We start from the raw sequence: 113238 nt of genomic DNA, 5'->3' as shown, positions 1-113238 counted from the left end.
CCACGGCCAGCTGCGGGGTGCCGTCGAGGTGCGGGGACAGGCCCCACGGCACCGCGCCCTCGGCGATGGTGTGCCCGGCCCGCAGCTGCACCACGAACGGCTGCTCGAAGCCGGTCAGGCTGCCCTCGACACTCACCGCGCGCCGCGCCGCGTCGTAGCCCAGCCGCGGGCTGAGCTCGATCTCCTCGATGCCGTGCGTCCAGGCGGCGAGGGATTGGTTGCGGGCGACGGCCTGCTCGACCCGCGCGACGGGCAGCGTGCCGTCGGCGATCGCACCGGCGATCGCGGCGGCGACATGCTCGGTGATCTCCAGGTCGATGTCGGCGCCGAGGCACAGCAGGTCCGCGCCGGCCCGCAGGGCCCGCACCGCCGCCGGGCCGATGCCGCCCGCGGCCCGTGCCGCGCCCTGCATCTCCAGCGCGTCGGTGACCACGCAACCGGTGAAGCCGTACTCCTTGCGCAGCACGTCCACGAGCAGCGTCTCGCTGAAGGTGGCCGGGTCGTCGCCGGTGATCGCGGGCACCCGGATGTGCGCCGTCATGATCGCCTTGGTGCCCGCCGCGATGACGGCCGCGAACGGGGGCAGCTCGCGGTCGCGCAGCAGCTGCGGGGACACGTCGACGGTCGGCAGCTCGAGGTGGGAGTCGGCGATGGTCGCGCCGTGCCCGGGGAAGTGCTTGGCGCAGGCGGCGACGCCGGCCTGCTGCAGGCCGACCACGGCCGCGGCGGCGTGCGCGGCGACGCGGACCGGGTCCGCGCCGAACGAGCGGGTGCCGATGACCGGGTTGTCGGTGGCGGTGTTGACGTCGACGGTCGGCGCGAGGTTCAGGTTGATGCCGACGTCGGCCAGCTCCCGGCCGATGGAGTGGTAGACGCGGCGGGTCAGGTCCAGGTCGCCGATCGCGCCCAGCGCCGCGTTGCCCGGGTACGGGCTCCCGGTGCGGTGGGCGAGCCGGGTGACGTCGCCGCCCTCCTCGTCGATGGCGATCAGGGTGTCGCGGCGCGCGGCGCGCAGCTGCGCGGTGAGCCCGGCGAGCTGCACCGGGTCGGCCACGTTGAACCCGAACAGCGTGTAGCCGGCCAGGCCTTCGCCGAGCAGGCGGGTGGCCCAGTCGGGGGCGGTGTGGCCCGGGAACGCGGCGAGCATGGTGCGCAGTGCAAGCCGGCGCAGACCTGGATCAGTGGTCACGGTGTCCTCCGCTTCGACCCGACTTGGTGGTGGGCCCTTCGGCCAGTGTGTCGGGTCTTGCCATCCATAGTGGTTTTGTGCGCGTAGGCCGTAGGCTACGGCCGTACCGGTTAAGGTAACCCAATCTAATAAGAAACTTTACTAAAAGCCAGCGCGCGCCGATACCGGTGTTGCTGCACGCCGAACTCTAGGATGACGCACCATGGCCGCAGTTTCCCAACCCGGCACCCCTCGACTGCTCCGCGCGCTGAACGACCGCGCCGCGCTCGAGCTGCTGCTGGCCCGGGGCCCGCTCACCCGTTCCCAGCTCGGCGAGCTGACCGGACTCTCCAAGGTCACCGCCTCCCAGCTGGTCGAGCGGCTGGAGGAGCGCGGCCTGGTGCGCCGGGTCGGCGAGCAGGCGGGCGGGCGCGGGCCCAACGCGCAGCTCTACAACGTCGCCCCGAACAGCGCATACGTGGTGGGCGTCGAGGTGGGCGACGAGCACGTGGTGGCCGCCTGTGCCGACATCACGGGCGCGGTGGTGGGCCGGGTGGAGGTCTCCACCAAGCCGGACGCGAACGGCGGCGGCGAGGACCCGGTCCGGCTGGTGCACAACGCCGTCGTCCAGGCGGCCGAGCAGGCCGGCGCGCAGCTCGGCGACGTGCGGCGGATAGTGCTGGGCACCCCGGGTCTGGTCGACCCGAACACCGGCGACATCGTCTTCGCCTTCAACCTGCCCCGCTGGCAGCGCGGCCTGGCCGCGGCCCTGCGCGACGACCTGCACACCACGATCGTGTTCGAGAACGACGTGAACCTGGCCGCCGTCGCCGAGGCCCACGCGGGCGCGGCCCGCGAGGTCGGCGACTTCCTGCTGGTCTGGATCGGCCAGGGCACCGGTCTGGCCGTCATGCTCGGCGGCCGGCTGCACCGCGGCACCTCCGGCGCGGCGGGCGAGATCGGCTACCTGCCGGTGCCCGGCGCGGAGATCCCGCGCGAGGTCAGTCGGCGCGGCAAGGGCGCCTTCCAGCAGGTCGCGGGCGCGGACGCGGTCCGCCAGGTGGCCCGCGAACACGGCTTCCGGGCGGGCACCGCGGCCGAGGCGGTCAAGGCGGCCATCGCGGCCGGCACCAAGGGCGGTCCCGTGCTCGACGAGGTCGCCCGGCGGCTGGCGCTGGGCGTGGCCGCCTCCTGCATCGTGCTCGACCCGCCGCTGGTCGTGCTGGCCGGCGAGGTCGGCGCGGCAGGCGGCACGCCGCTGGCCGAGCGCGTGCAGCACGAGGTCGCCGCGATCAGCCCGGTGGCCCCGCGGGTCGTGGTGACCGGCGTCGCCGACGAACCCGTGCTCCAAGGCGCGCTGCTCACCGCCCTCGACGCGGTCCGCGACGAGGTCTTCGGTTCCACCGTCGACTGAGTCTCCACCGCGTGAAGCGAGGGGGATGAGATCGACTCATCCCCCTCGCGCCCGGCAGGAGGGTCAGGTCAGGTCGCGGCGGCGGAAGTTCGCGAACGCGGCGGCGATCAGGGCGGCCGTGAGACCCGCCAGGACCATGCCGCCACTGAGCCGGGTGATCACCAGGTCGCCCGAGCCGTCCAGGCCTGACCAGTACTTCAGGTCGCCGGTGACGAAGGCGGACAGGTAGCTGGACAGGAAGTACGGGTCGTACGGCAGCATGCCGCCGATCTCGAAGACGATGCGCGCGCCCGCCTCCCAGACCAGGAAGTAGCCGACCGCGATGCCCAGTGCGGCCGCCGTGTGCCGGGCCAGCGTGGCCAGCGCGAAGGCGCACGCCGCGGCGGCCGCCGACAGCGCGATGCCGCGCCCGCTCAGCCCGGCGAGCTCGACCCAGAAGGCCGCGTCGACGTCGCCGGTCCAGCCCGAGGTGTACGCGATCAGATAGAACACACCCACGTAGAGCACCGTGAACAGGGTCGAGAACAGCGCGACGCAGCCGGTCAGCGCGGCGAGCTTGGCCCCGAGGATCGAGGAGCGCTGCGGTCGCCACAGCAGCAGGTTGGTGATGCCGCCGCTGCTCATCTCGGCCCCGATGAACGATGCCGCGATCACGAAGGCGAAGAAGCTGAGATACACCGCCAGGAAGACGGTCAGGCCCCGGATCTCCTGCTCGAACACGAACGCGTCCTCGAGGTAGTGCCAGGCCTGGACGTCGGCCGGATCGCCCGCGGCGTCGCAGCCGCCGGTGAACGCGTCCTCCGCGGCCTCCCTGTCCTGGCGGAACGCCGCCTCGCAGTTGGCCTTGAACTCGATCAGGCTCGCACGCCGTTCCGCAGCGGTCCGTTCCGCGGATGCCCAGGCCTCACCGCCGGGCCGCGCCGAGCTGGCCAGCGTCGTCGCGGCCGTGATACCGAAGACGGCGAGCAGGCCGATCACCATGACGTGGGTGAACCGCCGCGACAGCAGCCGGCTCACCTCCGCACGCACCAGATTCATGCCGTCTCCTCGCTGCGCTCGCTCATGCTTGCTCCTCGCTTCGCACGTCGAGGTCGATGAAGTTGTCCGTGGGCGGGCGGCGGCGCGTCGGCACCGCGACCTGCGGAGGGGCGTCGGGGACGGGCCGGGTGCCGGTGAGGTCCAGGAAGACGCTCTCCAGGTCGGGGGTGAGCGGGGTGAGCTCGGTCAGCCAGAGACCGGCCCGGCCGAGCGCCTCGCTGATCGCGGCCGGGCCGCTGACGCCGGCGACGAACAGCGCGCCGTCGGCCGTGCGCACCGTCGCGCCCGCCGCCCGCAGCAGCTGCGCGGCCTGCTCGGTGTCGGCGACACGAACCAGGTGCTCGCCGGTGTCGTGCCCGGCCAACACCACCGAGACGGGGCCGTGGGCGACCCGGCGGCCGCGGTCGATGATGGTGACCGAGTCGCAGACCTGCTCGATCTCGGACAGCAGGTGGCTGGAGAGCAGCACGGTGACGCCCTGGGCGGCGAGGTCGCTCATCAGGGTGCGCATGGCGTGGATGCCGGAGGGGTCCAGCCCGTTCGCGGGCTCGTCCAGGATCAGCAGTTCCGGCTGCTTGAGCAGGGCGGACGCGACGGCGAGCCGCTGGCGCATGCCGAGCGAGTACACCTTGACCGGCTCGTCGGCGCGGTCGCGCAGCCCGACCGTGGTCAGCGCCTCGTCCACCCGGCCGCGGGGCAGCCCGCCCGCGGTGGCCAGCAACTGGAGGGTCTTGCGCCCGCTGAACGGGGTGAAGAAGGCCGGGCTCTCGACGATCGCGCCGACCCGGTGGGCCACGTCGCCGAACCGGGCGCTGGGCGTGTCGAGGATCCGCATCTCTCCCTCGTCGGGCCGCAGCAGGCCGAGCAGCGTACGCAACGTGGTGGTCTTGCCCGAGCCGTTGGGTCCGAGGAAGCCGTGGACCTGGCCCTTCTCGACGTACATGTCGAATCCGTCGAGCGCGGTCTTCTCCTCGCGAAACAGGCTGTGGAACGTCTTGCACAGCCCGCTGATCTCGATCACGGCGGTCACAGCGCCTCCCCAATCGGTCTGTGTGCCGCCACACCGTATGCGATCCGGCGGCGGTCGTGGGGTCCCGGCGGCGGCCAGACTGTGATCTGGCTGGCAGGTCGCACCGGTGCGGGGGCGAGCGTGATTGGATATCGCCTGTGTCAGGACTGCACCGCGTCGCCCAGAACGTCCACGAGGTCAACCGGGCCGTCGCCCCGGACGACCCCGATCTCGTGATCGCCGCCGAAGCCGTCGACGTCGTACGCGAGGGCAAGCACCTGCTGCGTGACATCTCGTGGCGGGTCGAGCTGGACGAGCGCTGGGTGGTGCTCGGCCCCAACGGGGCGGGCAAGACCACGCTGCTGCACCTGGCCGCGGGCCGCGCGCACCCGACCAAGGGCGCGGTGTACGTGCTCGGCGAGCGCATCGGCCGCGTCGACATGAACGAGCTGCGCACCCGGATCGGGCTGTCCACGGCGGCGCTGGCCGAGCGGGTGCCCCCGGGCGAGCTGGTCCGCGACGTGGTGGTCACCGCGTCCTGGTCGGTGGTGGGCCGCTTCAACGAGTCCTACGACCCGATGGACGAAGCCCGAGCCGCCGAGCTGCTCGACGAGTGGGGCATGGCCGGGCTGGCCCAGCGCCAGTACGGCACGCTCTCCGAGGGCGAGCGCAAGCGCACCCAGATCGCTCGCGCCCTGATGACCGACCCCGAGCTGCTGCTGCTGGACGAGCCCGCGGCCGGGCTGGACCTGGGCGGCCGGGAGGACCTGGTGGCGCGGCTGTCCGAGCTGGCCGCCGACCCCGACGCCCCCGCGCTGGTGCTGGTGACGCACCACGTCGAGGAGATCCCGCCGAGCTTCACGCACGCGCTGCTGCTGCGTGAGGGCGGCATCGTCGCGGCCGGGCCGATCCCGGAGACGATCACGTCGGACAACCTGTCGGCGACGTTCGGCCTGCCGCTGGAGGTCACCTCGGTCGAGGGCCGCTTCACCGCCCGCGCCCGCTGACCCGCGCCCGCTGAGATCGCGGCACCCGGTCACCGGGCGCGCCGCGGCTGCGGACACGGTCCGCCCTGGTCGGTGCGGTCGCCGCCGCCCAGGTGGGCGGAACCGCCGCCGGCCTTGCTCCGACCGGTCACGATCGTAGGTATGCGCACGCTCCTGAACATTCTGTGGTTCATCTTCGGCAGCGGTTTCCTGCTGGCCATCGCGTACGGCCTGGCGGGCATCATCTGCTTCATCCTGATCGTGACCATTCCGTTCGGCGTGGCCTCGTTCCGGATCGCCCGGTACGCGCTGTGGCCGTTCGGGTACACCATCGTGGAGAAGCCCAGTGCCGGGCTGGCCTCCACGCTGGCCAACGTCGTCTGGCTGATCGTGGCGGGCTGGTGGCTGGCGCTGACCCACATCGTCGCCGGCATCGCGCTGTGCATCACGCTGATCGGCATCCCGTTCGGCGTCGCCAACTTCAAGCTGGTGCCGGCCGCGCTGTGGCCGCTCGGCCGAGAGATCGTCGAGCGCCCCTGACCGGCCTGTCCGTGCCGTGGCCCGCTCGTCCGGTGACGTTCCGGAACGAGCGGGCCGCCGTGCGACCGCCGCGGGCCGGTGGCGGCTGCGCTACCGGTGCTGTTCGAGGGCGCGCTGGATGGATCGGTAGATGCGGCCGAAGCGCGACTCGTCGGCGACGCGCAGCAGGAGCAGCTCGCGGCCGCGCCATACCGCCCAGATCTCGTGCATGGAGATGCCCTGGTCGTAGCTGTGGTCGAGGCGGTGCAGCGTCCACTCCAGCGCGGGGCCGGCCAGGCCGACCAGCAGCACCACGATGGCCAGCGGCACCAGCACCCGGCCCGCCGCGCCGGGATCGCCGACGGTGGCCGCGACCAGGTAGATGAGCCCGAGCAGGGCCAGCACCGCGCCGACCACGACACCCGCGTTGAGGGCGCCGCGCCCGGCCAGCCGGCGCATGGACCGCGGATCTGCGGTGATCTCGCGGTGCCAGACGTACTCCAGCTCTTCGAGCCGGAAGACGCGGTCGTGGATGTGGATCGCGGTCGAGGTGACTTCGACCGCGGGATCGCGGTAATAGACGATCATCGCAGCCTCCGGCCCTCACCGTAAGCGATGCACGCAAACCGCCTAAGCTCGTCCTATCGGCACTCGATGAGGAGGCAGCGGTGGGCGAGTTCGTGAACGTGGAAGTCGACGCAGGCATCGGCACCATCCGGTTGGAACGCCCACCGATGAACGCGCTCAACGTTCAGGTGCAGGAGGAGCTGCGGGCCGCCGCGCAGGCCGTGACGGCCGACAGCCGCATCGCCGCCGTCGTCGTCTACGGCGGACCCAAGGTCTTCGCGGCCGGCGCCGACATCAAGGAGATGGCGGACATGTCGTACGTAGACATGTCGGCTCGCGCCGGTGCGCTGAGCAGCGCCTTCGACGCCGTCGCGCGCATCCCGAAGCCGGTCGTCGCGGCGATCACCGGTTACGCCCTCGGCGGCGGCTGCGAGCTGGCGCTCGCCTGCGACTGGCGGGTCGTGGCCGAGGACGCCAAGCTCGGCCAGCCCGAGATCAAGCTGGGCATCATCCCCGGCGCGGGCGGCACCCAGCGGCTGGCGCGCCTGGTCGGCCCGGCCAAGGCCAAGGACATCATCTTCTCCGGCCGTATGGTCGACGCCGAGGAGGCCCTGGAGATCGGGCTCGCCGACCGGGTGTGCGCCGCGGACATGGTGTACGACCAGGCCAAGGCCCTGGTCGCGAGTTACGTGAACGGCCCGGCGCAGGCGCTGAAGGCGGCCAAGATGGCCATCGACGGCGGCCTGGACCGCGACCTCGCGGCCGGTCTGGCCTGGGAGTCCCAGCTGTTCGCGGCGCTGTTCGCCACCGAGGACCGGCGCGAGGGCATGACCGCGTTCGTGGAGCGCCGCCAGCCGAAGTTCATCGGCCGCTGAGGCTGCCGCGACCGGGGCTTCGTGCCCGGTACCTGTCCCACACCGGCGCGCCGCCGGATCACGCGTGGCGCGCCGGCAACCGCCGCCCGGCGAGTTTGTGAGTCCTCTTCATATTTTCTCGCGTGCTGGATAGGCTCCCGGCACACGAAGGGACACGGTCATGGCTGAGACCTCTGACAGTGCAGTTTCCGGCCACGGCGGGCAGCTCGCGCTGGCCGCGTTGCAGGCCGCGGGCGTACGCGAGATGTTCACCCTCTCCGGCGGGCACGTCTTCCCGCTGTACGACGCGGCCCACCAGGCCGGGGCCGGCTCGGACGGCAAGGCGGTGATGCCGCTCTACGACGTGCGACACGAGCAGACCGCCGTGTTCGCCGCCGAGGCGGTCGCCAAACTGCAGCGCCGCCCCGGCGTCGCGGTGCTCACCGCCGGGCCCGGTGTCACCAACGGTGTCTCCGGCCTGACCAGCGCCTTCTTCAACGCGGCACCGGTGCTGGTGCTCGGCGGAAGGGCCCCGCAGTTCCGCTGGGGCTCCGGGTCGCTGCAGGAGATCGACCACCTGCCGATCGTCGCGCCGGTCACCAAGCATGCCGCCACCGTCACGTCCACCGACGACATCACCTCGGCCGTGACCACCGCGCTGGAGCACGCCCTGACCCCGCACCGCGGGCCGTCCTTCCTGGATCTGCCGCTGGAGGTCGTGTTCAGCACCGGCGACGGCAAGGCGGTCGCGCCGCGGGTCGAGGTGCTGGAGCCGGACCCGGACCTGGTCGAGAAGGCGGTCCGCCTCATCGCCGGAGCGCAGCGCCCGGTGATCATCGCGGGCTCTGATGTGTACGGCGGGGACGCGACCGAGGCGCTGCGGGCCGCTGCCGAGGCGCTGACCGTGCCCGTCTTCGCCAACGGCATGGGCCGCGGCACGCTGCCGCCGAGCCACCCGCTGGCCTTCGCCAAGTCCCGCCGCAAGGCCCTGGACGGGGCGGACGTGGTCGTCGTGGTGGGCACCCCGCTGGACTTCCGGCTGGGCTTCGGCGACTTCGGCGCGGCCAAGGTCGTGCACGTCGTCGACGCGCCGAGCCAGCGCGCCGCGCACGTCGACGTCGCCGTCTCGCCCGCGGGCGACCTGCGCACGATCCTGTCCGGGCTGGCGGCGTACGCCGGAGACCGGGTGGACCACACCGACTGGGTGGCCACGCTGCGCACCGCCGAGCAGGCCCAGGCCGCCAAGCACGAGCTGGAGATGCAGGCCGACACCGAGCTGATCAAGCCGGCCCGGGTGTACGGCGAGCTGCGCAAGGTGCTCGCCGCGGACGCGGTCACCATCGGCGACGGCGGCGACTTCGTGTCGTACGCCGGGCGCTACCTGGAGCCCTCGGTGCCGGGCAGCTGGCTGGACCCGGGGCCGTACGGCTGCCTCGGCACCGGCATGGGCTACGCGATGGGCGCCCGGGTCACCTACCCCGACCGCCAGATCTGCGTGCTGATGGGCGACGGCGCGGCGGGCTTCTCGCTGATGGACGTCGAGTCCCTGGTGCGCCAGCAGCTGCCGGTCGTCATGGTCGTCGGCAACAACGGCATCTGGGGCCTGGAGAAGCACCCGATGCGCGCCATGTACGGCTACGACGTGGCCGCCGACCTGCAGCCCGGCCTGCGCTACGACGACGTCGTCAAGGCGCTGGGCGGCGGCGGCGAGACCGTCGCCAAGGCCGCCGACCTCCCGGCGGCGCTGTCCCGGGCCTTCGCTGCCGGCGTTCCGTACCTGGTCAACGTCATCACCGACCCGGGCGACGCCTACCCCCGCTCCGCCAACCTCGCCTGACGAAAGACGAAGGGCGCCTTCTCGCCGCTGTCCGCGGCAGAAGGCGCCCTTCTCTGTGGTCAGGCGGAGGAGGGCCATGTGTTCGCCGACATCGAGGGTGCTCGGCGGCGTGGTCCCAGGATGGCACCATATGACCACTTAACGTCGCCAACTAGTCACTTTGCGTAACTCTGCTGCGTTGATCACGTGGGTTATGACCCGCATCAACCAGACAGGGGACACCGTGTCACGTAGACATCTTCTTTCCGCCGGCGCAGCGCTGGCGATAACCGGCGCATTCGCGATCGGCGCCACGCCGGGCACGGCGTCGGCGGCCCCCGGCCCGTCGGGCCGACTCGAGGCGGCCTCGCCCGCCAAGTCCATTGCCGGTCGAGCCGTCGGCGCCGCCACGCGTGCCGAGGTTCCGCTGCCCGTCGACCTGCGCATCACCAAGGAGGCCACTCCGGATCCCGTGTACGCCGGGCAGGAGCTGACCTACACGATCTTCGTCACCAACGAGGGCCTGACCACGGCGACCGGCGTGACGGTGACCGACACGCTGCCGGCAGGCGTGCAACTGCTGTCCTCGACACCGTCGTGCACCGGCACCACCGTGCTCACGTGCCCGGTGGGGCCGATGGGGGTCCTGCTGCCCGGGCAGACCGTCCCGCTGGTGATCCAGGTCGGCCTTCCGGCCGACTTCCAGCCCAGGTCCCTCACCAACGAGGCCACCGTGGCGGCGGCCGAACGCGACATCGATCCGGGCGACAACGCCGCCACCACGATCACCGTGGTCAAGCGGTCGGCCGACCTCGCCGTGACCAAGGTGTGCAAGCCCGACGTGCCCGCCCCGGCAGGCACCCAGGGCTTCTGCGACATCTACGTCGACAACCTCGGCCCGTCCGACGCGGTGGCGGTGGAGTTGACGGACGTGCTCACCTCGGCCGCACCGTTCCAGCTGGTGGGCGTACGGCTGCTCGCGCCCGACACCTGCCTGCCGACCAGCTCGGGCCCGGTCACCAGGCTCGTGATCGAGTGTGACCTGAACACGATCCCGGCCGGCGGCCGGAAGGTCGTCCGGGTCACCGTGTCCGCCGATGACGTCTCCCAGGTCAACGACGTGGCCACGGTGCAGAGCACGACCAAGGACCCGGACGCCTCCAACAACAAGGCGACCGGCCGGCTCGACTTCGTCGGCTCGGCCGACCTGAGCCTGGACAAGACCGGTCCGGCCACGGTCGTGGCAGGCACGCAACTGACGTACGAGATCAAGGTGACGAACGGCGGTCCGTCGACCGCGAACGACGTGACCGTGCGCGACACGCTGCCGGCCGGGGTGAGCTTCGTTTCGGCGACGTCCGCGGCGGGGACCTGCACCAACGGCCAGCCGACCGCCCGGGACCTGGTGTGCGGTCTGGGCAACCTGCCCAACGGCGGGACCGCGACGGTCACCGTCGTCGGGCTGGTGGCGCCCGACGTGGTGCCCGGCACGCGCCTGTTCAACGAGGCGGTGGTGTCCAGCGCGACCGCCGACAAGGACAACAACGACGTCCGTGACAGCGTCCCGACAGTCGTCAGCGCGTCGGCGGACCTGTCGGTGACGAAGACGGACTCCCCGGCGACGGTGCTCGCGGGCAACAAGCTGACCTACACCCTGACCGCCGCGAACGCCGGGCCCTCGGACGCGCAGGTGACCGTCCTGACCGACACCCTGCCGGCGGGCACCGCCTACGTGAGCGGTGTCGACGGCAACGACGCCACGGTGTGCACCCTCGTGCAGCCGAACCAGGTGGTCTGCGCGCTGGGTGTGCTCCAGCCCGGCCAGACGAAGAAGGTCTACCTGACGGTGCTGGTGGCGCCGTCGGTCGCCACGGGAACCACGCTCACGAACACGGTGAAGATCTCCTCGGCCACGCCCGATCCGACTCCGGGCAACGACACCGCCACGGAGACGACGCAGGTGACGACGTCGGCAGAGCTGTGGATCGACAAGACGGGCACGGTGACCTCGAAGGACAAGCGGACGGCGACCTTCATCGTGACCGTGCACAACGACAAGGGCTGCGAGACCGAGACGGTGTCGACACCGCAGCCGAACTGCGGCGCGGGCGGCCCGTCGGATGCGCAGAACATCGTGGTGGTGGACAAGCTGCCGCTGAAGTCGAAGGAGGTCGAGGTCGAGTACCTCTCGCCGCAGTGTTCCTACGATAAGGACAGCCACGCGGTGACCTGCACCGCGACGACCCTGCCGGCCGGCGCGACGGTCGCCTTCGAGATCCGGCTGAAGTTCAAGGACGACTGCAAGATCGAGAACACGGCAACGGTGAAGAGCTCCACGCCGGACCCCGTGCTCACCAACAACACGAACACGATCAAGCTCACCGTGAAGAAGTAGCAAAAGTCGATCTGGATGGGTTGTGGCCGTTTCGGCGACCACAACCCATCCAGATTCGTTGAGGCGGCCGCCGGTCAGGCGGTGACGGGCTCCGGCTCGGACTCCTGGGTGGCGGGTGACGCCGCAGGAGCGCGTCCGGCGACGAGGACCGCGCCGAGTGCCCACGGGATCCAGACGACCTCGGTCAGCACGCGCAGCAGGGCGGGGGAGACCGGCAGGTACGGGATCATGACGAGCCCGTGGTCGATCGCGCCGAGCAGCGCGAAGACGGCCACGATCAGCGTGGTCATGCCCAGCTTGCGGGCATGCGTGCCGCGCAGGGCCAGACCCAGCAGGGCGAAGCCCGCACCGTACAGGGCGAGGCCGATCGGGTGCAGCACGCTGCCCATGTCGATGGTGCCGAAGACGCCGACGGTCAGGCCGCCGACCGCCAGCAGCAGCCCGAGCAGGGCCCGCTTCGAGGCGCGCAGGCGGCGGTAGTACAGCCCGATCGCCAGCAGCCCGAGCAGGACCGCGCCGCCGAACGCCCACTTCACCTCGATGCGCGCCAACCCTGAGGCGGCGTACTCGCCGTACCAGTCGCAGTCCGAGGGCAGGTGCTGCCGTCCGCCGTCGTAGCCGGCGCAGGCGTACATCTTCAGCGTTCCGGCGGGCTCACCGAGGTAGCGGTGCGAGCCGATGGCGGGCAGGTCGTCGTCGCCGCAGGCGGGCACGGTACGGATGTTCGTGTCGGACATGTCCGTCCAGCAGCTGCCGACGCCCTGCCCGTCCCACCAGAAGTTCAGCCCGTTGGGCTTGGCCTCGCCCTTCTCACTGACCCCCATGACGTTGTCGAGGTAGCGGTTGTGGTGCGAGGTGTCGAACTGCTGCGCGAACTCGGTGTCGTTGCGCACGAAGCCCGGCACGAAGCTGGTCACGAACCCGGAGTACCGGTTGCCGTAGATGTGGTTGCCACGCCAGATGTTGTAGTTGCCGCCCGGGTTGACCACGCCCGCGCCGACCGGCAGGCCGACGGCCGGGCAGACCACACCTTGCTCGTACCCGCGCTCGGCGAACGGCTTCTTGCAGGTGCCGTCGACGATGTGCCGGTAGTAGTCGGTGTTGTTGTTCGCGATGACGTTGTTCTCGAACTTCGAGTGGTTCTGCGGCATGCCCGGGTGGTCGGGGAAGGCGCTGTCGGTGGCGATGCCCGCGGTGTTCTCGGTGAACACGCTGTCGTGCACCCAGACCGAGTCACCGGCGGTGCCGGAGTAGCCCAGCGTGTTGTGGTGGCCGTAGCAGCGCTGGATCTCGACGGCGTAGCGCGGGACGTCGTGGCCCCGGTCCTTGTTGATGTTCGAGGCCGCGCCGGGGTAGAAGGCCGAGTCGCCGTTGCCGTAACCCTCGCAGTCGGTGTAGAGGCCGTGGTCGACGGCGAAGGTGAGGAAGGCGTACTCGTCGTTCCACCGGCCCATGGTCCGGTCGACCACGAAGCCGTCGGTCTCCATGATGTAGAAGGCGTTGAACTGCGCCCGCTGCGCGGACATGTTGCGGAAGTACACGCCGTCGGCGTTGTCGGCCCGGATCGCGTTGAGCTTCTTGTACTGGGCGTCGATCAGCACGTCGGCCGGGGCCGCGCCGGTGCCCTCCAGCTGGAGGTTCTTCTTGCCGAGGATGGCCACCAGGTTGGCCAGGTGCGGGCAGGCGAGCTGCTGGTCCCAGGTGAGCACCGGGTAGCCGTAGATCCGGCCGCGTACCGCGCCGTTCTCCATGGCCGCGCAGGTGGGGCTGGCCGGGGCGATGCTCGGCTCCTCCAGGTATACGCCCGGCAGGATCTTGATGTTGGTGCCCGGCAGGTGGGCGGCGTCCACGGCCTGCTGGATGTGGCGGAAGCCCTCCTTCTGGCACTGCGTCCACAGCTGCTCGTTGGCCGCCTTGAGGTCGGCGGGGAAGGCGGCGATGCGGGTGGCGAAGTCGGCCGGGTCGGTCTTGCAGACCAGCAGGGTCGGCCCCTCGGTGCGGTACACCGGGACGCTGCCGGTGCCGTCCAGCTCGCGGGTGGGCCGTTCCTCGTGGGCCGAGGCCGCGGTGGCCGGAGCGAGTATCGCTATCGCCGCCACGGCGACGATGCCGAGCAGACGTGTGTATGCCTTCATGGCGGCGCAGCCTAGAGAATCTTTCACATTCACACCAGACCCCGTGGGGTGACACGCTGCTTCATCTGTCCGGGTGGCAGTCCTGGTGCAAACATGAAAAGTTCTCTAAACTCCGCGCGACGGGAATCACACCTGGCCCGAGGGACCCCCCATGACCGAACCGGCCACGCTCGCTACGGCTGACCCCGCAACGCCCCCGCCCGCTCCGTTCGCCGAGCCGGAACGGCCGATCACCGGCCGCTGGATTTCCCTGTTCGCGCTGGCCTGGCTGGGCATCTGGATGGCGCAGCTGACCCCCGTGCAGCTGATGCTGCCGATCCAGGTCGAGGCGCAGCTGAAAGCCACGGACTGGGTCGACAACGTGGTCGCCTTCGGCGTCGTGTCCGGCATCGCCGGCGCGTTCGCGCTGATCGCGTACCCGCTGACCGGCGCGCTCTCGGACCGCACGGTGTCCCGGTTCGGCCGCCGCCGGCCCTGGATCGTCTTCGGCGCGCTGCTGTTCGCCGCCTCGCTGGTGGTGCTCGGCCTGCAGGACGACATCGTCGGCATCGGCGTGTGGTGGACGCTGACCCTGGTCGGCTTCTGCGTGCTCACCGCCGCGCTCACCGCCACCATCTCCGACCAGGTCCCGGTAGGCCAGCGCGGCTACGTCTCCGGCTGGATCTCCGCGCCGCAGGCGATCGGCACCATCCTCGGCATCGTGCTGGTCACCGCGCTGGCGCTGAGCCAGATCATCGGCTACGCCCTGATGGCCGGGCTGCTGGTGCTGCTGGTGCTGCCGTTCGTGCTCGGCGTGCCCGACCAGGTGCTGCCGCGCGCGGCCCGGTCGCCGTTCAGCCTGAAGGAGCTGGCCGCCGGCTTCTGGATCAGCCCGCGCCGCTACCCCGACTTCGGCTGGACGCTGCTCAGCCGCATCCTGGTCAACGTCGGCAACGCGCTGGGCACCACGCTGCTGCTCTACTTCCTGATGTACCACGTCAAGGTGGCGGAGGCCGAGGACGCGCTGCTCGTCCTCACGCTGATCTACATGCTGTTCGTGGTGCTGGCCGCGCTGTTCCTCGGCCGCCTGTCCGACCGCATCGGACGGCGCAAGGTCTTCGTTCTCGTCTCGTCGGGGTTGCAGGGCGTCGCGGCGCTGCTGCTCGCGTTCTTCCCGAACCTGACCGTGGCCACCGTCGGCGCGGGCCTGCTGGGCCTGGGCTACGGCTGCTTCCTGTCGGTGGACCAGGCACTGGCCACCCAGGTGCTGCCGGACCCGGCGTCGCGCGGCAAGGACCTCGGCATCATGAACATCGCCACCGCCGTGCCGCAGGCCGTGGCCCCGCTGCTCGGCGCGTTCGTCGTCGCCGAGTGGGGCGGCTTCGGCACGCTGTACCTGGCGTCCGGTGTCATCTCGGTGCTCGGCGCGCTCGCCGTGCTGCCGGTGAAGGGAGTGCGCTGATGACTCTGGCGCTGCAGGTGTCGCCGCCGACCACGGCCCGGCCGTGGGAGGACGCCGACGCGTACTGGTCGGCGATGAACACGGCGACCGCGGCGCTGGATCCGGTGTTCGGCGCGGTGAACCTGGCCGCGCTGTCGTACAACGCGCACGACCTGGCCCGCCGCGCGAACGGCGTGCCGATCCGCATCGCCAGCAAGTCGGTGCGCTGCCGCGGGGTGCTCGACGCGGTGCTGGCACTGCCGGGCTACCACGGAGTGCTGGCGTACACCCTGGCCGAGGCGCTGTGGTTGGCCGAGACGATCGACGACGTGGTCGTCGGTTACCCCAGCGCCGACCGGGACGCGATCGCGCGGCTGGCCGCCTCGCCCGAGCTGGCCCGCCGGGTCACCATCATGGTCGACTCCGTGGACCATCTGGACCTGGTGGACGCCGTCGTCGCGCCGGCCGCGCGCGCGGAGATCCGGGTCGCCATCGAGCTGGACTCGTCGTTCAAGTCGCGGCTGCTCGGGCACATCGGCGTGTGGCGCTCGCCGGTGCACGGGCCCGAGCAGGCCCGCGCGCTGGCCGAGGCGATCGTCGCCCGGCGCGGCTTCCGGCTGGTCGGCATGATGGGGTACGAAGCGCAGGTCGCCGGGCTGGGCAACGCCCCGAAGGGCAGCCCGGTGCGCGGTGCCCTGGTGCGCGCCTTGCAGCGCTCGTCCATGGCCGAGCTGCTCGAACGCCGTGGTGCGGCCGTCGCGGCGGTGTCGGAGCTGGCCCCGCTGGAGTTCGTCAACGGCGGTGGCACCGGCAGCCTGGAGGTCACCGGCGCGGACCGCTCGGTGACCGAGGTGGCGGCCGGTTCGGGGCTGTTCGGCCCGCACCTGTTCGACAACTACGCCCACTTCACCCCGGCGCCCGCGGCCGCGTTCGCGCTGCCGGTGGTACGCCGCCCCGCCCCGGACCGGGTCACCCTGCTCGGCGGCGGCTGGATCGCCTCCGGCCCGCCCGGCGTGGACCGGCTCCCGCAGATCGTCTGGCCGGCCGGGCTGAAGATGGTGCCCCGCGAGATGGCGGGCGAGGTGCAGACCCCGGTGACGGGCGAGCCTGCGACCCGGCTTCGCCTGGGCGACCGCGTCTGGCTGCGGCACACCAAGGCGGGCGAGCTGTCCGAGCACGTCAACGAGCTTCACCTGATCGACGCAGACACGGTCGTCGGGGCTCTGCCCACGTACCGTGGTGAAGGAAAGGCATTCCTGTGAGCAGCGAGGAACGAGCTTGCGAGTCCCGCAGTCGCGAACTGACGGTGGCACTGTGAGCAGCAGCACCGTGTGGCGGAACTGGAGTCGGATCGAGAGCGTCACCCCGGCGCGGGTGGCGTATCCGGGCGGCCCCGACGAGGTGGTGCAGGCGATCGCCGCCGCGCGCGCCGACGGGCTGCGGGTCAAGCCGATCGGCGCGGGCCACAGCTTCACCGGCATCGCGGTCGCCCCCGGCGTGCAGCTCGACCTGCGCAACCTGCAGGGCGTACTGACCGTCGACGAGCAGCGCCACCGGGTGAAGCTCGCCGCGGGAACCCACCTCTACCGCCTGCCCGAGCTGCTCAAACCGTACGGCCTGGCACTGCAGAACATGGGCGACATCGACGCGCAGACCATCGCGGGCGCGACCTCGACCGGCACGCACGGCACCGGGCACGCGTTCGGCGGCCTGGCCACGCAGATCGTCGCGCTGACCCTGGCCACCGCCGACGGCCGGGTGCTGGAGATCTCCGAGAACAGCAATCCCGAACTGCTCGACGCGGCTCGGCTCGGCCTGGGCGCGCTCGGCGTGCTGCTCGACATCACGGTGCAGTGCGTGCCCGCGTTCCAGCTCCAGGCGATCGAGAAGCCGGAGCCGCTGGCGCAGGTGCTTGCCCAGTGGGAGCAGCGGGCGACGGGCGTGGACCACTTCGAGTTCTACTGGTTCCCGCACACGCAGACCGCGCTGACCAAGAGCAACACCCGGCTGCCCATGGACGCCCCGCGCAAGCCGCTCGGGAGCTTCCAGCGCTGGCTGGACGACGACTTCATGTCCAACACCGTCTTCAACGGGGTCTGCCACCTCGGCAAGGCCGTGCCCGCACTGACCCCGCCGATCAACCGGCTGGCCCAGCGGCTCACCAACAACCGCGAGTTCACCGACGTGTCCACCTCGGTCTTCACCACCAAGCGCGAGGTGCGCTTCCGGGAGATGGAGTACGCCCTGCCGCGCGAGGAGGTGCCCGACGTGCTGCGCGCGCTGGACCGCCTGATCACGCAGAACGGCTGGCGCATCTCCTTCCCGGTCGAGGTGCGGGCCGCCGCGCCGGACGACATCTGGTTGTCCACCGCGCACGGGCGCGAGACCGGCTACGTGGCGATCCACCGGTTCTTCAAGGAGGACCCGCACACCTACTTCCGCCTCGCCGAGCAGATCTTCCGCGCGCACGGCGGCCGCCCGCACTGGGGCAAGATGCACTACCAGGACGCGGGCACGCTCGCCCCGACGTACCCCCGGTTCGGCGACTTCCTCGCGGTGCGCGACAAGCTCGACCCCGAGCGCGTCTTCGCCAACGACTACCTGGACCGGGTGCTGGGCGCGTGATGGACCCCAGTATTCCTAGGGATTTCCAGCTCGGGGTCGCCACCGCCGCGTACCAGATCGAGGGTGCGGTGGCCGAGGGCGGGCGCGGGGTGTCGGTATGGGACACGTTCTGTGCGCAGCCCGGCCGGGTGCTCGGCGGCGACACCGGTGCGGTCGCCTGCGACCACTACCACCGCTACGAGCAGGACCTTGACCTGGTACGCGAGCTCGGCGCCGACGCGTATCGCTTCTCCGTCGCATGGCCGCGCATCCAGCCCGACGGCAGCGGACCGGCCAACCCGGACGGACTGGCGTTCTACGACCGGCTCGTCGACGCGATGCTGGCCCGCGGCATCGAGCCGGTGGCCACCCTGTTCCACTGGGACTCCCCGCAGGCCCTGGAGGACGCGGGCGGCTGGCTGTCGCGTGACACCGCCGAACGCTTCGGCGAGTACGCCGCCCTGATGGGCGCGCGCCTCGGCGACCGGGTCGGCAAGTGGATCACCATCAACGAGCCGCACTCGGTGACCCTGGCCGGCTACGCCACCGGCGCGCACGCCCCGGGCCACGCGCTGCTGTTCGACGCGCTGCCCGCCGCGCACCACCAGCTGCTCGGCCATGGCCTTGCGGTGCAGGCACTGCGCGCCGCCGGAGTGGCCGGGCAGATCGGCATCACCAACGTGCACACGCCCGTCGTGCCGGCCTCGGACCGCTCCGAGGACCAGCTCGCCGCCGCCCTCTACGACCTGATCGCCAACCGGTTCTTCGAGGACCCGGTGCTGCTCGGCCGGTATCCGCAGGCCCCGGAGCCGTTCACGGAGCTGTTCGGGGCGTTCGCCGCCGTGCCCGCCGCGGACCTCGCCGTGATCAGCTCACCGCTGGACTTCTACGGCGTCAACTACTACTACCCGAGCCGGGTCGGCATGGCGGATCCGGACGCGGCCACCGACCACACGCCCGAGGGCGACTTCGCGCGGGTCGGCGAGCTGCCGTTCGCCTTCGCGGAGATCGAGGGCGTGCCGCGGACCGGCTTCGGCTGGCCGGTCAGCCCGGCCGGGCTCGGCGACACCCTCGACGAACTGTCCGAACGCTACGGTGACCGGCTGCCGCCGGTGTACATCACCGAGGGCGGGGCCAGCTTCCCCGACGAGGTCGCCCCGGACGGCTCGGTGCCCGACCCGCGGCGCGTGGACTACCTGCGCGAGCATCTCGCGGTGGCGCTGCGCAAGCGGGCGGACGGGCTCGACCTGCGCGGCTACTTCGTGTGGAGCCTGCTCGACAACTTCGAGTGGGCGGCCGGGTACAGCCAGCGCTTCGGGCTGGTGCACGTCGACTACCCGACGCAGCGGCGTACGCCCAAGGAGTCCTTCCGCTGGCTCGCGCGGCGGCTGCGCGAGCGCGCCTAGTCGTCGGCCTTGTCCTGCTTGCGCAGCTCCTCTTCGCGGCGGCGCAGGTCCATCTCCCACTTGCTGAGCAGCTCGCGGTCGGCGGCGGCGGTCTCCCGCTGCTCCTTGGCGAGCCGGCGCAGGAACTCCGGGTCGTCGTCGGGGGCGAGCCCGCGCCCCGGGCGCTGTTGCTCGGGGAAGCCGCTGCCCTGCCGCCACACCTTCGGATCAGGTGTCCGTTCGCGGCCCACCACGAACCAGGCGATGGCCCCGATCGGCGAGAACAGCAGGATGATCAGAACCCAGCCCCAGCGCGGCAGCGCGTTGAGGCGGTGCTCCTCCGCGGACAGGCAGCTGATCAGCGCAGCCACGGTCAGCACGAGCTCGGCGAGGAAGATGAACATCCACAGGCGTCCCACGGCGTAGAGCGTAGACCTCACCAGAGGATGAGGAGTACCCCCAGGACGCCCATCAGGACACAGGAGACGGTGACCGCGGCCATCGTCCGGGCGACCCCGGTCGGATGCTGCTGCTCCATGGCCCGGATCCGCCGCTGCGCGACCAGCAGCAATGCCAGCCAGGACAGCATCGTCAGGGCGAGGGCCAACGCCCCGGCGTCGTCCAGCCCGCGGGTGAACGCGAGCCGGAACAGCAGCAGCGCGCACGCCGTGCCCGACAGCACGGTGCGCCGCCAGGCCAGCCGGGTGCGTTCCGGCTGCGCGCCGTGGTCGGGGAGGGTGTTCACGGCCGCTTGCCGTGGTCGGCCGAGCCGCTCACCGGCTGCGGAACCAGTCGACGAAGACCTCGGCCAGCAGGGCCAGCGAGCCCAGCGCGACGACGATCGCGAGCACCGCGGGGAACCGTGACGGTGGCAGCGGCCGGCCGTTGCGCATCGCGATCTCGCAACGGATCCAGTGGTCGACGGCGCGCAGCGCGCAGCCCACGCCGAGCAGGATCAGCGCCACGCCGAGGATCTTCGTCATGTGCGGCACCGTCATCGGCGGCAGGAACTGGGCCACCACCAGCCCGCCGCCGATCATGGCCAGGCCGGTGCGGATCCAGGCGAGGAAGGTGCGCTCGTTGGCCAGCGAGAAACGGTAGTCAGGAGTTTGCCCTGTTTCATGAACTTCGCGCGGATCAAACCAGTTGCGCACTCTAGCCAGCACCTTCCTAGTATCAAGGCGATGACTTCTGAACTTGATGCCGACGCCCTGCGCAGCGCGTACGACGAGCAACTGCGTACCGAGATCCCCGACCCCCTGCCCGCCGGAATGGTCGTCGAATGGGACGGCCCGGTGGTCCGGATGAGCGGGCTCGACCGCGGCGGATTCGTCACCTACCGCGACGTGTCCCAGCTGAGCGGCCCCGAACTGGACGCCCTCATCGCGCGCCAGCGCGACTACTTCGCCGCCCGCGGCGAGGAGGTCGAGTGGAAGCTGCGCGGCCACGACCTGCCCGCCGACCTGCCGGACCGGCTGGTCGCGGCCGGGTTCGCACCCGACGAGCTGGAGACGGTGATCATCGGCCTGGCCGCCCCGCTGGCGAATGCTCCGGTGCTGCCCGACGGGGTGACGCTGCGCGAGGTGACCTCGCAGGCCGACCTGGAGCGGATCGCGGCCATGGAGGAGGCGGTCTGGAATGAGGACCGCAGTCACCTGGTGCACGGCCTGGCCAAGGAGCTGGACGCCGACCCACAGGGGCTGACCATCGTGGTCGCCGAGGCCGATGGCGAGGTGGTCTGCGCCGGCTGGATCCGGTACGAGAAGGGGACCGACTTCGCGGGGCTGTGGGGCGGGTCGACGCTGGAGCAGTGGCGCGGTCGCGGCATCTACAAGGCCATGGTGGCGCACCGGGCGATCCGCGCGGTCGAGCGCGGGTTCACGTACCTGCAGGTGGACGCGTCCGCGGACAGTCGCCCCATCCTGGAGCGGCTGGGCATGGTCGCAGTGACCACGACCACGCCGTACATCTGGCGGCCGCCCGCCGCCTGACGACTCCGCGCCGGGCGGTGACGGCCTGCCGCGACGCGCTTCATGTAGACGTCGGCCTATCTGGATGACTTCGATCGTCGAAATGTCACCTGGATAGGCCGGCGTCTATGGGAAACCGAGGCCGCCAGGCGGCGGATCAGGCGTCGGCCGGGTGCCAGAGATCGCGGATCGTGTCGCGGACGCAGTCGTCGCGTAGGCGGCCACAGGTGCACAGGTGTTCGTCTGGCTCGGGTTGCCGGTGGTGTTCCGCCTCGGGCGGGAGGCCCGGATCAGTCGTGGGGCGGCCCGGCAGGGGTGCGGTTTGCGTGGTCATGTCATGACACCTCCTGCTAGGCGTGACTCTACGCGGTAGGCCCCATGGCGGGGTGAGCTCTGTCACTATTGGCGGCCGTCCTGGCGGGTAGACGAGCAGGAGCAATAAATTACTCGTCAGTAACATGCGGCGGGCTGGCAAAAGTGGCAACGTCCACAGCCGGTCGAACTTGACCCGCGACGTGTCAGGCGACAGGCTCGCGGCGAGGGCATGAACGTCCGTTCAACTCAGGAGGGTCGTCAGAGCGCGATGAAGATCGTCGTACTTGTCAAGCAGGTGCCGGACTCCGGCGCCGAGCGCAACCTGCGCGCGGACGACAACACCGTCGACCGTGCCTCGGCCAACAACGTCATCAACGAGATGGACGAGTACGCCATCGAGGAGGCGCTGCGGCTGCAGGAGGCGCACGGCGGTGAGGTGACCGTGCTGACCATGGGCCCGGAGCGGGCCGCCGAGTCGATCCGCAAGGCGCTGTCCATGGGCCCCGACGGGGCCGTGCACGTCATCGACGATGCCCTCGCCGGCACCGACGCGCTGGGCACCAGCAAGGTGCTCGCCGCCGCGATCAGCGAACTCGCCCCCGACCTGGTCATCTCCGGCGCGGAGTCGACCGACGCCCGCGGCCAGGTCATGCCGCACATGCTGGCCGAGCGGCTCGGCTTCGCGGCGCTGACCGGCGCGCGCAAGCTGACCGTCGAGGGCTCGCAGCTGACCGTCGAGCGCCAGACCGAGGAGGGGTACGAGGTCGTCACGGCCGCCACCCCCGCGATCGTCAGCGTGTGGGACACCATCAACGAGCCGCGTTACCCGTCCTTCAAGGGCATCATGGCCGCCAAGAAGAAGCCGGTGGCCACCAAGTCGCTGGCCGACCTCGGCGTCGCCGCGGACCAGGTGGGCTGGGCGGGCGCCGCCACCACCGTGCTGTCGCACAGCAAGCGCCCGGCGCGCAGCGCCGGCCAGAAGGTCGCCGACTCCGGTGAGGGCGGCGTCGCGCTGGTCGATTACCTGTCGTCCGAGAAGTTCGTCTGAGAGGCTTGCCGACAATGGCTGAGGTTCTGGTAGTCGTCGAGTCCTCCGGCGGCACGGTCAAGAAGGTCACGCTGGAGATGCTGACCCTGGCGCGCTCGCTCGGCGAGCCCGCCGCGGTGGTGCTGGGCGCGCCCGGCACGGCCGCCCCGCTCGTCGACAAGCTCGGCGAGTACGGCGCGGTGAAGGTCTACGCGGCCGAGAGCACCGAGATCGACGAGCACCTGGTCGCCCCCAAGGCCACCGCGCTCGCGCAGCTGGTCAAGGCCGTCTCCCCGGCGGCCGTGCTGATCGGCTCCACCCAGGAGGGCAAGGAGATCGCGGGCCGGCTCGCGGTCAAGCTGGACAACGGCGTGCTCACCGACGTGGTCGAGCTGGCCGCCGACGGCACCGCCACCCAGGTCGCCTTCGCGGGCTCGACCATCGTGAAGTCCAAGGTCACCAAGGGCCTGCCGCTGGTCACCGTACGGCCGAACTCGCTCACGCCCAGCCCCGCCGCGGCCTCGCCGTCGATGGAGCCGGTCGAGGTCGCGCTCGCCGACACGGACAAGCTGGCCGTGGTCACCAAGCGCGTCGCCGAGGCCAAGGGCGCGCGCCCGGAGCTGACCGAGGCGTCGATCGTCGTGTCCGGCGGCCGCGGTGTCGCGTCGGCGGAGAACTTCAAGATCATTGAAGAGCTGGCCGACCTGCTCGGCGCGGCTGTCGGCGCGTCGCGCGCCGCCACCGACTCCGGCTTCTACCCGCACGCCTTCCAGGTCGGGCAGACCGGCAAGACGGTGTCGCCGCAGCTCTACATCGCGGTGGGCATCTCGGGCGCGATCCAGCACCGGGCCGGCATGCAGACCTCGAAGACCATCGTCGCGGTGAACAAGGACACCGAGGCGCCGATCTTCGAGCTGGCCGACTTCGGTGTGGTGGGCGACCTCAACCAGGTCGTTCCGCAGGCCTCCGAGGAGATCCGCAAGCGTCGTTAGGCGTACGCCTTCGTGAGGGCCCGGCGGGAACCCCCTGCCGGGCCCTCACTCGCGTACACCTGGGGCGCGGGTAAGCACCCTTGCGGCTAGGCTTGGCGGCGAGATGGCCTACCTTGATCATGCGGCGACCACGCCGATGCTGCCCGAGGCGCTGGACGCCTACGTCGCGACCGCCCGTGAGGTCGGCAACGCCTCGTCGTTGCACGGCGCGGGCCGCGCTGCCCGTCGCCGGGTGGAGGAGTCGCGTGAGCGCATCGCCGCGGTGCTGGGCGCACGTCCGTCCGAAGTGATCTTCACGGGCGGTGGCACCGAGAGCGACAACCTCGCGATCAAGGGCGTCTACTGGTCCCGCCGCCCGGAAGGACGCACGAAGGTGCTGGTCGGGGCCGTCGAGCACCACGCGGTGCTGGACGCGGTGCACTGGCTGGGCGAGCACGAGGGCGCCGACGTGGTCTCGCTGCCGGTCGACCACGAGGGCCGGGTGCGGCCGGAGGCGCTGGCCGAGGCCCTGGACGACACGGTCGCGCTGGTCACCGTCATGTGGGCCAACAACGAGGTCGGCACGGTCCAGCCGATCGCCGAGCTGGCCGCGCTGGCCGCGGCGCGCGGGGTGCCGCTGCACACCGACGCCGTCCAGGCCGTCGGCCAGGTGCCGGTGGACTACGCCGCGAGCGGCGTCGCCGCGCTCACCGTCACCGGGCACAAGCTGGGCGGCCCGCTCGGCGTCGGCGCGCTGGTGCTGGGCCGCGACGTGGCCTGCACCCCGCTGCTGCACGGCGGTGGTCAGGAGCGCGACGTACGCTCCGGCACGCTGGACGTGCCCGGGATCGTCTCCTTCGCGGTGGCCGTCGAGCACGCGGTCAAGCACCAGGAGCAGCACGCCCAGCGGCTGGCCGCGCTGCGCGACGAGCTGATCGAAAGGGTGCGCGCCGTGGTCCCCGACGCGGTCCTCAACGGCGCGCCGACCGACCAGCCCGGTGCCCGCCTGCCCGGCAACGCGCACTTCGGCTTCCCCGGCTGCGAGGGCGACGCTCTCCTGCTGCTGCTCGACGCCCAGGACATCGCCGTCTCCACCGGCTCGGCCTGCTCCGCCGGTGTGGCCCAGCCCTCGCACGTCCTGCTCCAGATGGGCGCCGACCCCCTCGCCGCCCGCTCCTCCCTGCGCTTCACCCTCGGCCACACCACCACCCGCGCGGACCTCGACGCCCTCATCACGGCCCTGCCCGCCGCCGTCGACCGCGCCCGCCGCGCCGGCATGTCCCGCTGACGGCCGCCCCCTTCCGCGTTGATCATGAACGTATGGCACGGCTCGACGGCGTGTCATGTCCACAACCTCATGATCACCGAGGGGTGTGGCGCCGTCCGACCAGACCGCAGAAGTGATCATGAACTTGTGGCGATGACACTCCGGTGACCCGTGCCATAAGTTCATGATCAACGGGGTGGGGTGGGCGGGCGGGTAGGCTGTCGGGCGTGCGAGTGCTGGCGGCGATGTCTGGTGGAGTGGATTCGGCGGTGGCGGCTGCTCGGGCCGTGGCGACCGGGCACGATGTCACCGGGGTGCATCTGGCGCTGTCGAAAAATGCGGCGACGCACCGGACCGGGGCGCGGGGGTGCTGCACCAAGGAGGACGCGCACGACGCGCGGCGGGCGGCGGACGTGCTCGGGATCCCCTTCTACGTGTGGGACATGGCCGAGCGCTTCCACGAGGACGTGATCGAGGACTTCGTCGCCGAGTACGCCGCGGGACGCACACCGAACCCGTGCCTGCGCTGCAACGAGAAGATCAAGTTCGCGGCGGTGCTCGACCGGGCGCTGGCCCTGGGCTTCGACGCGGTGGTCACCGGCCACCACGCGCGGCTGGGCGCCGACGGGCTGCTGCGCCGCAGCGTCGACCTCGCCAAGGACCAGTCGTACGTGCTGGCGGTGCTGAACGCCGAGCAGCTGCGCCACTCGATGTTCCCGCTGGGCGACTCGACCAAGGAGCAGGTGCGCGCCGAGGCGCACGCCCGCGGCCTGGCCGTCGCCGACAAGCCCGACTCGCACGACATCTGCTTCATCGCCGACGGCGACACCCAGGGCTTCCTGCGCAAGCACCTGGGCAGCGAGCCGGGCGACATCGTCGACGCGGGCACCGGCGAGGTGCTGGGCAAGCACGACGGCGCGTTCGCGTACACGGTGGGCCAGCGCAAGGGGCTGGCGCTGGGCCGGCCCGCGCCGGACGGCCGCCCGCGCTACGTCCTGTCGATCACGCCGGTCACCAACACGGTCACCGTCGGCCCGGCCGAGGCGCTGGAGGTCTCGCAGGTCGACGGCACGCGCACGGTCTGGATCGCGGGCGAGCCGCCGGTCGGCCCGATCGAGTGCGAGGTGCAGCTGCGGGCGCACGGCCGCCCCGCGCCCGCCGTCGTCGAGCTGGGCGGGTCCGCGATGAGCGCGCGCCTGCGCCGTCCCGAGCGCGGCATCGCAGCAGGCCAGGCCGTCGTCGCCTACCGGCCGGACCCGGCCGGTGACATCGTGCTGGGCAGCGCCACCATCACCGCCGCGTCATGACCGCGCGCGGTCCCGGCCGCGTCCTGCCGAGAAGTCGGCACGGTGTCCGTCGCGCCGCCTCCACCGCGGATCACCACGTCCGGGCGACGTGCGTGCCGCCCCACCTGCCTGCTCCGCGCCGCGGAGCGGCCGCACCGGGTTGTCCCCGCCAGCAGAACGAGGCCACACCATGAGCACGCCGGACGAGAACGGCACCACCCCCGCCGAGCCGCTGTGGCCCGCCGGGTCGGCGACGGGCATCGGCTCGCTGCCGGGCACGGACATCGCCGAGGCGGTCAAGTTCACCCTCGGCGAGCTGCCGGACCTGCCCTACCTGCCGGAACTGCCGGCGCGCGGCCCCGGCGCGGACATGATCGGCCGCAGCGCCGGGCTGCTGGTCGAGCTGCCGGTGGAGATCTACGCGGGCCGGTGGCGGGTCGCCGCCAGTCCGGGCCGGGAGCTCCGCCGGGCGTACGACCTGCGCGAGCGCGACCTCGACCAGCTCACCGAGCAGGCTGAAGGCTTCACGGGGACGCTGAAGGTGCAGTCGGCCGGGCCGTGGACGCTGGCCGCCAACATCGAATTGGCCCTGGGCGAGGCGCTGGTGTCCGACCACGGCGCGACCCGTGACCTGGCCGAATCGCTCGCCGAAGGGCTCAAGACGCACGTCGCGGACGTACGGCGGCGGGTGCCGGGCGCGCAGGTGCTGCTCCAGCTCGACGAGCCGTCGCTGCCCGCGGTGCTGGTCGGGCGGGTGCGCACCGCCAGCACCCTGCACACCTACCGTTCGGTGGCCCCGGCGACCGTCCGGGACACGCTCACCTCGATCATCGACGCGGTCGGCGTGCCGGTGATCGTGCACTGCTGCGCACCCGACGCACCCCTGGCGCTGCTGCGTGACGCGGGGGCGTCCGCGCTCGCACTGGACTTGGACCTGGTCGGCGTCGGCGCGGAGAAGCTCGACGCGATCGGCGAGCTGATCGACGCCGGGGTGGGCCTGTTCGCCGGTGTGGCACGCACGACGCCCGCGGCGAGCGGGCGGCAGCCCGACGCAGGGGCGCTGGCCGACCGCGTCAAGCGGCTGTGGCGGGACCTCGGGTTCGCCGAAGAGCTGTTGGCGCAGCGGGTGGTGATGACGCCGTCGTGCGGCCTGGCCGGGGCGACGCCCGCATACGCCCAGGCCGTGCTGAAGGCCTGCCGTGAAGCCGGTAAGCGCCTGGTGGAGCAGTAGGCCTGCCGACCTCGGTGAGGCGCTGGTGGCGCATCGGGCGCCAAGGCGCCTGTGGTGCATGGTGTGCGCGGTTCAGGCCGCGGTGGCTGCCGGGGTCCGGTAGCGCAGGATCTCGAAGGCGCGGGTGAGTGCGCCGCTGTCGCCGTCGGCGGTGAGCACGCCGGACGCGACGGCCTCGGCGGGGCCGAACTCGCCACGGGTCAGCGCGTCGAAGGTGGTCAGGTCGCAGGTCACCACGAGGTCGGCGGCGACCGGACCGGGCCCGGACCGGGCGTGCACACCGGCGTCGTCAACGGTGACGTGGAAGACCTCGTCGCCGACCTGGAACCGGTACGTCTCGGGCCGCCCGCGCCCGGCCTGCGGCGGGCACTGCTCGGCGAGGTAGAGCGCGATCAGCTCGGCCCGGGCGGTGCCGGGGTCGATCTCGTCGTCGATCGGCAACTCGTTGCCCCAGGTCGCGAGCTCGATCAGCAGCGGGCGCAGGCGCTCCCCGTACGCGGTCAGCTCGTAGGCCCGCACGTCCGAGGCGGCCGGCAACGCGCGCCGGACCACGACCCCGCTGCGCTCCAGCAGTTGGAGGCGCTCGGCCAGGCGGTTGGTGCCCATCGCGGGCAGCAGCGTCAGGAGTTCCTTGAACCGCCTCGGCCCGAGCAGCAGCTCGCGCACGATGAGAAGGGTCCATCTCTCACCGAGCACGTCGAGCGAGCGCGCGATCGGGCACAGCTGGCCGTACAAACGCTTGGGCATGGCTCGAGGATACCTTTCGCATGGCCACAGCTATATGATTCGTATCTCAAGGCGAGCGCTATACTTTTAATATAGTGTCGCTGGTGAAACCCGTTCCACCAGGAGGCAAGCATGAAGATCAATGGTTCTGTGGCTCTCGTGACCGGTGCCAACCGCGGCCTCGGCAAGGCGTTCACCGAGGAGTTGCTGGCTCGCGGCGCGTCGAAGGTGTACGCGACGGCGCGCGTCGCCGCGTCGATCACCGACCCGCGGGTCGTCGCGCTCCAGCTCGACGTCACCGACCCCGCTTCGGTCGCGGCCGCCGCGAAGCAGGCCGGCGACGTGCAACTGCTGATCAACAATGCCGGCATCACGACCGGGGCGGGCATCCTGGACGGCGACGAGGCGCTGCGCCGGGAGATGGACACCAACTACTTCGGCACGGTACGGGTGTCCCGCGAGTTCGCGCCGATCCTGGCCGCCAACGGCGGCGGCGCGATCGTCAACGTGCTCTCCGCGCTGTCCTGGCTGGCGCTGCCCAACACTGCGGGCTACTCGGCGTCGAAGTCCGCCGCCTGGGCAGCCACCAACGCGCTGCGCCTGAAGCTGCACGACCAGGGCACCCTGGTCACCGGGGTGCACATCGGCTACATCGACACCGACATGGCCGCGCACGTCGACGGTCCGAAGGTCGCGCCCGAGCACGTGGTGGCGCAGGTCCTCGACGCGGTGGAGGAGGGGCTGCCCGAGGTGCTGGCCGACGACGTCAGCCGCCAGGTCAAGTCCGGCCTCTCCGGCGACCTGCGCAACCTGTACCCGGCCGTCGCCTGACCTACGGGCCCGGGTGGCCGCTCCGGTGGCCGCCCGACCCGTCCGGTGAGTGGCGTCCGGGTGGCAGGATGCCACAGGTGACGGTGATGGACGCGGCCAGCGGGTCGCTCTTCGGGTTGGCGTACGGCGACGCGCTGGGCAAGCCGACCGAGTTCCGCAAGTACGCCGAGATAACGGCGCAGCACGGGCCGGGCGGGCCGCGGGACCTGCCCGAACCCGCGCTCGTCACGGACGACACGCAGATGGGCCTCGCGGTGGCCTGGGCGCTGCACGACGCCGCCGAGCCGACCCCGGCGGTGCTCGAACCGCTGCTGCGCGGGCGCTTCCTGGCCTGGGCACAGAGCCCGGACAACAACCGCGCTCCCGGGATGACCTGCCTGAACGCCTGCGCGAACCTGTCGCAGGGGCTGCGCTGGCAGGAGGCGACCGTGGCCGGGTCGAAGGGCTGCGGGGCGAACATGCGGGTCACCCCGGTCGGCCTGATCGCCGGGTACGACCTGGACACCCTGGCCGGGGTGGCGCAGTTGCAGGCGGGGCTGACCCACGGGCACCCGACCGGGCTGGCCGCCGCCGAGCTGACCGCGTTCGCGGTACGCCTGCTGCGCGACGGCCTCGACCTGGCCGACGTGCCGGGCGCGCTGCGGGACCGCTGCGCCGGCCAGCGCACCGTCTACCGCGAGGACTGGCTCGGCGACCTGTGGCAGCGACCGGGCGTGCTGACGCCGGAGGAGTTCGTCGCGCGGGGCTGGGACGAGTGCGCGGACGCGCTGGACCTGCTGCTCGCGGCGCTGGCCCGGCCGGATTCCGGCGGTGACGTCTGCCTGGAGACCGGGGAGGGCTGGATCGCGGAGCAGGCGCTGGCCACGGCGCTGCTGGCGGCGTTGCGCCACATCGACGACCCGGTGGCCACGCTCGGCCGGGCGGCGGCCACCAACGGCGACTCCGACTCGATCGCCTGCCTGGCGGGCGCGTTCCACGGCGCAGCCGCGGGCATGGCGGCCTGGCCGGCCGATTGGGCCGAGCGCATCGAGTACGCCGACCAGCTCGCCGCGCTCGGGGCCGCCTGGGACTGACGCCATGATCTGTTTTTGTGGACGCCCGGTGCTGCTGGAGCGGCGTCCAGCGTCCACGAAAACAGATCATGGGCGGTCCGCAGGGCGCGGTCCGCGGTGTCGGTGGTTGCGGTTACCGTGCACGGGTGACCAGTGAGGTAACCGACAAGGTCCGGACGCGGTACGCCGAGCTCGTGGCCAAGATCAATGACGCGCAGCACCGCTACTACGTCGACGACGCGCCGACGCTGTCGGATGCGGCCTACGACGAGCTGATGCACGAGCTCGAGGGGCTGGAGCTGGAGTCTCCCGAGCTGGTCTCGCAGGACTCGCCGACGCAGCGGGTGGGGGCCGGGGAGTGGGCCGGTTTCGCCAGCGTCGACCACGCGGAGCGCATGCTCAGCCTCGACAACGCCTTCAACGACGACCAGCTCGCCGCCTGGGCGGTGCGGGTCGAGAAGGACGCGGGCGCGCCGGTGCGCTACCTGTGCGAGCTGAAGATCGACGGCCTCGCGGTCAACCTCACGTACGAGAAGGGCCGGCTGACCCGCGGCGCGACCCGCGGCGACGGGCGCACCGGCGAGGACGTCACCGCCAACGTGCGCCGCATCGCGGGCATCCCGCACAGGCTGGCCGGGGACGACCCGCCGGACCTGGTCGAGGTCCGCGGCGAGATCTACTTCCCGGCGCAGGCCTTCGCCGACCTCAACGCGGCGCAGACCGCGGCGGGCGAGCGCACCTACGTCAACCCGCGCAACGCCGCCTCCGGCTCGCTGCGGCAGAAGGACCCGTCGATCACCGCCAAGCGCGCCCTGCACCTGATCGTGCACGGCATCGGCGCCCGCACCGGCTTCGAGCCGACCAGCCAGTCCGACGCGTACGCACAGCTCAAGGCGTGGGGCCTGCCGACCAGTGAGCGCTGGCGGGTGGTCGACTCGCTCGACGAGGTGAAGGCCTACATCGCGAACTACGCCGCGCACCGGCACGATCTCGAGCACGACATCGACGGCGTGGTGGTCAAGGTCGACGACGTCGCCGAGCAGACCAAGCTCGGCGCGACCAGCCGCGCGCCGCGCTGGGCGATCGCGTTCAAGTACCCGCCCGAGGAGGTCAACACCAAGCTCCTCGACATCGAGGTGAACGTGGGCCGCACCGGCCGCGTCACGCCGTACGCGGTGCTGGAGCCGGTGTTCGTCGGCGGCGTGACCGTCGCCAGCGCCACCCTGCACAACCAGCAGGAGGTCGTCCGCAAGGGCGTGCTGATCGGCGACACCGTGGTGCTCCGGCGCGCGGGTGACGTGATCCCCGAGGTGCTGGGCCCGGTCGAGGCGCTGCGCGATGGCAGCGAGACGGTCTGGACCATGCCGCCGACCTGCCCGTCGTGCGGCACCAAGCTCGCCCCGGCCAAGGAGGCCGACGTCGACCTGCGCTGCCCGAACGCCCGTTACTGCAAGGCCCAGGTCGCCCAGCGGATCATCTACATCGGCGGCCGGGACGGCTTCGACATCGAGGGCATGGGCGAGAAGGCCGCCTGGGCGATGGTCACCGACGGCGTGCTGGCCGACGAGGGTGACCTGTTCACCCTCGACGAGACGCAGCTGGCGAAGTCGCCGTTCTTCCTGAAGAAGGACGGCACGCTGTCGACGAACGCGGGCAAGCTGCTGGCCAACCTGGAACTGGCCAAGCAGAAGGAGCTCTTCCGGGTGCTGACCTCGCTGTCGATCCGGCACACCGGCCCGACGGCGGCCCGCGCGCTGGCCAACCACTTCAACGCGCTCGACGCGATCGCGTCCGCGTCGCTGGAGCAGATGTCGGTGGTCGAGGACGTCGGCGGGACCATCGCCGAGGCGGTCCGCGAGTGGTTCGCCGAGGACTGGCACCGCGAGGTGGTCGCGAAGTGGCGTGCCGCAGGCGTACGCATGGACCAGGAGCCGGTCGCCGACACCGGTCCGAAGCCGCTGGACGGCCTGACCGTCGTGGTCACCGGCACGCTGGAGAACTACAGCCGCGACGACGCGGGCGACGCGCTGACCGCGCTCGGGGCGAAGGTGGCCGGCTCGGTGTCGAAGAAGACCAACTTCGTGGTGGTCGGCGAGAACGCCGGGTCCAAGCTGGACAAGGCCCGCTCGCTGGGTGTGCCGACCCTAGACGAGCCGGGCTTGGCGGTGCTGCTGGAACAGGGCCCGGAGGCCGCGAAGGCGTACGCCGACGCGAACCGCGAAAACGGGTAGACGGATGATCTAGCGTCGGCACCGATGACGACGAAGCTGAACGATCTCGAATTCCGCTCGCTGCGTGCCGGCGAGGAGCACCTGTTCCTCGCCTACCCGCATCAGCCGGTGCCCGGCGTGGGCGTGGAGTCCCGCCGGGCCTGGTCCGAGCTGCTCGCCGATGGCCAGTACCGTCCGGAGTGGAGCTGGGTGGCACGCCGCGCCGGGCACACGGTCGCGCGCTGCGCCTTCTGGGGCTTCCCGGAGTCGGCGAGCCCGTACAGTCTCGACTGGCTGGAGCCGGGGGCCGGGCCCGACCGCCGGGAGGTCGCCGCGGCGCTGCTCGCCGCGGCGCTGCTCGAGATGCACACCGCCGAGGGCGCACGTCCCGAGTACCACCTGTTCCTGCCGCCGGGCTGGCGGGACACCGAGGGCATCCGGGAGGCCGCCGAGGATCGGCTGGCCGTCGCGGCCGCCGCCGGGTACGAGCCGTTCATCGAGCGGTTCAACTACACCTGGACTCCCGCGGACCGGGTGCCGGCGCGCTCGACCCGGCTGGTGTATCGCGAGGTCGGCGACGAGCAGGCACTGGCGATCATCCGGGCCTCGATCGAGGGCACGCTCGACGGCCACAGCGCCCGCGACGCCGCCCGGCACGGCCTCGCCGAAGCCGCCCGCATCATGCTCACCGACCTGGCCGAACTGCCGTCGCCACGCGAGTGGTGGCGGGCCGCGTACACCCCGGACGGCGACCTGGTCGGCCTGGTCGTGCCAGCCCGCAATCCCGCCCGCGCGGTGATCGGCTACCTCGCCGTGGTGCCCGCGCAGCGCGGCCGCGGTTACGCCGACGACCTGCTGGCCGAGGCGACGGCGCTGCTCGCGGAGCAGGGCGCGCAGGAGATCGGGGCCGACACCGACCTGGGCAACCGGCCGATGGCCGCGGCGTTCGCCCGCGCCGGGTACCGCAACACCGCGATCCGCGTGGTGCTGCAGTAGCTCGTCGGCGGCAGGTCTGCCGGGCGCGGGGCAGTGGCGGATGGAGATATACGCAAGGTCGCATGGGTCTTACGTGGAGTAACGGAGGAAAGGGTCAAACAATCACATCTTCGTCACACGCGAACGCGCAGAGTGGTCTGGGGCGTTTTCGGGCTTAGAGTGAAGTGACCAGCCGCGATCGGCGGGCGGCGCGGTCGCGCGTCAATCGGCCTCGGGAAGGTGTCCATGGCGGCCACACCCCAAGCACTGCAGGCACATCGCAATCGCGTGCCCGCGGAGCGGCGGCGTAATTTCGGTGTGTACGTCATCGCCATCACCGTGGCAGCAGCTGCCATCACTCTGCGTGACCTCACGGAACTGCCGAAGGTCATGGAACATGTCACCCTCGGCTTCTGGGTGCTGGCCGGGCTCGCCGTCGCGGGCGACGCCCTGCCGGTGACGCTGCCCGGCCGGTGGAACACGTCGGCTATCTATCCGTCGATCTGTTTCACGTTCGCCATAATGATCGACTCCGGTCTCGCGGCCGCCGTGGTGGTGCAGGGGCTGGCGGTGGCGGTCGCCTCGCTGCGGCTGCGGCACGCGCTGTGGCGGGCCGTGTTCAACCTCGGCCAGTACACGCTGGCCTTCGGGTTCGCCTACGCGGTGCTGCACCTGCTCAGCGGCGACGCCCCGCCCGGACTGCCCGCGCTGGCCGCCTCGGCCGCGGTGTGGTTCGCGGTGAAGTACCTGACCACGGCGACGGCGATCTGGCTGCGCGACGGCGGCTCGCTGCTGCCGATCATCATGGGCCCGCTGGCCAACGAGGCGCTGAGCACCGGCGCGCTGCTCATGCTGGGCCCGGTCATCGCCGCGCAGACCGAGGTCGCGCCGGAGCTGGTGCTGGCGCTGATCCTGCCGCTGCTGGCGGTGCGGCGGCTGTCCATCATCACCGCCGAGCAGAACCACCTGGCCAACATCGACACCCTCACCGGCCTGGCCAACCGCAAGGCGCTGATCGGCGAGGTGTCCGCCGCGGTCGCCGGCCACGCCCAGCGCGCCGTGCAGGGCGACCCGCGCAGCCGCTTCGGCCTGCTGCTGCTCGACCTGGACCGGTTCAAGCACGTCAACGACTCACTGGGGCACGAGGTGGGGGACCGGCTGCTGATCGCGGTCGGCGACCGGCTGGACCGGCTGGTGCGCCCCGGCGATCTGGTCGCGCGACTGGGCGGGGACGAGTTCGCCGTCGTGGCGAAGCGCCTCGACAACGCTGACCAGGCACGGGAGCTGGCCGAGCAGATCGAGCAGGCGCTGACCGCCCCGGTCGTGCTGGACGGGCTGCCGCTCGACGTGGGCGGCTCGATCGGCATCGCCGTCTACCCCGACCACGGCACCAACTTCGCCACCCTGCTGCGCCATGCCGACGTCGCCATGTACACGGCCAAGCACGACGGCGACGGCGTCGCCGTGTACGACCCCGACGCCGACCAGAACTCCCCGCAGCGGCTGAGCCTGCTCGCCGACCTGCGCACCATGCTCAGCCGGCCGGACCGGGGCGGACTGCGGCTGTTCTACCAGCCCCAGGTCGAGATCACGACCGGTGAGGTGGTCGGCGTGGAGGCGCTGCTGCGCTGGCAGCACCCGACCCGCGGCCCGGTCAGCCCGGACGAGCTGATCCGGGTGGCCGAGCCCAGCTCGGTGATGCGCCTGCTGACGCGGTGGGTGGTGGAGGAGGCGGTGATCCAGCTCGCCAAGTGGTCCGCGTCGGGCATGCAGGTGCGGATGGCGGTCAACGTCAGCGTGCGCGACCTGCACACCGGCGCGATCGTCGAGCAGATCGAGGAGCTGCTCCAGCGGTACGGCGTCCAGCCGTACCAGCTGCAGCTGGAGATCACCGAGAGCGCGCTGATGGCCGACCCGCACCGGGTGCTGGCCACGCTGACCCGGCTGCAGCTGCTCGGTGTCGGCATCGCGCTGGACGACTTCGGCACCGGGTATTCGTCGCTGCAGCACCTGCGCCGGCTGCCGCTGTCCGAGGTGAAGATCGACCGCTCGTTCGTGATGGCCATGGCCGACGACCCGGACGACCTGGTGATCGTACGGTCGATCATCGAGCTGGCCGGGGCGCTCGGACTGCGCGTGGTCGCCGAGGGCGTGGAGGACGAGCGGGCCTGGCGCCTGCTCCAGTCCGCCGGGTGCGAGGTGGCCCAGGGCTGGTTCTACGCCCGCCCGCTGCCGCCCGACGAGCTGGCCGACTGGCTGTCGCGCACCACCCTGCCCGCCCGCAGCGCCTGAGCTCGGGGCCAGGGGCGCTGCGAACCGCACCTGCGGTGACAAATAGACTCGCTACGGGCGCGGAGCGTGTGCCACCCTTCGCGCTGTCCGAGTTCGCCGCTACGTGTAGGGGGCAGTCATGGCCGCCATCTCCCGCGAAGAGGTCGCGCATCTCGCGCGCCTGTCGCGGCTCGCCGTCACCGAACAGGAGCTGGACCGCTTCGCCGGGCAGCTGGATGTGATCCTGCAGTCGGTGGCGCGGGTCGGTGAGGTCGCCGCGGATGACATCCCGCCCACGTCGCACTCGGTGCCGCTGGTCAACGTGCTGCGCGAGGACGTCGTCGTGCCCGGCCTGACCCGTGCAGAGGCACTGTCGGGCGCGCCGGACACCGCCGAGGACCGGTTCCGCGTCCCCCAGATCCTTGCGGATGAGGAGTGACCCCGATGAGTGATCTGATCAAGCTGACCGCGGCCGAGCTGGGCGCGAAGATCGCCGCCGGCGACGTCTCCGCGGAGGAGGTGACCCGCGCCCACCTCGACCGCATCGCCGAGGTCGACGGCCGGGTGCACGCCTTCCTGCACGTCGACGACGCGGGCGCGGTCGAGGCCGCGCGGGCCGTCGACGCCCAGCGCGCCGCGGGGGGCAAGCTCGGCCCGCTGGCCGGCGTGCCGATCGCGATCAAGGATGTCATCGCGACCAAGGGCATCCCCACCACGGCCGCCTCGAAGATCCTCGAGGGCTGGCGGCCGCCGTACGACGCGACGGTGATGACCCGCATCCGCGACGCGGGCATGGTCATGCTCGGCAAGACGAACATGGACGAGTTCGCGATGGGCTCCTCCACGGAGTACTCGGCCTACGGCCCGACGTACAACCCGTGGGACCTGACCCGCATCCCGGGCGGCTCCGGGGGCGGCTCGGCGGCGGCGGTCGCCGGGTACGAGGCCCCGCTCGCGATCGGCACCGACACCGGCGGCTCGATCCGCCAGCCCGGCGCGGTCACCGGCACCGTCGGCGCGAAGCCGACCTACGGCGGCACCTCCCGATACGGCCTGATCGCGTTCTCCTCGTCGCTGGACACGCCCGGCCCCGTCGCGCGCACCGTGCTCGACACCGCGCTGCTGCACCAGGTGATCGCCGGGCACGACCCGCGTGACTCCACCTCCATCCCGCTGCCCGTGCCCGACGTCGTCGCCGCGGCCCGGCAGGGCGCGACCGGCGACCTCACCGGCGTGCGGGTCGGCCTGGTCAAGGAGTTCTCCGGCGAGGGCGCGGAGCCCGGCGTGATGGCCGTCTTCCGCGACACCGTCGAGGCGCTGACCAAGCTGGGCGCCGAGGTCGTCGAGATCTCCTGCCCGCACTTCCAGTACGCGCTGCCCGCGTACTACCTGATCGCGCCGAGCGAGTGCTCGTCGAACCTGGCCCGCTTCGACTCGGTGCGCTTCGGCCTGCGCGTCGGCGACGACGGCCGCAACTCGCTCGAGGACGTCATGTCGATGACCCGCGAGGCGGGCTTCGGCGACGAGGTCAAGCGCCGCATCATCATCGGCACGTATGCGCTGTCGTCGGGTTACTACGACGCCTACTACGGCCAGGCGCAGAAGGTGCGCACCCTGATCACGCGCGACTTCACGTCCGCGTTCGAGAAGGTCGACGTGCTGGTCTCGCCGACCACCCCGTTCACCGCGTTCGAACTGGGCGCGCGCACCGCCGACCCGTACCAGATGTACCTGGCGGACCTGTACACGATCCCGACGAACCTGTACGGCGGCCCGGCCATCTCGGTGCCGGTCGGCCTGTCCGAGGGGCTGCCGGTGGGCCTGCAGATCATGGCCCCGACCATGGCCGACGACCGGATGTACCGGATCGCCGCCGCGGTCGAGTCGACGGTGGGCACCTTCACCCCGCCCGCGCTCTGACGGTCACGCGATACGGCGTCCCCCTCCCCGCCCGGGGAGGGGGACGCCGTCGTCTCAGCGCCTGAGGAGCGGATGAGCCGGGGTCAGGAGGCGGCCCCCTTCAACCGGGGGTAGAGCAGGCCCGCGAGGACCGCGCCGATGGCGCCGGAGACGGCGAACACCCAGATGTCCGACCAGTCGCTGGCCCCGCCGGCGATGGTCAGCGCCAGTTCCGGCCCGAAGGTGCGGGCGAAGTTGAGCGACGCGCTGGTGACCGCCGCGATGGCCAGCGTGCCACCGGCGTACGCCAGGCCGAGGCTGATGCCCGAGCGCTCGCCGTCGCCGACCGCGAACATGACGCAGGCGATGACGAACACGGCCAGCGCCTCGGCGACGATCGCCGCGATCAGGCCCTTGCCGGAGCTCGCCGCCTCGGACAGGCGGTTCGCGCCGAGCCCGGCGGACACGCCGTTCTCGCCGTAGCACAGCCACATGAGCAGGCCGCCGACGAAGCCGCCGACCAGCTGCGCGGCGATGATCGCAGCGCCGCCGACCCAGTCCACGCTGCCGCGGACCGCGGCGGCGAGGGTGAGCCAGGGATTGAAGTGGCCGCCGAAGATCCACGCGGCGGCGGCCGCGGCGATCATCAGGCCGACCGCGCCCGCCAGCAGCGGACCGCCGCCGACGATCAGCGCGCCGACACCGAAGAAGACCAGTACTGCGGTGCCGAGCGCCTCGGCGGTGAGGCGGGACAGCGTTGCGGAACCCATCATGCACCTCCCTGTGCATCGATGAGGGAAAGAACGCGACGCGGAAACCGGCTGGCCGGACAGGGGTGACCGGCCGGTGCGCGACCCGTTCTCAGGGTGCATTCAGGATCACGGCGGCGGTGATCAGCGCACAGCGACGAATGAATGAATGAGGGCTCACCCGATCGGCTCATGTTGTGACGTACGCCACTCGTTCTGTCATGATCGATGCGTGGAGGGGCGGATAACCCGGTGTGAGCGGGGCCGGGCGGGCTACTAGGCTGGTGGTTGTTTTGTCCGGCGGCGTCTCGCACGCCCACGCCAAGCCTGGAGCGAGCAGATGAGCACCAACGTGCTGCCCACCTACGACGACGTCGTCTCCCGCTACGAGCCGGTCATCGGCCTGGAGACCCACGTCGAGCTGGGCACGGTCACCAAGATGTTCTGCGGCTGCCCGACCGACTTCGGCGGCGAGCCCAACACCCAGGTGTGCCCCGTCTGCCTGGGCCTGCCCGGCAGCCTCCCGGTCGCCAACCGCGCCGCGATCGAGGCGACCATCCGCATCGGGCTCGCGCTGAACTGCTCGATCGCCACCTGGTGCCGCTTCGCCCGGAAGAACTACTTCTACCCGGACATGCCGAAGAACTTCCAGATCAGCCAGTACGACGAGCCGCTGTGCACCGACGGCTACCTCGACGTCGAGATCGACGGCGAGACCGTGCGCATCGGCATCGAGCGTGTGCACCTGGAGGAGGACACCGGCAAGACGCTGCACGTCGGCGGCGCCACCGGGCGCATCCACGGCGCGACCGAGTCGCTGGTCGACTACAACCGGGCCGGCATCCCGCTCGTCGAGATCGTCACCAAGCCGGTGCCCGGCCTCGGCGCGCGCGCCCCCGAGATCGCCAAGGCGTACGTCGCCGAGCTGCGTGACGTCATCCGCACCCTGGGCGTCTCCGACGTGCGCATGGAGCAGGGCTCGATGCGCTGCGACGTGAACACCTCGCTGAACCTGCCCGGCGCGGAGTGGGGCACCCGCACCGAGACCAAGAACGTCAACTCGCTGCGCAGCGTCGAGCGTTCGGTGCGTACGGAGATGCTGCGCCAGGCCATGGTGCTCGACGGCGGCGGCACCATCACGCAGGAGACCCGGCACTTCCACGAGGACACCGGCGACACCACGTCGGGCCGCTCCAAGGAGACCGCGACCGACTACCGCTACTTCCCCGAGCCCGACCTGGTGCCGCTCGCGCCCGAGCCGGCGTGGGTGGAGCAGCTCAAGGCCGCGCTGCCGGAGCTGCCCCGCGAGCACCGCGCCCGGCTGAAGACCGATTGGGGCCTGTCCGACCTGGACATGCAGTCGATCCTCAACGCCGGTGCGGTCGAGCTGATCGAGCGCACCGTCGCCGCGGGCGCGTCGCCGGAGGCGGCCCGCAAGTGGTGGCTGGGCGAGCTGTCGCGCCGCGCCAACGCCGAGGGCGTCGAGCTGGAGGCCGTGGGCGCCACGCCCGAGCAGGTCGCGAAGCTGCAGGTGCTGGTCGCGTCGGGCAAGCTGACCGACAAGCTGGCCCGCCAGGTGCTGGAGGGCGTGCTGGCCGGCGAGGGCGACCCGGAGCAGATCATGGCCGCCCGCGGCCTGGAGGTCGTCTCCGACACCGGCGCGCTGACCGCCGCCATCGACGAGGCCATCGCCGCCAACCCCGCGGTCGCCGAGAAGATCCGAGGCGGCAACCAGGCCGCGGCGGGCGTCCTCATCGGTGCGGTCATGAAGACCACCAAGGGCCAGGCCGACGCCAAGACCGTCCGCGAACTGGTCCTCGCCCGCCTGGCGGGCTGACCGACCCGCCGGGCCTCTGCCCGGACCCGCTTTACATATACGTTGGCCTATCTGGATGACTTCGATCGCGAATTTGTCATCCAGATAGGCCAATGTCTATGTAGGGCGGGTCGTGGGAGCGGCAGGAAGCCGGGGCGGGCCGTCAGCGGGTGGTGCGGCTGGGGGTCGGGCGGGGTGACGTGCCCGGGGCGGCTGCCTGGTCCGGTGGGGTGTCGTCGACGACGTGGCGGGACAGGGCGACCTCGGCCAGGCCGGTGCCGCCGACGGTGATGTCGTCGTACGCCATCAGCGCCCGGTTGTCGTCGAAGTAGAGCACCGACATCGTCAGCGGCGTCGGCGTCTCGCCCTCCAGCCCGCGCAGCCCGGCCCCGCCGGTCGAACCCTGCACCATGAGCATGGTCTTGTCGTCGCCGAGCTTGCCGACCTCGCGGTGGTGCCGGTGCCCGGCCAGCACCACCGGGGCGTATCCGGCCAGCGGCCCCGCCGACAGCGGGTCGTGCACCAGCGCCAGGTCGACGACCCGGTCGCGCTGCTTGGCGATGGTGTCCGCGAGCTGGTCGCCGACGTCGAGGACCCGCTCCACGGTCTGCTTGGACTCGCCCGAGCCGGCCGGCTCCGCCCCCTTGTCCGGGGTGAAGCGCGGGTCGCCGATCCCGCCGATGCTCAGCCCGGCCACCCGCACCACCCGGTTGTCCAGCACGACCGCGTTGGGCTGGGCGGCGACCGCGGCCTGGGTCACGGCCGAGTCGTGGTTGCCGCGCACGAAGACGTACGGCACCTTCAGCAGCGAGATCGACGCCACGAACGCCTTCTCGGGCTCGCTGCCCCAGTCGGTGATGTCGCCGGTGTCGACCACGACGTCGATGTGGAAGTTGTCCACCACGGTGCGGATCACGCCCCACGCCGCGGGGTTCAGGTGCAGGTCGGAGACGTGCAGCACGCGCAGGGTGTTGTCCTCGGGGGAGTACACCGGCAGGTTCTGCACCGTGGCGTAGAGGCTGCCGACGTTGCTCACCAGCTTCTGCAGCTGCGCGGCGTACTCGTCGTACCGGTCGGCGATGCGCTGCGCGTTGCCCAGCACCGACGGCGCATTGGCCAGCAGGCCCTCGTACCGCGGTTCACGCAGCGCGCCCGGGTTGAACGTGCCGAACGCCGAACCGAACGCGCCCAGCATGATCGTCAGCGCGAGTCCGCCCGCCCAGGCGACCCGGCGCATCCGCCGGTACACGAGCGCGGCCAGCAGCATCGCGCCGAGCACCGCGACCGCGGTGGCGCGCAGCACCAGCCGGGTGACCCCGGCGCGTACGTCGTCGACGGCGGTGCGGCTGGCCGTGGTGATGCCCGCGGGATCGGTGATCAGCGCCTCGGTGCGGGTGCGGTCGAGCGCGTCCAGCCGGACCATCAGCCGCGCCGGGCCGTCGTGGCTGTCCAGTTGCAGCGAACCCAGCGGCGGCAGGACCACCTCGGTGTCGCCGTACAGCGACGGGGTGAGCGCCATCGTCGAGCGGAACGGGCCTACGTCCACGCTGGTGGCGGCGGCCAGGTAGAGGCCGAGCGCGAGCCCGGTCAGCGACACGACCACCAGGCCGAACGCCGAGCCCAGCCGTCGCCACGGCACCCGGCCGTACACGGCCGCCAGCATGGCGCGTCCACGCGGGCGCGAATCGTCGCCCGACCCGTCCCCCATGTCGCGTCCCAGCGGCCGTGCCCACCTCGGCAACCGAGTCATCGCCCCATCATGCCCCGGCTGTCACGCGGGAGCGAGCGTGACAGCCAGAATTCGATCATCGGCCGCGACGGGTTTACCCCGGCCGTCGTGGTTGCTGGTGAGCACCCACACCGAGCCGTCCGGGGCGGTGTGCGCGTCGCGCAGGCGGCCGTACTCACCGACCAGCGCTGCCGCCGGCGCGGCTCGCATGGTGCCGTCGGCCCGCACCGGCACCAGCCACAGGCGCTCGCCACGCAGGCAGGCGGCGACCAGGACGTCCCCGGTCATCGCCGCGCCCGAGCACGACGCCTCGGCGGTCGACCAGGCCACCACCGGGTCGACGTACGGCGCCTGGCCGGTCGCGCCCTCGACCTTGGGCCAGCCGTAGTTCTTGCCCGGCTCGATCCGGTTGACCTCGTCCCAGGTGTTCTGGCCGAACTCGGTCGCCCACAGGTGGCCGCCGGAGTCCCAGGCGATGCCCTGCACGTTGCGGTGGCCGTAGGACCAGACCAGCGTCCCGAACGGGTTGCCCGGCGCGGGTTTGCCGTCCGGTGTCATCCGCAGGATCTTCCCGCCCAGACTCTTCAGGTTCTGCGAGTTCCCCACGGTCGAGGCGTCGCCGGTGGTCGCGTAGAGGAAGCCGTCCGGCCCGAAGGCCAGCCGCCCGCCGTTGTGGATGCCCGAGACCGGGATGCCGGTGACGATCGGCTGCGGCCGGCCGCCGAGCTTCCAGCGTGCGATGCGGTTGTCCTTGTTCGAGGTGTAGTACAGGAACACCGTCTTGTCCTGCGCGTACTGCGGCGAGACGGCGATGCCGAGCAGGCCGCCCTCGCTGTTGGCGTCCGCTTCGTGGATGGTGCCGACCTCGGTGACGGTGAGCCTGCCGCCGGACGAGCCGGGACCGACCTGCACGATCCGCCGGGAGTCGCGCTCGGTCACCAGCGCGCCGCCGTCGGGCAAAAACGCGACACCCCACGGCGCGCGCAGGCCGGTGGCCAGGGTCTTCACCTCGGCGGTACGCGGGCTGAAGGTCGCCGCCGCAGGCGACGGAGCGGCCGACGACGGGGCGGCCGGCAGCGTCGGCGCCTGGGTGGCGACCGTTTCGGGCTCCTTGCTGCACCCTGCGGTGAAAGCGAACGCGGTCAATGCCGCGATGATCCCGTTCCGTGCCCGGCGCGAAGACATGCGGTCGAGCCTAACTCGTTGCGCTGTGCTCAACTACTGCCTCATTTCTCTCAACCCCCGCCCGCACATCCGCGTCGGAAGGGCGACGGAAGGAGGAGCCGTATGGCGGACGAGGGGTTCCGCGAGTTCGTGCAGCTTCGCTACGGCGAGCTGTTGCGTACCGCATACCTGCTCACGGGCTCGACCCACGCGGCCGAAGACCTGGTGCAGTCGGCACTGCTGAAGGCGTACCGGCGCTGGGAGCTGGTGGACGAGCCCATGGCGTACCTGCGCCGGGCGCTGGTCAACCAGCGCACCAGCGTGTGGCGCCGGATCGGTTCCCGCGAGCTGCTCACCGGCGTGCTGCCGGACCGGGGTCGGGCAGACGGGAGCGCCGCGCACGCGGACCGCGACGAGCTGATGGCGGCGCTGGCGAAGCTGCCGGTGCGCATGCGCGCCGTGCTGGTGCTCCGTTACTGGGAGGACATGTCCGAAGCGGACACCGCCGCGCTGATGGGCTGCTCGGTGGGTTCGGTGAAGTCCCAGGCCAGCCGCGGGCTGGCCAGGTTGCGGGAGGTGCTGCGCCCGGAGCCCCGGCGTGCGGCCGACGTGGCGGGGGTGATCGCGTGAGCGAGCGTGAGTTGATCGACGGGCTGGCCCGGCTGGCCGAGCCGGTGGTGCCGGGCGAGGACCCGTACGGCCGCCTGATGCGCCGGCACCGCCGGTCGCGGCGGACGAAGGCCGGGGGTTGGGCCACGGCGGCGGTGCTGGCGGTGGTCGCGGCGCTGCTGGGGCCGATCGGCATCCAGGGCGCGGCGACGCCGGTGCTCGGCGGCCCGTCGACGCCGGCGGACGTCACGCCGGGCGGGCCGGTCACCCCGTGGGTGGCCCGGCTGCTGTCCGCGCCGACCCGCGGCAGCCTGGCCGGTGACACCGCGTTCCTGAACGAGTTGACCGAACGCCTGGACGCGAGGTTTCCCGAGATGGTGGCCGGCGGGCGGGTGACGCTGCTCTTCGCGGGCGAGGCGGGTGGCGGCACGGTGGTGCTCGCGGCCCGGCACAGCGCCACCCACCAGGTCGGCATCACGATCCTCGACAAGCCCGGCGCCACCGCTGCCGAACTGGCCGTCGCCTCCACCGAACAGCGGCGGGAAGGTTCGGTGAGCGTCTTCACCGACGGCATCGGGCCGCTGTTGACGGAGACGATCCTCGGGGTGGACGGGCTCTGGGCGGGCTACCTGACGGTCGGTGTCGTGCCGCAGGGGTGCGCGATCGAACTGGCCGACGGGCGTGCTGCCACGCTGTCCTGGCGGCCGAGCCCGACGGACGGCTACTTCGTGCTGCAGACCAGGTATCAGCTGCTGCGGCTCACCTGTGACGGGGTGGTGCGCTACCAGGGCGACGCCGACCGGGGTATGGCCCACGGCTTCGGCCGGGCGCGGCTGTCGGCGGCGGAGATCGAGCAGGGCCTGGTCGGAGCCCGTGGCGAGCTGGACCGCGAGTGGGCCGGTGAACTACTGCGCCACGATGGGATCAGGGACACGGCTGACCTGCCGAGCATCCTCTACCAGGGACGCCTGCCGGGCGCGGCGGAGGACGTGCAACGGGCTGCCCTCCTGATCCAGCGCCGGACCGACGGCGGCTGGATGCTGAACCTCGTACGGCGGGACGGCATGAGCCAGGGCTTCGACACCTCGGCGGACGTCAGCACCGGCGAGACGGTGCTCGGCATCGAGGCGGGCTGGCTCATCGACGAGCAGACGGACCGGATGCGCCCGAGCGCGACACCGCCGGCGTCCCCGGTGCCGTTCCTGGTGCTGGCTCCGCGCGGCGCGGTCACCGTGGAGGCGCTCGACGACGACGGCGCGGTGGTGACCTCGGCGAGCCTGACCGACGGGGTGGGCACGCTGCTGCTGACCCGTCCCGCCCGGCTGCGGGCGCTGGACGCCGCCGGTACCCAGGTCGGCACCGGCAACACGACGTTGCCGCAGCCGAAGCCGATGCACCTGCTGAGCGTCGAGCCGATCGACGCCTGGTCCTGATCCGCCGGTGTCGCGTGGCGGGCACGGCAGCATCGTGCCCGCCACGAGACACCCGCGCCCCTGGATGCTCCGTGCCGCGCCTGGTCCCGGGTGGGACACCGGGCGGACGATCGTCCCGCCCGTGGGGCGGCGGTCCCGCGCGCGGGGCGGGCAGGCCGGTCGATAGCGTGGGGCCGTGCGGATGTGGATCGCCCATGAGGCCGGACGTGAACTGATGGGCCCGCTGCCGGCGGGCGTCGAGGTGGCGGTGCTGCCCCGCCCGGACGCGCCGCTGCCGGGCGACCCGGCCGAGGTCGAGTTCTGGGTGCCCCCGTTCCTGAGTAGTGGCGACATGGTCGGCGTGGCCGCCCGGATGAGCAACCTGAAGGTCGTGCAGCTGATCACCGCCGGGGCCGACGCCTGGGTCGGCCGGCTGCGCGAGGGTGTGACGCTGTGCGACGCGCGCGGCGTGCACGACTCGCACACCGCCGAGTGGGTGGTCACGGCGATCCTGGCCTCGCTGCGCCGGTTCGACCACTTCGCGCGGGCGCAGGCGGCGCACCGCTGGGCGTACGCCGAGGTCACGCCCACCGACGAGCTGGGTGGCAAGCGGGTGCTGATCGTGGGCGCGGGCTCCATCGGCGCGGCGGTCGCGGCGCGGCTGGCCCCGTTCGAGGTGGATCTGGCGTACGTGGCCCGCACCGCCCGTGACGGCGTGCACGGCGTCGACGAGCTGCCCCGGCTGCTCCCGCAGGCCGACGTGGTGGTGCTGCTGGTGCCGCTGACCCCGCAGACCCGGGGCCTGGTCGACGCGTCGTTCCTGTCCGCGATGGCCGACGGGGCGCTGCTGGTCAACGCCGCCCGGGGGCCGGTCGCCGACACCGCGGCGCTGACCAAGGAGCTGGCCTCCGGCCGGATCGGCGCGGCGCTCGACGTCACCGACCCCGAGCCGCTGCCCGCCGGGCACCCGCTGTGGGACATGCCGAACGTCCTGATCACGCCGCACGTGGCCGGTTCGGTGCGGGGACTGCTGCCGCGGGCGTACCGCCTGGTGGGCCGGCAGCTGCGCCGGTATGCCGCCGGCGATCCCCTCGACAACCAGGTCCGCGACGGCTACTGACGGCTTCGCCGCGGCGGACAGGAGCCGTCAGGCCGTGGCGAGGGACTGGCCGGCGGCCTTGACCAGCGCGGGAAGGTCAGCCGGGCGCACCGCCGTCAGCGGGAGCGCGGTGCCGTCGGTGAGCACCGCGACGACCCGCTTCGGGCCGTCCGCGCGCAGCTCGGCGACCTGCGGCCACAGCACCACCCGGTTGCCCAGCAGCGCGCGCACGCGCATCCCGCGCTCATTGGCGTCGGTGCCGGCCCGCCAGGCCCAGATCATGATCACGACGGGCACGGCCGGGACCAGCCACCAGAACCCGCCCTGTGCGGCGAGCGGCACCCCGCCGAGCGCGGTGAGCAGGGCGGCGACGCTGATGGAAGCGGGGAGGCGGAAGCGGGTCACGCCACGATTGTTCCACGTAGTGTGTTGTGTCGGACGTCACGGGCATACTGACCGACGGGCCCGCGCGCTCCTGGTGCGTCGCAGTGAGACCCGAGGGGCGCGAAAACTGAAGACGCGGTGAAACTGGGAAGAAGTGAGGTCGACGATGACCGTTCTGCTACTCATAGGCACGGCGAAGGGGCTGTTCCTCGCCCGCCGGGACCGGGTCGGGGACGCCTGGCAGCTGTCCGTGCCGCAGTTCCCGATGACGGGGGTGTACGCGGTCGGCGTCGACACCCGCCGCGCCACGCCCCGCCTGCTGGCGGCGGTCGACAGCTCGCACTTCGGCCCGAGCGTGGCGACCAGTGACGACCTGGGCGTCTGCTGGCGCGAGCCGGACCAGGCCCCGCTGGCGTTCCCGCAGGACACCGACACGGCGCTGAGCCGGGTGTGGGCACTGCAGCCGGGCTCGGCCGCCGAGCCGGACGTGGTCTGGGCGGGCACGCAGCCGTCCGCCCTGTTCCGCTCGACCAACGGCGGCCTGACCTACGAACTCGTCCGCAGCCTCTGGGACCACCCGCACCGCACCGAGTGGGGCGAGGGATTCGGCGGCCAGGCCATCCACACGATCCTGCCGCACCCGACCGACCCGCAGCGGGTGCTGGTGGCGATGTCCACCGGCGGCGTCTACCGCACCACCGACGGCGGCGAGACCTGGCACCCGTCCAACAGCGGCATCCGGGTGAGCTTCCTGCCCGACCCGTTCCCGGAGTTCGGCCAGTGCGTGCACAAGGTGGCCCGCGACGGCGAGGACCCCGAGCGGCTCTACCTGCAGAACCACCATGGGGTGTATCGCTCCGACGACGACGGCCAGACCTGGTCCTCGATCGCGGACAGCCTGCCCAGCGACTTCGGCTTCGCGATGGTGGCGCACCCGCGCCGGGGCGGCACCGCCTGGAACTTCCCGATCACCGCCGACGCGCTGCGCTTCCCGGTCGACGCGAAGTGCCGGGTCTTCCGCACCACCGACGCGGGCAAGACCTGGACCCCGCAGGCGTACGGGCTGCCCACCGCCCCGTTCTACCCCTCCGTGCTGCGCGACGCCATGTGCGCCGACGACAGCGACCCGGTCGGCGTCTACTTCGGCAGCCGCACCGGCGAGGTGTTCGCCAGCGCCGACGAGGGCGACAGTTGGGCGCTCGTCGCGGCGCACCTGCCCGACGTGCTGAGCGTGCGGGCGGTCCGGATCTGATGGTCACGGTGCTGGTGCCGGGCGCGCTGCGGACCGAGGTCGGCGGCGCGTCCAAACTCGAGGTGCAGGCGGACGGCACGCTGCGCGCGGTGCTGGACGAGGTCGACCAGCGCTGGCCCCGGCTGGGCCGGCGCATCCGGGACGAGCGGGGCGAGCTGCGCCGCTACGTCAACGTGTACGTGGACGGGGAGGACTGCCGGGTGCTGTCGGGCCAGGAGACGCCGATCGCCGGCGGTGGCGAGGTGCAGGTGCTGCCCAGCGTCGCGGGCGGCAGCGTGGAGCAGGAGGCGCCGGCGCTCGACGGGGACCGCATCCTTGCCGACAACTTCGCCCCGTGGGTGCGGGAGCTGGGCCTGACCGTGCAGGAGACCGGCCCCGACTGGGCCACCCTGCGGCTGCCCTGGTCGGACCGGCTGGCCCGGGAGGGTGGCGCGCTGAGCGGGCAGGCACTGATGGCGGCCGCGGACACGGCGACGGTGATCGCGGTGAGCGCGGCCCGGGGCGGGTTCGTGCCGATGACCACGGTGCAGCTGGCGACGACGTTCCAGCGACCGGTGCTCGGTAGCGACGTGCTGGTCACGGCCCGGCTGACCAAGCTGGGTCGGACGATGGCGTTCGCCGACATCACGATGACCGCCAAGGGCGCGCTCGTCGCCCACGCGACCGCGGTGTACGCCCTGCTCTGACCCTGCGCCGTGCCGGGCGCGGGCCCGAACCCCGGTTTTCCATAGACATTGGCCTATCTGGATGAGTTTGATCTACAAATTCTCATCCAGATAGGCCAACGTCTATTCGGGGCGGGGCGGGGCGGGGCGGGGCGGGGCGGGGTCAGGTGAGGTCGGACCAGAAGGGGATCTGTTTCGGCGTGGTGGCGCCGAGGGGCTGGTCGCCGGGTGGGAGGTCGAACTCGTGGTGCAGATAGGCGGGCAGGGTGTCGCCGTAGACGATGACGTCGGTCTGCATGACGGAGAACACGGGCAGGTCGGTCTCTGGCAGGGCGGGGGCGTAGCGGTGGCCGTACACGGGAACCAGCCGCGGGGTCTGTTCGAGCAAGCGGCGGGCGACCGCCAGCGCGAACGCGGTGCGCGACGGCCGGTCGCCCCACGCGGGCAGCCAGAATCCGTTCTCCTGCACGTCGAACAGCACCCCGTCGACCGGTGCCGCGAGCTGGTCGCGGAGCTGGTCGGGGTCGCCGTCGCGCCAGTCGGGCCAGCGCCCGCCGACCGGGAGCCCGGCGGCGAGCAGGGCCCGGTGGTCGGGGTTGAAGGTGAACCCGTAGCGCTGCTGCAGGCCCGCGAACTCGGCCGCGGACAGCGGGTCGGCGACCTGGGCCGGCAGCGCCGCCAGCAGTTCGCGGGCGTACGCCGCGGACAGGGTCATGGGGCGAGTTTAGGCCTCAGCCGACCGGCGGAGCGGTGCTTCCCCGGGGCACGAGCTGCGGTGTCGTGTCCTGGAAGCCGCGGATCTCGGCCCCGTCGAGGATCTTCAGCAACTGGTCGGCGGCGTGCGCGCCGTACGCGGCGATGTCGCGGCTGACCGCGGACAGCTGCGGGTGCAGCAGCTGGCACAGCGGCGAGTCGTCCCAGGCCACGATGGACAGCTGGTGCGGCACGGAGATGCCCATCTCGTGCGCGACGCCCAGCCCAGCCACCGCCATGGTGTCGTTGTCGTAGACGATCGCGGTCGGGGAGGGGCGGCGGGACAGCAGCGCCCGGGTGGCGCGGGCACCCTCCTCGCCGGTGTAGTCGGTGTAGACCGTGGTCACGTCGGTGAGGCCGACCCGGTCGGCGGAGTCGGCGACGGCCTGCCCGCGCAGCGAGGTGTGCCACAGGTCGGCCAGCCCGGCGACCCGGGCGACCCGGCGGTGCCCGAGCGCGGCCAGGTATTCGACGACGGACGTGGTCACCGCGACCTCGTCGCTCCATACGCCGGGCAGGGTGCCCAGGCCGTGCGGGCCGCCGATGACCACGCAGGGCATGTTCAGCTCTTCGAGCAACGGGATGCGCGGGTCGTCGCGGCGCAGGTCCACGATGATCACTCCGTCGACCCGGCGCTGCGCCCACCAGCGGCGGTAGGTCGCCATCTCGCGCTCGCGGTCCTCGGTGACCTGCATCAGCAGGCTGACGTCGCGGGCCGACAGGGTCGCCTCGATGCCCGAGATGAGCTGCATGAAGAAGGACTCGATGCCCAGTGTGCGGGCCGGTCGGTCGACGATCAGGCCCAGCACGCCGGTGCGGCCGTCCGACAGCGCCCGCGCGGCGCTGCTGGGGTGCCAGCCGAACTGCTCGGCTACGGCGAGGATGCGGCGGCGGGTCTCCTCGGAGACGCCGGGGCGGCCGTTGAGCGCATACGACACCGCACCCTTGGACACCCCCGCGGCGCGGGCGATGTCGGCGATGGTTACGCGCTTCATATGAGCTCCAGCTGCTTTGTCAATGATCGAAGCCCCCTTCGTGCTGAACAGTTCAGCACGAAAGGAGCTCCGATCACAGTGGCTCAGTCGGTGTACCCCGGCATGGGGAAACCCTGGAGCAGGTCGCGCACCTCACCGGCGATGCGCTCGACGGCGGCCGTGTCGTCCTTGACCGCGGCGGTGACGGCGTCGTCCATCCACGCCGCGACCTGCGGCATGTGCTGCTCGGACAGGCCCCGCGTGGTGAGCGCGGCGGTGCCCAGGCGGATGCCGGACGGGCTCCACGGCTTGCGCGGGTCGTAGGGCACCGTGTTGAAGTTCAGCTCGATGCCGGCCGCGTCGAGCACCTTGGCCGCGGGCTTGCCCTCGACGCCCTTGCCGGTCAGGTCGATGAGCAGCAGGTGGTTGTCGGTGCCACCGGAGACCAGGTCGAAGCCCCGGTCGTTGAGCGCGGCCGCGAGCGCCTTGGCGTTCGCGACGACCTGGTGGGCGTACGCGGTGAAGGTCGGCTGCGCCGCCTCGTGCAGCGCGACGGCGATGCCGGCGGTGGTGTGGTTGTGCGGGCCGCCCTGCAGGCCGGGAAAGACGGCCTTGTCGATGGCGGTGGCGTGCTCGGCGGAAGCCATGATCATGGCACCGCGCGGGCCGCGCAGGGTCTTGTGCGTGGTCGTGGTGATCACGTCGGCGTGGCCGACCGGCGACGGGTGCGCGCCGCCCGCGATCAGGCCCGCGATGTGCGCGATGTCGGCGACCAGGATCGCGCCGGCCTCGCGCGCGATCGCCGCGAAGGCGGGGAAGTCGATGGTGCGCGGGATCGCCGTGCCGCCACAGAAGATCATCTTTGGGCGCTCGGCCAGTGCCAGGTCGCGGACCAGGTCCATGTCGATGCGGCCGCTGTCGCGCCCGACGGTGTAGTGCACCGGCCGGAACCACTTGCCGGTCGCCGACACCGGCGAGCCGTGCGTGAGGTGGCCGCCCTGAGCCAGCTCCAGCGACAGGAAGGTGTCGCCAGGCGTCATGAAGGCCAGGTAGACGGCGAGGTTGGCGGGGGAGCCGGAGTACGTCTGCACGTTGGCGTGCTCGGTGCCGAACAGCGCCTTGGCCCGCTCGATCGCCAGCGTCTCGACCTGGTCGCAGAACTGCTGGCCCTCGTAGTAGCGCTTGCCCGGGTAGCCCTCGGAGTACTTGTTGTTCAGCACCGTCCCGCAGGCTTCGAGCACCGCGGTGGAGACGTAGTTCTCCGAGGCGATCATCCGCAGCTTGTCGTGCTGCCGCTTCGCCTCGCCCTCGATCAGCGCGGCCAGGGTGGGGTCGGCGGCCGCCAGGTGCGGCAGTTTGGGCTCGTGCATCGTGGAACTCCTCGCGTCCGGTGCCACCCGCATCCTATTCCGGTCACGATCACCCCCCACCCCCGCCCCTTTCCGCGTTGATCATGAAGTTGTGGTCATGACACGCCGTCGAACCGTGCCATAAGTTCATGATCAACGCGGGGGGGGTGGAACGGGACACGCTGGTTGACCATGAACCGAAGTTCATGGTCAACCAGCGTGAGGGAGTCCTCCCGCGGGGGCGAGCCTGCGGGGGACCGGGGTCTTACGGGACGAGGCGGTATGCGCCGTCGCTGGCGCTCGTGGCCATCGACGCGTACGCCCGCAGGGCCGCGCTCACCGGGCGCTGCCGGTCGACCGGGGTGTACGGTTTTTCCCGCTTGTCCTGAACGATACGCCTCTCGGCGAGCACCTGCTCGGGGACCTCCAGGACCATCGATCGCGCGGGGATGTCGATGGCGATGGTGTCGCCGTTCTCGACCAGCGCGATCAGGCCGCCGCCGGCCGCCTCGGGCGACACGTGCCCGATGGACAGGCCGCTGGTGCCGCCGGAGAAGCGCCCGTCGGTGATCAGCGCGCAGGCCTTGCCCAGGCCCCGGCCCTTGAGGAACGAGGTCGGGTAGAGCATCTCCTGCATGCCGGGACCGCCGCGCGGGCCCTCGTAGCGGATGACGACCACGTCGCCGGCCACGATCTCGCCGCCCAGGATGGCGGTGACCGCGTCATCCTGCGACTCGAACACCTTCGCCGGGCCGGTGAAGCGCAGGTTCTCCTCGGACACGCCGGCGGTCTTCACGACCGCGCCGTCCGGGGCCAGGTTGCCGAAGAGGATGGCCAGGCCGCCGTCGGCGGAGTACGCGTGCGCCAGGTCCCGGATGCAGCCGTTGGCCGCGTCGGTGTCCAGCGTGGACCACACGTTCTCGGTGCTGAACGGCTGCGTGGTGCGCACCCCGCCCGGCGCGGCGTGGAACAGCAGCTCGGCCTCGGGCAGCGTCGCGCCGCTGCGGATGTCCCAATCGGACAGCCAGCCCGCCAGGTCCGGCGAGTGCACCGCGTGCACGCCGGTGTGCAGCAGCCCGGCCCGGTTCAGCTCGCCCAGCAGGGCGGGAATGCCGCCGGCCCGGTGCACGTCCTCCATGTGGTACTGCTGGCTGTTCGGCGCGACCTTGGCCAGGCACGGCACCCGCCGCGAGATGGCGTCGATGTCGGCCACGCCGAAATCCATCTCCGCTTCGCGGGCTGCGGCCAGCAGGTGCAGCACCGTGTTGGTCGAGCCGCCCATGGCGACGTCGAGCGCGACCGCGTTCTCGAACGCCTCGCGGCTGGCGACGGCGCGCGGCAGCACGGAGGCGTCGTCGCCGTCGTAGTAGCGCTTGCACAGGTCGACGATCAGCGAGCCGGCCTTCTCGAACAGCGCCTTGCGGGCGGCGTGGGTGGCCAGCGTGGAGCCGTTGCCGGGCAGCGCCAGGCCGATCGCCTCGGTGAGGCAGTTCATCGAGTTCGCGGTGAACATGCCGGAGCAGGAGCCGCAGGTCGGGCAGGCGGACCGTTCGATCTGGCCGAGCTGCTCGTCGCTGACCGCGTCGTTGGACGCCGCGATCATCGCGTCGATCAGGTCGAGCTTGGTGTGCACGACACCCTCGACCGCGACCGTCTTGCCGGCCTCCATCGGGCCGCCGGAGACGAACACCGTCGGGATGTTCAGGCGCAGTGCCGCCAGCAGCATGCCGGGCGTGATCTTGTCGCAATTGGAGATGCACACCAGCGCGTCGGCGCAGTGCGCGTTCACCATGTACTCGACCGCGTCGGCGATCAGCTCGCGGCTGGGCAGCGAGTAGAGCATGCCGCCGTGGCCCATGGCGATGCCGTCGTCGACGGCGATCGTGTTGAACTCGCGGCCGACCCCGCCGGCCTCGGCGATCGCGTCGGAGACCAGGCCGCCTAGGTCCTTGAGGTGTACGTGCCCAGGCACGAACTGGGTGTAGCTGTTCGCGACGGCGATGATCGGCTTGCCGAAGTCGCTGTCGGTCATACCGGTGGCACGCCACAGCGCGCGGGCGCCGGCCATGGTGCGACCGTGAGTGGAGGTGCGGGAACGCAGCTCGGGCATGTCGTAAGTGTGTCACTCGTCTGAGCGCGCGCCCAGCTCAGCACTACTGTGTCCATACCGCGGGACGGCGATGGAGAGGGAATGTCGCACAACGTGTCTCGCTTTGTGCTCAGAGCTGCGGCAGAGTGGTGACGTGGACCTCCCCCCGGGGCTCGCGATAGCCGTACTGGCGAGCGTGTTGACCGCTGTGCCTGTGGTCTGGGCACTGGCGACGAATCGGCTGGTCGACCAGCACGGCCTGGTCGTCCGCGCGAACCGGCTCAGCGCCGGTGCGCTGATGGTGTTCGCCCTCGCCGCCCCGATCGCCTGGGTGCACACGGCCGGCTGGCCGGACGGCTGGGTGGACCGGATGAGCAGCCGGATGGTGCTCGGCGGCCTGCTCGGCCTGCCCGCCTCGATCGCGGCGCTGCTGCTGGTGGCCGCGCTCCTGGAGATCACCGATCAGGTGGTGGGCGACGGCGCCCGGCTGCGGCTGATGCTCGAGTCGCTGATGGTGGCGTCGGGCCTGTTCATCGTGGCCTGGACCTTCGTGCTGGCGCCGGAGAAGCCCGGCGGGCATCACGCGCTGCCGGGTGCCTGCGTGCCGGTGCTGGTGGCCACGGTGCTGTGCTGCGCGGTGCTGGGGTTGAGCGCGGTGCTGGTGGTGCGCGCCCAGCTGCGGCGGGGGCCGCTGCTGCGGCACTGCATCGGTGCCGGGCTGATGGCCGTCGGCATGACCACCATCGCCGGGGGCGCCTGCTACGGCGCACCGCTGGTGGTGCTGGTGGGAGCGGCCGCCGTGCCGACCGGCGCGGCCCTGTGGTTCATCGGGCCGCCGCCACCGCCGCGGGCCAGCGACTCCGAGTCGGTGTCGCCGAGTTCGGGCCTGGCCGCAGGCCTGGCGCCGGTGGTGACGATCTCCCTGGTGGTCGTGCTCGGCTACAGCCGGGGCATGGGGATCGAGCCGGTCACCGCCCTGGTCGGCATCGTCAACGGCCTGTTCATGGTCGGCCGGCAGTACCTGGCCGTGGTCGACGTGCGGCGGGCCAACAACCGGCTGGCCGACAGCGAGTCGCACTTCCGGGAGCTGGCCCACACCGACCCGCTGACCGGCCTGGCCAACCGGCGCGGGCTGCTGCGCACCATGTATCTCGACGCGGCGGGCGGCCCGCCCTGCGTGCTGCTCACGCTGGACCTGGACGGCTTCAAGAACGTCAACGACATGCGCGGCCACGACGCGGGCGACGCGGTGCTGATCGAGGTCGGCCAGCGGCTGCGGCTCAACCTGCGCCCCGGCGATCTCGCGGCGCGGCTGGGCGGCGACGAGTTCGCGGTGCTGATGTGGAGCCGGCCCGGCGAGGCGGGCAAGGTCGCCACGCGCCTGCTGTCCGTGCTGTCCCGGCCCTACCACCACGGTGCCGCCGACATCTTCCTGTCCGCCAGCATCGGCCTGGCCGGATGCGGGGCCGCCGACGACATCCCCACCCTGCTGCGCAACGCCGACCTGGCACTGCGCGCCGCCAAGCAGCGCGGCAAGAACCGGGTCGAGCTCTACGACGAGGTGTACGACAAGCAGCTGCGCCGCCGCACCGCGATCGAGCACGAGCTGCGCGGTGCCATCGAGCGCCAGGAGCTGTCGCTGGCCTACCAGCCGGTGGTGGCCCTGCCGTCGACCCGCCCGGTCGGCGCGGAGGCCCTGATCCGCTGGAATCACCCGGAGCTGGGCGCGGTCGGCCCGCTGGAGTTCATCCCGATCGCCGAGGAGACCGGCCAGATCGAGGTGCTGGGGGCGTGGGTGCTGGACCAGGCCTGCCGACAGCTGTCGCGCTGGGTGCAGGAGGGCTACGACGTCTGGGTGTCGGTGAACATCTCCCCGCGGGAGCTGCACTCCACCAAGTACGTCACCGGAGTCAAGGAGGTGCTGCGCAAGCACCGGGTGCCGCCGTCGCGGCTGGTGCTGGAGGTGACCGAGCACGCCGTGGCCACCGACCTGGACGAGTTCCGGCGCACTCTGGCCGCGCTCCGCGCGCTGGGCCTGCGCATCGCCCTGGACGACTTCGGCGCGGGCTACTCCTCGCTGGGACAGCTGCGCCAGATGCCGGTGGACATCCTCAAGATCGACCGTGACCTGGTCATCGACGCGCCGTCCGACCACGGGCCGGGTGCGCCGATGGTGGACGTGGCGGTGCGCCTCGGGCAGCGCCTCGGCCTGCAGGTGATCGCCGAGGGCATCAGCGAGCCGCACCACCGCCGCCTGGTCGAGGCGACCGGGTGTCCGTACGGGCAGGGGCAGTTGTTCGGCATGGGCGTGCCCGCCGAGCATCTGGAGGCGAGGCTGGCGTCGTCCAACGGCGGCCCCAAAGCCCTCCCGGCCGCACCGACCCGCCCGCTGCCGAGCACGACGTCCGCGGGCAACGGCGCGCCACCGACCAAGATGCTCCCGAGCACCCAAACGGCTCCCGGAAACGGCGTCTCACCAGCTAAGTCGTTGCCGCTGGGGCAACCGCTCAACGGGCTCTCACCGGTTCGCGCCGGCGAGACGAGCGGCAGCTCAGCGGCGCGCCACGACACGGTCGTCCCAACATCCGGGAGCAGTTGACTCAGCGGCTGAGATGCGTCAAGCTGAGCCCATGTCGACCTCTCGGCCGTCCGCCCGAGTACTTACCTGAGCGCACTCTCCACTGAGCGAGAGTGCGCTGGCCCCCGTGCGAACTTTGCACGAGGGCTTTTTTGTTGGCCGGACGCCCTGAGACCTTCCAGATGCCAAAGGTGATCGGAAAATGACTAGACCCAGCCCGGAGTCACTGGCCCAGCGGGCCGCGGCGCAACGATCAGCGCCCCCCGCCGCCACCAGCGCCCAGACCGCCCCCGTTGCGGCCACCGGTGCGCAGAGCCTCGTCAAGTCGCTGGAGGCGCTCGGGGTAGAGGTGGTCTTCGGCATTCCCGGCGGCGCCATCCTGCCCGCGTACGATCCGCTGTTCGACTCGAAGCTGCGCCACATCCTGGTCCGCCACGAGCAGGGCGGCGGGCACGCCGCGACCGGATACGCCCAGGCCACCGGCAAGGTCGGCGTGTGCATGGCGACGTCGGGCCCTGGCGCGACGAACCTGGTCACGCCCATCGCGGACGCCTACATGGACTCGGTGCCGCTGGTGGCGATCACCGGTCAGGTGGCCCGCCCGGCCATCGGCACCGACGCCTTCCAGGAGGCGGACATCCAGGGCATCACGCTGCCCATCACCAAGCACAACTTCCTGGTGCAGTCCCCCGACGACCTGCCCCGGGTGCTGGCCGAGGCGTTCCACCTGGCCGCCACCGGCCGGCCCGGCCCGGTCCTGGTCGACATCCCCAAGGACGTGCTGCAGGCGCAGACCACGTTCAGCTGGCCGCCGGCGCTGGACCTGCCGGGCTACCGGCCGACCCTGCACCCGCACGGCAAGCAGATCCGGGAGGCGGCCCGCCTGATCATGGCGGCAAGGCGCCCGGTGCTGTACGTCGGCGGCGGCGTGCTCAAGGCGCAGGCCACCGAGGCGCTACGGGAGCTGGCCGAGCTGACCGGCATCCCCGTGGTGACCACGCTGATGGCCCGGGGTGCGTTCCCCGACTCACACACCCAGCACGTCGGCATGCCCGGCATGCACGGCACGGTGTCGGCGGTGTACGCGTTGCAGCGCAGCGATCTGCTGATCACCCTGGGCGCGCGCTTCGACGACCGGGTGACCGGCAAACTGGACAGCTTCGCACCCGATGCCCAGGTCATCCACGCCGACATCGACCCGGCCGAGATCGGCAAGAACCGCCACGCGGACGTGCCGATCGTGGGCGACGTCAAGCACGTGCTCGAGGAGCTGATCGCGGCGCTGAAGGCCGAGACCCACCCGGCCCGCGAGGAGTGGTGGGCCCAGCTCAACGACCTGCGCACCCGTTACCCGCTGGGCTGGGAGGAGCCGGAGGACGGCACGCTCGCCCCGCAGTACGTGATCAAGCGGCTGGGCGAGATCGCCGGTCCGGACGCGGTCTACGTGGCGGGTGTGGGCCAGCACCAGATGTGGGCCAGCCAGTTCATCTCGTACGAGAAGCCGGCCACCTGGCTCAACTCCGGCGGCCTGGGCACCATGGGCTACGCGGTCCCGGCCGCGATGGGCGCCAAGGTGGCCCGGCCCGACGCGGTGGTGTGGGCGATCGACGGCGACGGCTGCTTCCAGATGACCAATCAGGAGCTGGCCACCTGCGCCCTGGAGGGTATCCCGATCAAGGTGGCCGTCATCAACAACGGCAACCTGGGCATGGTCCGGCAGTGGCAGACGCTGTTCTACGACTCGCGTTACTCCAACACCGACCTGGGCACGCACAAGCACCGCATCCCCGACTTCGTGAAGCTCGCGGAGGCCCTGGGCTGCATCGGCATGCGCTGTGAGTCGGCCGAGGACGTCGACAAGACCATCGAGGCCGCCATGGCGATCAACGACGCGCCCGTGGTCATCGACTTCGTGGTGGGCAAGGACGCCATGGTGTGGCCGATGGTCGCCGCCGGCACCAGCAACGACGAGATCCAGTTCGCCCGGGGCGTCCGCCCGACCTTCGACGAGGATGACCTCTGACATGACCGAGCGCAGCGAGGGAATCATGAAGCTCAGTTCGACTCAGGTGGCCGCGGAGCGAAGTGGAGCGGACGCATGAGTAAGCACACATTGTCTGTGCTCGTGGAGAACAAGCCCGGTGTGCTGGCGCGCGTGGCGGGGCTGTTCTCGCGGCGCGGGTTCAACATCGACTCGCTGGCGGTGGGGGAGACCGAACACCCCGAGGTCTCCCGCATCACGGTCGTCGTCAACGCCGACGAGCAGCCGCTGGAGCAGGTCACCAAGCAGCTCAACAAGCTGGTCAACGTGCTGAAGATCGTGGAGCTGGAGCCCAGCACCGCGGTGCAGCGCGAACTCCTGCTGGTGAAGGTCCGGGCCGACCGTCCGGTGCGCTCGCAGGTGCTGGAGACCGTGGAGCTGTTCCGGGCCAAGGTCGTGGACGTGGCCCCCGACGCGCTCACCATCGAGGCGACCGGCACCGCGGAGAAGCTCGACGCGCTGCTGCGCGACCTGGAGCCGTACGGCATCAAGGAGATGGTGCAGTCGGGCCTGGTCGCCATCGGGCGCGGCTCCCGCAGCATCACCGCCAACCCGGCCCTGCGCCTGGCCGCCTGACCACCCACCGGCGCGCCTCGCCGCCCGAGGCGGGGACAAGACGATCAACTGGTGGGACGCGGCACGGCCGCGTGCACCGACCGCCGGGGGTCGGGGCGAAGATGCCCTGGCCCGGCGAGTGACCTTGAGAGGGAACGAAAAATGGTTGAGATCTTCTACGACGACGACGCGGACCTGTCCGTCATCCAGGGCCGCAAGGTCGCGGTGATCGGGTACGGCAGCCAGGGTCACGCCCACGCGCTGTCCCTGCGCGACTCGGGCGTCGACGTGCGCGTCGGCCTCAAGGAGGGCTCGAAGAGCCGGGCCAAGGCCGAGGAGCAGGGCCTGCGGGTCGTCACGCCGGCGCAGGCGGCGGCCGAGGCCGACGTCATCATGATCCTCGCGCCGGACACCGCGCAGCGCTTCATCTATGCCGAGTCCATCGCCCCGAACCTGACCTCGGGCAAGGCGCTCTTCTTCGGCCACGGCTTCAACATCCGCTACGGCCTGATCACGCCGCCCGCGGACGTGGACGTCGCCATGGTCGCCCCGAAGGGCCCCGGCCACCTGGTGCGCCGCCAGTACGTCGACGGCAAGGGCGTGCCCTGCCTCATCGCGATCGAGCAGGACCCGACCGGCGGCGCGCAGGCGCTGGCGCTGTCCTACGCCAAGGCGATCGGCGGCAGCCGGGCCGGCGTCATCAAGACCACCTTCAAGGAGGAGACCGAGACGGATCTCTTCGGCGAGCAGGCGGTCCTCTGCGGCGGCGCGTCCGCGCTGGTGCAGGCGGGCTTCGAGGTGCTGACCGAGGCGGGGTACACCCCCGAGGTGGCGTACTTCGAGTGCCTGCACGAGCTGAAGCTGATCGTGGACCTGATGTACGAGGGCGGCATCGCCCGCATGCGCTACAGCGTCTCCGACACCGCCGAGTACGGCGACGTCACCCGCGGCCCGCGCGTCATCGACGGCCGGGTCAAGGAGGAGATGAAGCGCATCCTCGGCGAGATCCAGAACGGCGAGTTCGCCCGCGAGTGGGTCGCCGAGGACGACAACGGCCGCCCCAACTTCACCAAGCTGCAGGAGCAGGGCGCGGTGCACCCGATCGAGGAGACCGGCGCCAAGCTGCGGGCCATGATGAGCTGGGTCGACCGGCCGATCACCGAGACCGCTTAAAGACTTTCCTCTCCCATAGGTGTCCGGCCGCGCAACCATGCGGCCGGGCTTACCGGGCCGTGCCCAGGCGATCCCTGGGCACGGCCCGGTTTTTTCTGATCATGTCGTTTCGCCCGGTCAGCGCTCTCCGGCCCGCGCGCTGTGTTCTTGACCGGTTCCAGAGACGGCCGGAAACGGACTGAGCAGCACGAACGTGAGTACCGTCACGCGGTGGCTTCGACATGCGAAGCCCCCGTCAGCCCGTAGCATCGCGGGGGTAGGGCCCGACACGCAGTGCGGCGATCCGGGCTGAAGTCATCCAACTCTCTCCGTGAGGCAAGCTGTGACTCCCGTCGTTCTCATTGCCGAAGAACTCGCTCCCGCCGCGCTCGACGTGCTGGCGCACGACTTCGACGTACGTCACGTCGACGGCACGGACCGGGCGGCACTGCTTGCCGCGCTGGCCGATGCCGACGCCGTGATCGTGCGCAGTGCCACCCAGATCAACGCCGAGGCCATCGCCGCCGCGCCGCGTCTGAAGGTCGTCGCCCGCGCGGGCGTGGGCCTGGACAACGTCGAGGTGCCCGCTGCCACCGCCCGTGGCGTGATGGTGGTCAACGCGCCGACGTCCAACATCGTCTCGGCCGCCGAGCAGGCCATCGCACTGCTGCTGGCCGTCGCCCGCAACACCGCCTCGGCGTCTTCGGCGCTGAAGAACGGCGAGTGGAAGCGCTCGAAGTACACCGGCGTCGAGCTGCAGGGCAAGACCGTCGGCGTGGTCGGCCTGGGCCGCATCGGCGTGCTGTTCGCGCAGCGCATCGCCGCGTTCGGCACCCGCCTGATCGCGTACGACCCCTACGTGCAGCCGGCCCGTGCGGCCCAGCTGGGCGTACGCCTGGTCGGCCTGGAGGAGCTGCTGCGCGAGAGCGACTTCATCTCGATCCACCTGCCGAAGACCCCGGAGACCGTCGGCCTGATCGGCGCGAAGGAGCTCCAGCTCGTCAAGCCCGACGTGCGGATCATCAACGCCGCGCGCGGTGGGCTGATCGACGAGGACGCGCTGGCCGAGGCGCTGGCCGAGGGCCGGGTCGCCGGCGCCGGCATCGACGTGTACCTCAAGGAGCCGTGCACCACCTCGCCGCTGTTCGCGTTCGACAACGTGGTCGCCACGCCGCACCTGGGCGCGTCCACGAACGAGGCGCAGGACAAGGCCGGTCTGGCCGTGGCCAAGAGCGTGAAGCTGGCCCTGCAGGGCGAGTTCGTGCCGGACGCGGTCAACGTGCAGGCCGGTGGCGTGGTCGCCGAGGAGGTGCGGCCGCTGCTGCCGCTGGCGGAGAAGCTGGGCAAGGTCTTCACGGCCGTCGCGGGCGGCGTGGCCGCCGGGGTCACCGTCGAGGTGCGCGGCGAGATCGTGAACCAGCACGACGTGTCGGTGCTGAAGCTGGCTGCCAGCAAGGGCCTGTTCAGCGCGATCGTCGAGGAGCAGGTCACCTATGTCAACGCGCCGCTGATCGCGGCCGACCGCGGGGTCGAGATCGACCTGACCACCAACCCCGAGGCCAACGAGCACAAGAACCTGGTGACGGTACGCGGCGCGCTGCCGGACGGGCGCACCGTCTCGGTCGCCGGGGCTGTCGTCACGCACGGCCTGCGCGAGCAGATCAAGCTGACCGAACTGGACGGTTTCGACCTGGAGCTGGACGCCGACGGCAACCTGCTGTTCTTCCGCTACCAGGACCGGCCGGGTGTGGTCGGCGCGGTCGGCACCGTGCTCGGCGCGGTGGGCGTGAACATCGCGGCGATGCAGGTGGCCCGGCGCGAGGCCGGTGGCGAGGCGCTGATGACGCTGACCGTCGATTCGCCGGTCGCGGCGGACCTGCTGCAGCGGGCCGCCGAGAACATCGGTGCGGTGTCGGTCAGCGCGGTGGATCTCACCGAAGAGTGAGCACGCGCTTGCATAGCGTGTTGTTCGCTGGGTAACCTGCACAGGTGTCCACTGCGGACACGTTCGTCGCACGTCCGGGACGGGTCTTCGGGTGACCCCTGCCGAAGCGGGTGACGAGCAGCCAGACGAGCACGATCGGCCCGGTGAGCTGTTGCCGCAGCTCACCGGGCCGACTGCATGACGGATGCCGGTAGCTTGCGGTGACCCGTCACGATGATCGCCATGCGGTCCCGGTTCAGGACTGAACGTGCCTGGTCGTGCGGCCGGTTCCTCAGTGTGTGGAAGCAGGTGCCTGGGCGTCGAGGAAGGCGCCGACCGGGCCGACGATGCGCGGGTCGCGGAGGACCCGGCGGTGCCCCAGGCCGCTCGTGATCATCAGCTGCGATCCCGGATAGGCCTCGTGCATCCGCCGGGCGTGGTCGACGCCGACGACGTCGTCATCGGTGTCGTGCACGATCAGCAGCGGGATCGTCAGCGCCTCGGGCTGGAACGTGCTGGAGAAGCGCTGCCACAGGTCGGCGACGCCGATGTCGCGCACCGACTGCACGCGCAGGTGCTCGGCCAGCGCGGGGCGCAGGCGCAGCTGGCGAGTGAACTCGGTGATGAGGTGCTCGAACTCGGCCGGACCACCGACCGCGACCAGGCGACCGGCGCGCAGCCCGGTGCGCAGCGCGTGGAAGGCGCAGGGGACCCCGAAGGAGTGGGCGACGATCGCCGCGAAGTCGCCGTGGCGTTCCTGCAGCAGGCGCATGATGCGCTCGTACTGGAGCAGGTTCGTGGAGCTGCCGCCGGAGTCGCCGTGGCCGGGCGCGTCGAAGGTGACCGGGCTGTATCCCCGGTCGAGCAGGTCGGCGACAATGCCCGCGAAGCGGGAGCCGCGCGAACTCCAGCCGTGCACGAGCAGCACCGGCCGGCTGCCGTCGCCCCAGCGGTAGGTGGCGACCTGAACACCGTCGAGATCGACCTGTCCGACCGTGGCGGCCGCGTGCACGTCCTGCTCGCGGTGGTGGACCGCGGCGCGGCCAGCCGGGCGGAAGAAGAGCTCGTACGCGACGCGGCGGGCGAGTGGCGGGGCGACGACGGCTGCGGCGTTGAGGAGCCGGCCGGTCACGAGGATCGCTGCCTTCATGACGGCAGGCTAGCAATGAATAAGAACGATCGGTCGGTTAGTTATCTCACAGCGCTGGACACACTGCCGTCGCGCGCCTGGTGGCGGCCGTAATCCGGCTGCGAAGGGCCGGGCCGTGGCAGCATTCCGGCATGAGTGAGTCGTCCCAGACGGAGATAGTCATCGCACCGGTCGGCCTGGAGCACCTGCGACAGATCCTGGACCTCGGCTACCGGGTCTTCGACACGACGGTGAAGCCGTACACCTCCTGGTCCCTGACCGCCGTCGCGGAGCACCTGGACAGCGGCGACAGCGCGTGCTGGGTGGCCCTGGACGGGACCATTGTGGTCGGCTTCGTGCTCGGCTCGCAGACGTTCGAGCTGCGCGACGACTGGGGCTATCTGGAGTGGATCGCGGTGGATCCGGCATACCAGGGCCGGGGCATCGCCGGGCGGCTGGTCGACGCGTGCTGCGAGGCGCTGTTCGCGGGCGGGGCGAGCCGGGTGGTGACCGACGTCGAGTCGTCCAACAGCGCCTCGGCCACGCTGATGTCGCGCAACGGCTTCGCGCCGGCGGTGACGGTGACCCTGTTCGTGCGCAGCAGCCAGCCCGGCGAGGAGCCCGGCCGGGCCGTACGCGGCGTGTCCAAGCGTCCCCTGATCCGTAGCGGCCGCCTGCTCGGCGACCACCGCAACCCGTGACGCATATTCCACATTCTGGAACGGATGTACCGTTGGGTGGGAGCGGGGCTTAACGTTCGGTAGACATGTGGGATGAGCGGAAGCGGTAGGGAGCGGGCTGGCATGCGCATCGCGGTCGTGGCGGGTGACGGGATCGGCGCCGAGGTGGTGGCGGAGGGGCTCAAGGTCCTCGACGCGGTGCTGCCGGGCGTGGAGACGACGCCGTACGACCTCGGCGCGGCGCGCTACCACCGGACCGGTGAGGTGTTCCCGGACTCGGTGCGCGACGAGCTGGCCCAGCACGACGCGATCCTGCTCGGCGCGGTCGGCGACCCCACCGTGCCGCCGGGCGTGCTGGAGCGCGGCCTGCTGCTGAAGCTCCGCTTCGACTTCGACCAGTACGTCAACCTGCGCCCGTCGCGGCTGTGGCCGGGCACCACCGGCCCGCTGGCCGGGGTCAAGCCGGGCGAGATCGACTTCGTGGTGGTGCGCGAGGGCACCGAGGGCCTGTACGCGGGCGCCGGTGGCGGCCTGCACCGGGGCACCCCGGCGGAGATCGCCACCGAGGAGAGCCTGAACACCCGCCACGGCGTGGAGCGCGTGATCCGTGACGCGTTCGCGCGGGCCGGCAACCGGGCCCGCCGCAAGGTCACCATGGTGCACAAGACCAACGTGCTGACCCACGCGGGCGGCCTGTGGGCGCGCACCTTCGCCGAGGTGGCGAAGGAGTTCCCGGACATCGCGACGGAGTACCAGCACGTCGACGCGGCGGCCATGTTCATGGTGACCAACCCCCAGCGCTACGACGTGATCGTCACCGACAACCTGTTCGGCGACATCCTCACCGACATCGCGGCCGCCGTCACCGGTGGCATCGGCCTGGCCGCGAGCGGCTGCATCAACCCGACCCGGGCCTATCCGTCGATGTTCGAGCCGGTGCACGGTTCCGCGCCGGACATCGCGGGCCAGGGCAAGGCCGACCCCGTGGCGGCGATCCTGTCCGTGGCGCTGTGCCTGGAGCACCTGGGCCACCCCGATGAGGCCCGCAAGATCGAAGAGGCCGTCGCGACCGAGCTCTCCGGACGCACCGGCGAGCCGATCCGCACCGCCGAGGTCGGCGACCGGGTATCCGTACTCGTAGCATGACCGCAGGGCTCCGGTCCGTGCGGTGACCGGGGTGGATGAGTACAAACTGCCCAGGTCATCGGCCGGGCTGGGGTTGAACGACCGTTAGAGGTAAGTTTTCCCCCAGATCCCGCAACGATGGAGGGCAGCGCGCATGAGCGGCGGTGGCACGATCGACTTCGAGATCCGTGAGAGTTCGCAGCGGGTATCGGCCACGGAGCGCGAGGCGCTGCTGGCCAATCCCGGCTTCGGGCGGATCTTCACCGATCACATGGTGACCATCCGGTACGCCGAGGGCAAGGGCTGGTACGACGCGCGCGTCGAAGCGCGGGCGCCGATCCCGATGGACCCGGCGACCGCGGTACTGCACTACGCGCAGGAGATCTTCGAGGGCATGAAGGCCTACCGCCGGGCCGACGGCCGGGTCGGCTTCTTCCGCCCCGACGCCAACGCTCGCCGGTTCGCCGCCTCGGCCCAGCGCATGGCGATGGCCCCGCTGCCGGAGGAGCTGTTCCTGGACTCGATCCGGCAGCTCGTCGGCATCGACCAGGAGTGGATCCCCACCAGCGCCGAGGGCAGCCTCTACCTGCGCCCGTTCCAGTACGCCAGCGAGGTCTTCCTCGGCGTGCGCCCCGCCCGCGAGTACCTGTACTGCGTGATCGCCTCGCCGGTCGGGCCGTACTTCTCGGGTGGGCTCAAGCCGGTCACCATCTGGGTGTCCGACGACTACACCCGGGCGGCCCCCGGCGGCACCGGCGCGGCCAAGTGCGGCGGCAACTACGCCGCCTCGCTGCTGGCCCAGGCGCAAGCCGCGGAGAACGGCTGCGACCAGGTCGTCTACCTCGACGCCGTGGAGCGCAAGTACGTCGATGAGCTCGGCGGCATGAACGTCTTCTTCGTGCGGGCCGACGGTTCGATGTTCACGCCGGAACTCAACGGGTCGATCCTGCCCGGCATCACCCGCGACTCGATCATCCAGCTCGCCCGCGAGCAGGGCCGCGACGTGCAGGAGCGCCCGGTCACCATCGACGAGTGGCGTGACGGCGCGCGCAGCGGCGAGATCGTGGAGACGTTCGCCTGCGGCACCGCCGCCGTGCTGACCCCGATCGGCACCGTGCGCGGCGTCGACGGCGAGTTCAAGCTCGGCGACGGCGGCACCGGCCCGGTCACCGCCGGCCTGCGCCAGTCCCTCGTGGACATCCAGTACGGCCGCGCCGCCGACCCGTACCACTGGACCACCACCCTGTAGCTGGTCAAAGGAAGGGCACCTTCTTAACGCTCCGCGTTGTAGAAGGTGCCCTTCTTAGCGCCTGGGGTGGCGTCACATAGCAGATCGCCGCCGGGTGTGGCGGTTATCCACAAGCACGGCTCTGTCCACAGGCGGCACGGCACGACCGCTTGTCCGGCGACGGACCTGCGATGACCCTGCCGTGCATGACTTCCGACCCCGCTGCCGTGCTGGACGAGCTGGCGCACCGCCAGCAGCAACTGCTCACCCGTGCGCAGGTGCTGGCTGCCGGGCACACCGACATGATGATCTACCGCCGGATCCAGACCGGCCGCTGGCAGCGCGTGCTGGCCGGGGTCTACTGCGTGCACGGCGGCACCCTCACCGACGAGCAGCGCCGCGTCGCCGCCGCCCTGTATGCCGGCCCCGACGCACAGATCACCGGCCCCAGCGCGCTTACCTGGTACGGCTTCCGGGCACTGCCGCCCGCGCCCGAGGTGAACCTGCTCGTCCCGCACGCGACCCGCTGCCGCTCCAACGGCTTCGCCGTGGTGAAGCGGGCGCTGACCCTGGACCACCGCGCCCGCCACACCGACCTCTACCGGGTGGTCAGCCCGGCACGGGCGGTCATCGACACCTGCCGGGAACTGCGCGAACTGCGCACCGTCCGAGCGGTCATGGCCGAGGCGGTGCAGCGCTTCCGGGTCCCGCCGAAACGGCTCGACGACGAGATCCGGCGGGCCGCCCGCAGCCGTACCGCGGTGGCGCGCAAGGTCCTGGCCGAAATCGCCGGTGGCGCGCGTTCGGCTCCGCAGGCGCAGGAGGACTGGGCGCGTTCCCTGGAACGGCACAACGTGCTCGGCCGGCACGGTGTCCAGGTGCTGCACTTCACGCCCTCGTTCGTGGCAGGTCAGCCGGACGAGGTACGCCGGATCGTCGCCGAGGCCGCGACCCTGAGAAGAGGGTTCCGCACCAGCGTGCGCGTGGTGCGGAGTCAATAAGGCGCCCTTCCGCTGATGGCGATGAGCAGAGCTGCTGCTCGTCTCGCTGACGCGAGCCGACGATGCCCTTCCTTCGCCTTCAGCGGGTGGGGCGGTGGGTGCTGGTGGGGCGTGATCCCGAAGGGCGGGAACCGTGCGGACGGGTGCCTGCGGGTCGGGTGCCTGCCCAGCGTGCTACGGACGATCGTATGACCCCAAATTGGGACTCGACGTGCGCCAGGTGCCGTTCTACGTTGTCAGGTGCCATGTCGGACCTCCTCGATACCTCACCTAACGACCGCGCTGCCGGGCGGTCGCTGCCCGGTGTGCGTCACCGGGCGGGTTCGAGGGGTGGCAGGACTGCTGTTCAGACGGCTCGGCGCAGGGTCGGGGTCGGCTTGAGCGCGGCGGGCCGGGGCAGAGCCGGCGGGGCCAGCCGGCGGCGGGCGGTGACGGGCAGGTCCAGGAATGAGGCGTCGAGCGCCACCAGAGCCTGGACGAGGGACTGCTGGAACTCGTCGGGGTCGGGCAGCTGCCAGCCGATGCTCTGCGGCGACACGCGCCAGCGGATCGGGCCGTCGGGCAGCACCGTGGGCGGGACGGGGATCCACGAGCCGAGCGAGTGGCGCACCACGTCGATCCGGTGGTCCAGTTCCGGGGCGAGCGTGCCGCCCGAACGCATCAGGAACATCCAGCTGCCCCCGGCGGTGACCGCGACGGGTCCGCGTACGCGGCCCGCGGACGTCGCCCGGCCCGGCCCGGTCGGCGGCCCGCAGACGGCGCGCGAGCCGAGCAGCGCGGGCACCTCCAGCACGTCGAAGGCGTGGCCGGTGGGCAGCAGCAGCGCGTGCGGGCGCTCGCTCCACCACTCGTCGAGCTGGCCGGACCTGGTGCTCGACCGGCTCTCCCAGTCGTCGTACAGCGGGTGGCTGCTGGTGGCGAAGCAGTTCGTGCGGTCGCAGGCCATGCGCCGGCCGTTGAAGTATCCGCCCGGCGTCACCGCCCAGCCGTGGTCCGCGAAACGCTGCGCCGCCAGGCGCAGCCGCCGCCGTAACAGGCCTCTGCCGAACGGCGCCTGTGGCCACCGCATGAGTCCGACCCCCTCTTCCGGGTTAAGGGAGTCGATCCTAGAGATCGACATCCGCAAAAGCCGTCACCGACGCGTCGAGTCGTCGTTACATCGACAACAGTCCAGAGCAAACGTCTGAATGCATTGTCCAACTGCAACTTGCATCTGAAGATACGAGTGTCAGACCGGATGTGGGCGCACAGACTGTGCGACTCGGTCAGACCGACCCGATGAGGGGAGGGCTGGAGGATGGACGAGCTGCCGATAGGGCGCCGGGTGTCGTACTGGCGCAACCGCCGGAAGATGTCGCAGCAGGTCTTCGCCGACCGCCTGGGCAAGTCGAAGAGCTGGGTGGACAAGGTCGAGCGCGGCGTGCGCCGGCTCGACAAGTTCTCCGTCGTGTACGAGATCGCCGACGTGCTCCAGCTCGACGTGCAGCTGCTGCTGGGCAAGGACCCGGAGCGCCGCCCCGACAGCATGAACTGCATCGACCAGATCGAGGTCGCCGAGATCCGCTCCGCGCTGGAGCGCTACGACCAGATCAGCGCGTTCTTCTACGCGGCCGCCGAGCCGCCGCCGATCGCGGAGATGCGCAAGGCCGCCCTGCACGCCTGGCAGACCTGGGAGCACGGCCGCTACGGCGTGCTGGCCCGCGCGCTGCCCAAGCTGCTGCGCGACGCGCAGGCCGCCGACACGGCATACGTCCACTCCGACGACTCCCGCGAGGCCGCGCACCTGCTCGGCCAGGTGTACCAGCTGGCCTCCTCGGTGCTGCGCAAGCTCGGCGAGCTGGACCTGAGCTGGCTGGCCGCGGACCGCTCCATCGCGGTGTCCCAGCGCGCGGGCGACCAGCTGCTCGCCGGGGTGGCCACCACCCGCGTGGCGAACGCGCTGCGCGCCCTGGGCCGGCACCGCGCGGCGCTCGAGGTCAACGTCAACATCGCCAATCGGCTCTGCCCGACGCCGGGCCAGACCGCCGACGACCAGCTGTCGGTGTACGGCTTCCTGCTGCTGCAGGGCGCGATGGCCGCCTCCTGCATCGGCGACAGCGCGACCATGCGCGACCTGCTGTCCGCGGCCCAGGAGGCGGCGGCGGGGCTCGGCGGCGACAAGAATCACTACTGGACCAGCTTCGGCCCGACCAACGTGCTGGTGCACCGGGCCGCCGCCGCGGTCGAGCTGGGTGAGGGCGGCCTGGCCATCTCCATCCACGACGGGCTGGACCAGACCGCGTTCAACGCGCTGCTGCCGGAGCGGCGGGCCCACCACTACCTCGACATGGCCCGCGGCTTCGCCCAGGTGGGCGACGTCGAGCGGGCGGGCGAGATGCTGCTGGAGGGCGACCTGCTGGCGCCCGCCGAGATCCGCTGCCGGCCGATCGCGCACGAGGTGCTCAGCGACGTGCTGCGGCGCACCCGCGGCACGCCCACCGCGGCGCTGGCGGAGCTGGCGGAGCAGATGGGGGTGGGCGTGTGAGCGGCTTCCCGACGCCGCCCGCCACCACGGGCGAGGAGGTGGCGGTGTGAGCGACGCGGCGCGGCCGGCGGGCAGGCCGGTGCTGTACGTCATCGCGTGCGGCTCACCGGTGACGCGTGACGTGGGGCTGCTGGTCGGGCTCGCGCAGGAGCGGGGCTACGACGTCTGCGTCGTGGTCACGCCGGACGGTCGCAAGTTCGTCGACGTCCCGGCGCTCGCGGCGTCGACCGGCCACCCCGTGCGCAGCACCTACAAGAACCCCGGCGATCCCGACGTGCTCCCGTCGCCGGACGCGCTGATCGTGGCGCCCGCGACGGTGAACACCGTGAACAAGTGGGGCGCGGGCATCGCGGACACGCTCGCGCTGGGGCTGATCGTGGAGAGCCAGGGCAAGGGCCTGCCGATCGTGGCGCTGCCGTTCACGAACGCGGCGATGGCCCGGCACCCGGCGTTCCAGGAGAACATCGTGCGGCTGCGCGGTTGGGGCATCACCGTGCTGTACGGCGACGACGTGCTGAAACTGCCCGCCCCCGGCGAGGGCGACGCGTACCGTCACGAGTTCCCGTGGTCGCTGGCCCTGGACGCCGTGGAGAAGCTCTGCCCGCCCGGCGCGTGAGCCGCCCGCGCCACGAGGCCCGCCGCCCGTTGCGCAGTAGTCTGTCCGGGTGACCTGGACTGTCGCGTCTTTCACCGAGTTGCTGGACAGCGAGTTCCCGCCGCGGTGGGCGGAGCCGTGGGACCGCGTCGGGCTGGTGACCGGGCGTCCCGAGCAGCCGGTGACGCGGGTGCTGGCGGTGGTGGACGTGCTGCCGACCACCGTCGCCGAGGCGCTGGACACCGGCGCCGACATGATCATCGCCCACCATCCGCTGCTGCTGAGCGGCGTCTCCTCGGTCGCGGCCACGACCTACCAGGGCCGGATCGTGCACGACCTGATCGGCAACAGGGTGGCGCTGTACGTCGCGCACACCAACGCCGACGTGGCCAGGCCCGGCGTCAGCGACGCGCTCGCCGACCTGCTCGGCCTGACCGACACGCGGCCGCTGCGGGCCACCGAGGACGGCCGCGGTTTCGGCCGGATCGGCCGCCTGCCCGCGCCGTGCACCCTGGGCGAGTTCGCGCACCTCGCGGCCGCCGCGCTGCCGGTCGCGAGCTGGGGGGTACGCGTCGCGGGCGACCCGGCACGGCCGGTGTCGACCGTGGCGGTCTGCGGCGGCTCGGGCGACGAATTCATCCCTGACGCGGTCGCCGCGGGCGCCGACGTCTACCTGACCGGGGACCTCAAGCACCACCGCGTCGCGGACCTGCTGGCCGCGGCAGGCCCGGCGCTGGTCGACGCGGGCCACTACGCCACCGAACGGCCCTGGCTGACGCCCCTGGCCGCCTGGCTGCGTGCGGCGAGCGGACTTGAGACCATCGTCTCCGACACCACGACCGATCCGTTCGGTTTCCACGCGTGCGCGACACTTGACCCGGTCGCCTGATCGTGGCCTTTGACAACTGGACAACCGCGAGAGAAGGAGTGCCGACGTGAAGGCCGACCCGAAGGATCAGCAGCGGTTGCTCGACCTGCAGGCGATCGACACCACGCTGCAGCAGCTGGCGCACCGGCGCAAGAACCTGCCGGAGATCGCCGAGCTGGACGTGCTCGGCAAGGCGATCGGCCGGCTGGAGGACGAGCGGGCTCGCGCCGAGGTCGACGTCGACGACCTGGACCGCGACATCGCCCGGCTGGAACGCGAAGTCGACACCGTGCGCCAGCGCCAGGCCAAGGACCAGCAGCGCCTCGTCGACGGCCGGCTGCCCGCGCGTGAGCTGACCGCGCTGGAGCACGAGATCGGCTCGCTCAAGCGGCGGCAGGGGGAGCTGGAGGACGCCGAGCTGGAGCTGATGGAGAAGCGCGAGACGTCGCAGGGCGCGCTCGACGCGGTCGACGAGAAGATCTCCGTCGCCCGGGAGAAGCGCATCGCCGCCGAGAACCGCCGGGACGAGGCGATCTCCGAGATCACCAAGGAGGCGGAGTGGAAGCAGAACGCCCGCCGCCCGCTGGCCGCCGATCTGCCCGGCGAGCTGGTCCAGCTGTACGACAAGATCCGTGAGACGTCGGGCGGGCTCGGCGCGGCCCTGGTCCAGCACGGCCGCTGCGGCGGCTGCCGCCTGGAGCTGTTCGGCGCGGACCGCAACCGGGTCAAGGCCGCCCCGCCGGACGAGGTCGTGCGCTGCGAGGAGTGCCGGCGCATCATGGTCCGCACCGCGGAGTCCGGCCTGTGACCATCGGAAAGGTCATCATCGAGGCCGACGGCGGGGCGCGCGGCAACCCCGGCCCGGCCGGGTACGGCGCGGTCGTGCGGGACCCGGCCAGCGGTGAGGTGCTCGCCGAGCGCGCCGCCGCGCTCGGGGTGACCACGAACAACGTCGCCGAGTACCGCGGGCTCATCGCCGGGCTGCAAGCGGCCGCCGAGCTGGGCGCGTCGCAGGTCGAGGCCCGGATGGACTCCAAGCTGGTGGTCGAGCAGATGTCCGGCCGCTGGCAGATCAAGCACCCGGGCCTGCGCCCGCTGGCGGCCGAGGTCGCCACGCTGGTGCGCAAGTTCGACCAGGTCACGTACACGTGGATCCCGCGCGAGCGGAACCGGGCCGCCGACGCGCTGGCCAACGCGGCTATGGACGCCGCGGCCGGAAAGGGCGGATCGGCCGCCGGGAGCCTGGACGGCGAGACGGCGTTCGGCATCGTCACGGCGTGGGACGCCGACGCCTTCCCGATCGTCGCCGATGCCGGTGAGACGGCGTCCGGCGCGGCGGCGGGCTCCGGCGAAGGGTCGGGCCGGGCCGCCGGGTCGAGCACCTCGACGGGCTCCGGAAAGGGCGGCTCCGGGCGCGGAGCCGAGACTGCCGCGACAGGGCGGCCGCGCGAGGACTGGGCTCCCCGCACGTCCCCGGCGACCCGGCTGGTGCTGGTTCGGCACGGCGAGACGGAGCTGACCGCGCAGAAGCGCTACTCCGGCCGCGGTGACGTGCCGCTGTCGGCCATCGGGGAGGAACAGGCGGCAGCCGCCGGACGGCGGGTCGCGGGGCTGCGCCCCGACCGGGTGGTCAGCTCGCCGCTGAGCCGGTGCAAGGCCACCGCGGCGGCGATCGCGGCGGCCGCGGGCGGCATCCCGGTCAGCGTGGAGAACGACCTCATCGAGTGCGACTTCGGCGTGTGGGAGGGCCTGACCTTCGGCGACGTGCGCGAGCAGTACCCCGCCGAGCTGGACGCCTGGCTGGCCTCGACCTCGGTGGCGCCGCCCGAGGGCGAGTCGTTCCAGCAGGTCGCCAAGCGGGTGCGCGGGGCGATGGGCAAGCTGCAGAAGGCGTACGAGGGGCAGACCGTCGTCATCGTGTCGCACGTCTCGCCGATCAAACTGATCCTGCGGGACGCGCTCGCGGCGGGCGACGCGTTCCTGTACCGGCTGCTGCTGGACCCGGCCGGCGTCTCGATCGTGGACGTGTGGCCCGACGGCGGTGTCTCGGTGCGCTCCGTCAACGACACCGCCCACCTCCTCCCGCCCACCCCCTGACCTGCACAGCGTCACGCCAGGCGTTGACAAGGGCACCTTTTACAACGCAGAGCGATGTGCAGGTGCCCTTCCTTCGCTCTAGGCGAGGGTGAAGCGGACGACGCGTTTGACGGGGTCGGCCTGGGTGAGGCGGACGGTGATCTGGTCGCCTGCGGTGAGTTGGCCGTCGCAGCGGGCGCGGACGGCGGGCTCGGTCAGGGCCACCGTGCCGCCGGGCTTGCCGTGGTTGGTGTCCAGCACCGTGGCGGGGAAGGTCTCGCCGATACGGTCCGCCAGGATGGTCGACTCGACCAGGTCGATCGCGCCGCGTTCGGCGGCCGACGAGACCCGGTCGGTGCCCGACATGACGGCGGGCAGCTCGGGCAGGGCCGCGGCAGCCCAGGTGGGCACCTCGCGGCCGTCGTGCAGGGCCAGGCACACCTCGGTGACGTACCGGTCGGCCAGGCGGCGCAGCGGGGCCGTGACATGGGCGTACGCCGCCGCGACGGCGCTGTGCTCGGGCTGCTCCGGCACCTGCCCGGCGAACGGCGTGTACCCGGCGCCGCGCAGCAGCTCGGCGGCCTCGTCGACGAACGCCGCATGCTTGGGCCGGGCCGGGTCCAGCCCGGCGAGCACCTGGCCCACGGTCATGCCGTCGGGCCAGTCCACGCCCAGGCCCTTCGCCGCGATCCGCAGCCGGGCCACCGCCTCCGGGTCGGGGCCGGGCATGGTGCGCAGCAGGCCGATCCGGCCCGCCAGCATGATGTCCGCGGCCGCGCGGCCGGTCAGCAGCGAGATCTGGGCGTTCCACTCCTCGGCGGGCAGCGGGGCGCGCAGGCGCAGCTGCCAGCCGTCGCCGTGCGGCTCGATCTCCTGCTCGGGCATGGGCAGGTTGATCGCGCCGCGCTCCAGGCCCCGCGCGACGAGCAGCCGGCCCAGTTCCGGCAGCAGCGCGATCGGCTCGGCGAGCACACCTTTGTCCACATCGGCCTGCACACCCTCATAGGCGAGCTTGGCGCGGCTGCGCACCCGCGCCCGCTGCAGCTGCACGCCGACGGTGTCGCCGTCGGCGGAGACGTCGATCGTCCACACCACCGCGGCCCGGTCCACGCCGGGCAGCAGGCTGACCGCGCCCTCGCTGAGCACCGGCGGGTGCAGCGGCACCTTGCCGTCGGGCAGGTAGATCGTCTGCCCGCGCCGCCAGGTCTCGGCCTCCAGCGGGCTGTCCGGCGCCACGTATGCCGCGACGTCGGCGATGGCGTAGTGCACCCGGTAGCCGCCGTCGCGGCGGAACAGGCACACCGCCTGGTCGAGGTCGCGGGAGCCGGGCGGGTCTACGGTGACGAAGGGCAGGTCGGTGCGGTCGGCGTCGGGCAGTTTCACCTCGGTGGCGGCCGCCTGCGCCTGCGCCTGCGCGGCGGGCGGGAAGCCGTCGGGCAGTTGCAGCTCGCGACGCAGCGCGGTGAAGTCGATGGCCTCGGCGTGCAGGCGGCGGTATGCCATTGGTCATTCTTACCAGGTGCCCGCGGGCCGCGGCCCCGCCCGTACGGGCGGCTTCGCGTTCCGGGGACGGCGATTCGGTGCCATCCGCAGGTCACGCCGTGGATGACACCGATCAGGGCGGCGCTGCCCCGCTAACGCATGGCTTTGCGGGCCATCTTCTTCATCGCCGTCTTGCGCATGGTCGTCTTGCGGGCCGGGGCGGTCTTCGCCATCGCCTTGCGGGCCGGTGCGCTCTTGCGGGCGGTGGTCGCCTTCTTGAGCGGGGTCACCTTCTTGGCGGCCATGGCCTTCTTCGTCGTACTGCGGCCGGTGGCGGTCCTGCGTACAGCCGCAGTGATCTTCTTCGCCCCGGTCGCCCTGCGGGCGGGGGACGTCTTCTTCGCCACCGTGGTGGACTTGCGGGCGGTGGTCGTCTTGCGGACCGCGGTGACGCTCTTGCGCGCGGGCGCGGTCTTCCTGGCGGCCGTGGTCTTGCGGACCGCGGTGGTCTTGCGGGCCGTCGCCTTGCGCGCGGGTGCGGTCTTCTTCGCGACCGCTGCCTTCTTGACCGCTGTCGCCTTCTTGGCCGCGGTGGTCTTTCTGGCAGGCGACGCCTTCTTGGCGGTCGTCTTGCGCGCGGTCGTCTTCCGGGCGGTCGTCTTCTTGGCGGCGGCGGTCTTCCTGACCGCGGCGGTGATCGTCCGGGCACCCGTGCTGCGGGCAGCCGCCGTGGTCTTCTTGGCGGTCGCCTTCTTGGCCGTCGTCTTCCTGGCGGCGGTCGTCTTCTTGGCGGCGGTGGTCTTCTTCGCGGCCGTGGTCTTCTTGACCGCGGTGGTCTTCTTGGCGGTGGCCTTCTTGGCGGTGGCCTTCTTGGCCGGGGACGTCTTCTTGGCGGTGGTCTTCTTCGCCGTGGTCGTCTTCCGCGCCGGTGCGGCCTTCTTCAGTGGCGTCGTCTTCTTGGCGGCGGTGGTCTTCTTCGCCGTCACGGCCTTCTTCGCCGCCGTCTTCTTCACCGCGGCGGTGAGCTTCTTGACGCCGGTGCTGCGCGCCGCCGCCGTGCTCTTGCGGGCGGTCGTCGTCTTGGCGGCGGTGGTCTTCTTCGCGGCCGTGGTCTTCTTGACCGCGGTGGTCTTCTTGGCGGTGGCCTTCTTGGCCGGGGACGTCTTCTTGGCGGTGGTCTTCTTCGCCGTGGTCGTCTTCCGCGCTGTGGTGGTCTTCTTGGCGGGCGAGGTCTTCCTGGCAGGCGCGGCCTTCTTCGCCGCGGCCGGCCGGCTCGGCGCCTTCTTGGCTACCGCCTTCTTGGCAGCGGCCTTCTTCGCTGGGGCCTTCTTCGCTGCGGCCTTGGCTACGGCCATCGCTTGTCCTCCTCACGGGAACGTCCTGCCGGAATGTCTCCGGCGGAACCGCGAAACAGCGGTGGCCACGGCGCTTTCTCCGCGCACTGCTGCTCCAGACATCACTGTGCGCCGCAAAAGGCACATGTGCTGGTGAAATCCGTAAAAAAGTCAAATTGCTATGAGTGCCGATGTGACCGCTCCACAGTGCACGTATCGCGGCATCCCTTGCCCCGCCGCTCTTTGCGGCACGCGGGGCGCAGGTCTAGCGGGGACCCGTCATCCCGGCCAACCGCGCCAGGATCGCCCGTTGCGGCTCGGTCTCCGGCACCGGAAGCCCTCGTACGGCGGCGATGGCGGCGATCGCGTCCACGGCGCTCGCCCCGAGCCGGACCAGGACCCCGCCTGCGATGACGGTCGCCCGGCCGATACCGCCGAAACAGTGCGCCAGCACGAACCTGCCCGCAGCCACCTCGTCGGCGAGCTGCCCGGTCAGTTTCCGGTAGGCGGTGAAGTCCGGCACGCCGAGATCGGGGATGGGGAAGGAGACGAAACGCATTCCGGCCGTACGTACCGCCTGCTCCTCGCCGCGTAGGTCGAGCCGGTCGTATTCCGGGCCGGTCAGCGCGGAGACCACCGTGTCGACCCCGTGCCGCCGCAGGCGCGCGACCTCGTCGTCCAGCCAGTCCCCGCCCGCCGGACGGGGCATCACCGCGAGCCTTCCCGCAGCGGGCCACTCGACGATGAAGGGGGTGCTGGGCATGCGGCGATTATGCCGGGCGGGACCGGGTCGTGGCGATGCCGTCGGCGCCGGGCAGGCGGTGCGGCCGGGTCAGCCGAGCAGCACCTTCACGACGGCCTCGCCGTCGGCGGCCGCGCGGTGGTAGAAGGCGGCCAGGCCCTCGGCGTGCCAGGCCAGGCGCTGCGCGAGCAGGTCGTCCCAGGGGCGGGTGGAGTAGCCGCGCAGCACCGCGGACAGCTCGCCCTCGCGCTGCGCGATCCACGACGACGGCTCGGCGTCACGCAGGAACTCCGATACCGAGCGGACCTCGCCGGTGGTGAGCACCCCGATCTCGTCGTCGGACGCCCCGGACAGGTCGACCGGATGCCACGCCCCGCCGGACACGACCAGGCCCGCCACCGGGTGGCCGGGCCCCTGGCTGCCCGCGAAGAGCACCTCCAGCAGCAGGTAGTGCTCGGGGACCGCGCGCACGGTGCCGTCGGCCAGCGCCCGCTCGTAGGCGGCGTCGTCGAACACCGGCGAGCCGTCCCACAGCCGGCGCGGCGAACCCGCCAGGTCCGACTCGGGCACCCGCTGCCAGTACATGTCGACGCCGGTCACGGCTCAGGCCTTCGACTTCGCCGGGCTCTGCGCCCGCGCGCCGGCAGGCTTGGCCTTGTCGCTGCCCGCCGCCCACTTGTCCAGGTCGAAGCGGAACCAGCCGCCCTTCACGTCCCGCCCGCTGCCCAGCGCCAGCACGGCCCGGATCTTCGCGGTCTGCTTGCCGTACACCTTGAGCAGCTCGGCGACGTCGGTGACCGGGACCGTCCAGGTGGCCGAGTGGTGACCCTCCACCTTGTACGGCAACTCCGGCCCCTTGCGGCTCTGCCCGCCCACCATGTGCCGCCCGCGCAGCCCCTTCACCTCGAACTCGCAGGTCACCACCTGCACCGCGCCGAGCGTCCCGTTCGTCACGGTCGTGGCGATCAGGAACTCCTTGGCGTCACCGGGCCCGAAGTTGTTGATGTGGTAGAGCCGCACGCTGGGGGCCGGCCGGGTGCGCCGGTAGCCGGCCAGCGCCACGGCCAGGCTCAGCAGGGCGATCAGGACACCGGCGAGCGCGAGCATCCGTGCGGGGGTATCGGACACGGGGTGACTATGGCACATAACCGGCCGGAGGAGGAACCTGCGTACACCGTGCTGTGGACCGGCTGCGTCTCGTTGGTCAGGCATGAGACTCGACCTGCCGGCATCGCGGCTGCTGCGCGTGCTGCTGTGGTCCGTGGCGGCGATCCACCTGCTGAGCCTCGGATTCACCATCGTCTACCACGGGTTCGGGGAGTACGACCTCATCCCGTACTGGGGCCGGATCGTCAAGTTCTTCTACGTGGACAAGGAGCAGAACCTGCCCACCTGGTTCTCCAGCGGGCTGCTGTTCCTCGCGGCGCTGCTGCTGTGGCAGCTCGGCGGCGCGGACCGGGCGTCCGGCGGGCGCTTCCACCGGCACTGGCGGGTGCTCGCGGCCGTCTTCACCGGCCTGTCGCTGGACGAGTTCTCGCAGTTCCACGAACTCGGGGCGCAGGCCGACGTGCTGGACGCGGGCGGGGCCTCGTACCTCTCCTGGCTGGTGCTCGCCGCGCCCCTGGTGCTGGTGCTGGCCCTGTCGTACCTGCGCCTGCTGCTCGCCCTGCCGCCGCGGGTGCGGTGGCTCATGCTCGGCGCGGCCGCGCTGTTCCTCGGCGGGGCGGCCGGGATCGAGGTGCTCGGCGCGTACACCGGCAGGGAGAACATCGGTTTCACCCCCGGCTGGGCCTCCATGCGCTACGTGCTGGCGGCCTCGGCCGAGGAGTTGTGCGAGATGCTGGGCGTGGTCCTCTTCGTCTACGCCACCGCCCTCCACCTCCAAACCCCATCCACCGCCCCCACCGCCCCCGCGCGCCCCTCCCCGCGCCGCCCCACCGCCCCAAAAGAAGGAAGGGCACCTTCTTATCGCTATAGGTAGCGGAAGGGCACCTTCCTCACGCGTTAGGTATCGCGAGCAGGGCAGGAGCGGCACGGATCAGCGGACCGGTGTCGGGGTGGAGCACTGGGCGAACGCCAGGGCGGGCGGCCCCGCGGTCGGGCCGGTGCACAGCTCCCGCATGATGCCGCGATGCCCGAAGGCGTCCTCACGGGTGTCGGTGAGCACCTCGACCTGCCCGTCCTGCTGCACGGTGTACGTGAAACGGATCGGGTCGCCCTCGATGGTCAGTCGGGTCACCCGCAGCACGGCGGGACGGCGCCCGCTGACGGCGTCGAGCAAGCAGGACAGCGAAGCGGCCGGCAGCTCGCTCCGGTGGCCCAGGTCATGGGTTCCGCAGTCGGCGGGCATGGTGCCAGCAGTGGGCGAGGGCGACCCGGTGGGGCTGCCCGCAGGTGTTCCCGGTGCGCCCGCGGTCGTCCGGTCGGGGGTGCAGGCGGCCGCGGACAGCAGTAACAGCAGAGCGGGCAGGGCCTTCCAGCGCATCATGGTCCTCCGTCGATGTCGTCGGCGGTTTGACCCCGCGCAGCACCCGGCGGTTCCGCTACGCGGGCACCCGGCGGCCCGCCCCGATCGTGGACCAGGGCAACAGGCCGCTGAGCAGGGGTTCACGGCTCATGCGGCGTTAACACCGGGCCGCCTAGCGTTGCCGCCCATGAGATACGTACGCGTCGTGCAGACGGCGATGTGGCTGCTCGCCCTTGTCATCGGCGCACCGCTGCTGGCACTGGGCCTGGAACGGACCCAGGCGATCTTCGGTGGCTGGTCGGACTGGCCGGAGTGGTGGGCGCGCGACATGTGGGCGCTGGCCGTCGGCCTTACCGTATGGCTCGGCGCGCTGGCGGCGGGGGTGGCCTTCTCGGCGGTGCACCGCCGGTGGACGGCGGTGGCCGCGTTCGGCCTGGTGCTGGTGATGTCGCTGACCGCTGTCGGGTTCGTGTACGCGGCCCGTCCGGAGCGTTTCGCGGACGTGTGGGAGCAGGTCACCAGCGGCGAGCTGCCGCGTTTCTAGCAGCCGGTACAGGGACGGACGAGTCGGCCTGTACGCCGGATTCTGTGCCGCGCTCACGCGCGGCGGCGGCCATCCATCTAGGCCTGCCGTTGCCGGCAGGCTCGAGCAACCTACCCGCGGACATCGGGCGGGCCACCCTCGAACGTCCGCGCGGCCACCCGCCCGCCGAAGCGGATCGAGCGGCCTTTCTTGGTCTTGCTCCGGGTGGGGTTTACCTAGCCACCCCGGTCACCCGGGGTGCTGGTGAGCTCTTACCTCACCGTTTCACCCTTACCCGCTGCCCCGAGGGGCGGCGGGCGGTCTGTTCTCTGTGGCACTGTCCCGCGGGTCGCCCCGGGTTGCCGTTAACAACCACCCTGCCCTGTGGAGTCCGGACGTTCCTCGGCACCGCCGGGCCGAAGCCCGTGATGACGCGACCGCCCGGCCGACTCGTCCGTCGCGTTGACCATGATACGTCCCCTGGCGCCGCCCGCATCCGGCCCGCCGTCCGGGCGGTCGGGTGGATAGCCTCGGGGGCGATGGATCTCGGTGCGCTGTTGCTGCTCGGTGCTGTCGGCGTGGCCGCCGGGAGCGTGAACGCCGTGGCCGGGGGCGGTTCGCTGATCATGCTGCCGGTGCTGCTGGCGTTCGGGGTGCCGCCGGTCCAGGCCGCGGTCACCAACTCCGTCTCGGTGACCGGCGGCTACTCCGCGAGTGTGCTGGGCACCCGGCCGGACCTGCGCGGCCAGGGCGCGCGGCTGCGGCTGCTGGCGCCTACGGTGCTGCTGGGCGCGATCACGGGCTGCGCGCTGCTGCTGCACACGCCGCCGGGCGTGTTCGCCAAGCTGATGCCGCTGCTGGTGCTGGCCGCGTCGCTGCTGCTGGCCTTCCAGGACCGGGTGGGCCGCCTGGTGGGCGAGCCGCACGCGCAGCCGGTCTGGTTGCGGTTCGTGCTGCTCTTTCTCGTCGGGGTGTACGGCGGTTACTTCAACTCGGTGCTCGGCGTCATCCTGATCGCGGTGCTGAGCGTGGTCGTGGTCGAGTCGATGAACCGCATCGTGGCGCTGAAGAACATCCTCCAGCTAGTGGTGGGCGTGGTCGCCACGACGGTGTACTCGCTGTTCGGGCCGGTGTACTGGCCGGCGGTGGCGATCCTGGTGCCGGCGACGCTGCTGGGCGGTTTCGCGGGCGCGCGGCTGGGGCGGCGGCTGCCGGCACGGACGCTGCGGGCGGTCATCGTGGCGTTCGGGGTGACCGTGGCAGGTGTGCTGTTCGTGCGAGCCATGTCATAGCGCGATGAACGCTCGTTCAATGGGAAGATCGGGTATGGCATTGGACCTGGCTTCCCTTCCCGACGTCAGCGCGCTGACGGTAGGCATCCTCGGCGGCACCGGCGATCAGGGCCGCGGGCTGGCATACCGGCTGGCCCTGGCGGGGCAGGCGGTGCTGATCGGCTCCCGCAGCGCGGACCGGGCGGCGGCGTCGGCGGCCGAGCTGGCGGAGCTGTCCGGGGGGAACGTGGCCGGTGGTGACAACGCGGACGTGGCGAGGCGCTCGGACGTGCTGATCGTGGCCGTTCCCTATGCCGGGCACGCCGACACGTTGGCCGGGCTGGTCGAGCAGCTGGTCGGCAAGATCGTGGTGGACTGCGTGAACCCGCTGGGCTTCGACAAGCAGGGGCCGTACGCGCTGCGGGTCGAGGAGGGCAGCGCCGCGCAGCAGGCCGCGGCGATCCTGCCTGAGGCCCGGGTGACCGCGGCGTTCCACCACGTCAGCGCGGAGCTGCTGGCCGACCCGGCGGTGACCCGCATGGACCTGGACATCCTGGTCCTCGGCGACGACCGGGACGCGGTCGCCGTGGTGCAGGCGCTCGCGGGCCGCATCCCCGGCATGCGCGGCATCCACGCGGGCCGCCTCCGCAACGCCGCCCAGGTCGAAGCCCTGACCGCCAACCTGATCGCCATGAACAAGCGCTACAAAGCCCACTCCGGCATCCGCATCACCGACGTCTGACCCACCCCCACCCACCCACCCCACCCGCCGCCCCAACCCCGCGGCGCAACTCTCAAAGAGTCGCGGCCTGCGGGTCTGTCCGAGGGCGCGACTCTTGGAGAGTTGCGGCAGGAGGTGGGGCGGGCCGGGGGCCCGGTGGGTCAGAAGGTGTGGTCGGCGGTGGGGAAGGCGCCGTCGTGGACGTCGGCGGCGAATTCGGCGGCGGCGCGGGCGAGGACGCTGTGGAGGTCGGCGTACTTCTTGACGAAGCGGGGGGTGGGGCCGGCGGAGGCGGGGCGCAGGCCGGCCATGTCCTGCCAGACGAGGACCTGGGCATCGGTGTCGGGGCCCGCGCCGATGCCGACGGTGGGCACGCCGATCTCGGCGGTGACCTGCTTGGCCACGTCGCCGGGGACCATCTCCAGGACGACCGCGAAGGCGCCCGCATCGACGACCTCACGGGCCTGCCGCAGCAGCGTGGCGGCCGCGTCGTCGCCGCGGCCCTGCACCCGGTAGCCGCCGAGCTGGTGCTCGGACTGGGGGGTGAAGCCCAGGTGGGCCATGACGGGGATGCCCGCGCCGGTGATCATCTCGATCTGGGCGGGGCGGAAGCCCTCCAGCTTCACGGCGTGGCAGCGTGCTTCCTTCATGAAGCGCACCGCGGTGCGCAGCGCCACCTCGGGGGACTCCTCGTACGTGCCGAACGGCAGGTCGCCGACGACCAGGGCGCGCTTGGTGGCGCCGACCACGGCGCGTACCAGGGGGAGCAGCTCCTCGACGGTCACCGGCAGGGTCGACTCGTAGCCGAACACGTTGTTCGCGGCCGAGTCGCCGACGAGCAGCACCGCGATGCCGGCCTCGTCGAAGATCTGGGCGGTGTACTGGTCGTACGAGGTGAGCATGGCCCACTTCTCGCCGCGCTCCTTGGCCAGCTGCAGGTGGCGGGTGCGCACCCGCGAGCCGGCCGGCCCGCCGTAGAGGGAGGGCACACTGTCGGACATCGCTGTCTCCTTTCGCCTCGAGGCCGCATCCGCGGTCCCCGGGTCTCCAGGAGAATGTTTCCACCCGTTGAACACCCGATGTCAGGGTTGAGTGCACTAATTCACTGACACTCGGTCAGCTTTCACGCCACCGGTTCGTGATCGGCAGGCGGCGGTCGCGGCCGAACGCCTTGAACGAGATCTTGGTGCCGGGCGCGGACTGGCGGCGCTTGTACTCCGCACCGTCGACCAGCCGCAGGATGCGGTCGACCAGCGCCGGGTCGTGCCCCTCGGCGACCAGCTCGTCGCGGCCCTGGTCGCCGTCGACGTAACCGGCCAGGATCGCGTCCAGCTGGTCGTACGGCGGCAGCGAGTCGGTGTCCAGCTGACCCGGGCGCAGCTCGGCGCTCGGCGGCTTGGTGATGGAGTTCTCCGGGATCACCTCGCCGACCGTGTTGCGCCAGTGCGCGAGCTTCCACACCAGCGTCTTCGGCACGTCCTTGAGCGGGTTGAACGCGCCCACCGAGTCGCCGTACAGGGTGGAGTAACCGACGGCCAGCTCGCTCTTGTTGCCGGTGGTGAGCACCAGGTGCCCCTCCTGGTTGGACAGCGCCATCAGGATCACCGCGCGCACCCGCGCCTGCAGGTTCTCCACCGCCAGGCCGGACAGGTTCAGGTTGGACAGGAACGCGTCCACCATGTGCTGGATCGGCTCGACCCGGTAATCCAGGCCGGTGAGCCGGGCCATCTCGGCGGCGTCGTCGCGGGAGTGCTGCGAGGAGTGCCCGCTGGGCATGGAGACGCCGACGACGTGCTCGGCCCCGAGCGCGTCGACCGCGATCGCGGCGACCACCGAGGAGTCGATGCCGCCGGACAGGCCGAGCAGGACCGACTTCGCGCCGTTCTTGCGTACGTAGTCGCGCAGGCCCATGACCAGGGCGTTCCACACCTCGGCCTCGTCGCCGAGGCGGTCGGCGATGCCGGCGTCGGCGGCCGGGCCCTCCGGCGTGGCCCAGGAGGTGGTCAGCGGGATCCGGGCGACGCGCATCGAACCCAGGTGGCCGGCGGGCGCGTCCGGATCGGCCTCGGGCAGGTGCAGGTCGTGCACCAGCAGCGCCTGGTGGAACTGCGGACCGCGGGCCAGCAGCGTGCCGTCCGCCGCCACGATCATCGAATCGCCGTCGAAGGTCAGCTCGTCCTGACCGCCGATCATGTTGACGTACGCCACGGCCGCCCCGGCCTCGGCCGCCCGGCGCTGCACCAGCGGCAGCCGCACGTCGTCCTTGTTCAGCTCGTACGGCGAGCCGTTGATGTTGATGACGAGCCCGACCCGGGCCGACGCCGCCACCGCGAACGGGCCGCCCGCCTGCCAGATGTCCTCGCAGATGGTCAGCGCGACGTCGGCCTGGCTGCCGTCGGCCCACTGCGCCCGCACCACGGTCAGCGTGTCGCCGGGCACGAAGTAGCGGTCCTCGTCGAAGACGCCGTAGTTGGGCAGGTGGTGCTTGTGGTAGTGGGCGGCGACCACGCCGCGGTGCAGCAGCGCCAGCGAGTCGCGGGGGCCGACCGGCGAGGTCGAGTCCGAGCCCAGCCGCGCCGGGCCGTCCGCGTCGAGGAAACCGACGATCACGGCCAGCTCGCCCAGCCCGTCGGCGGCCAGGTCCGCGGCCAGCCGCACCAGCGCCTGCTGGGAGGCCTCGACGAAGGACTGCCGGAACACCAGGTCCTCGACCGGATACCCGGTCAGCATCATCTCCGGGAAGGCGGCGATGTGCGCGCCGGCCTCGGCGGCGCGGGCGGACCACTCGCGCACGATGGCGGCGTTGCCGGCGAGGTCGCCGACCGTCGGGTTGACCTGGGCGAGGGCGAGACGCAGCGTGGCGGTCATGCCCTCATCTTCTCGCACACCCCACCCGCCGCGTGTTTCCCACCAGGCGTGTGCCCTGCCACAGTCCGCCAGCCGGCGTCAGGCGCGGGTGCGGCGGTCGAGGAGGTGGTTGGCGGCGTAGTGGGTCAGATTGGTGACCAGGATGGCCGGGGCGACGACGGCGACCACGCCGGCGAACTGGGCCTCCAGACGCAGCGCGAGGATGATCGCGGTGATGCCGTTCTGCTGGGCGAAGGCCAGGTGCAGGCGGTCGGTCGCGGGCATGTTCCGGGCGAGCAGCCAGCCGACCAGGATCTGCGCGGCGAACGCGGCCACGCCCAGGCTGATGCCCTGTGGCAGCGCGATCCCACCGATGAGCAGCAGCCCCAGCAGCACCGTCGCGGCGTACAGCGCGCCCTGGGTGATCCGGGGCAGCAGCCGCGCCAGCCAAGCGGGCCGCAGGAACAGGCCGACCAGCGCGAGGCCGAGCATCAGGAACTGCCACACCGCCACGGCCGCCGCGAGCGCGAGCAGAGCGGTGGACCAGCGCGGCCGGTTCCGCACGCCGTAGCGCCACACCAGCCACACCACACCCGCGAAGACCAGATTCAGTCCCAGATCGACGGCGTACGCCACCAGTCCGTCCGCGACGTGTACCCCCTGGGCCTCGCGGGTGCCCAGGCCGAACGTGTCGGCCGCGACGGCGGCCGCGTAGACGGTGAGAACCACCGTGATCGGGTCGTCGAACGAGGACCACGCGGCCAGCACCGTGCGCGCCCGGGGGGAGAGCCGGTCGTCGCCCAGCAGCGCGGCCACCGACAGCGGGTCGATCTGGGCGACCACGATGCCCAGCAGCAGGAACAGCGGATCCTGCCAGGCCAGCGCCAGCGCTGCGCCGATGACTGCGGCCTTGACGACCACGCCGACGGTGACCGCGGTGACGATGAGCCGCCGGTCCTGCCGCGCGGCTGCGGTGTCGATGCCGTAGGTGCTGCCGTACAGGCCGATCGCCAGCAGGGCCGCGGTGGCCAGCAGGTAGGGGGTGGAGTCGGTGGCGTCGGCGATCCGGACATCGGTGACGGCGGCCGTGCCGAGGCCGAGCAGGACGGCCAGGGCTAGCCAGGCGAGGCGGCGCACCGCGCCATCCTAAGCGGACGGCTCAACGGTGCTCGATGTCGCTCAGCCGCGCGGGCTCGGTCGCGGGCCGCCGAGGGTGATGGGCAGCAGCTTCTTCGCCGCCTGCTCCAGCAGCCCGGTGAACCGGCCGAGGTCGGCCACGGTGCCCTGGCGCTCGCCCGATTCCATCTCGCGCAGCATCGACAGCACCCCGCCCACCCGGCCCAGCGCCAGGTAGCCGGTCATGGTCCGGTCCTTGCCGGTGAGCGTGAAGCGCAGCGCGTACGCGTCGCCCTCCAGCTTCAGCAGGTCGGCGGGCAGCCGGTCGCGCGGCACGTCCTCGACGCGCACCCGCACCGCCGTGCCGTCGTCGAGCACCGCGTTGAAGTCGCGGCAGCGCTGGCCCATCCGGCGCAGCTCGTTCAGGGTGCCGAGGGCGCCGTCGCCGGTGAAGGTACTGAGCACCTGGGTGATCAGCGTCGGCCCGCGGTGCCCGGAGACCGCCTGGGCGCTGGGCTGGATGCGGGCCTTCGGGTGGGTGGCCACGGTCGCCGCGGCCGTGCGGATCAGCTCGTCGGGCGCGCCGAGCAGGGCCGCGCAGCGCTCCGGCCGGGGCGTGCGCACGCGGGGCGACGGGCTGGGCGGCTGCGCGGCGTAACTGGCCGGCAGGTCGACGTCGGCCAGCAGCGCCGCCTGCAGCTCGGGCTGGGTCGCCGTGATCGGCAGCGTCCTACGGGTCTCGGTCGCCTGGGCCTGCTGCTGGCGGTGCGTCGCGCCGAGCACCCCGGCCAGGGTGAGCGCGCCGATCAGCAGCCCACCGAGGGCGATACCGCCCGCGATGGTGCGGTGGCGCACCGGGAAGAGGGTGTCCAGGCGGTTCATGGGCGCTCCTTGCGCATCGAGGGGAGCTCCGTTTCACTGACCGGTCCAACGGGGTGAAGGGCGTCGAAGTTGCGGCATCACGGTGCTCCGGCGTACAGCTGGAGCATGGCGTAACGTGCCCGTAATGAGGCCGCGCCAGACTGGCCCGGAGATCTCGTCTTAGAGAGGCATGCCGTGGATCGTCAGCAGGAGTTCGTGCTGCGTACGCTTGAGGAGCGCGACATCCGCTTCGTGCGCCTCTGGTTCACCGACGTGCTCGGCACCCTGAAGTCGGTCAGCGTCGCGCCGGCGGAGCTGGAGTCGGCCTTCGAGGAGGGCATCGGCTTCGACGGCTCCGCGATCGAGGGCTTCGCCCGGGTGTACGAGTCCGACATGATCGCCATGCCGGACCCGACCACGTTCCAGGTGTTCCCGTTCGAGGGTGGCGGCTCAGGCGAGAGCGCCCGGATGTTCTGCGACATCCTCATGCCCGACGGCACCCCGAGCTGGGCCGACCCGCGCCACGTGCTGCGCCGGGCGCTGTCGAAGGCGGCCGACAAGGGCTTCACCTTCTACACCCACCCCGAGGTCGAGTTCTTCCTGCTCGCCGACGCGCCCGCGGACGGCGGCGTGCCGACCCCGGTCGACGCGGGCGGCTACTTCGACCACACCACGCACGCCATCGCGCGCGACTTCCGCCGCCAGGCGGTGCTGGCGCTGGAGCGCATCGGCATCTCCGTGGAGTTCAGCCACCACGAGGTCGCCCCCGGCCAGCAGGAGATCGACCTGCGGTACGCGGACGCGCTGACCACCGCCGACAACATCATGACCTTCCGGCACGTGATGCGGGAGGTGGCGCTGTCGCACGGGGTGCGGGCCACCTTCATGCCCAAGCCGTTCACCGACCAGCCCGGCAGCGGCATGCACACGCACCTGTCGCTGTTCGAGGGCGAGCGCAACGCCTTCCACGATCCGGCCGACCCGCACAAGCTGAGCAAGACCGCCAAGGCGTTCATCGCCGGGGTGCTCACCCACGCGCGGGAGTTCACCGCGGTCACCAACCAGTGGGTCAACTCGTACAAGCGGCTGTTCCCGCAGATGATCCCGGACCGGATCTCCGAGGCTCCGGCGTACGTCTGCTGGGGCCACCTGAACCGCTCGGCCCTGGTGCGCGTGCCCGCGTACGGCAAGCCGAACTCGGCCCGGGTCGAGGTGCGCTCGATGGACTCGGCCTGCAACCCCTACCTGGCCTTCGCGGTGCTGCTGGGCGCCGGCATGAAGGGCATCGAGGAGGGCTACGAGCTGCCCCCGGGCGCCGAGGACGACGTCTGGGCGCTGTCGAACGCCGAGCGCCGCGCGATGGGCTACTCGGCGCTGCCGGAGAACCTGTCCGAGGCGATCGACGTCATGGCCGGCTCCGAGCTGGTCGCCGACGTGCTCGGTGAGCACGTGTTCGACTTCTTCCTGCGCAACAAGCGCGCGGAGTGGGAGGAGTACCGGCGCGAGGTGACCCCGTTCGAGCGGATCAGGTACCTGGGTGCGCTCTAGCAGCCCAGGTATCGGTGGCTCAGCCTGGGTGCGCTCTAGCAGCCCAGGTATCGGTGGCTCAGCCTGGGTGCGCTGTAGGTAACCTGGTCAGCCCCGTGCGGACGCCCGTGTTGCGGGCGTCCGCTAGCCTCCCGAGCGACATTCGGATGCAGTGGAGGCGTAGATGGTGCAGGACCTGGTCACGGGTGCGTGGCAGAGCGTGGTGTTCGGGATTGCCGGCATCTGTCTGATGGCGGTCGGATTCGTCGTGGTGGACCTGCTGACGCCGGGCCGCCTGCGTGAGCTGATCTGGCACCAGCGCAGCAGCAACGCGGCGCTGCTGCTGGCGGCGAACCAGCTGGGCATCGCGCTGATCGTGTTCACCGCGATCTTCACCAGCTACGAGGACTTCGGCAAGGGCCTGGCCTCGACGGTGATCTTCGGAATCCTCGGCATCGGCCTGATGGCCCTGGCCTTCCTGGCCCTGGACTGGCTGACCCCCGGCCGCCTCGGCGAGATGATCGCCGAGATCGAGCCCCACCCCGCCGCCAAGGTCACCGCCGCCACCCACTTCGGCGCGGCCCTCATCGTCTGCGCCTGCATCGCCTGACCGCAGCACAACCCCCGCCCCACCAGCTGAAGCAAGGGCACCTTCCCATCGCCATAGGTGGAGGAAGGTGCCCTTCCTGACACCTGCCTCAGGGCGGTTCGGCGGAGATCGCTGTTTGCGGTCAGAACCTGCGGTCCACCGCACTTTTCGGCCCAGAACAGTGATCATGCCCCTGGCGACGGCACGGCGAGCAGTGCCTCGCAACGGACCCGCAGCGCGTCCCGGAGCGGGGCGGCGCGGTCGGCGAAGGAGCGCTGGGCGGCGGCGTACTCGGCGCGGCCCTCGGGGGTTTCGATGCGGACCGGCGGGAAGCCGAGGTCGGCGAGGTCGTAGGGGCTGGCGCGCATGTCGAGTTCGCGGATCTCGCGGGACAGGGCGAAGCAGGCGGTGACCAGTTCGCTCGGGACCAGCGGGGACAGCTTGTAGGACCACTTGTAGAGGTCCATGTTCGCGTGCAGGCAACCGGGCTGCTCCAGGGCGGGCTGCAGCTCACGGGTCGGCTGGTGCACGTTGAGCGGGCGCGCGGGCGCGGTGAAGAAGCGGAACGCGTCGAAGTGGGTGCAGCGTACGCCCCGGTCCTGCACCACCTCGGCCGTCGCGGCGGGCGACAGGCGCAGCGGCCAGGAGTTGTGCCGGACCTCGTCCTGGCTCTGGCGGTAGACCATGGCCCATTCGTGCATGCCGAAGCAGCCCAGCTGGGCGGGGCGGGACGCGGTCGCGGCCAGCAGGTCGCGGATCCAGCGCACCGAGTCGGCCCGCTTGGCCAGCAGGGCGGGGTCGAGCAGGACCCCGCCGTCGACGGCGGTGTAGTCGCGGTCCGGTGCGCCGTCGCGCAGCACGACGCCGTGGCCGGGGTGCCAGCGGCGCAGCTGCGCGGGGCGCAGCGAGTAGTACGTGAACAGGAAGTCGTGCACGGGGTGCTTGACCCCGTCGCGGCGGCGCGCCAGGTGGTGCGCCAGCCAGCCGTCCACCAGCTCCTCGTGCGCCTGCCTGCGGGCACGCCAGACGTCGGGGTCCAGCACCTCGATGGCGGCGGTTTTCACCAGGCCAGGGTACCGGCGGCGCGGACTAGGTAGCGACACCAACTAGCTTGCTGTGCTACTGTCTCGCGCCATGGAGCTGGAGCGACGCAGTCAATGGCTGCGGGGAGTGCTCGACCTGTGCGTGCTCGGCGTGCTCGCGCACCGCGAGTCCTACGGCTACGAGCTGATCCAGTCGCTGCACGCCGCGGGGCTGGACGGCATCCAGGGCGGCACCCTCTACCCGGTGCTGCTGCGGCTGCAGCGCGGCGGCCAGGTCGTCGCGCACTGGCGTGAGGGCGGGTCCGGCCCGGCCCGCAAGTACTACCGGATCACCCCGGCGGGCACCGAGACGCTGCGGCGCTCCGCCGCCGACTGGGAGGCCTTCGCGGGCGGGGTGAGCGCGATTCTGCGAGAGGTGGCGGCACGGTGAGACACGACACCTGGCTCGATGCCCTCGCCGGCGAGCTGCGCCGGCACGGGGTGGCCGAACAGACGGCGGGCAACGTGCTCGCCGAGACCGCGGCCCACCTGTGGGAGAGCGGGGACGACCCGCTGCGGGCCTTCGGGCCGCCGCAGGCGTATGCCGCGACGGTCGCCGAGAGCGTGCGCCCGGAGCCGCCGCGGCGTGCGCCGGGCGGGCCGGTGCTGCTGGAGGTCGTCGGGATCACCAAGCGGTACGGCCGCCGCACCGTGCTGCGCGAGGTGAGCCTGGCGGTGCGCGCGGGCGAGGTCGCCGCGGTGGTCGGCGCGAACGGGTCCGGCAAGAGCACGTTCCTCGGGATCTGCGCGGGCCTGGTCAGTCCCGACCGGGGCGAGGTGCGCGTGCACGGCAGTCTCGGCTACTGCCCGCAGGGCGGCGGCACCAGCGACTTCCTCGTGCCCGACGAGCATTTCCTGCTGGTGGGCGCGGGTCGCGGGATGTCACGGGCGGACGCCCGCGACACCGGCCGGGCGGGCGCGGCCGCGCTGGACTGGGATCCGCGGGGCGGCACGCAGGCCCGGCACCTGTCCGGCGGCACCCGGCAGAAGCTCAACCTGGTGCTGGCGGGCCTGGGCGACCCCGACGTGCTGCTGCTGGACGAGCCGTACCAGGGCTTCGACCAGGGTTCGTATCTGGACTTCTGGCAGCAGGTGCGGCGCTGGCGCGATGCGGGCAAGGCGATCGTGGTGGTGACCCACCTGCTGAACACCCGCGACGGCGTCGACACGGTGCTGGACCTGACCCCGCGGGGGCGGGCATGAGCGAGCTTGTCGAGCGAATCGTGGGGCGTGGTGGACATGCCGGTGACGAGCGTAGCGAGGAGCTGGCATGAGCGAGCTTGTCGAGCGAATCGTGGGGCGTGGCGGACATGCCGGTGACGGGCGTAGCGAGGAGCGGGCATGAGCAAGACGTTCGTCGTCGCCGAGATGGCGCTGCGGGAGATCGCCCGCCGCCGCGGCGTGCTGGCCATCCTGCTGATCTTCCCGCTGGCGTTCTACCTCAGCCGCCGCGACTCTCACGCGGGGCAGTCGATCCGGTTCGTGTGCCTGGGGATCGGCTGGGCGATGAGCACCGCGGCGCTGTTCGCGGGCAGCGCGGCGCGCGCCGTCGAACCCCGGCTGCGGCTGTCCGGATACCGCAGCAGCCACCTGTACCTGGGCCGGCTGGCCGCGCTGTGGACGGTCGGCCTGCTGCTGTCGGCGCCCTACTACGTGCTGATCCGGATCGACCAGGAGCACATCCGGTACGGCGCGATCGCGCTCATCATGCTGCTGACCGTGGCGGTCGCCGCGCCGTTCGGGCTGGCCCTCAGCGCCGCCCTGCCGCGGGAGCTGGAGGGCATGCTGGTGCTGCTCATCGTGGTGGGGCTGCAGATGATGATGGACCCGGCCGGTTCGGCCTCCCGGCTGCTGCCGTTCTGGTTCAGCCGGGAGATCGGCACCTACGCCGTGGACCACACCGACGGCGGTTACCTGACCCGTGGCCTGATCCACGCGGTGGTGTGCCTGGCGGCGCTGCTGGCGGTGGTGGCGGTGGCCTCCGGCTACCGGCTGCGACAGCGGTCACACCTGCGCTTCGTGGCGCGGCGCTGAGGCGGCCGCCGAATCCGTCGCGGGTGGAGCGAGCGAGGTCACACCGTGCCCACGGCGTAAGTTGGAGCTGAAATCCGATAAAAGATCTTCAGCTGGGGGCTGTGGTGCGCATCGCACGCTTTGTTCATCCGGGTGGCATGTCGTTCGGGGTGGTGGAGGGCGATCCCGACGCCGGCGCCCAGGCGCTGACGGTACGGGCGATCAACGGCCACCCCTTCGGTGAGCTCGATCTCACCGAGCAGCGCTACGCGCTGGCCGACGTACGCCTGCTCTCCCCGATCCTGCCCAGCAAGGTGATCGGGGTCGGGCGCAACTACGCCGACCACGCCGCCGAGCACGGGGCGGAGGTGCCCAAGGAGCCGCTGCTGTTCCTCAAGCCGTCCACATCGGTGATCGGGCCGCACGACATCATCCGGCTGCCCGAGCAGTCGCACCAGGTCGAGCACGAGGCCGAGCTGGCCGTGGTGATCGGCGCCACCGGCGCGCGCCGGGTGGACCGGGCCGGGGCCGAGAAGGCGATCTTCGGGTACACCATCGCCAACGACGTCACCGCACGCGACCTGCAGAAGAGTGACGGCCAGTGGACCCGGGCCAAGGGTTTCGACTCGTTCTGCCCGCTCGGCCCGTGGATCGACACCGCCGTCGACGTCTCCGACGCCGAGGTGCGCTGCGAGGTCAACGAGGAGGTGCGCCAGCTCGGCCGCACCTCGCAGATGGTCTTCGACGTGCCCACGCTGGTGTCGTACGTGTCCCACGTCATGACGCTGCTGCCCGGCGACGTCATCCTCACCGGCACGCCCGCGGGGGTGTCGCCGCTGGTCGCGAAGGACGTGGTGGCCGTGCGGATCCAGGGTCTGGGGGAGCTGCGCAACCCGGTCGCCGCGCGATAGGGATACCGATTTGGCGCTGCCGGGGAGGTCAGGTAAAGTTCATCCCCGGCAGCGGAAACGGTGCCAATGGGGTATGGGGTAATTGGCAGCCCAACTGATTCTGGTTCAGTTAGTCTAGGTTCGAGTCCTGGTACCCCAGCAACCAAGCAAGATCGGGCGAGAGCCTGGTTCGCGCGAGGCTGCTGGACCTGCTAAAGTTCAGCGGGCCGCCGAGCTGAGAAGTCAGCCAGGCGGTCGAAAACTGAAGAAGGTGTTCTCCGGAACATCGACCTGGCCCCGTCGTCTAGCGGCCTAGGACGCCGCCCTCTCAAGGCGGTAGCGAGGGTTCGAATCCCTTCGGGGCTACCAGGTTTTCAAGAAGCTCACGAGCCAGGCTCGTGGGCTTCTTTCGTTGAGCTGCCAGTCAGGGGCATGCGGCGGTGGTGCAGGTGAAGTACCGTCCGCGGGCATGAAGTTCCTGCTCTGCGGCGCGGTCCTCGCGCTCATCATCGTGCTGGCGGTCATCGCGGGCCGCCGCGGCAAGCGGCACGGCCACATCAACCCGCCCGAGAACTACTACGGCGGCAACGCGATGATCCACGCCGCGCGCGAGGTCGGCAGCGCGGATGGCATGAGCAGCATGAGCCCGTGACGACCCGACGGACCCGGCTTCCTATCGACGTTGGCCTATCTGGATGACTCCGATCGCCGGAGTGTCATCCAGATAGGCCACTGTCTATTGGAGGGGCGGGTTCCGCTCAGCGGGGGTTGGCGGGTCAGAGTCCGGAGAGCCGCTGGCCGGCGCGTACGACGGCCATCGCGTGCCGGTCGCCGGGGCGGCGGCCGAGGCGCTCGATGGGGCCGGAGACGCTGATCGCGGCGATGACGCGGCCGGTGCGGTCGCGCACGGGGGCGCTGACCGAGGCCACACCCGCCTCGCGCTCGGCCACCGACTGCGCCCACCCGCGGCGGCGCACCTCGGCCAGCGTGCGGCCGGTGAACTTGCAGCGGGGGAGCAGGGGCATGACCGCCTCGGGGGGTTCCCAGGCGAGCAGGATCTGGGCCGCCGAGCCCGCCGTCATCGGCAGGATCGCGCCGACCGGCACGGTGTCGCGCAGGCCGCTGGCCCGTTCCGCGGCGGCGACGCAGAGCCGTTCGTCGGCCCTGCGCAGGTAAAGTTGTGCGCTCTCGCCGGTGGCGTCCCGCAATGCGGACAGCAGCGGCTCTGCGGCTGTCAACAGGACGTCGGGGGCGGCGTTCGCGAGTTCTCCAAGGCGGGGACCGGGACGCCAACGTCCCTGCGTGTCCCGTACCAGCATCCGATGAATCTCCAGCGCCTGCGCCAGCCGGTGCGCCGTTGCTCTCGGCAGCTTGGTGCGATCGACGAGTTCGGCGAGGCTGGCGCCGTCGACACACGCGGCAAGGATCACTACCGCCTTGTCAAGGACGCCCACGCCAGACATACTGTGTCCCACAGACCGAAACATACCTCCCAAGATGCGGGATGTCCAGATGGTGGGAGCAACCCAGTGAGCAGGACCCTTGCCCAGAAGGTCTGGGACGCACACGTGGTACGCCGCGCTGACGGTGAACCGGACCTCCTCTATATCGATCTTCATCTGCTGCATGAGGTGACCAGCCCGCAGGCCTTCGACGGCCTCCGGCTGGCCGGGCGCAAGGTCCGCCGGACCGATCTGACGATCGCGACCGAGGACCACAACACGCCCACCGACAACCTGCTGACGATCGCCGACCCGGTGTCGCGTACGCAGATCGAGACGCTGCGCGCCAACTGCGCCGAATTCGGCGTGAAACTGCACCCGCTCGGCGACCCACAGCAGGGCGTCGTCCACGTCATGGGTCCGCAGCAGGGCCTGACCCAGCCGGGCATGACGATCGTCTGCGGTGACTCGCACACCTCGACGCACGGCGCTTTCGGCGCGCTGGCCTTCGGCATCGGCACCTCCGAGGTGGAGCACGTGCTGGCCACGCAGACGCTGCCGCAGGCGCTGCCCAAGCAGATGGCGGTCACCGTCACCGGCGAGCTGCCCCCGGGCGTCTCGGCCAAGGACCTGATCCTGGCCCTGATCACCCAGGAGGGCACCGGCGGTGGCCGGGGCTACGTGGTGGAGTACCGCGGCCCCGCCATCGAGAAGCTGAGCATGGAGGGGCGGATGACCGTCTCCAACATGTCCATCGAGTGGGGCGCCAAGGCCGGCCTGATCGCGCCGGACGAGACCACGTTCGCCTGGTTGAAGGGCCGCAACTTCGCGCCCAAGGGCCAGGACTGGGACGACGCCGTGGCGTACTGGCGCAGCCTGCCCACGGATGACGGCGCGACCTTCGACAAGGAGGTGTTCCTCGACGCGAGCGCGCTGACGCCGTTCGTCACCTGGGGCACCAACCCGGGTCAGGGCGCTTCGCTGGACGCCGTGATCCCCGATCCCGAGTCGTTCGCGTCCGAGTCGGAGCGCGCCGCGGCCCGCCGGGCGGTGGAGTACATGGACCTCACCCCGGGCACGCCGCTGCGCGACCTGGCGGTGGACGTGGTCTTCGTCGGCTCCTGCACCAACGGGCGGCTGGAGGACCTGCGCACCGCCGCGGACGTGCTGCGTGGCCGCAAGGTGGCCGACGGTGTGCGGATGCTGGTGGTGCCGGGTTCGGCCGCGGTGCGCGCGCAGGCCGAGGAGGAAGGCCTGCACGAGGTCTTCACCGAGGCGGGCGCCGAGTGGCGGTTCGCCGGGTGCTCGATGTGCCTGGGCATGAACCCGGACACCCTGAAGCCGGGCCAGCGCTCGGCGTCGACGTCCAACCGCAACTTCGAGGGGCGGCAGGGCAAGGGCGGCCGTACCCACCTGGTGTCCCCGGCGGTGGCCGCGGCGACCGCCGTGACCGGCCACCTGTCCGCTCCCGCCGACCTGGACGCCGTCGGCGCCCGCTGAACCGAGGTAGATCGAAATGGAGAAGTTCACCGTTCACACCGGCACCGCGGTGCCGCTGCGGCGTTCCAACGTGGACACCGACCAGATCATCCCGGCGGTGTACCTCAAGCGGGTCACCCGCACGGGCTTCGAGGACGGCCTGTTCAGCGCCTGGCGGGAGGACCCGTCGTTCGTGCTGAACAACCCGGTCTACGCCGGGGCCAGCGTGCTGGTCGCCGGCCCGGAGTTCGGCACCGGATCGTCGCGCGAGCACGCGGTCTGGGCCCTCAACGACTACGGCTTCCGGGTGGTCATCTCCCCGCGGTACGGCGACATCTTCCGGGGCAACTCGCTCAAGCAGGGTCTGCTGACGGTGGAGCTGCCGCAGGCGGCCGTGGAGACGTTGTGGGACCTGGTGGAGGCCGACCCGGCCACCGCGATCGAGGTCGACCTGGTCGCTCGGGAGGTCCGCGCGAGTGGGCAGAGCTGGGCTTTCGACCTCGACGACTTCCTGCGCTGGCGGCTGATGGAAGGCTTGGACGACATCGGTTTGACGCTGCGCCACGAAGAGGCGATCACGGCGTTCGAAGGCCACCGCCCGGCTTTCGGGGTACTTGTCGGATAGGTGCTGAACCGCGACAGCAACGTTATTGCCCCCGTCCTGTTATCAGGATGGGGGCAATTTTCTTTGCGACACATAGGTGGTTTTTAACCCTCCTGTTGGCATATTGCTGACGTTGGGCCTACTGTGCGCACAGAATGACTGTTATGAGTCCAGTAGCACCATACGGGAGGAATCCGTGAACAAGACTGAGCTGATCGACGCGATCGCCGCTCACTCGACCGTGGTTGACAAGAAGACCGCCGCGGCCGTGCTGGAGGCCACGCTCACCGAGATCCAGAACGCGGTCACCAAGGGCGACAAGGTTTCGCTGACCGGCTTCGGTGTCTTCGAGAAGCGGGCCCGGGCCGCTCGCATGGCGCGCAACCCGCGCACCGGCGAGGCGGTCAAGGTGAAGAAGACGTCGGTGCCGGCCTTCCGGCCCGGCGCGGGCTTCAAGGACACGGTGGCCGTCGGCAAGGTCGCCGCCCCGGCGAAGAAGGCGGCGAAGTCCGCCGCCAAGAAGACCGTCGGCGCCAGCACCCGCCCGGCCGCGAGCAAGGCCACCGCCGCGTCGAAGACGGCCCCGGCCAAGAAGACCGCGACCAAGAGCACCGCCAAGGCGACCGCGGCCAAGGCCACCACGGCGAAGGCGACCGCGGCCAAGGCCACCACCGCCAAGAAGACCACGGCGGCGAAGGCGGCCCCGGCCAAGAAGACCGTGACCGCGAAGGCCACCACCGCGGCGAAGAAGACGACCGCCAAGGCGACCACGGCCAAGAAGGCCCCCGCCAAGAAGGCCGCCAAACGCTGACCGGTCCCGATATCCCTTCCTGAACAAAGCCGCGCCCACGCCGATCTGAGACGGCGTGGGCGCAGCTCTGTGCTCTCTTTCAGCGCTGCGGCGGCTGGGAGCGGCCTTGGCAGCCGGAGATGCGCAGCATGGAGCGCACCGTCTGGCGCGGAGTCGGCGGCGGAGGCAGTGGTTCGGGGTCGGCGCCGGTCCGGAACGCCTGCAGCAGGTAGCCCACCAGCCGCCGCCACGCGTTCGGCGCCGCCTGGGCGGTCCCGCGCAGCACGCCCGCGTTGGCCATCAGCATCAGCGGCAGATCCTCCGGAACGTAGTCCTCGCGCAGCGAACCCTCGGCCTTGGCGCGCTCCACCAGGCCCACGAAACCGTGGTAGAGCGCGGTGCGGCGGGCCTCGAACTCAGACGCCCCGGGAAACGACATGGTGAGCACGTCGGCGAGCCCGCCGTCGGCCGCCTGCATGCGGCACACCTCCTGCACGTAACCGGCGAAGCCGGTCCAGCCGTCGGGGGCCTGCTCGGCCGTGTGCAGCGCGTGCTCGTACTGGTCGAACTTGCGGGACGCGGCCGCGACCATCAGGTCGTCGCGGGCGGGGAAGCGCCGGTAGAGCGTGGCGATGCCGACCCCGGCCCGGGCGGCGATCTCCTCCAGCGGCACGTCGAAGCCGCGCTCCGCGAAGGCATCACAGGCGGCGTCGACGATGCGCTCGCGGTTGCGGGCGGCGTCGGCGCGCAGCGGTGGTTCCACCATGATCACCAGGGTAGCAGGACTGGAGGAGCGCCTCCGGTTAGTGCTACCGTCCCCTCACAAACGGAGGAGATCCACCACTTAGCCTCTCGTTCGACAAGGAGATTCTCGTGAACATCGCCCTTTGGGTCGTGCAGATCCTGCTCGGCGTGGCCTTCCTCGGCGCCGGCGTGATGAAGTCCACCAAGAGCAAGGAGGACCTGGCCCCGAAGATGCCGTGGGTGAACGACTACTCGCTCGGCACGCTGCGGCTGGTCGGCGTCACCGAGCTGCTGGCGGGCATCGGCCTGATCCTGCCCTGGGCGACCGGCATCGCCCCGATCCTCACCCCGCTGGCCGCGTCGGGCCTGGTCGTCATCATGGTGCTGGCGGCCGTGGTGCACGCGCGTCGTAAGGAATACCCGGGCATCGCCACCAACGTCGTGCTCGGCGCGCTGGCGCTGTTCGTGGCACTCGGCCGCTTCTGATCAGCGCATTCACGGGGTGAGGGTTAAAAAGGGCACCTTCCTATGCATGCAGCGATAAGAAGGTGCCCTTCCTTGCGGTCTTGTGCCAGCGGGCCGGATAGGCGGCGCGGGTGGTGTTGGCTTGGGCGCGTTCGTGGGCGGCCAGGCGGGTCAGGGTGGCGGCCAGGTGGGGGTGGGACTCGGCCAGGGTGAGCCAGGTGCCGGCGGCCAGGGCGGCGTCGGTGTGCTCGCCGAGGGCGTCCTGGAGGCGGGCCAGGGACTTGGCCAGGCGACGGGTGGGCTGGTCGCCGGCGGCCGCGGCCGCCTCGGCGGCGTACCGGGCGCGTTTGACGTGGATGCGCACCTGGTGCCAGTCCACATCGGGCGCGGAACGCTTCAGCGAGCCCGCCCCGGGCACGCCCTTGCCGCCGTGGACCAGGCGACGCCAGGGACGGGCGAGCAGCCCGGGCAGCGCCTGCGCGGCGGGCGCCGTGGCCGCGGGTGACAGCGGGACGCGCCGGGTGGCCGCGGTGAGCCGTTCCATCAGGGCCAGGTACCGGCGGGTACGCAGGGCGTCCAGGAGGTCCGTGTAGGCCCGCTCGCGCCGGGCCGCCAGGATCGTGTCCAGGGCGGCCAGCTCGCCCTCGTCGGTCGCGGGCACGGCGGCGGCCGTGGCGCGCAGCCGATCGCGCAGCACCTCCGCGTCGCGCGCCGCACCCAGCAGATCACCCAGCCAGCCCAGCTCTGCCCGCAGCGGCCGGGCCCAGCGCTGGTCCAGTAGCGGCTTGAAGGTGCGCAGGTCCGAGCGCAGCCGCCGGACGCCGACCCGCATCTGGTGCACGGCGGTGTCCCCGTCGGGCAGCGGCTCGTCCAGGCGCACCAGGGGATCGTGCGCCACGATGCGTGCCACCGCGCCGCGCACCGCGGCGATGACCACGTCCGCGGCCCGCGCGGTCGCGGGCAGGGTGGCGGCCGGGGGCAGCAGATCCGGGGGGTACGCCGCCGCGGCCCCCAGCGCCCGCACGAGCTTGGGCGTGAACCCGCCCGCCCGGGCGCCCGCCGCCAGCAGCAGCTCCTCCACAGCGGACAGCAGTTCGGGCGACCCGCCCGCGCGCTCGACCTCGATCTCGCGGAACGTGCGCGGCACCGCCGTGCCGGAGAGCACCTCGACGGTGTCGTCGGCGACCTCGGCCAGGCGGGAGCCCGCGGCGTCGCACAGGTCCACCCGCTGCCGCCGGGTGCGCAGCACCGCGACCGGAGTCAGCGGAGACCCCCTGGTCAGTGCCGCGACGAGCCAGGTCAGCGCCGCCGGCGGCACCGCCGGGTCGTCGCCCGCCAGCGAGATCTCCTGCCGCACCCCGGGCACCGCCGTGGGCAGCTTGACCGTCCACGGCAACGGGTCGCCGACACGGTGGCGCAGCGACGCCCCGGCCCGGGCCAGCCGCAGGCCGGCGGTGTCGAAGTAGGTCGCGGTCAGGGTCACGGCCGGCCGAGCCGCCGGGCGGGCATCCGCCACGGCGAGCTCGGGCAGCGTGAACGAGGGCGATACGTCGTACTTGCGCTCCTCCTCCAAGGTCACCGCTTAAGCATCCGCTCCAGCAGCGACGCCTGCAAATCGACCCGGGGATGATCCGAAGTGGAGATGTGCCGGGTCCAGGTGCCGTCCGGATTGAGGTCGAACGCCTCGATCCGGTCCGACATCGACGCGTTCAGCAGCTCGGCCAGCTCGGTCCGGGACGGCTGGTCGGTCACCTGGATCAGCGCCTCGACCCGGCGGTCCAGGTTGCGGTGCATCATGTCGGCCGAGCCGATCCAGAACTCGGCCCGCCCCCTGCCCGCGGTCACGTCGCCGTTGCCGAAGCGGAACAGCCGCGAATGCTCCAGGAAGCGGCCCAGGATCGAGCGCACCCGGATGTTGTCCGACAGCCCCGGCACCCCGGGCTTCAGCGCGCACATGCCGCGGATCAGCAGGTCGATGTGCACACCCGCCTGGGAGGCGCGGTAGAGGGCGTCGATGACCTGCTCGTCGACGAGCGAGTTCACCTTGATCTGCACCAGCGCGGGTCGGCCCTCGCGGGCGAAGCCGGCCTCCCGCTCGATGCGCTCGATGATGCCCGCCCGGATGCCGTGCGGAGCCACCATCAGCCGCCGGTACGCCGTCTGGCGGCTGTAGCCGGTCAGCGTGTTGAACAGGTCGGTCAGGTCCGCGCCGACCTCCGGATCGGCGGTGAGCAGACCGAAGTCCTCGTACAGCCGGGCGGTCTTGGGGTGGTAGTTGCCCGTGCCGACGTGGCAGTACCGGCGGATCTGCCCGCCCTCCTCCCGCACCACGAGCGCGGTCTTGCAGTGCGTCTTCAGGCCGATCAGGCCGTACACGACGTGGCAGCCCGCCCGCTCCAGCATCCGCGCCCAGCCGATGTTGGCCTTCTCGTCGAAGCGCGCCTTGACCTCGACCAGCACCACCACCTGCTTGCCCGCCTCGGCCGCGGCGATCAGGGCGTCGACGATCGGGGAGTCGCCCGAGGTCCGGTACAGCGTCTGCTTGATGGCCAGCACGTGCGGATCGGCCGCGGCGTGCTCGATGAAGCGCTGCACGCTGGTGGAGAAGGAGTGGTACGGGTGGTGCACCAGGATGTCGCCGTCGCGCAGGATGTTGAACATGCTGCGGGTCGACTCGCCCTCACGCAGCCGGGCGTGAGTGGCCGGGACGAAAGGGGGGTCCTTCAGATCCGGGCGGTCGCAGTCGTAGAGCTGCATGAGCCCGGACAGGTCCAGCGGGCCGGGCACCCGCAGCACATCCCGTGAGTCCACTTCCAGTTCGGTGACCAGGGTTTGCAGCACGTGGTCGGAGATGTCCGCGGCTACCTCCAGCCGCACCGGCGGGCCGAACCGCCGCCGCATCAGCTCCCGCTCCATGGCCTGCAGCAGGTCCTCGTCGCGGTCCTCGTCGATCTCGACCTCGGCGTTGCGGGTCACCCGGAACGCGTGCCGCTCCACCACCTCCATGCCGGAGAAGAGCTGGCCGAGCTCGTTGGCGATCAGTTCCTCGATCGCCAGGAAGCGGTAGGTGTTGCGGCCCTCCGCCGTGGTCCGGCCCGCCTGCTCGATCCGGACGAACCGCGGCACGTTGTTGGGCACCTTGACCCGGGCGAACAGCTCCTGGCCGGTCTCCGGCTCACGCACCACCGCGGCGAGGTTGAGCGACAGGCCCGAGATGTACGGGAACGGGTGCGACGGGTCGAACGCCAGCGGGGTCAGCACCGGGAAGACGTGCTCGCGGAAGTAGACCCGCATCTGCTCGCGCTCGGCGTGCTCCAGATCCGTCCAGCCCAGAATGTGGATGCCGGCCTTGGCCAGGGCGGGGCGGATCACCTTGGTGAACTCGGCGGCGTGGTCGGCGACCAGTTCGGCGGTGCGCTCGGAGACCATCTCCAGTTGTGCCCGGGGCGGCAGCCGGTCGGCGCCGCGGGTGGGCAGCCCGGTCTCCAGCCGCCGGCGCAGGCCCGCGATGCGGACCATGAAGAACTCGTCGAGGTTGCTGGCGAAGATCGCCATGAACTTCATCCGCTCCAGCAGCGGCAGCCGCGGATCCTCCGCCAGTGCCAGCACGCGGGCGTTGAAGTCGAGCCAGGAGACCTCGCGGTTGAAGTAGCGGTCCTCGGGCAGCTCGGTCAGCGCGGTGCTGGCGAACTCCGGGACGACCACGGTGACCGGCGGGCTGGCCGGATGCGGCCGGGTGGTCGGCTCGGTCGGGCCGCTCAGCACGGCCCGGTCGGCGGCCGGCTCGGTCGAGCCGGCCGGGTCAGGGGAGCCGGTGACCGGCCCGGGGGAGCGGTCCGTCGCGGCGGTCTGCTCCGGTGAGGCCTGCGCAACGACGGTGTCGGCGGGCGGTGCCGGGACGTCCGTCACGACGACAGCGTCGGCGGAGGGCGGCACAGAGGTGTCCGCGGAAGCCGCAGGGGCCTCCACGGGCGTGGACGGGGCCGGCGGCGGGGCGTTGCCGGCCTTCTTGCGGGGTCGTCGCGGGGCTGCGCTCACCAACTCATTTTTGCCCTATCGGAGTGAACAAGAGATGAACTCGGCTCAGCGCGGCGATGGCCGACGCTCGGCAACCGGACGCGGGTCACACCCGGCACAGATCAGGGCATGGTGGGAATGGTGACCCGGCGCAGCCGGCCGTCGGCGTCGTGTTCCAGGCGCACCCGCTGGCCCAGGCGCAGCAGCCGCAGCCCGGAGGCGTCGAACGCGGCCTGGTCGAAGGCGACCGGGGTGCCGTCGTCGAGCAGCAGCGAGCCGCTCCGGGTCTCGGGGTCGAATGTCGCGACGGTGCCCTGCATGGCGTTCACGCTACGCGGTCACGTCCTCGCAGAGCACCCCCCAGCCCCGCACCACGGCGAGATCGGCGGCGGTGTCGACGTCGCGCCGCAGCGTCGGCCACGCCCCGGCCAGGCGTAGCGCGCCGGAGCGCTCGTGCGCGCCGGCCGACCCCGGCCCGAACCGCGGATCGAGCGCACCGCCGGGCGCGGCCACCAGCAGCACCGTGCCCACACCCGCCGCGTCCGGCACGAACGCCCGGCGCCCGGCCGCCGCGGCCAGCGCTTCGGACAACTCCGTGGGGCGCAGCGCCGGGACGTCGGCGGGCAGCGCCACCACCGGCCCGGCGGCAGCCGCCCGACGGCGTCGGTTCCCGGCGCCGACGGGAGCTCCGCCGGGTGGTTCGCCGATTCCGGCCACCGCGGCCGCCGCCCGCCGGAGCGCATCGTTCAGATCCCGGCCCTCGTCGGACAGCACGCCCGCGCCGCAGGCGCGCAGCACGGCCGCCGCGCGGGAGTCCCGGGTCACCACCAGCACCCTCGCCACTCCCGCGGCGGCCAACGCGGCGGAGACGGTGGCACGGGCGAGATCCAGCACCAGATCCTCGTGCCGGGCGGCGGCCCCGCGCAGCCGGCTCTTCGCCTCGGCGAGCGGCTTCAGCGGCACCAGCACGGTGACTCCGGGTGCGTACACTCGGCCATTCTGGCAGCCCGTCCGGTCGGTCAGCGGGGCGGCGGCCTCCGGCGGCTGAGGTCGTCACCCGTGCGGACATGGCATGATGCGCTGAACATGGACGGCACGACGGCGGGTCGCGGCAGCGACGGGCCGGTCCGCCGAGCGCCCCGGTGCGTGGCGGAACGCCCGGGGACGGACCATGATCCGTGAGGATTCACTCGCGGGCGGTGTTACAGACACCCTGACGCGGGCATGCGAACGGGTGGAGGACAGGGAGGCTTCGTTGGCGCGGCGCAGGCTGGGCTTCTGGTCACGATTCGCGGTGTGCTTGGTCAAGCCGCCGATGATCGCGCTGACCAGGCGGGACTGGCGTGGCTGGGAGCACATCCCGGCCGAGGGCGGCGTGATCCTCGCGGTCAACCACGTGTCGCACGCCGACCCGTTCACCACCGCGCACTACGTCTACGACTCCGGCCGCTGGCCGCAGTTCCTGGGCAAGGAGAGCGTCTTCCGGATCCCGCTCGCCGGGAAGATCCTGTACTGGTGCCGCCAGATCCCGGTGCACCGGGGCACGGCTGATGCGGTCAAGGCGCTCGACGCCGCGGTGGAGGCGGTGCGGGCGGGCGGCGCGATCGTCATCTACCCCGAGGGCACCACCACCAAGGAACCCGACCTGTGGCCGATGCGGGGCAAGACCGGCGTGGCCCGGCTGGCCCTGGCCACCGGCGCCCCGGTGATCCCGATCGCGACCTGGGGGCCGGAGAAGATCTTCGACCCGCGTACCAAGAAGATCCGGCTCATGCCGAAGATCCCGGTGTCGCTGTGGGCCGGGCCGCCGGTCGACCTGTCGAAGTGGGCCGGCGCGGAGCCGAGCGCGACGGTGCTCAACGAGATGACGGACGCGGTCATGATCCGCCTGCGCGACCTGCTCGCCGAGATCCGCGGCGGCCAGGCCCCGCCGATCTGGAGCGCCACCGGCAGCGACGCCACGGCCGACCAGGCCGCGAACTCCGACGCCGCCGCGGGGAAGCCCGCCGCGCCGGACGCCGCCACCAAGGACGGGGCCCGATGAGGGCGGCCGTGCTCGGCGCCGGTTCCTGGGGCAGCGCGTTCGCGAAGATCCTCGGCGACGCGGGCAACGACGTGGTGCTGTGGGCGCGCCGGCCGGAGATCGCCGCCGCCATCCGCGACACCGGCCGCAATCCGGAGTACCTGGAGAACACGCCGCTGGGCGAACGGGTGACCGCCACCGCGTCGGCGACCGAGGCGATCAAGGGCGCCGAGCTGGTCGTGCTCGCCGTGCCGTCGCAGACGCTGCGGGTCAACCTGGGCGACTGGGCTGCCGACCTGGCCGACGACTCGACCCTGGTGTCGCTGATGAAGGGCATCGAGCTGGGCACCACCCAGCGGATGAGCCAGGTCATCGTCGAGGCGGCGCGGGTCGCGCCGGACCGCGTCGCCGTGGTCAGCGGCCCGAACCTGGCCGGCGAGATCGCGCTGGAGCAGCCGGCCGCGACCGTGGTCGCCTGCAGCGACATCGACCGGGCCACCCGGGTGCAGCATGCGATCACCACGCCCTACTTCCGGCCGTACACCAATGACGACGTGGTGGGGTGCGAGCTGGGCGGGGCGGTCAAGAACGTGATCGCGCTGGCGTTCGGCATCGCGCACGCCATGGGGCTGGGCGACAACACCAAGGCGATGCTGATCACACGTGGGCTGGCCGAGACCGCGCGGCTGGGCGTCGCGCTCGGCGCGGACCCGCTGACCTTCTCCGGCCTGGCCGGGCTCGGCGACCTCGTGGGCACCTGCATGTCGCCGCTGTCGCGCAACCGCACCTTCGGCGAGCACCTCGGCCGGGGCAAGAGCCTCGAACAGGCCCAGGCCGCGACCCGGTACACCGCCGAGGGTGTCAAGAGCTGCCTCGCGATCCGGGATCTGGCCCGCTCGCACGGCGTCGAGATGCCGATCACCGAGCAGGTGGAGCGGGTCTGCCACGAGGGCGTCGACCCGAAGGTCGCCGTCGCGGCGCTGATGTCCCGCTCGACCAAGGCGGAGTGACCAGGGGCTACGTTCTCTGCATGACAATGCAGTACGGGGACAGCACCCGTTCCCTCCATGCAGGCATGCCCGAACCCGTCCCGGGAGCACCGATGCTGCCCGGTCCCGTGTTCGCCGCGCCCTACCACCTCGACCCGGAGGGCTACACGCCCGGCGTCGACGGGTACGGGCGGGGCGACAACCCCACCCGGCGACTGCTGGAGAGCGCGATCGGGGAGCTCGAGGGCGGCGACTGCCTCGCCTTCGCCAGCGGCCAGGCGGCGATCACCGCCCTGCTGCTGTCGGTGCTGCGCACGGGCGACACCCTGATGATCCCCTCGGACGGGTACTACAACGTCCGCTCCTTCGCCGCGTCCACGCTGGCCGGCCTCGGCGTGACCACCGTCGAAGTGCCCACCTCAGGGCCGTACCCGTCGTTCGAGGGCGTCCGGCTGGTGCTGCTGGAGACCCCGGCCAACCCGGGCCTGGACCTGGTCGACATCGCCGCGGTCGCGCGGGCCGCGCACGCCGCCGGGGCACTGGTCGCGGTCGACAACACCACCGCCACCCCGCTCAGCCAGCGGCCCCTGGAACTCGACGCCGACGTGGTCGTCGCCTCCGGCACCAAGGCCCTCGCGGGGCACTCCGACATGCTGCTGGGGTACGCCGCGACGAACTCGGCGGAACTGCTCGACGGGATGCGGCAGTTCCGCACCCTGGCCGGTGCGGTGCCCAGCCCGTTCGAGTGCTGGCTGGCGCGGCGGTCCATGGGCACCCTCGCCCTGCGGCTGCGCCAGCAGTCCGCCAACGGGGCCGCGGTGGCGGCGCTGCTGCGCGAGCACCCGCTGGTCGAGGCGGTCCGCTGGGCCGGCGACAGCGATCTGGCTGCCCGCCAGATGCGCATCATTCCCGGACTGGTCTCGTTCGAGCTGCCCTCGGCCGAGCACGTGGCGGCGTTCCTGCGTGCCTCGGCCCTGGTCGCCGCGGCGACCAGCTTCGGCGGCCTGCACTCCAGCGCCGACCGCCGCCACCAGTGGGGCGACAGCGTCCCGCCCGGCTTCGTGCGCTTCTCCTGCGGCGTAGAGGACACCGAGGACCTGCTCGCCGATCTCACCCAGGCCCTGGACACCGCCGCGAAGCTCTAATGGGGGCTACCGGGCCCGCCGCACGCCGCCCGCGTTGATCGTCGGACTTGCCTGGCAATCGTGCATATCTTGACCTGGGATACGACCGGTTGCCAGGCAACTCGGTGGATCTAGCCGACCACGGCGGCGGCGGGTGTGGCCGGGGCGGATTCGGCAGCCGCCAGGGCGAGGATGTGGCGGCGGACGATCAGCAGCGGGACGATGCCGAACAGGCCGAAGGAGATGTCGATCGGGATCCACCACCAGGGCAGGCCGCGGATCGGGGCGGCGATCAGCGCCAGCGGGACCACCGCGACGCAGCACAGCATGCCCCAGTGGATCACCCAGAGGTTGCGGACCGGGTCGCGCAGCGGGCCGTAGAAGGCCATCGCGATGACCAGGTGGGCGAAGGCCAGCCAGTCGGTGCCGTAGGCCAGGAACGGGAAGTCCCGGTCGGCGGTCTCCGCGCCGGTGCGGACCGTGCCGATGAAGTCGACCAGCGCGTCGGGGGCGGGCACCCAGCTCTCCCGGAGCAGGCCGTCCACCCAGCGCAGCTCGGTGACCAGGGGGAAGGCCGTCACGCCGCTGAGCACGAGGCCGACGATGAAGAAGATGAGCCAGTACCGGATGCGCCGCAATCGCGCCTGAGGGGTCACGCTCCGGGATGGTAGTGCCACCCTGGGGTGCCGTGCGACGTGCTCTTCACCGGATCGCCACAACGCACGGTAGGGTCAGCCGCGTGAGTGAAAGCAGCCAGCGTAAGACCCGTGTCGCCGTCGTCTTCGGCGGTCGCAGCACCGAGCACGCCATCTCCTGCGTCAGCGCGGGCAGCATCCTGGCCGCGCTCGACCCGGCCGAGTTCGAGGTCGTGCCGGTCGGCATCACGAAGGAGGGCCGCTGGGTGCTCACCTCCGGCGACCCGGCACAGCTCGCCATCGAGGGCCGCAGCCTGCCCGAGATCACCGCCGCCTCCGGCCAGGCCATCGTGCTGCCCGCCGACCCGACCAGCCACGAGCTGGTCGTGCTGGAGCCCGCCGAGGGCGCCGCCGCGCTGGCCGGGGTCGACGTGGTCTTCCCGGCACTGCACGGGGCCTACGGCGAGGACGGCACCATCCAGGGGCTGCTGGAGATGGCGGGCATCCCGTACGTCGGGGCCAACGTGTTCGCCTCCGCGGCCGCCATGGACAAGGAGTTCACCAAGAAGCTCGCCGCCGCCGAGGGCATCCCGATCGGGCCGTACGCGGTGCTGCGCAACGGCCAGGAGCTCAGCGAGGCCGACAAGGAGCGGCTGGGCCTGCCGGTGTTCGTCAAGCCGTCGCGGGCCGGGTCCTCGTTCGGCATCACCAAGGTCTCCAGCTGGGATCAGCTCGACGCGGCGCTGGCCAAGGCGCGCGCGATCGACCCGAAGGTGCTCGTCGAAGCGGGCATCGTGGGGCGTGAGGTCGAGTGCGGCGTGCTGGAGACCGAGGCCGGCGGCAGCGCCGAAGCGTCCGTGCTGGCCGAGGTGCGGGTGGTGGCCGGCGGGCACGAGTTCTACGACTTCGAGGCGAAGTACCTCGGCGAGGACTGCGAGTACGACCTGCCCGCGAACCTGCCCGCCGAGATCGCGGCCGAGGTGCAGGAGCTGGCGGTGCGCACGTTCACCGCGCTGGACTGCGCGGGGCTGGCCCGGGTCGACTTCTTCGTCACCGACGACCTGAAGGTCTACCTCAACGAGATCAACACCATGCCGGGCTTCACCTCGACCAGCATGTTCCCCCGGATGTGGGCGGCCAGCGGCCTCGACTACCCGAAGCTCGTCTCCCGCCTGATCCGCACCGCTCAGCGGCGCGGCACCGGCCTGCACTAGACAGGTCAGGCGCGGGTGCCGCAGCCCACCGGGATGCGCTCGGCGTGGGGCACGGTGGCGATCAGCGTCTTGGAGAAGTTGATGACCCACTGGCCGGGCTGGTCGTACGCCGCCGGGACGGTGACCCGCACGGGCACCTCGCGGTCGACCGTGGTCCACGCGCCGTCGCCCTTGTGCCAGCAGACGCCGTCCAGGGTGAACACGTCGTCGGTGGGCGGGTAGCTCGGGGACGGGCCGCCGCAGGCGAGCGCCAGAGCCGGGTCGCCGTACGCCGCGTTCTGCTCGTGACCGGCGGTGACCTCACGGCGCGGCAGGTCGCGGACCTGGTCGGGCAGCTGCGACAGCAGCGCGCGGCACACCGTGGTCTGCCGCTCGTTCAGGGCGGGGGCGTCCATCGGCACCGGCGTGGTGGGCATCACCTGCGGGCCGGCAGCGACGCTGGGCTCCGGGGCGGGCTCCGCCGGCGGCCGCATGGCCTGGAAGAAGCCGAACCCCGCGAGCAGTGCGATGGGCAGCGCCACCACGGTGGCGATCGTCTTGGGGGACTGTCGGCCCGACCGTGCCGTCTGGTCGTTACTCATAGGTGGATGATGGGGCACGTCAGGGTGCGGGTGATGTTGGGTATCAACTGGATCTGTGACAGCACCAGTTTGCCCAGTTCGTCGACGGTGTGCGCCTCGACCATGGCGATCACGTCGTACGGGCCGGTCACCGCGTCCACCCGGGTGACACCCTGGATTTCGCCGATGGCCGCGGAGACGTCGACGGACTTGCCGACCGACGTCTGAATCAAGATGTAAGCGTGGACCACGGACGACTCCTTCACACGTGCCGCCTGTGAAAGTACCTCAATGAGGGTGCACAGGCTGCGGCAGGAGGCGCAAGGGTGAGGAAGGAAGCCACATGAGCAGGCGCGACGGGGAAACAGCATGAGCGAGCTTCGCGAGCGAATCATGGTGACACGGGCTCGTGCCGCCGACGAGCGTAGCGAGGAGAAGGCATGAGTATTGCGCGGACGGGGGAGTTCGGGCTGATCGAACGGGTGGTGGCGCGGTTGGGCACCGGGCCGGCCACCATCATCGGGCCGGGCGACGACGCGGCACTGGTCATCGCCTCCGACGGGCGGGTCGTCGCCTCCACTGACGTGCTCGTCGAGGGGCGGCACTTCCGGCGGGACTGGGCCGAGGCCGAGGACATCGGCCGGCGTGCGGCGGCGGCGAACCTCGCCGACATCGCCGCCATGGGCGCCACCGCGACGGCGCTGCTGGTGGGCCTGTGCGTGCCGCCGGACCTGGACGTGGCCTGGGCCGAGCAGCTCTCCGACGGGCTGGCCACCGAGGCCGCGCTGGTCGGCGCGAGCGTGGTCGGCGGGGACATGACCGCCAGCCCCACGCTGACCATCGCGGTGACCGCGCTCGGCGACCTGCACGGGCTGGCGCCGGTGCTGCGGTCCGGCGCCCAGGTCGGCGACGTGGTGGCGCTGGCGGGGCGGGTGGGTTTCGCGGCGGCCGGCTACACGGTGCTGTCGCGGGGCTTCCGTACCCCGAAGATCCTGGTCGAGGCGTACCGGCGGCCGGTGGTGCCGTACGCGCTGGGGCCGGCCGCGGGGCGGGCCGGGGCGACCTCGATGATCGACGTGTCGGACGGGCTCATCGCCGACCTCGGGCACATCGCGCACGCCAGCAAGGTGGGCGTCAACCTGCACCGCAGCGCGTTCAAGGTGCCGGAGCAGATGCGTGACGCGGCGCTCGCGCTGGGCGTGGACCCGTACCAGTGGCTGCTGGCCGGTGGCGACGATCACGCGCTGGCCGCGACGTTCCCCGTGGACGTGCCGCTGCCGGAGGGCTGGCACGTGATCGGCGAGGTGATCGAGGGCAGCACGGTGACGCTCGACAACCGCCCGTGGTACGGCCCGAAGGGGTGGGACCACTTCCGGGCATAGCGGGCATGCGCAGTATCCTCGGCGCCGTGACCGAGATTGAGATCAAGCCGACGCGCTACGGCGGGTCGGTCGCCCGAAAGCTGATCGCCGAACTCATGGCTGACCTGGCCGAACGTTACGGCGACTCCGACGCGACCCCGATCGAGGCCGTCGAGTTCGACCCGCCGGACGGCGGCTTCTTCGTGGCATACCTCGACGGCTCGCCGGTCGGCTGCGGCGGCTGGCGCAGCTGGGCGGGCTCCGAGGAGATCGCCGAGATCAAGCGCGTCTACACCTCGGCCACAGTGCGCGGCAAGGGCGTGGGCAGGGCGATCATGACAGCGCTGGAGTCCGACGCGCGGGCGCACGGCCGGGTCCGCGCGATCCTCGAGACGGGCACCGCCCAGCCCGAGGCGATCGCGCTGTACCACGCCATCGGCTACCAGCTGATCGAGAACTTCGGCCACTACCGCGACGAGCCCGGCTGCCGCTCCTTCGGCCGCAGCCTCTGACCACGGCAACTGGGCACGGCAAAAGGCCGCCGAGCAAAGCTCGGCGGCCTTTTGAAAGTCTCGCGTCAGGCGCGGGTGACCTTGCCGGCCTTCAGGCACGAGGTGCAGGCCTGGACCTTGCGGGAGTTACCGCCACCAGCGGGGGTACGCACCGTCTGGATGTTCGGGTTCCAGCGGCGGTTGGTCTTCTTCTTCGACCAGGGCACGTTGTGACCGAAGCCCGGTCCCTTGCCACAGACGTCGCACACGGCAGCCACGGAAATCTCCTGAGTTCGTCTTGATCAAACAACCCGACCAAGCGTCACTGTGCCGGGAACTTTGCCAGGGTACCTGACTTGCACGGCACGTGCCCAATCGGGGCGGAGCCGCACGACGGCATCTGGCGCGTACGACGGCTGACAACACTCTACTGCCCACCACGCCGAGCGCGAGAACCGGGTGCGGCACCGATAAGCTTGCGCGCGTGCTGGAGGTCCTGGACATCGCGGCGGTGCGGCGCTGGAGCTCGCTGGCCGTGGCCGGCTTGAGCCGGCATGAGCAGGCGCTCAACCAGCTCAACGTGTATCCGGTGCCCGACGGCGACACCGGCACCAACCTGCTGCTGACGCTGTCCGCCGCGGAGCAGGCGCTGGCCGGCTCGCTGGCCGACGCGCCGTCGGCCGGGGTGGTGCTGCGCACCATGGCCCGCGGCGCGCTGCTGGGCGCGCGCGGCAACTCCGGCGTCATCAGCGCGCAGTGGCTGGCCGGTCTGGCCGACTCCGTGGACGGCGACGGGCTGGCCGCGGCACTCGACGCGGCGGCCAAGTCGGCGTACGCCGCGGTGGCGCACCCGGTCGAGGGCACCATCCTCACCGTGGCCAGGGCTGCCGCCGAGGCCGCTGATCAGGGCTCCGACCAGCCGGCCGCCGCGCGCGCGGCGGTGCTGGGGGCGCGGGAGGCGCTGGCCCGCACGCCGGAGCAGCTGCCGGTGCTGGCCGCGGCCGGGGTGGTGGACGCGGGTGGGCAGGGCCTGGTGCTGCTGCTGGAGGCGCTGCTGGAGGCGCTGACCGGCGAGCACGACGAGAGCGAGGTCGACGGCGCGGCGGCGCGTGACTCCGAGCACGGGCATGACCACGATCACGCCGGGCACGGCCACGGGACGGGGCGGGCGGCGCTGACCTACCGCGGGCCCGCGTACGAGGTGCAGTTCCTGATCGACACGGGGGCCGCGGAGATCGCCGAGCTGCGGGGCGCGCTGGACCGGCTGGGCGACTCGCTGGTCATCGTCGGCGGTGCGCCGACCTGGCGGGTGCACGTGCACGTGGACGACGCGGGCGCGGCGCTGGAGGCGGGGCTCGCGGCCGGGCGGCCGTACCAGATCCAGATCACCCACCTGACCAGCGCGACCGCCGAGGGCGCGCCGCGGCGGCCCGATCCGACGGCCCGCGCGGTGGTCGTCACCGCGGCCGGCGACGGCATCGAGGAGCTGCTCATCGCCGAGGGCGCGGTGGCCATCGGCGGCAACCCGTCCACCGCGGAGGTGCTGGACGCGATCCTCGCCACCGGCGCGGGCCGGGTGGCGGTGCTGCCCACCGACTCCAACCTGCGCGCGGTGTGCCAGGCTGCGGCCGAGGAGGCGTTCGGCGAGGGCGTCAAGGTGCGGGTGGTGCCCACCCGTTCGCCGGTGCAGGCGCTGGCCGCGCTGGCGGTGCGCGACCACGCCCGCCGGTTCGAGGACGACGTGATCGCGATGGCCGAGGCGGCCGGCGCGTGCCGCTCGGCGGAGGTCACCACGGCCAGCCGGGAGGCCCTGACGGTGGCCGGTCGCTGCCGCCCGGGAGATGTCATCGCCCTGGTCGAGGGCGAGGTCAACCTGATCGGCGACGACCTGGTGACGGTGTGCTGCGGGCTGCTGGACCGGATGCTGGCCAGCGGCGGCGAGCTGGTGACCTTGCTCACCGGCGAGCAGGCCCCGGACGGCCTGGTCGAGGCGCTGACCGCGCACGTGGCCACCCGCTGGCCGTTCGTCGAGGTGCACGCGTATCCCGGCGGCCAGCCGCACTATCCGCTGCTGGTGGGCGTCGAGTGAGATGGACCGCGCGCCCGGCCGCCGCTGTCGGAGGGCCGCGGGAGGATCGGGCATGACCGACCGCAGGACCGCATCCGGTTCGGCGGCGCAGATCGCAGGTCGCGGCGGTGACGGCCGGGCCGGAGAGGTGGGTCCATGACCTCCGCGGACGTCGACACCCCGCTGTCCAAGCTGGTCGGGGAGAAGACCGCCAAGGCGCTGGCCGTGCACCTCGACCTGTACACCGCCGGTGACCTGCTGTTCTACGTGCCCCGGCGCTACGACCAGCGGGGCGAGCACACCGACATGCGCACGCTGGAGATCGGCGAAGAGGTCACCGTGTTGGCCCAGGTGCTGCGCACGACGACCCGGCCGATGCGGCAGCGGCGCGGCAGCATGCTGGAGGTCGTCGTCGGTGACGGCGCGGGCGGCCAGCTGGTGCTGACGTACTTCCAGCAGGCCTGGCGCGAGCGCGACCTGCGCCCGGGGCGGTGGGGCCTGTTCGCGGGCAAGGTCAGCGACTTCCGCGGCCGCCGCCAGCTCAACAGCCCCGAGTACGTGCTGCTCGACCAGGGGGCCGCCGACGGCGAGGTGGCCGCCGAGGTGGAGGAGTTCGCCGGGGCGATGATCCCGGTGTATCCGGCCGCCGCGGCCGTGCCGACCTGGGTGATCGCCCGCTGCGTGCGGGTGGTGCTGGACACGGTGACCATGCCGCCGGACGCCACCCCGTCCCGGATCCGCGCCGAGCGCAAGCTGATCGACCTGGAGACGGCGCTGCGCGAGATCCACCGCCCGTCGTCGAAGGAGATGCTGTACATCGCCAAGCGCCGGCTCGCCTGGGACGAGGCGTTCGCGGTGCAGCTGACCCTGGTGCGGCGCAAGCGGGAGGCGGCGGCGTGGCCCGCC

At 71.7% G+C, this 113238-nt stretch carries 107 protein-coding genes, 2 tRNA genes and 1 other RNA gene (2 of these 110 only partly in view); 68 read left to right on the top strand and 42 right to left on the bottom strand.

Annotated elements, in window-relative coordinates:
- Positions 1–1189, bottom strand: partial view of a glycoside hydrolase family 3 protein gene (locus F9C41_RS30125; RefSeq protein ID WP_155390187.1) — the 5' portion only. 260 nt of this gene lie to the left of the window's left edge; the window shows 1189 of its 1449 coding nt (coding positions 1–1189); it begins with the start codon at positions 1187–1189; the stop codon falls past the left edge of the window.
- A gap of 202 nt (positions 1190–1391) precedes the next feature.
- On the opposite strand from F9C41_RS30125, the gene F9C41_RS30120 reads away from it, so the two are divergent.
- Positions 1392–2582: an ROK family transcriptional regulator gene (locus F9C41_RS30120; RefSeq protein ID WP_120318387.1), complete on the top strand. Its 1191-nt coding sequence runs from the start codon at positions 1392–1394 to the stop codon at positions 2580–2582.
- A 63-nt stretch (positions 2583–2645) separates the two neighbouring features.
- Here F9C41_RS30120 and F9C41_RS30115 read toward each other — a convergent pair whose 3' ends face one another.
- A complete protein-coding gene (locus F9C41_RS30115) occupies positions 2646–3620 on the bottom strand; it encodes an ABC transporter permease subunit (RefSeq protein ID WP_155390186.1) in 975 nt (324 codons plus the stop codon).
- A 22-nt stretch (positions 3621–3642) separates the two neighbouring features.
- Entirely contained in the window at positions 3643–4650 is a 1008-nt protein-coding gene (locus F9C41_RS30110) for an ATP-binding cassette domain-containing protein (protein WP_155390185.1), read from the bottom strand.
- A gap of 146 nt (positions 4651–4796) precedes the next feature.
- Between F9C41_RS30110 and F9C41_RS30105 the strand changes: the two genes are divergently transcribed.
- Both F9C41_RS30105 and F9C41_RS30100 read left to right on the top strand, forming a co-directional pair.
- Positions 4797–5636, top strand: coding sequence for an ABC transporter ATP-binding protein (locus F9C41_RS30105; protein ID WP_155390344.1), 840 nt, complete (start codon positions 4797–4799; stop codon positions 5634–5636).
- Between the two features lie 141 nt (positions 5637–5777).
- Complete coding sequence (locus F9C41_RS30100; RefSeq protein ID WP_155390184.1) at positions 5778–6155, top strand: YccF domain-containing protein; 378 nt, start codon at positions 5778–5780, stop codon at positions 6153–6155.
- Positions 6156–6245: 90 nt separating this feature from the next.
- On the opposite strand, the gene F9C41_RS30095 is transcribed toward F9C41_RS30100, so the two are convergent.
- Positions 6246–6722 carry a DUF6232 family protein gene (locus F9C41_RS30095; RefSeq protein ID WP_155390183.1) on the bottom strand — a complete coding sequence of 159 codons (477 nt, stop codon included), beginning with the start codon at positions 6720–6722 and terminating at the stop codon, positions 6246–6248.
- An 80-nt stretch (positions 6723–6802) separates the two neighbouring features.
- Here F9C41_RS30095 and F9C41_RS30090 point away from each other — a divergent pair, with 80 nt between their 5' ends.
- From F9C41_RS30090 to F9C41_RS30080, 3 genes are all read left to right on the top strand, one after another.
- Positions 6803–7576, top strand: a complete 774-nt coding sequence (locus F9C41_RS30090; RefSeq protein ID WP_155390182.1) for an enoyl-CoA hydratase/isomerase family protein — start codon at positions 6803–6805, stop codon at positions 7574–7576.
- A 160-nt stretch (positions 7577–7736) separates the two neighbouring features.
- Positions 7737–9392, top strand: a complete 1656-nt coding sequence (locus F9C41_RS30085; RefSeq protein ID WP_155390181.1) for an acetolactate synthase — start codon at positions 7737–7739, stop codon at positions 9390–9392.
- Between the two features lie 193 nt (positions 9393–9585).
- Positions 9586–11766 (top strand): DUF7507 domain-containing protein, encoded by a 2181-nt coding sequence (locus tag F9C41_RS30080; RefSeq protein ID WP_155390180.1) that lies wholly within the window; start codon positions 9586–9588, stop codon positions 11764–11766.
- Positions 11767–11840: 74 nt separating this feature from the next.
- On the opposite strand, the gene F9C41_RS30075 is transcribed toward F9C41_RS30080, so the two are convergent.
- Positions 11841–13901, bottom strand: a complete 2061-nt coding sequence (locus F9C41_RS30075) for an MFS transporter (protein WP_155390179.1) — start codon at positions 13899–13901, stop codon at positions 11841–11843.
- Positions 13902–14052: 151 nt separating this feature from the next.
- On the opposite strand from F9C41_RS30075, the gene F9C41_RS30070 reads away from it, so the two are divergent.
- From F9C41_RS30070 to F9C41_RS30055, 4 genes are all read left to right on the top strand, one after another.
- The gene (locus F9C41_RS30070) at positions 14053–15342 is read left to right on the top strand and encodes an MFS transporter (protein WP_155390178.1); all 1290 of its coding nucleotides are present in this window, start codon (positions 14053–14055) and stop codon (positions 15340–15342) included.
- Positions 15343–15416: 74 nt separating this feature from the next.
- Positions 15417–16583 (top strand): amino acid deaminase/aldolase, encoded by a 1167-nt coding sequence (locus F9C41_RS30065; RefSeq protein WP_230690144.1) that lies wholly within the window; start codon positions 15417–15419, stop codon positions 16581–16583.
- Positions 16584–16635: 52 nt separating this feature from the next.
- Positions 16636–17946 (top strand): D-arabinono-1,4-lactone oxidase, encoded by a 1311-nt coding sequence (locus F9C41_RS30060; protein ID WP_230690125.1) that lies wholly within the window; start codon positions 16636–16638, stop codon positions 17944–17946.
- Entirely contained in the window at positions 17946–19331 is a 1386-nt protein-coding gene (locus F9C41_RS30055) for a GH1 family beta-glucosidase (protein ID WP_155390342.1), read from the top strand. Before F9C41_RS30060 ends, F9C41_RS30055 begins: the two co-directional genes overlap by 1 nt.
- Here F9C41_RS30055 and F9C41_RS30050 read toward each other — a convergent pair.
- The 3 genes from F9C41_RS30050 to F9C41_RS30040 are packed head-to-tail and all read right to left on the bottom strand — an operon-like array spanning position 19328 to position 20476.
- On the bottom strand, positions 19328–19729 hold the full coding sequence (locus F9C41_RS30050; RefSeq protein ID WP_155390176.1) for a PLD nuclease N-terminal domain-containing protein: 402 nt from the start codon (positions 19727–19729) through the stop codon (positions 19328–19330). The two genes, F9C41_RS30055 and F9C41_RS30050, sit on opposite strands and share 4 nt — an antisense overlap.
- Positions 19730–19746: 17 nt before the next feature.
- On the bottom strand, positions 19747–20055 hold the full coding sequence (locus tag F9C41_RS30045) for a DUF202 domain-containing protein (protein ID WP_155390175.1): 309 nt from the start codon (positions 20053–20055) through the stop codon (positions 19747–19749).
- A gap of 28 nt (positions 20056–20083) precedes the next feature.
- On the bottom strand, positions 20084–20476 hold the full coding sequence (locus F9C41_RS30040) for a YidH family protein (protein WP_155390174.1): 393 nt from the start codon (positions 20474–20476) through the stop codon (positions 20084–20086).
- Positions 20477–20494: 18 nt separating this feature from the next.
- On the opposite strand from F9C41_RS30040, the gene F9C41_RS30035 reads away from it, so the two are divergent.
- Positions 20495–21301 (top strand): GNAT family N-acetyltransferase, encoded by an 807-nt coding sequence (locus F9C41_RS30035; RefSeq protein WP_155390173.1) that lies wholly within the window; start codon positions 20495–20497, stop codon positions 21299–21301.
- Positions 21302–21437: 136 nt separating this feature from the next.
- Here the strand turns inward: F9C41_RS30035 and F9C41_RS30030 are convergent, their stop codons facing one another.
- Positions 21438–21614 (bottom strand): hypothetical protein, encoded by a 177-nt coding sequence (locus F9C41_RS30030; RefSeq protein ID WP_155390172.1) that lies wholly within the window; start codon positions 21612–21614, stop codon positions 21438–21440.
- Positions 21615–21863: 249 nt separating this feature from the next.
- Between F9C41_RS30030 and F9C41_RS30025 the strand changes: the two genes are divergently transcribed.
- The 5 genes from F9C41_RS30025 (at position 21864) to F9C41_RS30005 (ending at position 27377) form a co-directional block, all read left to right on the top strand.
- Complete coding sequence (locus F9C41_RS30025) at positions 21864–22643, top strand: electron transfer flavoprotein subunit beta/FixA family protein (RefSeq protein WP_155390171.1); 780 nt, start codon at positions 21864–21866, stop codon at positions 22641–22643.
- A gap of 14 nt (positions 22644–22657) precedes the next feature.
- The gene (locus F9C41_RS30020) at positions 22658–23614 is read left to right on the top strand and encodes an electron transfer flavoprotein subunit alpha/FixB family protein (RefSeq protein ID WP_155390170.1); all 957 of its coding nucleotides are present in this window, start codon (positions 22658–22660) and stop codon (positions 23612–23614) included.
- 103 nt (positions 23615–23717) lie between these two features.
- A complete protein-coding gene (locus F9C41_RS30015) occupies positions 23718–24881 on the top strand; it encodes a cysteine desulfurase family protein (RefSeq protein WP_155390169.1) in 1164 nt (387 codons plus the stop codon).
- A 206-nt stretch (positions 24882–25087) separates the two neighbouring features.
- Complete coding sequence (gene mnmA, locus F9C41_RS30010) at positions 25088–26167, top strand: tRNA 2-thiouridine(34) synthase MnmA (RefSeq protein ID WP_196280015.1); 1080 nt, start codon at positions 25088–25090, stop codon at positions 26165–26167.
- Positions 26168–26336: 169 nt separating this feature from the next.
- Entirely contained in the window at positions 26337–27377 is a 1041-nt protein-coding gene (locus F9C41_RS30005; protein ID WP_155390168.1) for a methionine synthase, read from the top strand.
- A gap of 72 nt (positions 27378–27449) precedes the next feature.
- Here the strand turns inward: F9C41_RS30005 and F9C41_RS30000 are convergent, their stop codons facing one another.
- Complete coding sequence (locus F9C41_RS30000; RefSeq protein WP_155390167.1) at positions 27450–28124, bottom strand: winged helix-turn-helix transcriptional regulator; 675 nt, start codon at positions 28122–28124, stop codon at positions 27450–27452.
- A 111-nt stretch (positions 28125–28235) separates the two neighbouring features.
- Here F9C41_RS30000 and F9C41_RS29995 point away from each other — a divergent pair, with 111 nt between their 5' ends.
- The 7 genes from F9C41_RS29995 to gatA all read left to right on the top strand — a co-directional run bounded on the left by F9C41_RS29995 (position 28236) and on the right by gatA (position 37362).
- Complete coding sequence (locus F9C41_RS29995; RefSeq protein ID WP_155390166.1) at positions 28236–28934, top strand: SDR family oxidoreductase; 699 nt, start codon at positions 28236–28238, stop codon at positions 28932–28934.
- A 68-nt stretch (positions 28935–29002) separates the two neighbouring features.
- Positions 29003–30007, top strand: a complete 1005-nt coding sequence (locus tag F9C41_RS29990) for an ADP-ribosylglycohydrolase family protein (RefSeq protein WP_155390165.1) — start codon at positions 29003–29005, stop codon at positions 30005–30007.
- A gap of 68 nt (positions 30008–30075) precedes the next feature.
- Entirely contained in the window at positions 30076–32217 is a 2142-nt protein-coding gene (ligA, locus tag F9C41_RS29985) for an NAD-dependent DNA ligase LigA (protein WP_155390164.1), read from the top strand.
- A 24-nt stretch (positions 32218–32241) separates the two neighbouring features.
- Positions 32242–33192: a GNAT family N-acetyltransferase gene (locus F9C41_RS29980; RefSeq protein ID WP_230690123.1), complete on the top strand. Its 951-nt coding sequence runs from the start codon at positions 32242–32244 to the stop codon at positions 33190–33192.
- Positions 33193–33417: 225 nt separating this feature from the next.
- A complete protein-coding gene (locus tag F9C41_RS29975) occupies positions 33418–35463 on the top strand; it encodes a putative bifunctional diguanylate cyclase/phosphodiesterase (RefSeq protein ID WP_230690122.1) in 2046 nt (681 codons plus the stop codon).
- Between the two features lie 118 nt (positions 35464–35581).
- Complete coding sequence (gene gatC, locus F9C41_RS29970; protein ID WP_155390163.1) at positions 35582–35881, top strand: Asp-tRNA(Asn)/Glu-tRNA(Gln) amidotransferase subunit GatC; 300 nt, start codon at positions 35582–35584, stop codon at positions 35879–35881.
- A gap of 5 nt (positions 35882–35886) precedes the next feature.
- The gene (gene gatA / locus F9C41_RS29965) at positions 35887–37362 is read left to right on the top strand and encodes an Asp-tRNA(Asn)/Glu-tRNA(Gln) amidotransferase subunit GatA (protein ID WP_155390162.1); all 1476 of its coding nucleotides are present in this window, start codon (positions 35887–35889) and stop codon (positions 37360–37362) included.
- A gap of 83 nt (positions 37363–37445) precedes the next feature.
- Here gatA and F9C41_RS29960 read toward each other — a convergent pair whose 3' ends face one another.
- Positions 37446–38114: an MIP/aquaporin family protein gene (locus tag F9C41_RS29960; RefSeq protein WP_196280014.1), complete on the bottom strand. Its 669-nt coding sequence runs from the start codon at positions 38112–38114 to the stop codon at positions 37446–37448.
- A 316-nt stretch (positions 38115–38430) separates the two neighbouring features.
- Here F9C41_RS29960 and gatB point away from each other — a divergent pair, with 316 nt between their 5' ends.
- On the top strand, positions 38431–39927 hold the full coding sequence (gene gatB, locus F9C41_RS29955; RefSeq protein WP_155390160.1) for an Asp-tRNA(Asn)/Glu-tRNA(Gln) amidotransferase subunit GatB: 1497 nt from the start codon (positions 38431–38433) through the stop codon (positions 39925–39927).
- A 142-nt stretch (positions 39928–40069) separates the two neighbouring features.
- Here gatB and F9C41_RS29950 read toward each other — a convergent pair whose 3' ends face one another.
- The gene (locus F9C41_RS29950; RefSeq protein ID WP_230690121.1) at positions 40070–41569 is read right to left on the bottom strand and encodes a metallophosphoesterase family protein; all 1500 of its coding nucleotides are present in this window, start codon (positions 41567–41569) and stop codon (positions 40070–40072) included.
- 108 nt (positions 41570–41677) lie between these two features.
- Entirely contained in the window at positions 41678–42820 is a 1143-nt protein-coding gene (locus tag F9C41_RS29945) for a PQQ-dependent sugar dehydrogenase (RefSeq protein WP_155390159.1), read from the bottom strand.
- A 102-nt stretch (positions 42821–42922) separates the two neighbouring features.
- Here F9C41_RS29945 and F9C41_RS29940 point away from each other — a divergent pair, with 102 nt between their 5' ends.
- The 3 genes from F9C41_RS29940 (at position 42923) to F9C41_RS29930 (ending at position 45940) form a co-directional block, all read left to right on the top strand.
- Positions 42923–43429, top strand: coding sequence for a SigE family RNA polymerase sigma factor (locus tag F9C41_RS29940; protein ID WP_155390158.1), 507 nt, complete (start codon positions 42923–42925; stop codon positions 43427–43429).
- Positions 43426–44841, top strand: a complete 1416-nt coding sequence (locus F9C41_RS29935; RefSeq protein WP_155390157.1) for a hypothetical protein — start codon at positions 43426–43428, stop codon at positions 44839–44841. The genes F9C41_RS29940 and F9C41_RS29935 overlap by 4 nt, the downstream gene beginning before the upstream one ends.
- Positions 44842–45016: 175 nt before the next feature.
- A complete protein-coding gene (locus F9C41_RS29930; RefSeq protein WP_155390156.1) occupies positions 45017–45940 on the top strand; it encodes a 2-hydroxyacid dehydrogenase in 924 nt (307 codons plus the stop codon).
- Positions 45941–45967: 27 nt separating this feature from the next.
- Here the strand turns inward: F9C41_RS29930 and F9C41_RS29925 are convergent, their stop codons facing one another.
- Positions 45968–46324, bottom strand: a complete 357-nt coding sequence (locus F9C41_RS29925; RefSeq protein WP_155390155.1) for a PH domain-containing protein — start codon at positions 46322–46324, stop codon at positions 45968–45970.
- 145 nt (positions 46325–46469) lie between these two features.
- On the opposite strand from F9C41_RS29925, the gene F9C41_RS29920 reads away from it, so the two are divergent.
- On the top strand, positions 46470–47555 hold the full coding sequence (locus F9C41_RS29920; protein ID WP_155390154.1) for a WD40/YVTN/BNR-like repeat-containing protein: 1086 nt from the start codon (positions 46470–46472) through the stop codon (positions 47553–47555).
- Positions 47555–48241: a MoaD/ThiS family protein gene (locus F9C41_RS41575; RefSeq protein WP_230690119.1), complete on the top strand. Its 687-nt coding sequence runs from the start codon at positions 47555–47557 to the stop codon at positions 48239–48241. Before F9C41_RS29920 ends, F9C41_RS41575 begins: the two co-directional genes overlap by 1 nt.
- A gap of 142 nt (positions 48242–48383) precedes the next feature.
- On the opposite strand, the gene F9C41_RS29905 is transcribed toward F9C41_RS41575, so the two are convergent.
- From F9C41_RS29905 to ilvD, 4 genes are all read right to left on the bottom strand, one after another.
- The gene (locus tag F9C41_RS29905) at positions 48384–48935 is read right to left on the bottom strand and encodes a hypothetical protein (RefSeq protein WP_155390153.1); all 552 of its coding nucleotides are present in this window, start codon (positions 48933–48935) and stop codon (positions 48384–48386) included.
- A 16-nt stretch (positions 48936–48951) separates the two neighbouring features.
- Entirely contained in the window at positions 48952–49968 is a 1017-nt protein-coding gene (locus F9C41_RS29900; protein ID WP_155390152.1) for a LacI family DNA-binding transcriptional regulator, read from the bottom strand.
- A gap of 83 nt (positions 49969–50051) precedes the next feature.
- Complete coding sequence (locus F9C41_RS29895; RefSeq protein WP_155390151.1) at positions 50052–51317, bottom strand: serine hydroxymethyltransferase; 1266 nt, start codon at positions 51315–51317, stop codon at positions 50052–50054.
- A 244-nt stretch (positions 51318–51561) separates the two neighbouring features.
- Complete coding sequence (gene ilvD, locus F9C41_RS29890; RefSeq protein WP_155390150.1) at positions 51562–53406, bottom strand: dihydroxy-acid dehydratase; 1845 nt, start codon at positions 53404–53406, stop codon at positions 51562–51564.
- Between the two features lie 133 nt (positions 53407–53539).
- Here ilvD and F9C41_RS29885 point away from each other — a divergent pair, with 133 nt between their 5' ends.
- The 5 genes from F9C41_RS29885 to serA all read left to right on the top strand — a co-directional run bounded on the left by F9C41_RS29885 (position 53540) and on the right by serA (position 61656).
- Positions 53540–55984, top strand: a complete 2445-nt coding sequence (locus F9C41_RS29885; protein ID WP_155390149.1) for a putative bifunctional diguanylate cyclase/phosphodiesterase — start codon at positions 53540–53542, stop codon at positions 55982–55984.
- 181 nt (positions 55985–56165) lie between these two features.
- Complete coding sequence (locus F9C41_RS29880) at positions 56166–57986, top strand: acetolactate synthase large subunit (RefSeq protein WP_155390148.1); 1821 nt, start codon at positions 56166–56168, stop codon at positions 57984–57986.
- 75 nt (positions 57987–58061) lie between these two features.
- Complete coding sequence (gene ilvN / locus F9C41_RS29875; RefSeq protein WP_144120461.1) at positions 58062–58580, top strand: acetolactate synthase small subunit; 519 nt, start codon at positions 58062–58064, stop codon at positions 58578–58580.
- A 141-nt stretch (positions 58581–58721) separates the two neighbouring features.
- Positions 58722–59732: a ketol-acid reductoisomerase gene (gene ilvC / locus F9C41_RS29870; RefSeq protein ID WP_155390147.1), complete on the top strand. Its 1011-nt coding sequence runs from the start codon at positions 58722–58724 to the stop codon at positions 59730–59732.
- Between the two features lie 322 nt (positions 59733–60054).
- On the top strand, positions 60055–61656 hold the full coding sequence (gene serA, locus F9C41_RS29865; protein WP_155390146.1) for a phosphoglycerate dehydrogenase: 1602 nt from the start codon (positions 60055–60057) through the stop codon (positions 61654–61656).
- Between the two features lie 271 nt (positions 61657–61927).
- Here serA and F9C41_RS29860 read toward each other — a convergent pair whose 3' ends face one another.
- The gene (locus F9C41_RS29860) at positions 61928–62785 is read right to left on the bottom strand and encodes an alpha/beta fold hydrolase (RefSeq protein ID WP_155390145.1); all 858 of its coding nucleotides are present in this window, start codon (positions 62783–62785) and stop codon (positions 61928–61930) included.
- A gap of 131 nt (positions 62786–62916) precedes the next feature.
- On the opposite strand from F9C41_RS29860, the gene F9C41_RS29855 reads away from it, so the two are divergent.
- The 4 genes from F9C41_RS29855 (at position 62917) to F9C41_RS29840 (ending at position 66798) form a co-directional block, all read left to right on the top strand.
- On the top strand, positions 62917–63465 hold the full coding sequence (locus F9C41_RS29855; protein ID WP_155390144.1) for a GNAT family N-acetyltransferase: 549 nt from the start codon (positions 62917–62919) through the stop codon (positions 63463–63465).
- A gap of 102 nt (positions 63466–63567) precedes the next feature.
- Positions 63568–64590 carry a 3-isopropylmalate dehydrogenase gene (locus F9C41_RS29850; protein ID WP_155390143.1) on the top strand — a complete coding sequence of 341 codons (1023 nt, stop codon included), beginning with the start codon at positions 63568–63570 and terminating at the stop codon, positions 64588–64590.
- 133 nt (positions 64591–64723) lie between these two features.
- Complete coding sequence (locus F9C41_RS29845; RefSeq protein ID WP_155390142.1) at positions 64724–65818, top strand: branched-chain amino acid aminotransferase; 1095 nt, start codon at positions 64724–64726, stop codon at positions 65816–65818.
- A 185-nt stretch (positions 65819–66003) separates the two neighbouring features.
- A complete protein-coding gene (locus tag F9C41_RS29840; RefSeq protein ID WP_155390141.1) occupies positions 66004–66798 on the top strand; it encodes a type IV toxin-antitoxin system AbiEi family antitoxin domain-containing protein in 795 nt (264 codons plus the stop codon).
- 346 nt (positions 66799–67144) lie between these two features.
- Here F9C41_RS29840 and F9C41_RS29835 read toward each other — a convergent pair whose 3' ends face one another.
- Entirely contained in the window at positions 67145–67867 is a 723-nt protein-coding gene (locus F9C41_RS29835; RefSeq protein WP_155390140.1) for a bifunctional DNA primase/polymerase, read from the bottom strand.
- Positions 67868–68095: 228 nt separating this feature from the next.
- On the opposite strand from F9C41_RS29835, the gene F9C41_RS29830 reads away from it, so the two are divergent.
- The 5 genes from F9C41_RS29830 to F9C41_RS29810 are packed head-to-tail and all read left to right on the top strand — an operon-like array spanning position 68096 to position 72882.
- Positions 68096–69322 carry a helix-turn-helix domain-containing protein gene (locus F9C41_RS29830; protein WP_155390139.1) on the top strand — a complete coding sequence of 409 codons (1227 nt, stop codon included), beginning with the start codon at positions 68096–68098 and terminating at the stop codon, positions 69320–69322.
- A 46-nt stretch (positions 69323–69368) separates the two neighbouring features.
- Positions 69369–69938, top strand: a complete 570-nt coding sequence (locus F9C41_RS29825; RefSeq protein WP_155390138.1) for a flavoprotein — start codon at positions 69369–69371, stop codon at positions 69936–69938.
- Positions 69939–69987: 49 nt separating this feature from the next.
- Entirely contained in the window at positions 69988–70806 is an 819-nt protein-coding gene (locus F9C41_RS29820) for a Nif3-like dinuclear metal center hexameric protein (RefSeq protein WP_155390137.1), read from the top strand.
- A gap of 46 nt (positions 70807–70852) precedes the next feature.
- Positions 70853–71593 (top strand): zinc ribbon domain-containing protein, encoded by a 741-nt coding sequence (locus F9C41_RS29815; protein WP_155390136.1) that lies wholly within the window; start codon positions 70853–70855, stop codon positions 71591–71593.
- Entirely contained in the window at positions 71590–72882 is a 1293-nt protein-coding gene (locus tag F9C41_RS29810) for a bifunctional RNase H/acid phosphatase (RefSeq protein ID WP_155390135.1), read from the top strand. The genes F9C41_RS29815 and F9C41_RS29810 overlap by 4 nt, the downstream gene beginning before the upstream one ends.
- A 78-nt stretch (positions 72883–72960) precedes the next feature.
- Here F9C41_RS29810 and F9C41_RS29805 read toward each other — a convergent pair whose 3' ends face one another.
- From F9C41_RS29805 to F9C41_RS29785, 5 genes are all read right to left on the bottom strand, one after another.
- On the bottom strand, positions 72961–74364 hold the full coding sequence (locus F9C41_RS29805; RefSeq protein ID WP_155390134.1) for an RNB domain-containing ribonuclease: 1404 nt from the start codon (positions 74362–74364) through the stop codon (positions 72961–72963).
- A 131-nt stretch (positions 74365–74495) separates the two neighbouring features.
- The gene (locus F9C41_RS29800) at positions 74496–75698 is read right to left on the bottom strand and encodes a hypothetical protein (protein ID WP_196280012.1); all 1203 of its coding nucleotides are present in this window, start codon (positions 75696–75698) and stop codon (positions 74496–74498) included.
- Positions 75699–75942: 244 nt separating this feature from the next.
- Complete coding sequence (locus tag F9C41_RS29795; protein ID WP_155390133.1) at positions 75943–76440, bottom strand: phosphatase domain-containing putative toxin; 498 nt, start codon at positions 76438–76440, stop codon at positions 75943–75945.
- Between the two features lie 69 nt (positions 76441–76509).
- The gene (locus F9C41_RS29790) at positions 76510–77019 is read right to left on the bottom strand and encodes a DUF1877 family protein (protein ID WP_155390132.1); all 510 of its coding nucleotides are present in this window, start codon (positions 77017–77019) and stop codon (positions 76510–76512) included.
- Positions 77020–77022: 3 nt separating this feature from the next.
- Entirely contained in the window at positions 77023–77547 is a 525-nt protein-coding gene (locus F9C41_RS29785; RefSeq protein ID WP_155390131.1) for a hypothetical protein, read from the bottom strand.
- An 82-nt stretch (positions 77548–77629) separates the two neighbouring features.
- Here F9C41_RS29785 and F9C41_RS29780 point away from each other — a divergent pair, with 82 nt between their 5' ends.
- The gene (locus F9C41_RS29780) at positions 77630–78400 is read left to right on the top strand and encodes a hypothetical protein (RefSeq protein WP_155390130.1); all 771 of its coding nucleotides are present in this window, start codon (positions 77630–77632) and stop codon (positions 78398–78400) included.
- Positions 78401–78457: 57 nt separating this feature from the next.
- Here the strand turns inward: F9C41_RS29780 and F9C41_RS29775 are convergent, their stop codons facing one another.
- On the bottom strand, positions 78458–78907 hold the full coding sequence (locus F9C41_RS29775; protein WP_155390129.1) for a DUF4362 domain-containing protein: 450 nt from the start codon (positions 78905–78907) through the stop codon (positions 78458–78460).
- Positions 78908–79073: 166 nt separating this feature from the next.
- Here F9C41_RS29775 and F9C41_RS29770 point away from each other — a divergent pair, with 166 nt between their 5' ends.
- Positions 79074–79430, top strand: a complete 357-nt coding sequence (locus tag F9C41_RS29770; RefSeq protein WP_155390128.1) for a hypothetical protein — start codon at positions 79074–79076, stop codon at positions 79428–79430.
- A gap of 15 nt (positions 79431–79445) precedes the next feature.
- Here the strand turns inward: F9C41_RS29770 and rnpB are convergent.
- Positions 79446–79862, bottom strand: an RNA gene (rnpB, locus tag F9C41_RS29765) — RNase P RNA component class A.
- 86 nt (positions 79863–79948) lie between these two features.
- Here rnpB and F9C41_RS29760 point away from each other — a divergent pair.
- Together F9C41_RS29760 and npdG are read left to right on the top strand one after the other, a co-directional pair.
- Positions 79949–80701: a sulfite exporter TauE/SafE family protein gene (locus tag F9C41_RS29760; RefSeq protein WP_155390127.1), complete on the top strand. Its 753-nt coding sequence runs from the start codon at positions 79949–79951 to the stop codon at positions 80699–80701.
- Between the two features lie 34 nt (positions 80702–80735).
- The gene (gene npdG, locus F9C41_RS29755) at positions 80736–81422 is read left to right on the top strand and encodes an NADPH-dependent F420 reductase (RefSeq protein WP_155390126.1); all 687 of its coding nucleotides are present in this window, start codon (positions 80736–80738) and stop codon (positions 81420–81422) included.
- 140 nt (positions 81423–81562) lie between these two features.
- Here the strand turns inward: npdG and panB are convergent, their stop codons facing one another.
- From panB to F9C41_RS29735, 4 genes are all read right to left on the bottom strand, one after another.
- A complete protein-coding gene (panB, locus tag F9C41_RS29750; protein ID WP_155390125.1) occupies positions 81563–82402 on the bottom strand; it encodes a 3-methyl-2-oxobutanoate hydroxymethyltransferase in 840 nt (279 codons plus the stop codon).
- 115 nt (positions 82403–82517) lie between these two features.
- The gene (locus tag F9C41_RS29745) at positions 82518–84269 is read right to left on the bottom strand and encodes an NAD+ synthase (protein ID WP_155390124.1); all 1752 of its coding nucleotides are present in this window, start codon (positions 84267–84269) and stop codon (positions 82518–82520) included.
- A gap of 78 nt (positions 84270–84347) precedes the next feature.
- Positions 84348–85385, bottom strand: coding sequence for a hypothetical protein (locus F9C41_RS29740; protein WP_155390123.1), 1038 nt, complete (start codon positions 85383–85385; stop codon positions 84348–84350).
- 42 nt (positions 85386–85427) lie between these two features.
- On the bottom strand, positions 85428–86246 hold the full coding sequence (locus F9C41_RS29735; RefSeq protein ID WP_155390122.1) for a hypothetical protein: 819 nt from the start codon (positions 86244–86246) through the stop codon (positions 85428–85430).
- Positions 86247–86420: 174 nt separating this feature from the next.
- Between F9C41_RS29735 and glnA the strand changes: the two genes are divergently transcribed.
- A complete protein-coding gene (glnA, locus tag F9C41_RS29730) occupies positions 86421–87773 on the top strand; it encodes a type I glutamate--ammonia ligase (RefSeq protein WP_155390121.1) in 1353 nt (450 codons plus the stop codon).
- A 163-nt stretch (positions 87774–87936) separates the two neighbouring features.
- Positions 87937–88362 carry a DUF350 domain-containing protein gene (locus F9C41_RS29725; protein WP_155390120.1) on the top strand — a complete coding sequence of 142 codons (426 nt, stop codon included), beginning with the start codon at positions 87937–87939 and terminating at the stop codon, positions 88360–88362.
- Between the two features lie 164 nt (positions 88363–88526).
- On the opposite strand, the gene F9C41_RS29720 is transcribed toward F9C41_RS29725, so the two are convergent.
- The gene (locus F9C41_RS29720) at positions 88527–89408 is read right to left on the bottom strand and encodes an RNA-binding protein (protein WP_196280030.1); all 882 of its coding nucleotides are present in this window, start codon (positions 89406–89408) and stop codon (positions 88527–88529) included.
- A gap of 67 nt (positions 89409–89475) precedes the next feature.
- Here F9C41_RS29720 and F9C41_RS29715 point away from each other — a divergent pair, with 67 nt between their 5' ends.
- The 7 genes from F9C41_RS29715 (at position 89476) to F9C41_RS29685 (ending at position 92978) form a co-directional block, all read left to right on the top strand.
- A complete protein-coding gene (locus tag F9C41_RS29715; RefSeq protein WP_155390118.1) occupies positions 89476–89814 on the top strand; it encodes a PadR family transcriptional regulator in 339 nt (112 codons plus the stop codon).
- On the top strand, positions 89811–90626 hold the full coding sequence (locus tag F9C41_RS29710; protein ID WP_155390117.1) for an ATP-binding cassette domain-containing protein: 816 nt from the start codon (positions 89811–89813) through the stop codon (positions 90624–90626). Before F9C41_RS29715 ends, F9C41_RS29710 begins: the two co-directional genes overlap by 4 nt.
- Before the next feature lie 138 nt (positions 90627–90764).
- A complete protein-coding gene (locus F9C41_RS29705; protein WP_155390116.1) occupies positions 90765–91457 on the top strand; it encodes an ABC transporter permease in 693 nt (230 codons plus the stop codon).
- 104 nt (positions 91458–91561) lie between these two features.
- Positions 91562–92347, top strand: coding sequence for a fumarylacetoacetate hydrolase family protein (locus F9C41_RS29700; protein WP_155390335.1), 786 nt, complete (start codon positions 91562–91564; stop codon positions 92345–92347).
- 67 nt (positions 92348–92414) lie between these two features.
- Positions 92415–92486, top strand: a tRNA-Gln gene (locus F9C41_RS29695).
- 133 nt (positions 92487–92619) lie between these two features.
- Positions 92620–92695: transfer RNA gene (locus F9C41_RS29690), tRNA-Glu, on the top strand.
- A 100-nt stretch (positions 92696–92795) separates the two neighbouring features.
- Positions 92796–92978, top strand: a complete 183-nt coding sequence (locus F9C41_RS29685; RefSeq protein WP_155390115.1) for a hypothetical protein — start codon at positions 92796–92798, stop codon at positions 92976–92978.
- A 124-nt stretch (positions 92979–93102) separates the two neighbouring features.
- On the opposite strand, the gene F9C41_RS29680 is transcribed toward F9C41_RS29685, so the two are convergent.
- Positions 93103–93789, bottom strand: coding sequence for an IclR family transcriptional regulator (locus F9C41_RS29680; RefSeq protein ID WP_120318463.1), 687 nt, complete (start codon positions 93787–93789; stop codon positions 93103–93105).
- Between the two features lie 66 nt (positions 93790–93855).
- On the opposite strand from F9C41_RS29680, the gene leuC reads away from it, so the two are divergent.
- From leuC to F9C41_RS29665, 3 genes are all read left to right on the top strand, one after another.
- Positions 93856–95268, top strand: a complete 1413-nt coding sequence (gene leuC / locus F9C41_RS29675) for a 3-isopropylmalate dehydratase large subunit (protein WP_155390114.1) — start codon at positions 93856–93858, stop codon at positions 95266–95268.
- 16 nt (positions 95269–95284) lie between these two features.
- On the top strand, positions 95285–95872 hold the full coding sequence (gene leuD / locus F9C41_RS29670) for a 3-isopropylmalate dehydratase small subunit (RefSeq protein ID WP_155390113.1): 588 nt from the start codon (positions 95285–95287) through the stop codon (positions 95870–95872).
- A 160-nt stretch (positions 95873–96032) separates the two neighbouring features.
- The gene (locus F9C41_RS29665; RefSeq protein WP_269058996.1) at positions 96033–96662 is read left to right on the top strand and encodes an HU family DNA-binding protein; all 630 of its coding nucleotides are present in this window, start codon (positions 96033–96035) and stop codon (positions 96660–96662) included.
- Between the two features lie 79 nt (positions 96663–96741).
- Here the strand turns inward: F9C41_RS29665 and F9C41_RS29660 are convergent, their stop codons facing one another.
- Positions 96742–97407 carry a TetR/AcrR family transcriptional regulator gene (locus F9C41_RS29660; protein WP_155390111.1) on the bottom strand — a complete coding sequence of 222 codons (666 nt, stop codon included), beginning with the start codon at positions 97405–97407 and terminating at the stop codon, positions 96742–96744.
- A gap of 107 nt (positions 97408–97514) precedes the next feature.
- Here F9C41_RS29660 and F9C41_RS29655 point away from each other — a divergent pair, with 107 nt between their 5' ends.
- A complete protein-coding gene (locus tag F9C41_RS29655) occupies positions 97515–97871 on the top strand; it encodes a DoxX family protein (RefSeq protein ID WP_155390110.1) in 357 nt (118 codons plus the stop codon).
- Between the two features lie 40 nt (positions 97872–97911).
- On the opposite strand, the gene F9C41_RS29650 is transcribed toward F9C41_RS29655, so the two are convergent.
- From F9C41_RS29650 to F9C41_RS29640, 4 genes are all read right to left on the bottom strand, one after another.
- Positions 97912–99429: a CYTH and CHAD domain-containing protein gene (locus F9C41_RS29650; RefSeq protein WP_230690118.1), complete on the bottom strand. Its 1518-nt coding sequence runs from the start codon at positions 99427–99429 to the stop codon at positions 97912–97914.
- On the bottom strand, positions 99426–101786 hold the full coding sequence (locus F9C41_RS29645) for an RNA degradosome polyphosphate kinase (RefSeq protein WP_456236820.1): 2361 nt from the start codon (positions 101784–101786) through the stop codon (positions 99426–99428). The genes F9C41_RS29650 and F9C41_RS29645 overlap by 4 nt, the downstream gene beginning before the upstream one ends.
- 203 nt (positions 101787–101989) lie before the next feature.
- Complete coding sequence (locus tag F9C41_RS40880; protein WP_196280011.1) at positions 101990–102187, bottom strand: cold-shock protein; 198 nt, start codon at positions 102185–102187, stop codon at positions 101990–101992.
- A gap of 10 nt (positions 102188–102197) precedes the next feature.
- Complete coding sequence (locus F9C41_RS29640) at positions 102198–102857, bottom strand: CofC family guanylyltransferase (protein ID WP_196280010.1); 660 nt, start codon at positions 102855–102857, stop codon at positions 102198–102200.
- 265 nt (positions 102858–103122) lie between these two features.
- On the opposite strand from F9C41_RS29640, the gene F9C41_RS29635 reads away from it, so the two are divergent.
- Genes F9C41_RS29635 through F9C41_RS29625 form a run of 3 tightly spaced genes read left to right on the top strand, consistent with a single transcriptional unit; the run spans position 103123 to position 106024 of the window.
- The gene (locus F9C41_RS29635; protein ID WP_155390108.1) at positions 103123–103911 is read left to right on the top strand and encodes a lysophospholipid acyltransferase family protein; all 789 of its coding nucleotides are present in this window, start codon (positions 103123–103125) and stop codon (positions 103909–103911) included.
- Complete coding sequence (locus F9C41_RS29630) at positions 103908–104900, top strand: NAD(P)H-dependent glycerol-3-phosphate dehydrogenase (RefSeq protein WP_155390107.1); 993 nt, start codon at positions 103908–103910, stop codon at positions 104898–104900. The genes F9C41_RS29635 and F9C41_RS29630 overlap by 4 nt, the downstream gene beginning before the upstream one ends.
- Before the next feature lie 20 nt (positions 104901–104920).
- Positions 104921–106024, top strand: a complete 1104-nt coding sequence (locus tag F9C41_RS29625; RefSeq protein WP_155390106.1) for a cystathionine gamma-lyase — start codon at positions 104921–104923, stop codon at positions 106022–106024.
- 110 nt (positions 106025–106134) lie between these two features.
- On the opposite strand, the gene F9C41_RS29620 is transcribed toward F9C41_RS29625, so the two are convergent.
- Complete coding sequence (locus F9C41_RS29620) at positions 106135–106659, bottom strand: hypothetical protein (protein WP_155390105.1); 525 nt, start codon at positions 106657–106659, stop codon at positions 106135–106137.
- 83 nt (positions 106660–106742) lie between these two features.
- Between F9C41_RS29620 and F9C41_RS29615 the strand changes: the two genes are divergently transcribed.
- Positions 106743–107852: a D-alanine--D-alanine ligase family protein gene (locus F9C41_RS29615; protein ID WP_230690117.1), complete on the top strand. Its 1110-nt coding sequence runs from the start codon at positions 106743–106745 to the stop codon at positions 107850–107852.
- Between the two features lie 5 nt (positions 107853–107857).
- Here F9C41_RS29615 and F9C41_RS29610 read toward each other — a convergent pair whose 3' ends face one another.
- Positions 107858–108433, bottom strand: coding sequence for a DUF3515 domain-containing protein (locus F9C41_RS29610; protein ID WP_155390103.1), 576 nt, complete (start codon positions 108431–108433; stop codon positions 107858–107860).
- Entirely contained in the window at positions 108430–108663 is a 234-nt protein-coding gene (locus F9C41_RS29605; RefSeq protein WP_120321724.1) for an Lrp/AsnC family transcriptional regulator, read from the bottom strand. Before F9C41_RS29605 ends, F9C41_RS29610 begins: the two co-directional genes overlap by 4 nt.
- 189 nt (positions 108664–108852) lie before the next feature.
- On the opposite strand from F9C41_RS29605, the gene F9C41_RS29600 reads away from it, so the two are divergent.
- Positions 108853–109794, top strand: a complete 942-nt coding sequence (locus tag F9C41_RS29600) for a thiamine-phosphate kinase (protein WP_155390102.1) — start codon at positions 108853–108855, stop codon at positions 109792–109794.
- 26 nt (positions 109795–109820) lie between these two features.
- A complete protein-coding gene (locus F9C41_RS29595) occupies positions 109821–110285 on the top strand; it encodes a GNAT family N-acetyltransferase (protein WP_155390101.1) in 465 nt (154 codons plus the stop codon).
- Positions 110286–110350: 65 nt separating this feature from the next.
- On the opposite strand, the gene rpmB is transcribed toward F9C41_RS29595, so the two are convergent.
- Positions 110351–110542 carry a 50S ribosomal protein L28 gene (rpmB, locus tag F9C41_RS29590; protein WP_120318479.1) on the bottom strand — a complete coding sequence of 64 codons (192 nt, stop codon included), beginning with the start codon at positions 110540–110542 and terminating at the stop codon, positions 110351–110353.
- Between the two features lie 206 nt (positions 110543–110748).
- Between rpmB and F9C41_RS29585 the strand changes: the two genes are divergently transcribed.
- Both F9C41_RS29585 and recG read left to right on the top strand, forming a co-directional pair.
- Positions 110749–112353, top strand: a complete 1605-nt coding sequence (locus F9C41_RS29585; RefSeq protein ID WP_155390100.1) for a DAK2 domain-containing protein — start codon at positions 110749–110751, stop codon at positions 112351–112353.
- A gap of 135 nt (positions 112354–112488) precedes the next feature.
- Positions 112489–113238 carry the start of an ATP-dependent DNA helicase RecG gene (recG, locus tag F9C41_RS29580; RefSeq protein WP_155390099.1) on the top strand. Its footprint extends 1446 nt past the window's final position, so the window shows 750 of its 2196 coding nt (coding positions 1–750); it begins with the start codon at positions 112489–112491; its stop codon lies off the right edge, out of view.

The organism is Catellatospora paridis, from assembly GCF_009720365.1.
Taxonomy (GTDB): Bacteria; Actinomycetota; Actinomycetes; order Mycobacteriales; family Micromonosporaceae; genus Catellatospora; species Catellatospora paridis.
Note: the sequence above shows the minus strand (reverse complement) of the source record. Positions and strands in the feature narration are given on the sequence as shown.

Bases quoted from the DNA above. Each gene is read 5' to 3' on its own strand.
- F9C41_RS30120 (WP_120318387.1), top strand. From the start codon at position 1,392: ATGGCCGCAGTTTCCCAACCCGGCACCCCTCGACTGCTCCGCGCGCTG.
- F9C41_RS30115 (WP_155390186.1), bottom strand. From the start codon at position 3,620: ATGAATCTGGTGCGTGCGGAGGTGAGCCGGCTGCTGTCGCGGCGGTTC.
- F9C41_RS30100 (WP_155390184.1), top strand. From the start codon at position 5,778: ATGCGCACGCTCCTGAACATTCTGTGGTTCATCTTCGGCAGCGGTTTC.
- F9C41_RS30095 (WP_155390183.1), bottom strand. From the start codon at position 6,722: ATGATCGTCTATTACCGCGATCCCGCGGTCGAAGTCACCTCGACCGCG.
- F9C41_RS30085 (WP_155390181.1), top strand. From the start codon at position 7,737: ATGGCTGAGACCTCTGACAGTGCAGTTTCCGGCCACGGCGGGCAGCTC.
- F9C41_RS30080 (WP_155390180.1), top strand. From the start codon at position 9,586: ATGACCCGCATCAACCAGACAGGGGACACCGTGTCACGTAGACATCTT.
- F9C41_RS30075 (WP_155390179.1), bottom strand. From the start codon at position 13,901: ATGAAGGCATACACACGTCTGCTCGGCATCGTCGCCGTGGCGGCGATA.
- F9C41_RS30070 (WP_155390178.1), top strand. From the start codon at position 14,053: ATGACCGAACCGGCCACGCTCGCTACGGCTGACCCCGCAACGCCCCCG.
- F9C41_RS30065 (WP_230690144.1), top strand. From the start codon at position 15,417: ATGAACACGGCGACCGCGGCGCTGGATCCGGTGTTCGGCGCGGTGAAC.
- F9C41_RS30055 (WP_155390342.1), top strand. From the start codon at position 17,946: ATGGACCCCAGTATTCCTAGGGATTTCCAGCTCGGGGTCGCCACCGCC.
- F9C41_RS30035 (WP_155390173.1), top strand. From the start codon at position 20,495: ATGACTTCTGAACTTGATGCCGACGCCCTGCGCAGCGCGTACGACGAG.
- F9C41_RS30030 (WP_155390172.1), bottom strand. From the start codon at position 21,614: ATGACCACGCAAACCGCACCCCTGCCGGGCCGCCCCACGACTGATCCG.
- F9C41_RS30025 (WP_155390171.1), top strand. From the start codon at position 21,864: ATGAAGATCGTCGTACTTGTCAAGCAGGTGCCGGACTCCGGCGCCGAG.
- F9C41_RS30020 (WP_155390170.1), top strand. From the start codon at position 22,658: ATGGCTGAGGTTCTGGTAGTCGTCGAGTCCTCCGGCGGCACGGTCAAG.
- F9C41_RS30015 (WP_155390169.1), top strand. From the start codon at position 23,718: ATGGCCTACCTTGATCATGCGGCGACCACGCCGATGCTGCCCGAGGCG.
- F9C41_RS30005 (WP_155390168.1), top strand. From the start codon at position 26,337: ATGAGCACGCCGGACGAGAACGGCACCACCCCCGCCGAGCCGCTGTGG.
- F9C41_RS30000 (WP_155390167.1), bottom strand. From the start codon at position 28,124: ATGCCCAAGCGTTTGTACGGCCAGCTGTGCCCGATCGCGCGCTCGCTC.
- F9C41_RS29995 (WP_155390166.1), top strand. From the start codon at position 28,236: ATGAAGATCAATGGTTCTGTGGCTCTCGTGACCGGTGCCAACCGCGGC.
- F9C41_RS29990 (WP_155390165.1), top strand. From the start codon at position 29,003: ATGCCACAGGTGACGGTGATGGACGCGGCCAGCGGGTCGCTCTTCGGG.
- ligA (WP_155390164.1), top strand. From the start codon at position 30,076: ATGGGCGGTCCGCAGGGCGCGGTCCGCGGTGTCGGTGGTTGCGGTTAC.
- F9C41_RS29980 (WP_230690123.1), top strand. From the start codon at position 32,242: ATGACGACGAAGCTGAACGATCTCGAATTCCGCTCGCTGCGTGCCGGC.
- F9C41_RS29975 (WP_230690122.1), top strand. From the start codon at position 33,418: ATGGCGGCCACACCCCAAGCACTGCAGGCACATCGCAATCGCGTGCCC.
- gatC (WP_155390163.1), top strand. From the start codon at position 35,582: ATGGCCGCCATCTCCCGCGAAGAGGTCGCGCATCTCGCGCGCCTGTCG.
- gatA (WP_155390162.1), top strand. From the start codon at position 35,887: ATGAGTGATCTGATCAAGCTGACCGCGGCCGAGCTGGGCGCGAAGATC.
- F9C41_RS29960 (WP_196280014.1), bottom strand. From the start codon at position 38,114: ATGATGGGTTCCGCAACGCTGTCCCGCCTCACCGCCGAGGCGCTCGGC.
- gatB (WP_155390160.1), top strand. From the start codon at position 38,431: ATGAGCACCAACGTGCTGCCCACCTACGACGACGTCGTCTCCCGCTAC.
- F9C41_RS29950 (WP_230690121.1), bottom strand. From the start codon at position 41,569: ATGCTGGCGGCCGTGTACGGCCGGGTGCCGTGGCGACGGCTGGGCTCG.
- F9C41_RS29945 (WP_155390159.1), bottom strand. From the start codon at position 42,820: ATGTCTTCGCGCCGGGCACGGAACGGGATCATCGCGGCATTGACCGCG.
- F9C41_RS29940 (WP_155390158.1), top strand. From the start codon at position 42,923: ATGGCGGACGAGGGGTTCCGCGAGTTCGTGCAGCTTCGCTACGGCGAG.
- F9C41_RS29920 (WP_155390154.1), top strand. From the start codon at position 46,470: ATGACCGTTCTGCTACTCATAGGCACGGCGAAGGGGCTGTTCCTCGCC.
- F9C41_RS41575 (WP_230690119.1), top strand. From the start codon at position 47,555: ATGGTCACGGTGCTGGTGCCGGGCGCGCTGCGGACCGAGGTCGGCGGC.
- F9C41_RS29905 (WP_155390153.1), bottom strand. From the start codon at position 48,935: ATGACCCTGTCCGCGGCGTACGCCCGCGAACTGCTGGCGGCGCTGCCG.
- F9C41_RS29900 (WP_155390152.1), bottom strand. From the start codon at position 49,968: ATGAAGCGCGTAACCATCGCCGACATCGCCCGCGCCGCGGGGGTGTCC.
- F9C41_RS29895 (WP_155390151.1), bottom strand. From the start codon at position 51,317: ATGCACGAGCCCAAACTGCCGCACCTGGCGGCCGCCGACCCCACCCTG.
- ilvD (WP_155390150.1), bottom strand. From the start codon at position 53,406: ATGCCCGAGCTGCGTTCCCGCACCTCCACTCACGGTCGCACCATGGCC.
- F9C41_RS29880 (WP_155390148.1), top strand. From the start codon at position 56,166: ATGACTAGACCCAGCCCGGAGTCACTGGCCCAGCGGGCCGCGGCGCAA.
- ilvN (WP_144120461.1), top strand. From the start codon at position 58,062: ATGAGTAAGCACACATTGTCTGTGCTCGTGGAGAACAAGCCCGGTGTG.
- ilvC (WP_155390147.1), top strand. From the start codon at position 58,722: ATGGTTGAGATCTTCTACGACGACGACGCGGACCTGTCCGTCATCCAG.
- F9C41_RS29860 (WP_155390145.1), bottom strand. From the start codon at position 62,785: ATGAAGGCAGCGATCCTCGTGACCGGCCGGCTCCTCAACGCCGCAGCC.
- F9C41_RS29855 (WP_155390144.1), top strand. From the start codon at position 62,917: ATGAGTGAGTCGTCCCAGACGGAGATAGTCATCGCACCGGTCGGCCTG.
- F9C41_RS29850 (WP_155390143.1), top strand. From the start codon at position 63,568: ATGCGCATCGCGGTCGTGGCGGGTGACGGGATCGGCGCCGAGGTGGTG.
- F9C41_RS29845 (WP_155390142.1), top strand. From the start codon at position 64,724: ATGAGCGGCGGTGGCACGATCGACTTCGAGATCCGTGAGAGTTCGCAG.
- F9C41_RS29840 (WP_155390141.1), top strand. From the start codon at position 66,004: ATGACTTCCGACCCCGCTGCCGTGCTGGACGAGCTGGCGCACCGCCAG.
- F9C41_RS29835 (WP_155390140.1), bottom strand. From the start codon at position 67,867: ATGCGGTGGCCACAGGCGCCGTTCGGCAGAGGCCTGTTACGGCGGCGG.
- F9C41_RS29830 (WP_155390139.1), top strand. From the start codon at position 68,096: ATGGACGAGCTGCCGATAGGGCGCCGGGTGTCGTACTGGCGCAACCGC.
- F9C41_RS29805 (WP_155390134.1), bottom strand. From the start codon at position 74,364: ATGGCATACCGCCGCCTGCACGCCGAGGCCATCGACTTCACCGCGCTG.
- F9C41_RS29800 (WP_196280012.1), bottom strand. From the start codon at position 75,698: ATGGCCGTAGCCAAGGCCGCAGCGAAGAAGGCCCCAGCGAAGAAGGCC.
- F9C41_RS29795 (WP_155390133.1), bottom strand. From the start codon at position 76,440: ATGCCCAGCACCCCCTTCATCGTCGAGTGGCCCGCTGCGGGAAGGCTC.
- F9C41_RS29780 (WP_155390130.1), top strand. From the start codon at position 77,630: ATGAGACTCGACCTGCCGGCATCGCGGCTGCTGCGCGTGCTGCTGTGG.
- F9C41_RS29775 (WP_155390129.1), bottom strand. From the start codon at position 78,907: ATGATGCGCTGGAAGGCCCTGCCCGCTCTGCTGTTACTGCTGTCCGCG.
- F9C41_RS29770 (WP_155390128.1), top strand. From the start codon at position 79,074: ATGAGATACGTACGCGTCGTGCAGACGGCGATGTGGCTGCTCGCCCTT.
- F9C41_RS29760 (WP_155390127.1), top strand. From the start codon at position 79,949: ATGGATCTCGGTGCGCTGTTGCTGCTCGGTGCTGTCGGCGTGGCCGCC.
- npdG (WP_155390126.1), top strand. From the start codon at position 80,736: ATGGCATTGGACCTGGCTTCCCTTCCCGACGTCAGCGCGCTGACGGTA.
- panB (WP_155390125.1), bottom strand. From the start codon at position 82,402: ATGTCCGACAGTGTGCCCTCCCTCTACGGCGGGCCGGCCGGCTCGCGG.
- F9C41_RS29745 (WP_155390124.1), bottom strand. From the start codon at position 84,269: ATGACCGCCACGCTGCGTCTCGCCCTCGCCCAGGTCAACCCGACGGTC.
- F9C41_RS29735 (WP_155390122.1), bottom strand. From the start codon at position 86,246: ATGAACCGCCTGGACACCCTCTTCCCGGTGCGCCACCGCACCATCGCG.
- F9C41_RS29725 (WP_155390120.1), top strand. From the start codon at position 87,937: ATGGTGCAGGACCTGGTCACGGGTGCGTGGCAGAGCGTGGTGTTCGGG.
- F9C41_RS29715 (WP_155390118.1), top strand. From the start codon at position 89,476: ATGGAGCTGGAGCGACGCAGTCAATGGCTGCGGGGAGTGCTCGACCTG.
- F9C41_RS29705 (WP_155390116.1), top strand. From the start codon at position 90,765: ATGAGCAAGACGTTCGTCGTCGCCGAGATGGCGCTGCGGGAGATCGCC.
- F9C41_RS29685 (WP_155390115.1), top strand. From the start codon at position 92,796: ATGAAGTTCCTGCTCTGCGGCGCGGTCCTCGCGCTCATCATCGTGCTG.
- F9C41_RS29680 (WP_120318463.1), bottom strand. From the start codon at position 93,789: ATGTCTGGCGTGGGCGTCCTTGACAAGGCGGTAGTGATCCTTGCCGCG.
- leuD (WP_155390113.1), top strand. From the start codon at position 95,285: ATGGAGAAGTTCACCGTTCACACCGGCACCGCGGTGCCGCTGCGGCGT.
- F9C41_RS29660 (WP_155390111.1), bottom strand. From the start codon at position 97,407: ATGGTGGAACCACCGCTGCGCGCCGACGCCGCCCGCAACCGCGAGCGC.
- F9C41_RS40880 (WP_196280011.1), bottom strand. From the start codon at position 102,187: ATGCAGGGCACCGTCGCGACATTCGACCCCGAGACCCGGAGCGGCTCG.
- F9C41_RS29630 (WP_155390107.1), top strand. From the start codon at position 103,908: ATGAGGGCGGCCGTGCTCGGCGCCGGTTCCTGGGGCAGCGCGTTCGCG.
- F9C41_RS29625 (WP_155390106.1), top strand. From the start codon at position 104,921: ATGACAATGCAGTACGGGGACAGCACCCGTTCCCTCCATGCAGGCATG.
- F9C41_RS29610 (WP_155390103.1), bottom strand. From the start codon at position 108,433: ATGAGTAACGACCAGACGGCACGGTCGGGCCGACAGTCCCCCAAGACG.
- F9C41_RS29600 (WP_155390102.1), top strand. From the start codon at position 108,853: ATGAGTATTGCGCGGACGGGGGAGTTCGGGCTGATCGAACGGGTGGTG.